At 72.2% G+C, this 113,971-nt stretch carries 101 protein-coding genes and 1 pseudogene (1 of these 102 running past the window's edge); 33 read left to right on the plus strand and 69 right to left on the minus strand.

The window, feature by feature from the left end; translation table 11 throughout:
* The 9 genes in view from ABD287_RS06180 to hisD are tightly spaced (at most 48 nt apart) and all read right to left on the minus strand, a layout consistent with a single transcriptional unit that may run on beyond the window.
* A protein-coding gene (locus ABD287_RS06180) for an AfsR/SARP family transcriptional regulator (protein ID WP_344169607.1) crosses the window boundary here: on the minus strand, window positions 1-1,000 show its 5' portion. It extends 2,012 nt beyond the left edge of the window; the window shows 1,000 of its 3,012 coding nt (coding positions 1-1,000); the start codon lies at window positions 998-1,000; the stop codon falls past the left edge of the window.
* Window positions 1,001-1,048: 48 nt separating this feature from the next.
* On the minus strand, window positions 1,049-1,810 hold the full coding sequence (hisF, locus tag ABD287_RS06185) for an imidazole glycerol phosphate synthase subunit HisF (protein WP_344169610.1): 762 nt from the start codon (window positions 1,808-1,810) through the stop codon (window positions 1,049-1,051).
* Window positions 1,807-2,538, minus strand: coding sequence for a bifunctional 1-(5-phosphoribosyl)-5-((5-phosphoribosylamino)methylideneamino)imidazole-4-carboxamide isomerase/phosphoribosylanthranilate isomerase PriA (gene priA, locus ABD287_RS06190; RefSeq protein WP_344169613.1), 732 nt, complete (start codon window positions 2,536-2,538; stop codon window positions 1,807-1,809). The genes hisF and priA overlap by 4 nt, the downstream gene beginning before the upstream one ends.
* Window positions 2,539-2,564: 26 nt before the next feature.
* Window positions 2,565-2,885 (minus strand): hypothetical protein, encoded by a 321-nt coding sequence (locus ABD287_RS06195; protein WP_344169616.1) that lies wholly within the window; start codon window positions 2,883-2,885, stop codon window positions 2,565-2,567.
* On the minus strand, window positions 2,882-3,499 hold the full coding sequence (hisH, locus tag ABD287_RS06200) for an imidazole glycerol phosphate synthase subunit HisH (RefSeq protein ID WP_344169884.1): 618 nt from the start codon (window positions 3,497-3,499) through the stop codon (window positions 2,882-2,884). Before hisH ends, ABD287_RS06195 begins: the two co-directional genes overlap by 4 nt.
* Window positions 3,496-3,666 (minus strand): hypothetical protein, encoded by a 171-nt coding sequence (locus ABD287_RS06205; protein WP_344169619.1) that lies wholly within the window; start codon window positions 3,664-3,666, stop codon window positions 3,496-3,498. Before ABD287_RS06205 ends, hisH begins: the two co-directional genes overlap by 4 nt.
* On the minus strand, window positions 3,663-4,271 hold the full coding sequence (hisB, locus tag ABD287_RS06210; protein ID WP_344169622.1) for an imidazoleglycerol-phosphate dehydratase HisB: 609 nt from the start codon (window positions 4,269-4,271) through the stop codon (window positions 3,663-3,665). Before hisB ends, ABD287_RS06205 begins: the two co-directional genes overlap by 4 nt.
* On the minus strand, window positions 4,268-5,446 hold the full coding sequence (locus ABD287_RS06215) for a histidinol-phosphate transaminase (RefSeq protein ID WP_344169625.1): 1,179 nt from the start codon (window positions 5,444-5,446) through the stop codon (window positions 4,268-4,270). Before ABD287_RS06215 ends, hisB begins: the two co-directional genes overlap by 4 nt.
* 5 nt (window positions 5,447-5,451) lie before the next feature.
* The gene (hisD, locus tag ABD287_RS06220) at window positions 5,452-6,783 is read right to left on the minus strand and encodes a histidinol dehydrogenase (protein WP_344169887.1); all 1,332 of its coding nucleotides are present in this window, start codon (window positions 6,781-6,783) and stop codon (window positions 5,452-5,454) included.
* A gap of 46 nt (window positions 6,784-6,829) precedes the next feature.
* Between hisD and ABD287_RS06225 the strand changes: the two genes are divergently transcribed.
* A complete protein-coding gene (locus tag ABD287_RS06225) occupies window positions 6,830-7,510 on the plus strand; it encodes an LON peptidase substrate-binding domain-containing protein (protein WP_344169628.1) in 681 nt (226 codons plus the stop codon).
* A gap of 2 nt (window positions 7,511-7,512) precedes the next feature.
* On the opposite strand, the gene ABD287_RS06230 is transcribed toward ABD287_RS06225, so the two are convergent.
* From ABD287_RS06230 to mraZ, 26 genes are all read right to left on the minus strand, one after another.
* On the minus strand, window positions 7,513-8,199 hold the full coding sequence (locus ABD287_RS06230; RefSeq protein ID WP_344169630.1) for a DUF2567 domain-containing protein: 687 nt from the start codon (window positions 8,197-8,199) through the stop codon (window positions 7,513-7,515).
* Between the two features lie 66 nt (window positions 8,200-8,265).
* Window positions 8,266-11,808, minus strand: coding sequence for a DNA polymerase III subunit alpha (gene dnaE, locus ABD287_RS06235; protein WP_344169632.1), 3,543 nt, complete (start codon window positions 11,806-11,808; stop codon window positions 8,266-8,268).
* A 255-nt stretch (window positions 11,809-12,063) separates the two neighbouring features.
* Window positions 12,064-12,471, minus strand: a complete 408-nt coding sequence (locus ABD287_RS06240) for an SSI family serine proteinase inhibitor (protein ID WP_344169635.1) — start codon at window positions 12,469-12,471, stop codon at window positions 12,064-12,066.
* A gap of 252 nt (window positions 12,472-12,723) precedes the next feature.
* Complete coding sequence (locus ABD287_RS06245; protein WP_344169638.1) at window positions 12,724-14,013, minus strand: MinD/ParA family ATP-binding protein; 1,290 nt, start codon at window positions 14,011-14,013, stop codon at window positions 12,724-12,726.
* A 207-nt stretch (window positions 14,014-14,220) separates the two neighbouring features.
* Window positions 14,221-15,006: a hypothetical protein gene (locus tag ABD287_RS06250; RefSeq protein ID WP_344169641.1), complete on the minus strand. Its 786-nt coding sequence runs from the start codon at window positions 15,004-15,006 to the stop codon at window positions 14,221-14,223.
* Between the two features lie 4 nt (window positions 15,007-15,010).
* Window positions 15,011-15,946, minus strand: coding sequence for an RluA family pseudouridine synthase (locus ABD287_RS06255; protein WP_344169644.1), 936 nt, complete (start codon window positions 15,944-15,946; stop codon window positions 15,011-15,013).
* A complete protein-coding gene (gene lspA, locus ABD287_RS06260) occupies window positions 15,943-16,683 on the minus strand; it encodes a signal peptidase II (protein WP_425565515.1) in 741 nt (246 codons plus the stop codon). Before lspA ends, ABD287_RS06255 begins: the two co-directional genes overlap by 4 nt.
* Window positions 16,647-17,072 (minus strand): TraR/DksA family transcriptional regulator, encoded by a 426-nt coding sequence (locus tag ABD287_RS06265; protein WP_344169647.1) that lies wholly within the window; start codon window positions 17,070-17,072, stop codon window positions 16,647-16,649. Before ABD287_RS06265 ends, lspA begins: the two co-directional genes overlap by 37 nt.
* A gap of 622 nt (window positions 17,073-17,694) precedes the next feature.
* Window positions 17,695-18,129 carry a hypothetical protein gene (locus tag ABD287_RS06270; RefSeq protein WP_344169650.1) on the minus strand — a complete coding sequence of 145 codons (435 nt, stop codon included), beginning with the start codon at window positions 18,127-18,129 and terminating at the stop codon, window positions 17,695-17,697.
* Between the two features lie 36 nt (window positions 18,130-18,165).
* A complete protein-coding gene (locus tag ABD287_RS06275; RefSeq protein WP_344169653.1) occupies window positions 18,166-18,990 on the minus strand; it encodes a DivIVA domain-containing protein in 825 nt (274 codons plus the stop codon).
* A 58-nt stretch (window positions 18,991-19,048) separates the two neighbouring features.
* The gene (locus ABD287_RS06280; protein WP_344169890.1) at window positions 19,049-19,339 is read right to left on the minus strand and encodes a YggT family protein; all 291 of its coding nucleotides are present in this window, start codon (window positions 19,337-19,339) and stop codon (window positions 19,049-19,051) included.
* A gap of 86 nt (window positions 19,340-19,425) precedes the next feature.
* The gene (locus ABD287_RS06285; RefSeq protein WP_344169656.1) at window positions 19,426-20,067 is read right to left on the minus strand and encodes a cell division protein SepF; all 642 of its coding nucleotides are present in this window, start codon (window positions 20,065-20,067) and stop codon (window positions 19,426-19,428) included.
* 201 nt (window positions 20,068-20,268) lie between these two features.
* Window positions 20,269-21,018, minus strand: coding sequence for a YggS family pyridoxal phosphate-dependent enzyme (locus tag ABD287_RS06290; protein ID WP_425565511.1), 750 nt, complete (start codon window positions 21,016-21,018; stop codon window positions 20,269-20,271).
* Window positions 21,019-21,026: 8 nt separating this feature from the next.
* Complete coding sequence (ftsZ, locus tag ABD287_RS06295) at window positions 21,027-22,148, minus strand: cell division protein FtsZ (RefSeq protein WP_344169661.1); 1,122 nt, start codon at window positions 22,146-22,148, stop codon at window positions 21,027-21,029.
* A gap of 244 nt (window positions 22,149-22,392) precedes the next feature.
* Window positions 22,393-23,163 carry a cell division protein FtsQ/DivIB gene (locus tag ABD287_RS06300; RefSeq protein ID WP_344169663.1) on the minus strand — a complete coding sequence of 257 codons (771 nt, stop codon included), beginning with the start codon at window positions 23,161-23,163 and terminating at the stop codon, window positions 22,393-22,395.
* Window positions 23,160-24,587 (minus strand): UDP-N-acetylmuramate--L-alanine ligase, encoded by a 1,428-nt coding sequence (gene murC, locus ABD287_RS06305; protein WP_344169665.1) that lies wholly within the window; start codon window positions 24,585-24,587, stop codon window positions 23,160-23,162. The genes ABD287_RS06300 and murC overlap by 4 nt, the downstream gene beginning before the upstream one ends.
* Before the next feature lie 29 nt (window positions 24,588-24,616).
* The gene (murG, locus tag ABD287_RS06310) at window positions 24,617-25,723 is read right to left on the minus strand and encodes an undecaprenyldiphospho-muramoylpentapeptide beta-N-acetylglucosaminyltransferase (protein ID WP_344169668.1); all 1,107 of its coding nucleotides are present in this window, start codon (window positions 25,721-25,723) and stop codon (window positions 24,617-24,619) included.
* A gap of 2 nt (window positions 25,724-25,725) precedes the next feature.
* Window positions 25,726-27,165: an FtsW/RodA/SpoVE family cell cycle protein gene (locus tag ABD287_RS06315; protein WP_344169670.1), complete on the minus strand. Its 1,440-nt coding sequence runs from the start codon at window positions 27,163-27,165 to the stop codon at window positions 25,726-25,728.
* Window positions 27,162-28,625 carry a UDP-N-acetylmuramoyl-L-alanine--D-glutamate ligase gene (gene murD / locus ABD287_RS06320; RefSeq protein WP_344169673.1) on the minus strand — a complete coding sequence of 488 codons (1,464 nt, stop codon included), beginning with the start codon at window positions 28,623-28,625 and terminating at the stop codon, window positions 27,162-27,164. Before murD ends, ABD287_RS06315 begins: the two co-directional genes overlap by 4 nt.
* A gap of 1 nt (window position 28,626) precedes the next feature.
* Entirely contained in the window at window positions 28,627-29,751 is a 1,125-nt protein-coding gene (gene mraY / locus ABD287_RS06325) for a phospho-N-acetylmuramoyl-pentapeptide-transferase (protein WP_344169676.1), read from the minus strand.
* The gene (locus tag ABD287_RS06330; protein ID WP_344169679.1) at window positions 29,748-31,196 is read right to left on the minus strand and encodes a UDP-N-acetylmuramoyl-tripeptide--D-alanyl-D-alanine ligase; all 1,449 of its coding nucleotides are present in this window, start codon (window positions 31,194-31,196) and stop codon (window positions 29,748-29,750) included. The genes mraY and ABD287_RS06330 overlap by 4 nt, the downstream gene beginning before the upstream one ends.
* Window positions 31,193-32,695, minus strand: a complete 1,503-nt coding sequence (locus ABD287_RS06335) for a UDP-N-acetylmuramoyl-L-alanyl-D-glutamate--2,6-diaminopimelate ligase (protein ID WP_344169681.1) — start codon at window positions 32,693-32,695, stop codon at window positions 31,193-31,195. The genes ABD287_RS06330 and ABD287_RS06335 overlap by 4 nt, the downstream gene beginning before the upstream one ends.
* Window positions 32,696-32,771: 76 nt before the next feature.
* Window positions 32,772-34,955: a peptidoglycan D,D-transpeptidase FtsI family protein gene (locus ABD287_RS06340; protein WP_344169684.1), complete on the minus strand. Its 2,184-nt coding sequence runs from the start codon at window positions 34,953-34,955 to the stop codon at window positions 32,772-32,774.
* Window positions 34,956-34,958: 3 nt separating this feature from the next.
* Window positions 34,959-35,561 carry a cell division protein FtsL gene (gene ftsL / locus ABD287_RS06345; RefSeq protein WP_344169687.1) on the minus strand — a complete coding sequence of 201 codons (603 nt, stop codon included), beginning with the start codon at window positions 35,559-35,561 and terminating at the stop codon, window positions 34,959-34,961.
* A complete protein-coding gene (rsmH, locus tag ABD287_RS06350; RefSeq protein ID WP_344169690.1) occupies window positions 35,558-36,619 on the minus strand; it encodes a 16S rRNA (cytosine(1402)-N(4))-methyltransferase RsmH in 1,062 nt (353 codons plus the stop codon). Before rsmH ends, ftsL begins: the two co-directional genes overlap by 4 nt.
* A gap of 209 nt (window positions 36,620-36,828) precedes the next feature.
* Window positions 36,829-37,260: a division/cell wall cluster transcriptional repressor MraZ gene (gene mraZ, locus ABD287_RS06355; RefSeq protein WP_344169693.1), complete on the minus strand. Its 432-nt coding sequence runs from the start codon at window positions 37,258-37,260 to the stop codon at window positions 36,829-36,831.
* A gap of 463 nt (window positions 37,261-37,723) precedes the next feature.
* On the opposite strand from mraZ, the gene ABD287_RS06360 reads away from it, so the two are divergent.
* From ABD287_RS06360 to ABD287_RS06375, 4 genes are read left to right on the plus strand one after another with little or no spacing between them, the layout of a single operon-like run.
* Window positions 37,724-38,959, plus strand: a complete 1,236-nt coding sequence (locus ABD287_RS06360; RefSeq protein WP_344169893.1) for a Mur ligase family protein — start codon at window positions 37,724-37,726, stop codon at window positions 38,957-38,959.
* Window positions 38,949-39,665, plus strand: coding sequence for a type 1 glutamine amidotransferase (locus ABD287_RS06365; protein ID WP_344169696.1), 717 nt, complete (start codon window positions 38,949-38,951; stop codon window positions 39,663-39,665). Before ABD287_RS06360 ends, ABD287_RS06365 begins: the two co-directional genes overlap by 11 nt.
* 50 nt (window positions 39,666-39,715) lie before the next feature.
* On the plus strand, window positions 39,716-40,513 hold the full coding sequence (locus ABD287_RS06370) for a TVP38/TMEM64 family protein (RefSeq protein ID WP_344169699.1): 798 nt from the start codon (window positions 39,716-39,718) through the stop codon (window positions 40,511-40,513).
* Between the two features lie 23 nt (window positions 40,514-40,536).
* Complete coding sequence (locus ABD287_RS06375; RefSeq protein ID WP_344169702.1) at window positions 40,537-41,136, plus strand: GNAT family N-acetyltransferase; 600 nt, start codon at window positions 40,537-40,539, stop codon at window positions 41,134-41,136.
* On the opposite strand, the gene leuS is transcribed toward ABD287_RS06375, so the two are convergent.
* Entirely contained in the window at window positions 41,102-43,960 is a 2,859-nt protein-coding gene (leuS, locus tag ABD287_RS06380) for a leucine--tRNA ligase (protein ID WP_344169705.1), read from the minus strand. The genes ABD287_RS06375 and leuS overlap by 35 nt on opposite strands.
* Before the next feature lie 494 nt (window positions 43,961-44,454).
* Between leuS and ABD287_RS06385 the strand changes: the two genes are divergently transcribed.
* Genes ABD287_RS06385 through ABD287_RS06395 form a run of 3 tightly spaced genes read left to right on the plus strand, consistent with a single transcriptional unit; the run spans window position 44,455 to window position 49,237 of the window.
* Window positions 44,455-45,453 (plus strand): AAA family ATPase, encoded by a 999-nt coding sequence (locus ABD287_RS06385; protein WP_344169895.1) that lies wholly within the window; start codon window positions 44,455-44,457, stop codon window positions 45,451-45,453.
* Window positions 45,454-45,455: 2 nt separating this feature from the next.
* On the plus strand, window positions 45,456-46,772 hold the full coding sequence (locus ABD287_RS06390; RefSeq protein ID WP_344169708.1) for a DUF58 domain-containing protein: 1,317 nt from the start codon (window positions 45,456-45,458) through the stop codon (window positions 46,770-46,772).
* On the plus strand, window positions 46,769-49,237 hold the full coding sequence (locus ABD287_RS06395; protein WP_344169710.1) for a transglutaminase TgpA family protein: 2,469 nt from the start codon (window positions 46,769-46,771) through the stop codon (window positions 49,235-49,237). The genes ABD287_RS06390 and ABD287_RS06395 overlap by 4 nt, the downstream gene beginning before the upstream one ends.
* Before the next feature lie 4 nt (window positions 49,238-49,241).
* On the opposite strand, the gene ABD287_RS06400 is transcribed toward ABD287_RS06395, so the two are convergent.
* The 8 genes from ABD287_RS06400 to ABD287_RS06435 all read right to left on the minus strand — a co-directional run bounded on the left by ABD287_RS06400 (window position 49,242) and on the right by ABD287_RS06435 (window position 58,786).
* Window positions 49,242-49,637, minus strand: coding sequence for a DUF3040 domain-containing protein (locus ABD287_RS06400; protein ID WP_344169713.1), 396 nt, complete (start codon window positions 49,635-49,637; stop codon window positions 49,242-49,244).
* A 105-nt stretch (window positions 49,638-49,742) separates the two neighbouring features.
* Window positions 49,743-51,038, minus strand: coding sequence for a DNA polymerase IV (gene dinB, locus ABD287_RS06405; protein WP_344169716.1), 1,296 nt, complete (start codon window positions 51,036-51,038; stop codon window positions 49,743-49,745).
* Window positions 51,039-51,074: 36 nt separating this feature from the next.
* Window positions 51,075-51,827, minus strand: coding sequence for a methyltransferase domain-containing protein (locus ABD287_RS06410; RefSeq protein WP_344169718.1), 753 nt, complete (start codon window positions 51,825-51,827; stop codon window positions 51,075-51,077).
* A gap of 47 nt (window positions 51,828-51,874) precedes the next feature.
* Window positions 51,875-55,222, minus strand: a complete 3,348-nt coding sequence (locus tag ABD287_RS06415; RefSeq protein ID WP_344169721.1) for an error-prone DNA polymerase — start codon at window positions 55,220-55,222, stop codon at window positions 51,875-51,877.
* A gap of 17 nt (window positions 55,223-55,239) precedes the next feature.
* Window positions 55,240-56,802, minus strand: a complete 1,563-nt coding sequence (locus ABD287_RS06420; RefSeq protein ID WP_344169724.1) for a DNA polymerase Y family protein — start codon at window positions 56,800-56,802, stop codon at window positions 55,240-55,242.
* Window positions 56,799-57,542 carry a hypothetical protein gene (locus ABD287_RS06425; protein WP_344169727.1) on the minus strand — a complete coding sequence of 248 codons (744 nt, stop codon included), beginning with the start codon at window positions 57,540-57,542 and terminating at the stop codon, window positions 56,799-56,801. The genes ABD287_RS06420 and ABD287_RS06425 overlap by 4 nt, the downstream gene beginning before the upstream one ends.
* Before the next feature lie 66 nt (window positions 57,543-57,608).
* Entirely contained in the window at window positions 57,609-58,055 is a 447-nt protein-coding gene (locus tag ABD287_RS06430; protein ID WP_344169730.1) for an SAV_6107 family HEPN domain-containing protein, read from the minus strand.
* A 392-nt stretch (window positions 58,056-58,447) separates the two neighbouring features.
* Window positions 58,448-58,786, minus strand: a complete 339-nt coding sequence (locus ABD287_RS06435; RefSeq protein WP_344169733.1) for a hypothetical protein — start codon at window positions 58,784-58,786, stop codon at window positions 58,448-58,450.
* 482 nt (window positions 58,787-59,268) lie between these two features.
* Here ABD287_RS06435 and ABD287_RS06440 point away from each other — a divergent pair, with 482 nt between their 5' ends.
* Entirely contained in the window at window positions 59,269-59,880 is a 612-nt protein-coding gene (locus ABD287_RS06440; RefSeq protein WP_344169736.1) for a GNAT family N-acetyltransferase, read from the plus strand.
* On the opposite strand, the gene ABD287_RS06445 is transcribed toward ABD287_RS06440, so the two are convergent.
* On the minus strand, window positions 59,825-60,397 hold the full coding sequence (locus ABD287_RS06445; RefSeq protein ID WP_344169738.1) for a CDP-alcohol phosphatidyltransferase family protein: 573 nt from the start codon (window positions 60,395-60,397) through the stop codon (window positions 59,825-59,827). The genes ABD287_RS06440 and ABD287_RS06445 overlap by 56 nt on opposite strands.
* A 102-nt stretch (window positions 60,398-60,499) precedes the next feature.
* On the minus strand, window positions 60,500-61,417 hold the full coding sequence (gene metF, locus ABD287_RS06450) for a methylenetetrahydrofolate reductase [NAD(P)H] (RefSeq protein WP_344169741.1): 918 nt from the start codon (window positions 61,415-61,417) through the stop codon (window positions 60,500-60,502).
* A 72-nt stretch (window positions 61,418-61,489) separates the two neighbouring features.
* On the opposite strand from metF, the gene ABD287_RS06455 reads away from it, so the two are divergent.
* On the plus strand, window positions 61,490-62,602 hold the full coding sequence (locus ABD287_RS06455) for a polyprenyl synthetase family protein (protein ID WP_425565512.1): 1,113 nt from the start codon (window positions 61,490-61,492) through the stop codon (window positions 62,600-62,602).
* Window positions 62,603-62,614: 12 nt separating this feature from the next.
* Here ABD287_RS06455 and ABD287_RS06460 read toward each other — a convergent pair whose 3' ends face one another.
* Genes ABD287_RS06460 through ABD287_RS06470 form a run of 3 tightly spaced genes read right to left on the minus strand, consistent with a single transcriptional unit; the run spans window position 62,615 to window position 63,709 of the window.
* Complete coding sequence (locus ABD287_RS06460) at window positions 62,615-62,926, minus strand: lycopene cyclase domain-containing protein (protein WP_344169744.1); 312 nt, start codon at window positions 62,924-62,926, stop codon at window positions 62,615-62,617.
* Entirely contained in the window at window positions 62,923-63,354 is a 432-nt protein-coding gene (locus tag ABD287_RS06465) for a lycopene cyclase domain-containing protein (protein ID WP_344169747.1), read from the minus strand. Before ABD287_RS06465 ends, ABD287_RS06460 begins: the two co-directional genes overlap by 4 nt.
* Window position 63,355: 1 nt before the next feature.
* Window positions 63,356-63,709, minus strand: coding sequence for an Rv2175c family DNA-binding protein (locus ABD287_RS06470; RefSeq protein ID WP_344169750.1), 354 nt, complete (start codon window positions 63,707-63,709; stop codon window positions 63,356-63,358).
* Window positions 63,710-63,795: 86 nt separating this feature from the next.
* Between ABD287_RS06470 and ABD287_RS06475 the strand changes: the two genes are divergently transcribed.
* The 5 genes from ABD287_RS06475 to bfr all read left to right on the plus strand — a co-directional run bounded on the left by ABD287_RS06475 (window position 63,796) and on the right by bfr (window position 68,078).
* The gene (locus tag ABD287_RS06475; RefSeq protein WP_344169753.1) at window positions 63,796-64,356 is read left to right on the plus strand and encodes a hypothetical protein; all 561 of its coding nucleotides are present in this window, start codon (window positions 63,796-63,798) and stop codon (window positions 64,354-64,356) included.
* Between the two features lie 89 nt (window positions 64,357-64,445).
* A complete protein-coding gene (pknB, locus tag ABD287_RS06480) occupies window positions 64,446-66,431 on the plus strand; it encodes a Stk1 family PASTA domain-containing Ser/Thr kinase (protein WP_344169756.1) in 1,986 nt (661 codons plus the stop codon).
* A complete protein-coding gene (locus ABD287_RS06485; protein ID WP_344169759.1) occupies window positions 66,422-67,297 on the plus strand; it encodes a deoxyribonuclease IV in 876 nt (291 codons plus the stop codon). The genes pknB and ABD287_RS06485 overlap by 10 nt, the downstream gene beginning before the upstream one ends.
* A gap of 64 nt (window positions 67,298-67,361) precedes the next feature.
* Window positions 67,362-67,547: a (2Fe-2S)-binding protein gene (locus ABD287_RS06490; RefSeq protein WP_344169762.1), complete on the plus strand. Its 186-nt coding sequence runs from the start codon at window positions 67,362-67,364 to the stop codon at window positions 67,545-67,547.
* 51 nt (window positions 67,548-67,598) lie between these two features.
* Entirely contained in the window at window positions 67,599-68,078 is a 480-nt protein-coding gene (gene bfr / locus ABD287_RS06495; protein ID WP_344169765.1) for a bacterioferritin, read from the plus strand.
* 24 nt (window positions 68,079-68,102) lie between these two features.
* Here bfr and ABD287_RS06500 read toward each other — a convergent pair whose 3' ends face one another.
* Window positions 68,103-69,134, minus strand: a complete 1,032-nt coding sequence (locus ABD287_RS06500) for a threonine aldolase family protein (protein ID WP_344169901.1) — start codon at window positions 69,132-69,134, stop codon at window positions 68,103-68,105.
* A 13-nt stretch (window positions 69,135-69,147) separates the two neighbouring features.
* Window positions 69,148-70,458: pseudogene (locus tag ABD287_RS06505) on the minus strand (class II 3-deoxy-7-phosphoheptulonate synthase); the annotation flags it as partial.
* A 185-nt stretch (window positions 70,459-70,643) separates the two neighbouring features.
* Between ABD287_RS06505 and ABD287_RS06510 the strand changes: the two are divergent.
* Entirely contained in the window at window positions 70,644-71,690 is a 1,047-nt protein-coding gene (locus ABD287_RS06510; protein WP_344169768.1) for an NAD(P)-dependent alcohol dehydrogenase, read from the plus strand.
* A 12-nt stretch (window positions 71,691-71,702) separates the two neighbouring features.
* Here ABD287_RS06510 and proC read toward each other — a convergent pair whose 3' ends face one another.
* The 3 genes from proC to ABD287_RS06525 form a co-directional block, all read right to left on the minus strand.
* Window positions 71,703-72,521: a pyrroline-5-carboxylate reductase gene (gene proC, locus ABD287_RS06515; protein WP_344169771.1), complete on the minus strand. Its 819-nt coding sequence runs from the start codon at window positions 72,519-72,521 to the stop codon at window positions 71,703-71,705.
* A gap of 15 nt (window positions 72,522-72,536) precedes the next feature.
* Entirely contained in the window at window positions 72,537-73,565 is a 1,029-nt protein-coding gene (locus ABD287_RS06520) for a 6-phosphofructokinase (RefSeq protein ID WP_344169774.1), read from the minus strand.
* 84 nt (window positions 73,566-73,649) lie between these two features.
* On the minus strand, window positions 73,650-74,138 hold the full coding sequence (locus ABD287_RS06525) for a polyadenylate-specific 3'-exoribonuclease AS (protein ID WP_344169777.1): 489 nt from the start codon (window positions 74,136-74,138) through the stop codon (window positions 73,650-73,652).
* 222 nt (window positions 74,139-74,360) lie between these two features.
* Here ABD287_RS06525 and ABD287_RS06530 point away from each other — a divergent pair, with 222 nt between their 5' ends.
* Window positions 74,361-75,053, plus strand: coding sequence for a Crp/Fnr family transcriptional regulator (locus ABD287_RS06530; protein WP_344169779.1), 693 nt, complete (start codon window positions 74,361-74,363; stop codon window positions 75,051-75,053).
* Window positions 75,054-75,205: 152 nt separating this feature from the next.
* The gene (locus tag ABD287_RS06535) at window positions 75,206-78,784 is read left to right on the plus strand and encodes an AAA family ATPase (RefSeq protein ID WP_344169904.1); all 3,579 of its coding nucleotides are present in this window, start codon (window positions 75,206-75,208) and stop codon (window positions 78,782-78,784) included.
* An 80-nt stretch (window positions 78,785-78,864) separates the two neighbouring features.
* Here the strand turns inward: ABD287_RS06535 and ABD287_RS06540 are convergent, their stop codons facing one another.
* Window positions 78,865-79,542 carry a lysophospholipid acyltransferase family protein gene (locus ABD287_RS06540; protein ID WP_344169782.1) on the minus strand — a complete coding sequence of 226 codons (678 nt, stop codon included), beginning with the start codon at window positions 79,540-79,542 and terminating at the stop codon, window positions 78,865-78,867.
* A 232-nt stretch (window positions 79,543-79,774) separates the two neighbouring features.
* On the opposite strand from ABD287_RS06540, the gene ABD287_RS06545 reads away from it, so the two are divergent.
* Together ABD287_RS06545 and ABD287_RS06550 are read left to right on the plus strand one after the other, a co-directional pair.
* The gene (locus ABD287_RS06545; RefSeq protein ID WP_344169785.1) at window positions 79,775-80,656 is read left to right on the plus strand and encodes a DUF308 domain-containing protein; all 882 of its coding nucleotides are present in this window, start codon (window positions 79,775-79,777) and stop codon (window positions 80,654-80,656) included.
* A 105-nt stretch (window positions 80,657-80,761) separates the two neighbouring features.
* On the plus strand, window positions 80,762-82,159 hold the full coding sequence (locus ABD287_RS06550) for an alpha,alpha-trehalose-phosphate synthase (UDP-forming) (RefSeq protein WP_344169788.1): 1,398 nt from the start codon (window positions 80,762-80,764) through the stop codon (window positions 82,157-82,159).
* Here ABD287_RS06550 and ABD287_RS06555 read toward each other — a convergent pair.
* The 4 genes from ABD287_RS06555 to ABD287_RS06570 are packed head-to-tail and all read right to left on the minus strand — an operon-like array spanning window position 82,132 to window position 84,766.
* Window positions 82,132-82,878, minus strand: coding sequence for an endonuclease/exonuclease/phosphatase family protein (locus ABD287_RS06555; protein WP_344169791.1), 747 nt, complete (start codon window positions 82,876-82,878; stop codon window positions 82,132-82,134). The genes ABD287_RS06550 and ABD287_RS06555 overlap by 28 nt on opposite strands.
* A gap of 18 nt (window positions 82,879-82,896) precedes the next feature.
* Entirely contained in the window at window positions 82,897-83,853 is a 957-nt protein-coding gene (locus ABD287_RS06560) for an ROK family glucokinase (protein WP_344169794.1), read from the minus strand.
* Window positions 83,850-84,317: a hypothetical protein gene (locus ABD287_RS06565; protein ID WP_344169797.1), complete on the minus strand. Its 468-nt coding sequence runs from the start codon at window positions 84,315-84,317 to the stop codon at window positions 83,850-83,852. The genes ABD287_RS06560 and ABD287_RS06565 overlap by 4 nt, the downstream gene beginning before the upstream one ends.
* A complete protein-coding gene (locus ABD287_RS06570; RefSeq protein WP_344169800.1) occupies window positions 84,314-84,766 on the minus strand; it encodes an SRPBCC family protein in 453 nt (150 codons plus the stop codon). The genes ABD287_RS06565 and ABD287_RS06570 overlap by 4 nt, the downstream gene beginning before the upstream one ends.
* A gap of 135 nt (window positions 84,767-84,901) precedes the next feature.
* Here ABD287_RS06570 and ABD287_RS06575 point away from each other — a divergent pair, with 135 nt between their 5' ends.
* From ABD287_RS06575 to ABD287_RS06585, 3 genes are all read left to right on the plus strand, one after another.
* A complete protein-coding gene (locus ABD287_RS06575) occupies window positions 84,902-86,701 on the plus strand; it encodes an AMP-dependent synthetase/ligase (protein ID WP_344169802.1) in 1,800 nt (599 codons plus the stop codon).
* 126 nt (window positions 86,702-86,827) lie between these two features.
* On the plus strand, window positions 86,828-88,528 hold the full coding sequence (locus tag ABD287_RS06580; protein WP_344169805.1) for a GAF domain-containing sensor histidine kinase: 1,701 nt from the start codon (window positions 86,828-86,830) through the stop codon (window positions 88,526-88,528).
* Between the two features lie 7 nt (window positions 88,529-88,535).
* Window positions 88,536-89,231 (plus strand): response regulator transcription factor, encoded by a 696-nt coding sequence (locus ABD287_RS06585; protein ID WP_344169807.1) that lies wholly within the window; start codon window positions 88,536-88,538, stop codon window positions 89,229-89,231.
* Here the strand turns inward: ABD287_RS06585 and ABD287_RS06590 are convergent.
* The 4 genes from ABD287_RS06590 to ABD287_RS06605 form a co-directional block, all read right to left on the minus strand.
* The gene (locus tag ABD287_RS06590) at window positions 89,188-91,026 is read right to left on the minus strand and encodes a serine/threonine-protein kinase (RefSeq protein WP_344169809.1); all 1,839 of its coding nucleotides are present in this window, start codon (window positions 91,024-91,026) and stop codon (window positions 89,188-89,190) included. The two genes, ABD287_RS06585 and ABD287_RS06590, sit on opposite strands and share 44 nt — an antisense overlap.
* Before the next feature lie 98 nt (window positions 91,027-91,124).
* The gene (locus tag ABD287_RS06595) at window positions 91,125-92,249 is read right to left on the minus strand and encodes a glycosyltransferase family 4 protein (protein ID WP_344169811.1); all 1,125 of its coding nucleotides are present in this window, start codon (window positions 92,247-92,249) and stop codon (window positions 91,125-91,127) included.
* A complete protein-coding gene (locus ABD287_RS06600) occupies window positions 92,246-93,502 on the minus strand; it encodes a M48 family metallopeptidase (RefSeq protein WP_344169814.1) in 1,257 nt (418 codons plus the stop codon). The genes ABD287_RS06595 and ABD287_RS06600 overlap by 4 nt, the downstream gene beginning before the upstream one ends.
* Before the next feature lie 38 nt (window positions 93,503-93,540).
* Window positions 93,541-94,887, minus strand: coding sequence for an NYN domain-containing protein (locus tag ABD287_RS06605; RefSeq protein WP_344169817.1), 1,347 nt, complete (start codon window positions 94,885-94,887; stop codon window positions 93,541-93,543).
* Between the two features lie 89 nt (window positions 94,888-94,976).
* Between ABD287_RS06605 and ABD287_RS06610 the strand changes: the two genes are divergently transcribed.
* The 6 genes from ABD287_RS06610 (at window position 94,977) to ABD287_RS06635 (ending at window position 102,656) form a co-directional block, all read left to right on the plus strand.
* A complete protein-coding gene (locus tag ABD287_RS06610) occupies window positions 94,977-96,443 on the plus strand; it encodes a DEDD exonuclease domain-containing protein (RefSeq protein WP_344169820.1) in 1,467 nt (488 codons plus the stop codon).
* Between the two features lie 126 nt (window positions 96,444-96,569).
* The gene (locus ABD287_RS06615) at window positions 96,570-98,378 is read left to right on the plus strand and encodes a RelA/SpoT family protein (RefSeq protein WP_344169906.1); all 1,809 of its coding nucleotides are present in this window, start codon (window positions 96,570-96,572) and stop codon (window positions 98,376-98,378) included.
* Window positions 98,379-98,399: 21 nt separating this feature from the next.
* Window positions 98,400-98,936, plus strand: a complete 537-nt coding sequence (locus ABD287_RS06620; protein ID WP_344169823.1) for an NUDIX hydrolase — start codon at window positions 98,400-98,402, stop codon at window positions 98,934-98,936.
* The gene (locus ABD287_RS06625; RefSeq protein WP_344169825.1) at window positions 98,933-99,802 is read left to right on the plus strand and encodes a nucleotidyltransferase family protein; all 870 of its coding nucleotides are present in this window, start codon (window positions 98,933-98,935) and stop codon (window positions 99,800-99,802) included. The genes ABD287_RS06620 and ABD287_RS06625 overlap by 4 nt, the downstream gene beginning before the upstream one ends.
* Window positions 99,803-99,930: 128 nt before the next feature.
* Window positions 99,931-100,623, plus strand: a complete 693-nt coding sequence (locus ABD287_RS06630) for a histidine kinase dimerization/phospho-acceptor domain-containing protein (protein ID WP_344169828.1) — start codon at window positions 99,931-99,933, stop codon at window positions 100,621-100,623.
* Window positions 100,623-102,656 carry an ATP-binding response regulator gene (locus ABD287_RS06635; protein WP_344169831.1) on the plus strand — a complete coding sequence of 678 codons (2,034 nt, stop codon included), beginning with the start codon at window positions 100,623-100,625 and terminating at the stop codon, window positions 102,654-102,656. Before ABD287_RS06630 ends, ABD287_RS06635 begins: the two co-directional genes overlap by 1 nt.
* Window positions 102,657-102,663: 7 nt before the next feature.
* Here ABD287_RS06635 and trpD read toward each other — a convergent pair whose 3' ends face one another.
* The 3 genes from trpD to ABD287_RS06650 all read right to left on the minus strand — a co-directional run bounded on the left by trpD (window position 102,664) and on the right by ABD287_RS06650 (window position 105,236).
* Entirely contained in the window at window positions 102,664-103,737 is a 1,074-nt protein-coding gene (gene trpD, locus ABD287_RS06640; protein ID WP_344169834.1) for an anthranilate phosphoribosyltransferase, read from the minus strand.
* A gap of 7 nt (window positions 103,738-103,744) precedes the next feature.
* Window positions 103,745-104,110: a hypothetical protein gene (locus ABD287_RS06645; RefSeq protein WP_344169909.1), complete on the minus strand. Its 366-nt coding sequence runs from the start codon at window positions 104,108-104,110 to the stop codon at window positions 103,745-103,747.
* 208 nt (window positions 104,111-104,318) lie between these two features.
* On the minus strand, window positions 104,319-105,236 hold the full coding sequence (locus ABD287_RS06650) for a cytochrome c oxidase assembly protein (protein ID WP_344169837.1): 918 nt from the start codon (window positions 105,234-105,236) through the stop codon (window positions 104,319-104,321).
* Window positions 105,237-105,344: 108 nt separating this feature from the next.
* Between ABD287_RS06650 and ctaE the strand changes: the two genes are divergently transcribed.
* The 4 genes from ctaE (at window position 105,345) to qcrB (ending at window position 109,602) form a co-directional block, all read left to right on the plus strand.
* On the plus strand, window positions 105,345-105,941 hold the full coding sequence (ctaE, locus tag ABD287_RS06655; protein ID WP_344169840.1) for an aa3-type cytochrome oxidase subunit III: 597 nt from the start codon (window positions 105,345-105,347) through the stop codon (window positions 105,939-105,941).
* A gap of 96 nt (window positions 105,942-106,037) precedes the next feature.
* On the plus strand, window positions 106,038-106,919 hold the full coding sequence (qcrC, locus tag ABD287_RS06660; RefSeq protein ID WP_344169842.1) for a cytochrome bc1 complex diheme cytochrome c subunit: 882 nt from the start codon (window positions 106,038-106,040) through the stop codon (window positions 106,917-106,919).
* On the plus strand, window positions 106,916-108,001 hold the full coding sequence (qcrA, locus tag ABD287_RS06665) for a cytochrome bc1 complex Rieske iron-sulfur subunit (RefSeq protein WP_425565513.1): 1,086 nt from the start codon (window positions 106,916-106,918) through the stop codon (window positions 107,999-108,001). The genes qcrC and qcrA overlap by 4 nt, the downstream gene beginning before the upstream one ends.
* The gene (gene qcrB, locus ABD287_RS06670; RefSeq protein ID WP_344169848.1) at window positions 107,998-109,602 is read left to right on the plus strand and encodes a cytochrome bc1 complex cytochrome b subunit; all 1,605 of its coding nucleotides are present in this window, start codon (window positions 107,998-108,000) and stop codon (window positions 109,600-109,602) included. The genes qcrA and qcrB overlap by 4 nt, the downstream gene beginning before the upstream one ends.
* Window positions 109,603-109,702: 100 nt before the next feature.
* On the opposite strand, the gene ABD287_RS06675 is transcribed toward qcrB, so the two are convergent.
* The 3 genes from ABD287_RS06675 to ABD287_RS06685 form a co-directional block, all read right to left on the minus strand.
* Complete coding sequence (locus tag ABD287_RS06675) at window positions 109,703-110,296, minus strand: ATP-binding protein (protein ID WP_344169851.1); 594 nt, start codon at window positions 110,294-110,296, stop codon at window positions 109,703-109,705.
* A gap of 435 nt (window positions 110,297-110,731) precedes the next feature.
* Window positions 110,732-111,865 (minus strand): macrolide family glycosyltransferase, encoded by a 1,134-nt coding sequence (locus tag ABD287_RS06680; RefSeq protein WP_344169854.1) that lies wholly within the window; start codon window positions 111,863-111,865, stop codon window positions 110,732-110,734.
* 148 nt (window positions 111,866-112,013) lie between these two features.
* Window positions 112,014-113,618 carry a DUF2334 domain-containing protein gene (locus tag ABD287_RS06685; protein ID WP_344169857.1) on the minus strand — a complete coding sequence of 535 codons (1,605 nt, stop codon included), beginning with the start codon at window positions 113,616-113,618 and terminating at the stop codon, window positions 112,014-112,016.
* Window positions 113,619-113,971: the final 353 nt, after the last annotated feature.

A 113,971-nucleotide genomic window follows, 5' to 3' on the forward strand; every position in this document is an offset into this window, starting at 1 on the left:
AGAGCTGGCCGTCCGGGTAATGACCGGCCAGTCGATGCGCCACCCGCACCGCGAGCGTCGACTTGCCGGCCCCGCCCCGCCCGGTGATCACCGCCACCGGCGGGGCCACGCCCCCCGGTGGCGGCGCCAGCGCACGCGACAGCGCCGCCAGCTCATCGGCGCGGCCGACGAAATCGGGCAACGCCGCCGGCAACTGCGCCGGGCGGGCGCGCGACGTAGAGGTCTCGGCCGGCTGAGCCGGGCCAGTGGCCACCAGCGGACCGCCGCCGAGGACCGCCGCCTGGGCCGCGCGCAGCACCGGGCCGGGCTCGATCCCCAGCTCCTCCACCAACGCCGCCCGGCCCCGCCGGTACACCTCCAGCGCTTCGGCCTGTCGTCCACAGTGGCCCAACGCACGGATGAGGCTGGCCCGTAGACCCTCCCGGAGCGGGTAGGTGGCGACCAGACCGGTCAGCTCGCCGACCAGCTGCTGATGCCGGCCCAACGCCAGCTCGGCGTCGATGCGCTCATCAAGGGCTGAGAGCCGGGCCTCGTCGAGCGCCGCGGCAGCCGGACCGAGGACCGGACCGGCCAGCCCCCCGTACGCGGCGCCCCGCCACATCGCCAACGCCTCGCGAAGCGCTCCCACGACCTCAGCCAGGCGCCCGGCGACCCGATGCCCCCGCGACAGCTCCACCCGTTCGACGAACCCGGCCGCGTCCACCGCGCCCGCGACGACCAGATACCCGTTCCCTTCCCGGCGCAGCACTCCGGACGCGCCGGCTGTTTCGAAAGCGCGACGCAGGCCAGCGACGTACGTCTGGATCAGACCGCGGGCCGAACGCGGCGGACGGTCGTCCCACAACGCGTCAACGATCCGGTCGACGCTGACGACCCGGCCGTGCTCAGCGACCAGCGCGGCGAGCAACGCCCGGGGCTTGTGGCCACCGAGCGCCAACGGGCGTCCGTCCACGGCGGCCTCGACCGGCCCGAGGACGCTGAACTGAATGACGGCCGACACGTCAGCAGTGTACGAACGGCCAGCCAGGCACCCGGTAGCCGACGGGCGTCAACGGACGGGGTGACCGGCGTCGCGGAGCACCTGCTTGACCTCGCCGATGCTGACCTCGCCGAAGTGGAAGATGCTGGCGGCCAGGACGGCGTCGGCGCCGGCGGCCACCGCGGGCGGGAAGTCCGCCGCGCGACCCGCGCCGCCGCTGGCGATCAGGGGGATGTCGACGACCGCCCGGACGGCCGTGATGAGCGCGGTGTCGAAGCCGGCCTTGGTGCCGTCGGCGTCCATGGAGTTGAGCAGAATCTCCCCCGCGCCCAACTCGGCGGCCTGCTGCGCCCACTCCAGGGCGTCCAGGCCGGTTCCGCGTCGGCCGCCGTGGGTGGTGACCTCGAAGCCGCTGGCGGTGTCCCGACAGCGCCGCACGTCCAACGACAACACCAGCACCTGACGGCCGAACCGGCCCGCGATCTCGGCGATGAGCGCGGGGCGGGCGATGGCGGCGGTGTTGACGCCGACCTTGTCGGCGCCGGCCCGCAGCAGAGTGTCCACATCGGCGACGCTGCGCACCCCGCCACCGACAGTCAGCGGGATGAAGACGCTCTCGGCGGTGCGGCGCACCACGTCCAGCATCGTGCCCCGGTCGTGGACGGAGGCGGTGACGTCCAGGAACGTCAGCTCGTCGGCGCCGGCGGCGTCGTAGGCGGCGGCCAGCGCGACCGGGTCGCCGGCGTCGCGCAGGTCGACGAAGTTGACGCCCTTGACGACCCGCCCGGCGTCGACGTCCAGGCACGGGATGACCCGGACGGACAGGCTCACGCGGCCGACTCCGCCAGCGCGGCGAGCGCCTGCTCGACGGTGAACGCGCCCGCGTACAGGGCCTTGCCGGCGATGACGCCCTCGACGCCGATGCCGGCGAGGGCGCTGAGGGCGCGCAGGTCGTCCAGGCTGGACACGCCGCCGCTGGCCACGACGGGTTTGTCAGTGGCGGCGCATACCTCGCGCAGCAGCTCCAGGTTGGGGCCGTTGAGCATGCCGTCACGGCGTACGTCGGTGACGACGTACCGGGCGCAGCCGGCCTTGTCGAGGCGTTCGAGCACCTCGAACAGGTCACCGCCGTCCTTGGTCCAGCCGCGGGCGGACAGGGTGTGCCCGCGCACGTCCAGGCCGACGGCGATCCGGTCGCCGTGCTCGCCGACGACCCGGTCGCACCACTGCGGGTTCTCCAGTGCGGCGGTGCCCAGGTTCACCCGGGCGGCGCCGGTGGCCAGGGCTCGGCGCAGCGACTCGTCGTCGCGGATGCCGCCGGACAGCTCGACGTTGATGTCGAGGGAGCCGATGACCTCGGCGAGCAGGTCGGCGTTGGTCCCGCGGCCGAAGGCGGCGTCCAGGTCGACCAGGTGCAGCCACCGGGCGCCGGCGGCCTGGAACGTCAGGGCGGCGTCGCGGGGGTGCCCGTAGGAGGTCTCGGTGCCGGCCTCGCCCTGGGTGAGGCGGACGGCCTGGCCGTCGGCGACATCGACGGCGGGCAGCAGGATCAGGCTCATGTCAGGCTCCGGTTTCTGGCGGTGGCTCACAGGCGACGACGGGCGACGGTGATGATCGCCGGGGCGGCGAGCAGGAGCACGAGGGTCAGCGCCACCTGCAACGCCAGCGGGTGGATCAGAGTCCAGATGACGCCGAGCGCGGCCAGCGTCAGGCCGGCGGCGGTGGACCGCTCGGCCCGGGACCACCGGTCAACCCGGCCGACGCGGCGGTCGGGCCGGCGCGGGACGAGTCGGGACAGCAGCGTCCGACGGCGTTGCCGGCGGGCGTCGGCACGGGCACGGTCCTCGCGCGCGGTGGCCTGCCCGGCCAGCCGCGCCTCGCGACGCCGGGCCCGTTCCTTGCTCACCGGCCCAGGCCCCCCACCCAGGCGCGCAGCAGCGCCGCGCCCGCGTCGGCGGACTTCTCCGGGTGGAACTGGGTGACGGTCAACGCGCCCAGCCGCGCGGCGGCCACGAAGACGGCGTCTTCGTGCCGGGCGGTGGCGACCTGCGCGCCGGCGGCGGTCAGCGCCGCCACGTCGCTGGCCGCGTAGGAGTGGACGAAGTAGCAGCGCTCGCCCTCGCCGATCCCGGCGCCTACCGGCGCCGTGACGGTGTTCCAGCCCATGTGCGGAAGCCGCCGCGTCGGCAGTTGGGTGACCGCCCCGGGCAGCAGGCCGAGGCCGTCGGTGCGGACGCCGTGCTCGTCGCCGCGCTCGAACATGATCTGCATGCCGACGCAGATGCCCAGCACCGGACGAGCCTCGGCGACCCGATTGGCGATCACCGGACCGCCGCCCAGCTCAGTGAGGCCGGCCATGCAGGCGGCGTAGGCGCCGACCCCCGGCACGACCAGGCCGTCGGCCTGTGCGGCGGCGTCCAGATTGGCGGTGACGACGGTGTCCGCGCCGGCGCGTTCGAGGGCCCGCTGGGCTGAGCGCAGGTTCCCCGAGCCGTAGTCGAGCACCACGACGCGCATCAGCGCGCCCCGGGGATCAGCCACAGCACGCCGCCGGCCAGCGCCAACGCCGCGAGCCCGGCGACGAGCGCCACGCTGCGGCGCGGGGCGCCCTGCCGGTGCAGGGACCACGCCCCGCCGGCCAGGACCCCGGCCAGCGCCATCACCAGGATGGGCAGCGCCGCGCTCACAGCGCGCCCTTGGTCGACGGGACCCCGGTGACCCTCGGGTCCAGCGTGACCGCCTCCCGCAGCGCCCGGGCCAACGCCTTGAACTGCGCCTCGACGACGTGGTGGGCGTCCGGCTGGGCGCCGGGACGGGCGGCGCGCAGCACCGACACATGCAGGGTGATCTTCGCGGCGTGGCCGAAGGACTCCAGCAGGTGCCGGGTCATCGACGTCGGGTAGACCGGTCCGATGTAGGGGGCGAGCGCCGGCTCGTCGTGCACGACGTAGGCGCGGCCGGACAGGTCGACCGCCGCCCGCACGAGGACCTCGTCCATCGGGATCAGCGCCGAGCCGTACCGGCGGATGCCCGCCTTGTCGCCCAACGCGGCGCCGAACGCCTCGCCCAGGGCGATCGCGGTGTCCTCCATCGTGTGGTGGGCGTCGATCTCCAGGTCGCCGACGGTGCGGACGGTGAGGTCGAACCCGCCGTGCCGACGCAGCTGGTCGAGCATGTGGTCGAAGAACCCGACGCCGGTGCTGATCGCGCCGGCGCCGGCGCCGTCGAGGTCCAGCTCGACGGCGACGTCGGTCTCCTTGGTGACCCGTGCGATCCGGGCGGCACGGCTCATGGCAGCTCCTCGATGGCGGTCAGGAAGGCGTCGGTCTCGGCGGCCGTGCCGGCGGTGACCCGCAGCCAGCCGGGCAGGCCGACGTCGCGGACTAGCACGCCCCGGTCGAGCAACGCCCGCCACACGGCAGCCTGGTCGCCGGCGTCCGTCGCCGACGCGGTCAGCGCAGCGGCGTCCGCCGGTGACACGACGTGACCCGCGTCGTCCGCGGCCGGAGCGGCCCGGCCAACGGCATGGCGGCCGGGGGCGACGTGGAACAGCACGAAGTTGGCGTCGCTGTCGGCCACCATGTGGCCCCGTTCGCGCAGCGCGACGACGATGCGGTCCCGCTCAGCCTTGATCGAGTCAACGCCGGCCAGCAGGGCGTCACGGTGCGCCAGGGCGGCGCGGGCGGCGGCCTGGGTCAGCGCCGACAGGTGGTACGGCAGCCGGACCAGCTGGACGGCGTCCACCACGGCCGGGTCGGCGGCCAGGTAGCCGAGGCGTCCACCGGCGAACCCGAACGCCTTGCTCATCGTGCGGGTCACCACCAACCGGGGCCGTCCGGGCAGCAGGGCCAGAGCGCTGGACGTGCCTGGCCGGGCGAACTCGGCGTACGCCTCATCGACGACGACCATGCCCGGGGCGGCGTCGAGGATCGCGGTGAGCGTGTCGGGCCGCAACGCCGTGCCGGTGGGGTTGTTCGGGGAGCAGACGAAGACCACGTCGGGCCGGCGCTCGCGCACCTGGGCGGCGGCGTGCCCGGGCGTCAGGTCGAAGTCGTCGCCCCGGACGCCCGGCAGCCAGGTGGTCCCGACGCCCAGCGCGAGCAGCGGATGCATCGAGTAGGCGGGTACGAAGCCGAGGGCGGTCCGGCCCGGTCCGGCGAACGCCTGCAACAGCTGCTGCTGGACCTCGTTGGAGCCGTTGGCCGCCCACACGTTCGCGACGGAGAGGCCGTGCCCGAGGTACGCGGCCAGGTCGGCGCGCAGCGCGACCGCGTCGCGGTCCGGGTACCGGTTGAGGCCGGCCAGCTCGGCGCGCACCGCTGTCGCGATGGCCTCGACGACCTCGTCGGGCAACGGGTGGGAGTTCTCGTTGGTGTTCAGCCGCACCGGCACGTCGAGCTGCGGCGCCCCGTACGGGGAACGCCCGCGCAGCTCGTCCCGGACCGGCAGGTCGCCGAGGGTGGTCACGCCGGTCAGCCGTCGGTGGGGAAACGGACGCGCACGGCCTGGCCGTGCGCCGGGAGATCCTCGGCGTTGGCCAGGTTCACGACGTGCTCGGCGACCTCGGCGAGCGCCGGGGCGTCGTACTCGATGAGGTGGACGCCGCGCAGGAACGACTGCACCGACAGGCCCGAGGAGTGTCGGGCGCACCCCCCGGTGGGCAGGACGTGGTTGGAGCCGGCGCAGTAGTCGCCCAGGGAGACCGGAGCGTACGCGCCGACGAAGACGGCGCCGGCGTTGCGGACCCGCATCGCCACCGACCGGGCCTGCCTGGTCTGGATCTCCAGGTGCTCGGCGGCGTAGGCGTCGACGACCCGCAGGCCGGCGTCGATGTCGTCGACCAGGACTGTTCCCGACTGTGGGCCGGCCAGTGCGGTGGTGATCCGCTCGACGTGTTTGGTCGCGGGGACCTGCCTGGTCAGCTCGGCGTCGACCGCGTCGGCCAGCTCGGTGGAGGTGGTGACCAGGACGCTGGCCGCCAACGGGTCGTGCTCGGCCTGGCTGATGAGGTCGGCGGCGACGTGCGCCGGGTCGGCGGTGTCGTCCGCCAGGATCGCGATCTCGGTCGGGCCGGCCTCGGCGTCGATGCCGACGACGCCGCGCAGCAGACGCTTGGCGGCGGTGACCCAGATGTTGCCGGGGCCGGTGATGACATCGACCGGCTCACACCGGTCGGCGGGACCGGCGGCCCCGTCGCTGCCGTAGCCGAGCATGGCGATGGCCTGGGCGCCGCCGACGGCGTAGACCTCGGTGACGCCGAGCAGCGAGCAGGCGGCCAGCACGCGGGCGTCGGGCAGACCGCCGTTGTCGGCCTGCGGTGGGCTCGCCACGACGAGCTGCTCGACGCCGGCCTCCTGGGCCGGAACGACGTTCATGACGACCGTCGACGGGTAGACCGCCAGACCGCCGGGCACGTAGAGGCCCACCCGCCGCACCGGGATCCACCGCTCGGTGACCGTCCCGCCGGGGACCACCTGGGTGGTGTGATCGGAGCGGCGCTGGTCGCGGTGGACCCGTCGGGCCCGCGCGATGGCCTCCAGGAGCGCGGCGCGCACCGCCGGCTCCAGGGCGCGCCCGGCGGCGTCGATCTCGGGCTGAGGCACACGCAGGCGGGTGATCGTGACACCGTCGAAACGCTCGGTGGCCTCGGCGATCGCGGCGAAACCGCGCTCATGGACCGCCTCGACGAGCGGACGGATGCGCTCGACGGCCTCGGACACGTCGAGCTGGGCGCGGGGCAGGGCGCCCCGGGGGTCGGCGGAGCTGCCCCGCAGGTCGATACGGCGCAACGCAATCCCGGTCAGCACACAGGCAGTCTACGGCGCGGCGGGGCGCGGCTAGGCTGGCGGGGTGAGCGTCGCGCTGCCGCTGTTCCCGCTGAACACGGTGCTGTTCCCTGGGCTGGTGCTGCCGCTGAACGTCTTCGAGGACCGGTACCGGGCGTTGGTGCGTCATCTCATGGATCTGCCCGACGGCACGCCGCGCGAGTTCGGCGTCATCGCCATCCACCGGGGCGAGGAGGTCGCGCCGGCGGCGGGTACCCGGGCCGGCGCGGCGGTGACGCTGCACTCGGTGGGCTGCGTGGCGTCGCTGCGGCAGGTCACCGAGCGCGAGGACGGTCGTCTTGACATCGTCGCGGTCGGCGGTCGACGGTTCCAGATCACCGGCTTGGAGATCACCGACAAGCCCTATCTGGTGGCCGACGCCGAGGCCCTCGCCGACGAGGCCGGGGACGGCGCCGACGAGCTGGCGCCCCGGGTGTTGGCGGCGCTGCGTGGCTACCTCGCGACGCTGCGGCCGGAGGCGGAGCTGGCCGAACAGCTGCCCGATGACGCCCGGCTGCTGTCGTACCTGGTGGCCGCGACCGCCGAGCTGACCGTCGCGGACCGGCAGCGGCTGCTGGCCGCGCCGGACGCCGCCACCCGGCTACGGATGGAGTTGGGCCTGCTGCGCCGGGAGACGCAGCTGCTGGCCCGGGTCCGGGCGGTGCCGCGACCGTTGTCGCACTGGGCGGTCAGCCCGCTGAACTGACCTCAACGGCGGCGGAACAACCGGGGCCTGAGGCCGGCGCGGCGCTCGGCGCCGTGTCCGGAACCCTGGTCGGGGTGCGGCCCCGACGCCACCGACGGGTCCGCCGCCGGCCAGGGCGGATCCGGCTCGGGCTCCTCGTGCGGGCGCAGCGTCTCGTGGCGGGACCAGCCGGCGAGCAGCGTGTAGGCCACCGCCGCCCCCAGGCCCGGGGCGAGCACGTCACCGCCCACCATCGGCAGGAAGCCCCACAGCAGGCGCGCGTCCGCGGACCGCAGATCGGCGGGCTTGCCGAACTCGCTGCCCACCGCCGCCGAGTCCAGCAGACGCTCATAGGCGTCCAGACCGATCTGACGCCCCAGCCACCAGGCCACCAGGCCCGCGGCGAACGCGCCGACGGTCACCGCCATCAGCTGCGCGGTCCCGCGGCGACGACTGCCGAACGTCCACGCCGCCACGGCCGCGAGCGCCCCGAAGCTGAGGCCAAGCAGGACGAACCATCCGTCGGCGGCGATGAACTGCTCCGGCTGGGCCTCAATCAGGACCGCGCCGTCATCGGTCATCCGCAGCGGGACCGTCGGGGCGAGCAGCCACCACAGCAGCCCCAACGGCAAGCCGCCGGCAGCGACAGCCAGACCCAGCAGCAACGTCCCCCGGCGTCCGGACCGAGGGGGCGTCTCTTGTTCGGACAATGCGTGCTTCCCCCGTCTGCGAGCCTGAGCCCACAGCTTGCCAGATCGACCGCCGTGCCGCTCCCGTCAGCCGGCTACCGCGCTGGGGCCGAGCAGCGCCTTGAGGTCACCCTTCAGCGCGGTCGTCGGCGACACCCGGTACGGGCGCAGCCGAAGCAACGTCGTCCCGGCGGCCCCCACCAGCTTCACATGCACCTCGGCGTTGCCCGGATGGCTGGTGAGCACCTCGTCCAACCGGTCTATTACCGGCGGCGTGCAGCGCGGCGCGGGCAGCGTGAGCAGCAGCGGCTTCACCTCGTCGGCGGCGGTGATCTCCGGCACTGACAGGTCCATCGCCATCAGCCGGGGCTGATCGTCTCGCCGGTCGATCCGGCCACGCACGACCACGATGGCGTCCTCGGCGAGGTACTGCCCGACGACCTCGTAGGTGTTGGGGAAGAACAGCACCTCGACGGCCCCACCGAGGTCCTCCAGGCTGGCCGACGCCCAGGCCCGGCCCTGCTTGGTGATCCGCCGCTGGACCCCGGACAGGATGCCGGCCAGCGCCACCACCGCGCCGTCCGCCACCGTGCCTTCCTCGTTGAGCGCGGCGATGGGCATGTCGGCGGCGGCGGACAGCACATGCTCCACACCCAACAGCGGGTGGTCCGACACGTACAGGCCGAGCATCTCCCGCTCGAACGCCAGCAGCTGGGTCTTGTCCCACTCGTGGGCGGGGATGGTCGGGGTGACGACCATCGCCGCGCCCGGCCCGGCTTCTGCCGCGTCGCCGAAACCCCCGCCGCCGAACAGGTCGTACTGACCGACGGCCTCGTTCTTCTTGAGGTCCATGAAGGAGTCGACGGCGTCGGCATGGATGTCGAGCAACGCCCGCCGCGGGTGTCCCATCGAGTCGAAAGCGCCGGCCTTGATGAGCGACTCCATCGACTTCTTGTTGCAGGCCACCCCGTCGACCTTGCGCAGGTAGTCGTAGAAGTCGACGTACGCGCCCTTCTCCCGCCGGCACCGGCGGATCGCCTCGACGACGTTGCCGCCGACGTTGCGGATCGCGGCGAGCCCGAAGCGGATGTCCTCGCCGACGGCGGCGAACCGGGCGTTGGACTCGTTGACGTCCGGCGGCAGCACCTTGATGCCCATCCGGCGGCATTCGGCCAGGTAGACGGCGGACTTGTCCTTGTCGTCGCCGACGCTGGTGAGCAGGGCGGCCATGTACTCGGCCGGGTAGTTGGCCTTGAGGTACGCCGTCCAGTAGGAGACCAGGCCGTATCCGGCGGTATGGGCCTTGTTGAAGGCATAGTCCGAGAACGGGACCAGAATGTCCCAGAGGGTCTTGATCGCCGCGTCGGAGTAGCCGTTGTCCCGCATGCCCTGCGAGAACGGCACGTACTCCTTGTCGAGGATCTCCTTCTTCTTCTTGCCCATCGCGCGGCGTAGCAGGTCGGCGGCGCCGAGCGAGTAGCCGGCGAGCTGCTGGGCGATCGCCATGACCTGCTCCTGGTACACGATCAACCCGTAGGTGTCGCCCAGGATCTCCGACAGCGGCTCGGCCAGCTCGGGGTGGATCGGCACGACCGGCTTGCGGCCGTTCTTACGGTCGGCGTAGTCGTTGTGGGCGTTGGCGCCCATCGGGCCTGGCCGGTACAGGGCCAGGACGGCCGAGATGTCCTCGAAGTTGTCCGGGATCATCGATCGCAGCAGCGACCGCATCGGACCGCCGTCGAGCTGGAACACCCCGAGGGTGTCGCCGCGGGCCAGCAGCTCGTAGGTGGGCTTGTCGTCGAGGGCCAGCTCTTCGAGGACCAGGTCGATGCCGCGGTTGTCCCGGATGGACTCCAGGCAGTCGTCCATGACCGTGAGGTTGCGCAGGCCCAGGAAGTCCATCTTGAGCAGGCCGATGTTCTCGCACGCGCCCATGTCCCACTGGGTGATGATCGCGCCGTCCTGCTCCCGCTTGTGGATCGGCAGCACGTCCACCAGCGGATCGCGGGACAGGATGACGCCGGCGGCGTGCACACCCCACTGGCGTTTGAGGCCCTCCAGGCCCTTCGCCGTGTCGACGATCTTGGCGACCTCGGCGTCGGTGTCGTAGAGGGCGCGGAACTCGGTCGCCTCCGGGTAGCGCGGGTGGTCGGGGTTGAAGATCCCCCCGAGCGGGATGTCCTTGCCCATCACCGCCGGCGGCATCGCCTTGGTGATCCGGTCCCCCATCGCGAACGGATAACCGAGCACCCGCGCGGCGTCCTTGATCGCGGCCTTCGCCTTGATCGTGCCGTAGGTGATGATCTGGGCGACCCGCTCCTCGCCGTAGCGCTCGGTCGCGTACCGGATCATGTCGCCGCGTCGACGCTCGTCGAAGTCCATGTCGATGTCGGGCATGGAGACGCGCTCGGGGTTGAGGAACCGCTCGAACAGCAGACCATGCGGGATCGGGTCCAGCTCGGTGATGCCGAGGGCGTAGGCGATGAGGGCACCGGCGGCCGAGCCACGACCCGGCCCGACCCGGATGCCCTCGCGCTTGGCGTAGGCGACCAGGTCCGCGGTGACCAGGAAGTAGCCGGGGAAGCCCATCGTGAGGATGACGTCCAGCTCGTACTCGGCCTGCCGGCGGTGACCGTCCGGGACGCCCGAGGGGAACCTGCGCTCCAGCCCGCGCAGCACCTCCTTGCGCAGCCACGTCTCCTCGGTCTCCCCCGCCGGCACCGGGAACTGCGGCATGAGGTTCCGGGAGGCGAACACCGACGAGTAGTCGCCGATCTTCTCGGCGATCTCCAGGGTGTTGTCGCAGGCGCCGGGGACCTCGGCGTCCCACAGCGCCCGCATCTCGGCGGCCGACTTGAGATAGAAGTCACGGGCGTCGAACTTGAACCGCTTCGGGTCGGCCATTGTCGACCCGGACTGGACGCACAGCAGCACCTCGTGCGCGTCGGCGTCCTTGGCGAAGGTGTAGTGCAGGTCGTTGGTGGCCACCGGCTTGAGGTTCAGCCGCTTGCCGAGACGGATCAGGTCGGCCCTGACCCTGGTCTCGATGTCCAGCCCGTGATCCATCAGCTCCAGGTAGAAGTTCTCCCTGCCGAAGATGTCGGCGAACTCCCCGGCCGAGGCGCAGGCCTTGTCGAAGTCGCCGATCCGCAGCCAGGTCTGGATCTCGCCGGAGGGGCAGCCGGTGGTGGCGATGAGCCCCTTGCCGTACTGGCGCAGCAGCTCGCGGTCGGCTCGGGGCTTGAAGTAGTAGCCCTCCAGGCTGGCGCGCGAGCCGAGCCGGAACAGGTTGTGCAGGCCCTCGGCGTCAGCGGCCAGCATCGTCATGTGGGTGTAGGCGCCACCGCCAGAGACGTCGTTCTCGCCGCCGTCGGCCCACCGCACCCGGACCCGGTCCTGCCGGGGGGTGTTCGGGGTCACATACGCCTCAAGGCCGATGATCGGCTTGACGCCGGCCTTGACGGCCTGCTGGTAGAAGTCGTAGGCGCCGAAGAGGTTGCCGTGGTCAGTCATCGCCAGGGCCGGCATGTCCAGGCGTCTGGCCTCGGCGAACAGGTCGCCGAGGCGGGCCGCCCCGTCGAGCATCGAGTACTCGGTGTGCACATGCAGGTGGACGAACGAATCCGACACGCGAGGACCTCCAGCCCGATGACCGGGGGTTACCTTATCGGTCCCCGCCGACAGCGCCGGTCGGGACGCACGGGCGCGTCGAGGGCGCCGGGCGTGTCACCGGACCATCGCGCCGGCGCTGGCGCGCGGCGCCCGTGGTGGCGCGGTCCCAACTGCACGACCCGGGTGCGTCGAACGTCGGTTGGCGGACGCATTCGGTCGGTAGACGACGCTACCGACCGAATGCGTCCCAGCCCACCGGTATGACCGAGTCGGTCAGATCTGCCAGAGAACGCTGGCGGAGTCCGCGAAGATGCAGGGGTTACCGAACTCGCGCTCGTAGCTGTAGCGATCGTTTCCGATGACGCCCGAGAAACGGACGAGGATCGGGGCATACTCCCTGGTGCAGATGGAGTTCCACTCCCGGTCGACCTTGGCCAGCTGGCCGTCCACACGGTCGATCTCGCGGCAGGCCGCGACGCGGTTGGCGTGCGTCCCGCCGACCGGCTTGCAGCGCAGGGTGCTGGTAGTGACCTCATCGACGCCGGGGCCGGAGACCGAGATCTCGGCGTTCACGTACAACCGACCACCCGCCTCGCCGGCCTGCGCCGGGACGGCCATGGACACGCTCATCGCGACGACAGCGGCGACAGCGGCGACGACTCCGAAAATGCGCTTCAACATGTTAATTACCACCTATCAATAAATGGCTATCGGATGAACACCGCGACTTTCCGACGGAACCCCCGGCCGCCGAGAATGGTCGCGGACAACGGCCTGACTATAAAGGACGGTCGGTGTCGGCCGCGCGCCGAACAGCATTCACTGTGACGACCGTCGCCCCGATTATGGGATGATCAAAAAGCCTGACGTCGGCACAGTTCTATATTCGTCAATGAATTGAGCGCGTCTAGCTCTGGAAAGAGCGCGCCCAGCTCAGGAATCGACGAACGGCGCCATGATGGTGGCCGCCACGCGCAGCCACCGCCGCCGGGTCGCGTCCGCCAGCATGGGCAGGTCGATCGACGATCCGGATTCCAGGGCCGGGTCGTACGGCGCCGACACCACGGCCCGGGTACGCGCGGCGAAGTGCCGCTCCAGGTCGTCATGTAGCGGCGATCGCGTCGGGGACGCCTCCGAGATCAGGGTGACGGCGCCGGCCGCCAGCTCGCCGAGCCCGACATCGTGCAGCAGGTCGATCATCCAGTCGGCCGCGAACGCGGCATCCTCGCGCGGCACCGTGGTGATCACCAGCTGGTCGCACTCCCGCAACACCGTCTGCCAGTTCGGGCTCTGGACGTTGTTCCCGGTGTCGACACACACCACCTCGTGGGTTCGTCGCAGCAGGTCCAACACCCGCTGCACCGTCTCCGCGTCGAGGCGGGTGGCGAAGCGCGGGTCCTCCTCCCCGGCGAGGATGTCGTAGGAGGCGTCAGCGGCGTGCCGCAGGTAGGCGTCAAGCTGCTCCCGTAGCTCGATGCCCTGAAGGCGCTCCACCGCCGCGAGGTCGGCCAGCAGATGGCGGATGGTGCGGGCGTGGCGGGCGGTGCCTGCGCGAAGGCCGAGCGTGCCACGCAGCTCATTGTCGTCCCAGGCGATGACGCCACGACCCCGGACCGCGCCGACCGTCGCCGCGGCCAGGACCGTGGCGGTGGTTTTGTGCACGCCCCCCTTGGGATTGGCGAACGCCACCACCCGGGGCCGGCCGAACCCTCGCCGCAGCACAACCGCCGGATCGTCGGACGCCTGAGCCGCCTTCCGCCACTCGACCTGCCCGCCGTAGCCGGCGAGCAGGGGTACCGGCGCGCGGGGCGGGGGCGCCGGCGCGCGGGGCGGGGCGGCGGAGATGAGCGGAAGCAGCTGCGTCGACGCTGGAGGCATGGACCGGGCGGACATCGTCCGGATCGGTTTCGGAGCGTCCAGGGGAGGAGGGGGCGTCGGCAGCTGGTCCGTGGGCTCCTCGCTCGCCGGGTCGAACGGGGCCGCCGGAGGCGGCTCGAACAGCACCGGCTCGAACAACCGTGGTGGCGAGGGCGCGACCCGCCCGGCCGCGCGGCCGGGTGCGGAGTCCGGCTGGGGCCAGTTCGCGTCAGGGGCCAGCCAGGAAAGGTCATCGCCCGGGTCCGGTGACGCCTCGCTGCCGCGCTGCCGCGCCCGGTCGAGCAGAGCGCGCCAACGAGCCGCGGGTGGCGCGGGCCGGTCCCGTCCGGTGTCGGTGCCTTCCACGATCGCCTCCCAGCACCGTTCCTCCGGCCCAGTCACAGGCTACGGACGAAACCGTTGTCAGACCACAGCCGACAACGAGCGCGCGCCGCCGGCGGCGGACCGTTCGCGCCCGCCGGCAGGTTCAACGTAGGCACACCGGCCGGAGATGCGATTCATGGCGATTTAGCTAGATTATTCACGGTGACAGAACGGGACGAACCACTGTCACTAGGAAGGTCCGCGCTGCTCGGGAAGGGGCGGCAGGAACACCGCCCGATCGATCCGGCCGACCTCCGGCGCCAGGTCCACCATCCGGACGCCGGCCCGTCCCGCGACGTCCGACAGCGCCTCCGGCGTCGCCCGGACGACCAACGCGTACACACAGGAGCAACCACCCCGGTAGGCGGCTGCCTCGGCAGCGGCCGCCTGCTGCTGCGTCAGGTAGGAGGCACGCAGGCGACGCTGGGCCTCGCCGCCGCCCTTGAGCCCCCGCAACAGCTCCTCCATGTCCAGCACCTCCCCCTCCCGGCGCAACGCCAGCTGCTGCATGCCCGACAGCACGTCCGCCGGCACCCGGAACGCGTCGATCCGAGCAATCCGGACAGGAGACCGCGGCAACGGCACACGAACGAACACCGCCGACACCGACACACCGCTCGTCACCGGCGCCACCCGGTCCGGGGCCAGATACGCCGACAGCGTGACAAGGGCGTACATCTCGACACCCGGGCTCGACCGCGTCATCGACCGCAGCTCCTGACGACTGGCGGACGCATACGACGGAAGGCTCTCGCCAGCCGCCACGCCCACCCGCGCCTCGGTCGCCTGGCTGGCCGGCAGGTCCGCCAGACTCACCCGCCAGATTCCGACGGCGAGCAGCAGCGCCGTGGCCAGGGCGCCGGCGAAGACCATCCGCCGCCGCCGGTGGATCACGCGGCCACAGTGGACTATTCCCTCGGCGATCACCGGCAGTGCCCGCTCATCGAGACGACGAGTCAGGTCGGCTAAGCCCACCCGCTCACCCGGTCCGTTGCAGCTTCGCCAACGCCTCGGCAAGGTCCTGGGGATACTCGCTGACGAACCGCACCGGTTCGCCGCCGCTGGGATGCGCGAACCTCAGCTCACGGGCGTGCAGCCACTGCCGGGCGACGCTCAGCCGGGCCGCCAGTGTGGGATCGGCGCCGTAGGTGATGTCGCCGACGCAAGGGTGCCGCATCGCTGAGAAATGCACCCGGATCTGATGCGTCCGGCCCGTCTCCAGCTGGACGTCGATGAGGCTGGCCGCGGCGAACGCCTCGATCGTGTCGTAGTGCGTGACGCTCGGCTTGCCGCCGGAGACGACCGCCCACTTGTAGTCCAGATTCGGATGCCGGTCGATCGGCGCGTCGATCGTTCCCCGGGACGGATCGGGGTGGCCCTGGATCAGCGCGTGGTAGCGCTTCTCGACGTCACGCTCCTTGAACGCCCGCTTGAGCATCGTGTACGCCAGCTCGCTCTTCGCGACGACCATGAGGCCGGTGGTGCCGACATCGAGGCGGTGCACGATGCCCTGACGCTCGGCGGCGCCGCTGGTGGAGATGCGATGACCCAGCGCGGCCAACCCGGCCGTCACCGTCGGCCCGGTCCAGCCCGGGCTCGCGTGGGCGGCCACCCCGACCGGCTTGTCCACGACGGCGATGTCGTCGTCGGCGAAGACCACCCGAAGACCTTCGACCCGCTGCGGCGGGCGCACCTCGGCCGGCGCGGGCGCCGACGGCAACGTCACCTCCAGCCAGCCTCCGGCCCTCACCCGGTCGGACTTGCCACGGCGGACGCCGTCGATGAGAACGTCGCCGTTGTCGACCACGGCGGTGGCGGCCGTGCGGGACAGTCCGAAGATGCGGGATATTGCCTGGTCAAGTCGCATCCCGTCCACACCGTCGGGCACCGGCACGGTGCGGGTCTGTCCGGTCATGAGGTAGCTCCGCTCGCCGCGTCACGGTCGTTGGTCGGTTGGTCAGGTTTGGCAACGGGCGCGTCACCGGCGACAGGCGCTGTCGCCGCGTCCGGAGCGGTCGGATGACCGGGCCGAAGCCGTCGGCCGTCACGCTGGCGCCCGGTCAACTCCAGGAAGACCGCTGTCCCGACCCCGATCATGAGCGCGCTGTCGGCCAGATTGAACACCGGCCAGACGGCGCCCCGCTCATCGAAGAGCGAGACCATATCGACCACATGGCCGACGAACGTGCCCGGGGCGCGGAACAGCCGGTCAGCGAGGTTGCCTGCGGCACCGCCCAACACCAGGCCCAACGCCACCGCCCAGGCCACCGACCGGAGACCACGGGCCAAGAAGGCCAACGCGCCCAGCACCACGACCGTGATGATCGTGAAGATCCAGGTGTGGTCCTGGCCGAGGCTGAACGCGGCCCCGCTGTTACGGGTGAGGGTGAGGTAGACCGCGCCGCCCAGCAACTGGACCGGCGGCTGCTGCTCCAGGTGGGCCAACGCGAGCTGCTTGGTCACCGCGTCGGCGAGCAACACCAACGCGCCGGTGGCCAGCAACAGACTGATGGCCCGTCGCGACGGCGGGCCATCAGCGGTCGTGCGTGGCTCTATCAACGGTGGTCCTCCCCAAACGGCCGTCGGGCCCGCGGCGGGCCCGACGGTGAAATCTACTAGCGCCGCTCCTCGAGCTGCTTGCAGGTCACGCAGAGCGTCGCCGCGGGAAACGCCGCCAGCCGTTCCACCGGGATCGCGCTGCCGCAGCGCTCGCACCAGCCATAGCCGCCCTCGTCCAGCCGTTCCAACGCCCGTTCGAACTGGGTGATGCGCTCCATCAGCCCGTTCGCGAGGGTGATCTCCTGCTCGCGCTCGAACGTCTTGGTGCCGGTGTCGGCCTGGTCGTCGCCGGCGGAGTCGGTCAGCCGCTCGCGTTGGAGCTCGGTGAACTCGGCGATCGTCTGGACGTACTCCGCCGTCAGCTCGTCCTTGCGCTCGGTCAGAGCGGTGCGGATCCGCGTGGTCTCCGCCTCGGTGCGTGCCTGCCGCGGGGCGGTAGCGGCGCGGGCGGAGGTGCTCCGGGTTGCGGCGGCCTTAGACATGGTCGCTCCCTCAGTTCGGCTGGCGGCGGTGGATGGCGTTGAGACAGCCGGGTCGGTGCGCCCCGACCTACGGCGCCGCGACGCCGTAGGGCTCGTCGCAGAGGAAACTACCGGCTCCGCCGTGGCGGCGCCCACCACCGCGGCGCCGCTCGCTTTGGGCTTCGTGACGGGTTTCGCCTCCGCGACAGGTTCGGCCTTCGCCGCCGGCTTCCGCTTCGTCGGTCGGGCCGGGTCAGTAGGCTCAGCGCCGCCGCGCGCGCCCTTCGGTTCGACCGCCGCTTCGCGCACGGACTTCGCCCGCTCGGCCATGAGGCCCCCCACCTGCGAAACGGTGCGCGACCGGGCCGTCACGCACTCCAATGGCTGGCAACGATACGTAACCGCGACGCCAGCGACAACACGCCGCTCCGGCGCCAGCGCCCGGGCCCGATGGACTGTCACGCGTCGATGCCGGGGGAGATTAACCCGCCTGGGTCGATCCAAACGTGAACGCCTCATTTGCCGGTCGTACGCACGCCCTCAGCCCACGGGCCGCCGTAGTCGCTCAACCCGGCGGGCCAGATCGTCGGGCTCACGCCGGGTTTGACCCGTACGGCCACTGTCGCCGGAGCGGACCGGGCCATCATGATCGGGGCAGGCTAGCAAGCAGAGCGGCAGCGGGGTCGCAACTGTGGCACGGACGGATTCCCGCGGCGGCGGCGGTGGCCACCGGAATCAGGCGGAAGCCACCAGGAGGCAGGCGGGCGCAGTTAGGGAGGTGGAAGCTGAGCGGCGCATCGGTGACCGCCACCGCGTCCGGCAACGCCGCGAGCCTGGCCTTGACGCCGGGCGAAAGGTCGTGGCCGCCGCCAGGACGGTCACGGACCGGCGTCGCCGGGCGGGACGCCCGCGCCATTCGGCGGCTGGCGGCGGTCTGCCGAACTCCGGCGAACAACGCCGCCGCCGCGAGCAAGCTGACCGCGATCGAGGACATCAGGACGCCGCCGGAGCTGCTCGCGAGGCCGATGACGACGAGCACGATAGCGACGAGGATGAGCGCCAGACTTGCTACAACCACAGCTCACCCCCGCCGCATCGGCTCAGATCAGGCGGGTCAGCGGCCGCCGGCGTCGATGCCGGTCCGACCGTAGGGACCGGAGAGTCCAGCCGCGGCCAAGCCGCCGCCGCCGACGCCCCGACCGCCCTCAGCGCGGGTCATCTCGGCCTCCAGTCCCTGCCCGCGACCGTCCAGGTCGCGCAGCTGACTCTCCAGGTATGCCTTGAGTCGGGTGCGGTACTCGCGCTCGAACTGCTTGAGCTCCTCGATGTGCTTCTGCAACGCCGAACGCTTGGCCTCCAGGCCGCCCATGGCCTCCTGATGGCGCTGCCGAGCGTCGCGCTCCAACGCGTCCGCCTTGGCGCGGGCCTCCCGGGTCACCTCCTCAGCCTTGCCGCGGGCGTCCGACAACAGCTTGTCCGCCTCACGACGTGCGTCGTTGACGTGGTCGTCGGCGGTCCGCTGCGCCATCATGAGAACGCGCAGCGCCTGCTGCTCGCCGTCGCCGCCGGAGACCGGCACGACCGGACCTGCGCTGATCGACGGTCCGGGGCCCTGCGCCCGCATCTGCTCCAGGTCGGCCTGCATGGCGCGGGCGGCCTGCTCGGCGGCGGCCTTGTCCCGCTGCACCCGGTCGAGCTGGGCCTTGAGCTCGTTGAGCTCGGCGGCGAGACGCGGGTCGGCGGCGCCGCCCGCGGGGGCCGCACGGCCTCCGCCGCGCTCCACCTGGGCGCGCAGCTCGTTGTTCTCCTCGATCAGACGGGCGAGCTCGCGCTCGACCTCGTCCAGGAAGGCGTCGACCTCCTCCTCGTCGTACCCCCGCTTGCCAATCGGGGGCTTCTTAAAGGCGACGTTATGAACGTCAGCCGGGGTCAGCGGCATCGAAACTCCTCGGGTCAGTCGCGGCCGCGCGGCTCGCTGGCAGACGATCAAACGGCCGTCAGAAAGCGAGCTTGAGCAAATTCATTAGCACGAACAGGATAACCAGCAGTACTAGCGAGGCCAGGTCGAAGCTCACGGTACCAACTCGCAACGGGGGGATCACACGCCTCAACGCCCGCAGCGGCGGATCAGTGACGCTCCACACGGCTTCCATCCCGGCGGACGCGCCGCGGCCAGGCTGCCACCGGCGGCCGTACTGGAGCACGGCCTCAAGCACGAACCTACCGAGCAGCACCAGAAAAAATACGTAGATCACCAGATACAGGACCTGGCTGACGATCGACAACAGCACGCGCGCCGCTCCTTCTATGCCGGCCCCGGACGACACCGCCGGGCCGGCGCGGCCGAGGGCCGGGACGGGTCAGTGGGACCGGGTCAGTTCTGGTTGAAGAATCCACCCTCGGCGATCTTCGCCTTGTCCTCCGCGGTGACCTGCACATTCGCCGGCGACAGCAGGAAGACCCGGTTTGTCACGCGCTCGATCGTACCGCGAAGCCCGAACGCCAGGCCCGCGGCGAAGTCCACCAGGCGTTTCGCGTCGGCCTCGTCCATCTCCGTGAGGTTCATGATGACCGGGGTACCGTCGCGGAAATGCTCCCCGATCGTGCGGGCCTCGTTGTACGTGGTGGGGTGCAGGGTGGTGATCTGGTAGCGGCGTTCGTCGTCCTCAGCGACGCTCGCCCGCTCGCGTGGGGTTGGCTGCGGGGCCAGCGCGACGTTGTCGCGACTGGGGTATCCGTTGCCGGTCGACGGCGCTGGGCGGGTAATCGAACGGACGCTCGCCGTACGTTCGGCGCGGTCGGCACGGACCGGGTCGAGTCGCTCCGACCGGGCGCGCGGCACCGGCGGCTCGTCCAGCTCGTCTTCGTCTTCGTCGGTGAACTCCTCGGCGTACCGGCTGGAGCGGTAACCGCTCTCCCGGTACGCGGGCTCGGTGTAGCCGCGCTCCCCGTAGCCGCGATCGTCGTCGTCCTCGATCAGCCCGAGCCAGACCCCGGCCTTACGTAAAGTGCTCATCCGCCCACCTCGCTCCGCTCGACGTTCCGCCATGGCGGGTCACGCCGCTGATCCCTACGCCGACGCATCGCCCACCGACGTCCCGGCCCGGTCAGGCTCCAGGCCCGCGCCGACCACCGGTAATGATCTTCGAGAGATGATGCCCGATCGACGACGGCTTAAACAACACGGTTGTAACTCACGGTTGCGAACGGCGCCAGGCTACTCCAGCGCCGCTCGCGCCCCCAGCACAGCGCTGCCGATCCGCAGATGGGTCGCCCCGTGCGCCACCGCGTCCTCCAGGTCGCCGCTCATCCCCGCCGAGAGCACGTCCACCTGCGGATACCGCTGCCGAACCGCCGCGAACAGCGCGCCCAGCCGCGCGAACGCCGGCCCCGCCGACGGGGCCGGCGGGGCCACCGCCATCAGCCCACGGAGCCGCAGGGCGTCATCGGCCGCGATCGCCGCCAGCACCCGGTCAAGCTGGCGGTCCGGCGCCACGGCGTCGCCGGCGACCGCCCCGCCCCGGTGTGACAGGCCGTCCAATGAGACCTGCGCGAGAACGTCGAGCCGACCGGCGCCCACCCGGCCCGCGGCTGCGGCCGCTCCCAGAGCGGTCGCCAGGCGGACGCTGTCCACCGAATGCACCATGTCCGCATAGCCGACCACCGACCGGCACTTGTTGCGTTGGAGCTGGCCGATGAAGTGCCACCGGACCGCCGCGCCGGCGGCCGCTACCGCCGCGGCCTTCGCCGCAGCCTCCTGATCGCGGTTCTCCCCCACCTCGGCCACGCCCAGACCGGCCAGCCGGACCACGTCCTGCGCCGGGTAGGTCTTGGTCACCACGATCAGCGTGACGCTGTCGGACGGCCGACCGGCGGCGCCGCAGGCAGCGGCGATCCGTTCCCGGACCGCCGCCAGCCCCGCGGCCAGCTCGCGTTGCCTCTCGTCGGTCATCGCCGCAGCGCCCATCGCTGGGGTCAGGAGCCGTTCTTGAGGAAGTCCGGCACATCGACGTCGTCGAACAGGACCCGCCGCGGCGGCGGCGTCGCCGCCACCGTCGGCGGCGCGGCCACCACCGGCGGAGCGGGCGCCGCCGCGGCCGAGGGCTGGCTCGGAGCGACCCGGCCCGACTCGGCCGGCTTGTACGACGGGGCGCCGGCGTCGAAGCCGGCGGCGATGACGGTAACCCGGACCTCGTCGCCGAGCGCGTCGTCGATGACCGCGCCGAAGATGATGTTCGCGTCGGGGTGGGCCGCATCGGTGACCAGCTGCGCGGCGTCGTTGATCTCGAACAGGCCGAGATCGGACCCGCCGGCGATGGAGAGCAGCACGCCACGCGCGCCGTCCATGCTCTGCTCCAGCAACGGGCTGGAGATCGCCGCCTCGGCGGCGTCCACCGCCCGCTTCTCGCCCCGGGCGCTGCCGATGCCCATGAGCGCGCTGCCCGCGCCGGACATGACGCTCTTGACGTCGGCGAAGTCCAGGTTGATCAGGCCGGGCGTCGTGATGAGATCGGTGATGCCCTGGACGCCCGACAGCAGAACCTGGTCAGCCTGCCGGAACGCGTCCATCATGCTCATGCTGCGGTCGCCCAACGCCAGCAGCCGGTCGTTCGGGATGACGATGAGAGTGTCGCACTGGTTGCGCAGCTCATCGATCCCCGACTCAGCCTGCACCTGACGACGCTTGCCCTCGAACGAGAACGGCCGGGTGACCACCCCGATCGTCAACGCTCCCAGCTTACGGGCGATCTGCGCGACGACCGGCGCGCCGCCGGTGCCCGTGCCGCCGCCCTCCCCACAGGTGACGAAGACCATGTCGGCGCCCTTGAGCACCTCCTCGATCTCGTCCCGGTGGTCCTCTGCCGCGTTCTTGCCGACCTCGGGCTGCGCGCCGGCGCCGAGGCCGCGCGTCAGCTCCCGGCCGACATCGAGTTTGACGTCCGCGTCGCTCATCAGCAGCGCTTGGGCGTCGGTATTGATCGCGATGAACTCGACGCCCTTGAGACCGACCTCGATCATGCGGTTCACCGCGTTCACGCCACCGCCGCCGATTCCGACGACCTTGATGACAGCGAGGTAGTTGTGCGGAGGTGTCATCCGGCAGGGTTCCTTCCGGTTGCGGGTGAACGACCACCACGGCCCGCCAGACGCGCCGCCGTCCACCACGTGCTAGGAGAAGAGCGAGGGGAAACCCTCACCCTCTACTAGAGCCTTAGAGTGTTGTCAACTACTGACCTTCAACCGCAACGTAAGCGTCCATCGGACGTGATCCAAGGATGTTGTCGGCGTGTCGCTGCACGGACGCGAGTCAGGTTCCCGACACCCCCGCCACTGTGGTCGTTCAGCGACTCGTAGTGACGACGTCCGGCGCGCTGACATCGATCCGCCGATCCTGACGGCTCAGCAGCGCCAGCGTCGTGCGGGCCTTCGCCTCGCTGTCGGCGGCGTCACCCCAGAAGACCACCCGGCCGTCGAGCAGACGCAACGTGATCCGGGCCGGCGACTCCACCACCAGCTCCCGCACCCGCCGCGACAGCTCGGGGGGCAGCGCCGTGAGCACCCGCAGCGCCGACGTCGTCGGCAGATCCGCCGGCCCCGGACGGGCCAGGCGCACCAGCGGCAGTCCGGCCGGCCGCTGCGGCGCCTGCTGGAACACCACGCCCGCGCCGTCAAAGAGCAGGAAGGCGCGGCCGCTCGGCGCGGCGGCCACCGCCGTGCGCTCCCACACCCGCACCCGGACCACGGCCGGCCAGTCCCGCGACACCTCGACCCGCTCCACCGCCGGCAGGGTCTCGACCCGCTGCCGCGCCGCGGCGAGGTCCACCCTGGCCAGCGGACGACCGAGCCGGATGTCCGCGGCCGCCGAAACCTCGTACGGTGTGAGCACGGCCACACCGGACACCTTGACCGCACGGACCCCGAACAACGGCGAGTCGTACACGATCCAGAGACCAGCGGCCAACAGCGCCGCGACACCGAACGCCGTCAGCCACGGCGCCGCCGCCCGCAGCCGCCGACGGCGGGCCCGCTGCGAGAACCGACGCACCGAGTCGGGCACGGCGTCGGTGCGCGCGCGCACCAACCGCCAGCGACGACGGCCCGGCTCGGTCATCCCGCGGCGCCTCCCGACAATGCGACCAGCAACTCATCGCCCAGCATCGAGATCGGCGGGGCGCCCATGGTCACCACTACATCACCCGGCCGGGCCCGGCGCACCACTTCGCCGGCAACATCCACCCAGGCGTCGACAAAAACCTTACGATCGGACGGCAACGCCACCGATGCGGCCAGCGCGGCGCCGCCGTCGCCCGGCAGCCGCTTCTCGCCGGGCCCGAAGACCTCCATGACGATCGCCTCGTCGGCCAGGGACAACGCCTTGGCGATCTCCTCATGCAGCTCGCGGGTCCGGTAGACCCGGTACGGCTGGAAAACCACCAGCAGCCGGCCCGCGCCGGCGACCTCCCGCAGGGTCCGCATCGCCGCGGTCATCGCGGTCGGGTGATAGGCGTACTCGTCATAGACGCGCACGCCGCCCGCGACGCCCTTGCGCTCGAACCGGCGACGCACCCCGGGAAAGGACGCCAGAGCCTCCACAACCGACCCTGCCGGCACACCGAGCCGCAGCGCCGTGAGCACCGCAGCGGCGCTGTTGAGCGCCATGTGAGCGCCAGGCACCCGGATCGCGAACCCGCCCAGCGGCTGGCCGTCCAACTCGGCCAGGTAGCGGGCGCCGTCGGCGGTGGAGACCAGCTCGCTGACCCGCAGATCAGCGTCCGGGGACAGGCCGTACGTGTGCACGACGCGGCCACGGGCGCGCAGCGCCTCGGTGAGGCGACGGGCGCCCGGGTCGTCCGCGCAGGCCACGACGAAACCGTCGACGTCGACCAGCTCGCCAAACTCGACGAAGGCGGCTTCCAACGTGGCCAGGTCCCCGTAGGTGTTGAGGTGGTCAGCCTCGATATTGGTGACGATCGCCACATGTGGCCGGTACAGCAGGAACGACCGGTCGCTCTCGTCCGCCTCGGCCACGAAGAGATCGCCGCTGCCGTGGTGAGCATTCGCCCCGGGGGTGGAGATCTCCCCGCCAATGACGAACGACGGGTCCGCCCCGGCGTGCTGGAAGATCAACGTCACCATCGAGGTGGTCGTCGTCTTGCCGTGGGTGCCGGCCACGGCGATGGTCTGCCGCCCGGTCATCGCCGCCGCGAGCGCCTCCGAGCGGTGCAACACCCGCAGCCCGCGTCGCCGCGCCTCGGCCAGCTCCAGGTGGTCGTCCGGAATAGCGGTCGAGTAGACGACCGTGTCGACGCCGTCGAGGTTGGCCACAGTGTGACTCATGTGGACAACCCCGCCCAACGCCCGCAGGCTCGCCAACGCCGGCCACTCCCGCAGCTCGCTGCCGGTGACCCGGACGCCCCGGGTGAGCAGCAGCCGGGCCAGACCGCTCATGCCGACGCCACCGACACCGATCAGGTGCACGACGCCCAACTCCTCGGCTGTCAGCACGCCCGCCGGGGTCAGCTTCGCGGTGTCCACAACGTCCTCTTCTCGTCCACGACCGGGCTTTACCAGCTCACGGCTTCGAGCAGAAAGTCACGTAGGGCCTCGTCGCCGTCGCGGCGACCATACGCCGCCGCGGCGGCGCCCATGTCGGCGAGTCGGGACGGATCGGCCAGCAACGGCAGCACCGTGTGTTCGATCAGCCCGGGGGTCAGCTCGGCGTCATCGACGAGCAGCCCTCCGCCGGCGTCGACGACCGGCCGGGCGTTGCGGTACTGCTCCCGGTTGGAGTGCGGGTACGGCACGAAGACGGCAGGCATCCCGATCGCCGACAGTTCGGCACAGGTCATCGCGCCGCCCCGAGCGATCATGAGGTCGGCAGCGGCGTAGCCCAGCTCCATCTCGGCCAGGTACGGCAGCGTGACATAAGGGCTGGGCAGGCCCTGGGGGATGTCGACAGCGTCGTTACGGGCGCCAATGACGTGCAGCACCTGGACGCCGGCGCGGGTGAGCGCCGGCGCGGCGCCGGCGACAGCCAGATTGATCGACCGGGCGCCCTGGGAGCCGCCCGAGACCAGCAGTGTCGGCAGGTCGGGGCGCAGCCCGAAGCGTTCCCTGGCCTCGGCCCGCCGGCCGGCGCGGTCCAGGGTGCTGATGCTCTGGCGCAGCGGGACGCCGACGAGCCGGGCGCCCTGCAGGACCTCGGACTGGGCGAGCTGGTGCGGGAAACCGACCGCGATGTTCTTAGTCATCTTCATGCCGAGCCGGTTGGCCACTCCCGGCGGCATGTTCACCTCGTGAATGATCATGGGCAGTTCGCGCTTCCATGCCGCCAGGTACGCCGGCACCGCCACATACCCGCCGAATCCCACCACCGCCTCGGCCTTCACCTCGTCCATGATCTTGCCCGCGGCGCGCGCCGCCAGCCACATCCGGTGCGGGGTGCGCATCAGGTCGACGTTGACCGAACGCGGCAGCTGGTAGGCCGGAACGTGGCGCAGGTCGTACCCGGCCGGCGGGATGAGCTCGTTCTCCAACCCGCGTGGCGTGCCCAGGCAGGTGATCTGCACCTGCGGGTCGTGCCGACGAAGGCATTCCGCGAAGGCCAGCAGCGGATAGACGTGACCGCCGGTGCCTCCGCCCGCAAGCACCACCGACCGCAGCGTGCCCATCTTCAACGGCTCCTCTCCCGACCTGCGCCCCCTCGCGGGGGCTGGCGCCGCGGCGCCCCCACCGGAGCCTCTCCCCGGCGGGACGTGCCCGCCGGGGACCTACCAGAGGTCGGCCGGGGAGGTCGGGGCGCGCGCGGCGGGGCCGCCGGACCGGACTCCCCCAACGGGGGCAACGGCGCCCAGAGTATCCGCACCCAGCCGCGCGCCGGCCGGGCGTGCAGGGCGCGGGCGGCGTCGGGCTCCGCCCGGGCGAACGAGGCGAGCATGCCGACCGCGGCCAGGGTCACCACCAGAGCCGAGCCGCCGTCGGAAATGAACGGCAGCGGGACACCAGTGATCGGGAGCAGCCCGATCACGCCGCCGATGTTGATGAACGCCTGCGCGACCAGCCAGCTGATCGCCGCCGCGGCGGCGAGCCGGCGGAACGGGTCGGCCACCCGTCGTGCGATCCGCAGGCCGGTGTACGCGAAGACGCCGAGCAACGCCAGCACCACCGTGCATCCGACAAAACCCAGCTCCTCGGCCACGATGGCGAAGATGAAGTCGTTGTGGCCGGCCGGCAGCCAGCCCCACTTGAGGCTGGCCTTGCCCAGGCCCACGCCGAACCAGCCGCCGTCGGCGATCGCGTACTGGGCCTGCACCGCCTGGTAACAGTCGCGCAGACCACAGACGGTCGGATCAGCGCTGAACGAGGTGAGCCGCTCCAACCGGTACCCGCTCTTGCCCGGGAGCGCCAACAACGCCGCCAGCCCGACCGCGCCGATCCCCGCCATCGCCGCGAAGACCCGCAGCCGCACGCCGGCGGCCCACAGCATCCCCACGAACAACGCCAGAAGGACCACCAGCGAGCCGAAGTCGTTGTAACCCACCAACACGAACAGCAGGCCGACGGCCAGGAACAGCGGCCTGGTCAACGCCCGCCACTGCACGATCGCGGTGCCCTTGCGAGCCAACACGTCCGCGCCCCACAGCAGCAGCGCGAACTTCGCGAACTCCGACGGCTGGATCTGCGCCGGGCCCAGGTGCAGCCACAACTCGTCGGCGTAGATCGGCCCCAACCGCGCCTCGGGCAGCACCCGGAACGCCTTGAGAACCAGCAGCAGATCCAGGAGGATGAGCCCACCGAACGTGACGACCAGCAGCGGGTAGCCCAGGAAGCGGAAGGTGCGCGCCGGCAGCCGCTGACACACCCAGAACCCGACGATGCCGACCAGCGCATACACAGCCTGTCGACTGACCGCGGCGAACGCGTTCCCGTCCTCGGCGTACGCCTTCACGCTCGTCGCCGAGAAAACCATGGTCAGGCCGATGACCAGCAGCAGGCCCGCGCTGGAGACCAGAAGGTAGTAGGAGGCCAGCGGACGCGCCAGCACCCCGCGCAGGGCTGCGACGCCGCCAGCGAGCGGCATCGGCGCCCGGCCGCCCGGCTCAGCGGAGCTCATCCGGACGCCGCCGGGTCGCCGGCCCCCGCGGCGCCGGCCCTCGCCGCGCCGGTCGCCAGCGCGCGGACGGCGTCGGCGAACGCCTCGCCCCGGGCGGCGTAGTCGACGAACATGTCCTTGGACGCCGCCGCCGGCGCCAACACCACCGTGTCCCCTGGCGCCGCGAGCCGAGCCGCGGCGCGAACCGCCTCCCCCATCGCCCCATCATCGGTCGACGCGACCTCGATCACCGGCAGGTCGGGGGCGTGTCGGCGCAGCGCCTCAGCGATCAGCCCCCGGTCGACCCCGAGCAGCACGGCGCCGACGAGGCGGTGCGCGACCTCCGCCACCAACGGCGCGACATCGACGCCCTTGAGCTGCCCGCCCGCGACCCACACCAGCCGGGAACAGCCGGTCAGGGACGCCAACGCGGCGTGCGGGTTGGTGGCCTTGCTGTCGTCGACGTAGCGCACCCCGGCCACGTCAGCCACCGGGGCGTTACGGTGCGGCTCGGGCACATAGCCACGCAGTCCATCGCCGACCGCGCCGAACGGCACGCCGAGCGCGCGCGCCAGCGCGGCCGCGTGCAGGGCGTTGCTGACGTTGTGGGCGCCGGCCGGACGCACCGCCATCGCCTCGATCAACGCGGTGGGCGCCGCGCAGCGGCCGTGCTCGACCAGCACCCCGTCGATGACCCCGAACTGGCCCGGGGCCGGATCGCCCGCCGTCACACCGACGACATCGCCGGTGACCGTGCGCAGCAGCCCCGCCACCCGTGGATCGTCGAGGTTGCCGACCGCGACTCCCTCGGCGGCCGGGGTGGCCGAACGCCAGATAGCGGTCTTCGCCGCGGCGTAGGCGTCAAAGCCGCCGTGCCAGTCGAGGTGGTCGTCAGCCAGGTTGAGGATCGCCGCGGCCCGCGGCGCCAGCCGCCGGGACCAGTGCAGTTGGAAGCTCGACAGCTCCACGGCCAGCACGTCGTAGCCGGGATCGACCGCTGCGTCGACCAACGGACGACCGATGTTGCCCAGGGCCTGCGCGCGCAGACCCGCCGCGCGCAGGATGGCAGCGAGCATCGTCACCGTCGTGGTCTTGCCGTTGGTGCCGGTGACCGCCAGCCATGGCGGGGCGTCCGGGCCGCGTAGCCGCCAGGCCAGCTCCGGCTCGCTGTACACCTCGATCCCCGCCCGTGCCGCCGCGACCGCGAGCGGGTGCGTCGGCGGGAAGCCGGGCGAGACGACCACATCGGTGACGCCGTCGAGCAGCCCGGCCGGCGGCGCGCCGGCCACCACGGTCCGGGCGCCGGCGCGGGCCAGCTCGTCCAGCGCCGGCGACGCGGCCCGGTCCAGCACGGTGACGTCGGCGCCCCGGCTCAGCAGGGCCCGGGCGCTGGCGGCGCCGGCGACGCCCGAGCCGCCCACCAGGACGACCCGCCGGCTGTAGTCCGTCGCGTCGTGAGCCGTCTGGCTGCGATCCGTCATGTCAACCCATCTTGGTGAGGAAGTCCCCGTAGAACAGGCCGAGGCCGATGGCCACGCCGATCCCAGCGATGATCCAGAACCTGACGACGATGTTGACCTCGCTCCAGCCGGCCAGCTCGAAGTGATGTTGCAGCGGCGACATCCGGAACACCCGTTTGCCGGTGGTGCGGAAGGAGATGATCTGAATCACCACCGACATCGTGATGATGACGAACAGGCCGCCGATGATCGGCAGCAGCATGACCGTCCGGGTCGAGAACGCCATGCCGGCGATGAGGCCGCCGAGCCCGAGCGCGCCGGTGTCGCCCATGAAGATCCGCGCTGGCGAGGTGTTCCACCACAGGAACCCCACACAGGCGCCGGCCGCCGCCCCGGCGATGAGGGCGATCTCCAACGGGTCGCGCACCCGGTAGCAGTACTGGGCGGTGTAGCTGGGGTCGGCGCACCAGTGCCGGTACTGCCAGAAGGCGATGAGCGCGTACGTGGCCAGCACCATCACCGACGTTCCGGTGGCCAGGCCGTCCAGACCGTCGGTGAGGTTCACGCCGTTGGTGCTGGCCAGCACGACGAAGATGAACAGGATCACCGCGCCGATCTTGCCCAGGTTGAGCCAGTCCAGGTCGCGGATGAACGACAGGGTCTCGCTGGCGACGGTCTCCTGGTTGGAGGGTCGGCCGGAAGGCCCGGTCATCGTCGACGGGAAGTAGAGAGCCACCACCCCGAACGCCGCGCCGACGAGCAGCTGGCCGAGCAGCTTGCCACGCTTGTTGAGGCCCGCGCTGTTGCGCTTACGGACCTTGAGGAAGTCGTCGACGAAACCGACAGCGCCGCAGAAGACGAACAGCCCCAGTAGGACCAGAGCGGTGACGGTGGGCTGCACCTGGAAGATCTGCGCCTCGGGCAGCGTCGTCAACGCCAGGTGACCGGCGACGTACGCGATGAGCGTGGCGACGATGAACACCACCCCGCCCATCGTGGGGGTGCCGCGCTTGCCCAGGTGCATCTGCGGCCCGTCGGCCCGGATCGGCTGCCCCGCCTTGAGTCGCGTGAAGACCTTGATCGCGATGGGGGTGCCGAACAGGGAGACCAGGAACGCGACCGCCGCCGCGACGATGACCGCCCTCACAATGCCGTCCTTTCGCCCGCTGACGCGGGTCGTGCCGGGGGTCGGGCCGCGGTCGCGGGCCCGGTCTCGTTGGCGCTGTCGCGCAGGTCGTCGGCGACGGTCCAGGTTCGGTAACGGGAGCCCTTCACCAGTACCACGTCGCCGGGGGTCAGCAGCTCACGCAACGCCGCCACCGCCTCCGCCTGGTCGGCGACCAGACGGGCGCGTCCGGCCCAGCCGGACAGACCGGACGCGCCATCATAGATGGCACGGGCGAGGTCCCCGACGACGACGAGCTCAGCCACGCCCTCGGCGGCGGCGAGCCGGCCCACCTCGCGGTGCCCGGCCGTCTCCGCCTCGCCCAACTCGGCCATGTAGCCCAGCACCGCCACCGTCCGCCGGCCACCGGCCACCGCGACAAGGGCGTGCAGGGCGGCCGCCATCGAGGACGGGTTGGCGTTGTACGAGTCGTCGATGACGGTCACGCCGTCGGGGCGGTCGAAGACGTCCATCCGTCGTCCCGACAGCTGCCGCAGCCGGCCCAGGGCCGGGCCGAGGCGGGCCAGCGGATAGCCCAGGCGCAGCGCCACCGCGGCGGCGGCCAGCGTGTTGCCGACCTGGTGCGACCCGGCGACCGCCAACCGCACCGGCGCCCGCCCCTCGGCCGCGACCAGCGTGTACGTGGCCCGACCCCGGTCGTCCATGCGTACGTTCACGGCGCGGATGTCGGCGTCGGCGGCCTCGCCGACCAGAACCGTGGCGGCGGCGGTCCGCCCGGCCATCGCGCGCACCCGCGGATCGTCGCTGTTGAGCACCGCCAGGCCGTCGGCGGGCAGCGCCTCCACCAGCTCGCCCTTGGCCCGCGCGGTGGCCTCGATCGAGCCGAACTCGCCGACGTGCGCGTCCCCGACGTTGAGGACCACGCCGACGGTCGGCGGGGCGATCCCGCACAGCTGACGGATGTGGCCGATCCCGCGGGCGCCCAGCTCAAGAACCAGATAGCGGGTCCGCTCAGTGGCCTTGCATACCGTGTACGGGTGTCCCAGCTCGTTGTTGAACGAACCCGGCGGGGCGACGGTCGGGCCCAACTCAGCCAGCAACTGGGCCAGGTAGTCCTTGGTGGTGGTCTTGCCGGACGAAGCGGTCAGGCCGATCACCGTCAGCTCCGGCAGCCGTGCCAGCACCGCGGACGCCAACCGGCCCAGCGCCGCCGTCGCGTCGGGCACGACGACAGTCGGCAGGTCGGGTAGGGGACGCGCCGCCAGGGCGCCCACCGCCCCGGCGGCCACGGCGTCCGCGGCGAAGTCGTGCCCGTCGACCTTCTCCCCGGCGAACGCGACGAACAGACCGCCCGGGACGACGGCCCGTGAGTCGAACTCGACGCCGTCGGTGACCGTGACGTCCGGGTCGCCGACCAGCGCCCCGCCGACGATCGTGGCTATCTCGCCCAGCGTCACCGGGATCATCGGGGGCTCTCGCCGGCCAGCGCCGCCGCCAACTCCTGGCGGTCGTCGAACGGCAACACCTGACCGTTGATCTCCTGCCCGCGCTCGTGGCCCTTGCCCAGCACGGCGACGACGTCCGAGGGCCGGGCCAGCCGGGCCGCCGCGGCGATCGCCTCCCGACGTCCGGGGATCTCCACCAGTTCGGCCGGCCCGCCCTCGGCGCCGGCGCGGACCTCGGCGCGGATGCCGGCCGGGTCCTCAGTGCGGGGGTTGTCGTCGGTGAGCAGGAACACATCAGCGCCCTGAGCGGCGGCCCGCCCCATCAGCGGACGCTTGCCGCGGTCCCGGTCGCCGCCGGCGCCGAGAACACAGATCAGGCGGCCGCCCCGGTCCTGCGCCAGCGTCCGCAACGCGCGCAGCACCGCGATGATCGCGTCAGGCTTGTGGGCGTAGTCGACGACCGCGTGCACCGGCCCAGCCCCGACCTGCTCCAACCGCCCCGGGATGTGGTCGACCTCCGCGATCGCCGCCGCGGCCGTCGCCGCGTCGACGCCCACCGCGGCCAGGCAGGAGAGGGCCAGCAGCGCGTTGGCGACGTTGTGCCGGCCCGGGAACCCGACGCCCGCGGCGACCCGTGCCCCGTCCGGACCAACGGCGGTGAACGACTGCCGCGCGGCGCCGGTGACCCCGACCGCGGTCCACGTCGCCGGGTGGCCCAGCGCCGAGTACGTGACGGACGTCGGCCTGGTCACCGTCGTCAGCGCCGGGTCGTCGGCGTTGACGACCTCGGTGCGGCAGCGGCCGTCGAACAGCCGGGCCTTGGCGGCGAAATAGTCGTCGCTGTCGGCGTGGAAGTCCAGGTGGTCGAGGCCGAAGTTGGTCCAGCCGCCGACGGCGAACCGCACCCCGCCGACCCGCCCCATCGTCAACGCGTGGCTGGAGACCTCCATGACCACGTCGGTGACGCCGCGCTCCCGGGCCACCGCGAGCGCCGCGTGCAGGTCGGTGGCCTCCGGGGTGGTCCGGGCGCTGTCGATGACCAGGTCCCCGAGCCGGGTCTCGACGGTGCCGATGAGGCCGGTGGTCCGGCCGGCGGCGCGTAGGCCCGCCTCGACCAGGTACGCGGTGGTCGTCTTGCCGGCGGTGCCGGTCAGCCCGATGACCGAGATGGCGGCGGTGGGGTCGCCGTAGACGGCGGAGGCCACCACGCCCAGCACGTCGCGGGGGGCGGCGACGACCAGGGCCGGCAGCCCGGCGGCGGCGGCCCGGGCGGCGGCGGCCGGGTCGGTGAGAACGGCCACGGCGCCGGCGGCGGCGGCCCGGGCGGTGAAGTCGGCGCCGTGGCGGCGGGCGCCCGGCAGGGCGGCGTACAGGTCGCCCGGGTGGACCTCGCCGCTGGCGTGCGTCACTCCAGTGACGTGGACGCCGACGCCGTCGGCCGGGACCGCGGCGCCGGCCAACGGGGCCAGCTCGGTCAACGCGCGTGGGGCGACCGATCGGGGCCGCGGATAGCCTGGCACGCCGACAGACCCTACCGTCTCGACGTTCAGCGGTCCCAGCGCCCGCGGCCGGCCAGCGGCGAGCCGGCCCGCGGCGTCAGGGGTAGAGGACGAACCGGGGCGGCGGCGTCAGCGTCGGCGGGGTCTTGGACCTGCTCAGGACGAAGGACATGATGTCCCGGAACGCCGGCGCTGCCACCGCCCCGCCGCCCCCGCCGGACGACCGGGCGAAGACGGCGATGACGAAACGGGGGTTCTCCGCCGGCGCCATTCCCACAAAGGAGGCGACCTCACTCGCCACATACCTGCCGCCGACGACCTGGGCGCCGGTGCCGGTCTTGCCGGCGACCCGGTAGCCGCGGATCGCCGCCGCCGTGCCGGTGGCGCCCTCGACGCTGACGACCGCCTCCAGCGCCTGCCGCACCGCCGCCGCGTTCTCCGGGCTGAGCACCCGACGGGTGGCGACCGGAATCGCCGGCCGGGCCTTGCCGTCCGGGGCCAGCACCTCCCGGATGAGGTGCGGCTGGACCCAGGTCCCGTCGTTGGCGATGGCGCCGTAGGCGGCCGCCATCTGCACCGGCGTCACGGCGACGCCGTGCCCGATCGGCACCGACCCGTACGACGAGCCGCTCCACCGCGACGGCGGCTGGACCAGGCCTTCGGCCTCGCCGGCCACGCCCTCGCCGGTGGCCCGGCCGAGCCCGAACGCCTTCTGGTACTCGTAGAGCTTCTGCGCGCCGAGCTCGTCGGCGATCCGGATGGTGCCGACGTTCGATGAGTACGCCATGATCCCGGCCAGTGACATCGCCCGCGGCTTGTAGTTGGGGTGGGTGTCCCGGAAGACCTGGTCGCCCTTCTTGATGGTGGGGCCCACCATGATGGACATGTCGGGCCGGAGCACGCCTTCCTGCAACGCCGCGCCCATCACCAGCGCCTTGTGCACCGATCCCGGGTCGACCACCGCCGCCGACGCCCGGTCTTCCCGGTCCTCGGCCGGGTAGCGGATCGGGTCCGCTGCGTCGTAGGTGGGGTAGCTGACCTGGCTGAGAACCTCGCCGTTGCGGGCGTCGAGGACCACCGCCGCGCCCCAGTCCGCACGCACCGAGCGCATGTGCTCGTACAACGTCCGCTGCGCGTGGAACTGGACGTCCCGATCGATGGTCAACCGCAGCGAGCTGCCCGGCTGGGCCGGGGTCTCCCGACGGTAGCCGCCTGGAATCTCCGTCTTGCTGTAACTGCCGTTGCTGGCTCCGGTCTCGTACTCCAACTCGCCCGGCCGCCCGCGCAGCAGCTCGTCGTAGCGCGCCTCAAGGCCCTCCAGGCCGAACCGCTCGTCGCCGACGAAGCCGATGAGATTCGCGGCCAGGTCATGGCCGGGCACCTCGCGACGCTCGTCGGCGGCGACCTGGACGCCCTCGATCCCGAGCGCCATCACCTTCTCGGCGAGCTGGCGGGGCAACCCGCCCTTGAGTTCGGCGTACCGGGACTCCCGACCGTCCGGCAGGGTGTGTTTCTGGACCTTGGGCAACAGCTGCGACACCGGGACGCCGAGCAACGGCGCCAGCGTCTTGGCCGCGGCGTCCGGGTCCTTGACCAGGGCCGGGTCGACATAGACCAGCCGACTCTCCACGCTGTGCGCCAGCACGGCGCCGTGGCGGTCGGTGATGGAACCACGCTCGGCGGGCAGGGCGACCGTGGTCAGGCGGAGCCGCAGCCCGTCCCGGGCCATGTCGGACGCCCCCCCGACCTGGACGGCGACCAGGCGCACGCCCAGCGCGGCGAACATCGCCAGCACCAGGACGGTGGCCAGCCGCAGTCGCCGACGCGGGTCCCCGAGGGTCGGCGGCGGACCGGGCGCCCGGCGCGTCCGGCCGGCGACCCGGGACCGTGGCGATGGCGCCCCGGTCTTCGCGCCCCGGCGCGGTGGGCTGTCGGCGGCGCGGCCGCGCTGTCCCGGCGTCCGGTCCGTTGCCGTGGCGGCGGCTCTTGCCGCGCCGCGGGGGGCCGCGACCCGACGCCCGGCGCCACGCGGCTCGTCATCGGAGGGTTTCGGGGCGGCCCGGCCGGAGCGGGACCGCGCCTCGCCGCCGTCGAGCACCCGCAGCGCGGGCCGGAACGGGTCCGCGGACCGTCCCGAAGGACCGTCAGCGGACCCGGACCGCGGCTGTTCCCGCAGGGCACGGCCGCGCGGCGTGTAGCTGCGCGCGTCGCCGAGGCCGCGACGGGGCGCCCGCCGTGGCGGGTCACCCCCGTCAACCGGCGGCTCGGACGAACGCGGCATCCGCTACCTGCCGGCCTGACGCTCGTTGCTACTAGTGACGCCACCCTCACGATCGACGCCACCAGTGCCGGTCCCACCGCCAGCGGCCACCTGCGGGGCGGTGGGCGGAGCGGGGAACTCGATGATCCGGCCGTCTGGCAACCGGATGAACGCCGGCTCGCCCTGCTTCAGGCCCAGCTGACGCGCGGCCGCGTCAAGGTTGTTGGGCGACTCGAAGTAGTTGACGCGTTGTTGGAGCTCCGCCTCGCGGATGTCCAACGCCGCGCGTTGCTGCTGGAGGTTCTCCAGCTGGAACGCGTTCTCCATGATCTTGGTGTTGACCATCAGGATACCGAGAACACCTCCCACCACCACCAACAACAGCAGAGCGACGAACGGCGCGCGGGGCCCCCGGACCGGCGTCGGCGGCGCCACCGTCAGCCACGGGGCGATCCGCCGCCGCGTGCTCTCTCGGGGCGCGGTGTTGAGCGCCGTGGCGCCGTCAACGGCCGCGCCGTCACGGTCGCGCCGACGCGTGCTGCTGTTCGTTGGCTCCGCGGTCCGACCCCCAGACCGCGGCGCCCGAGCGCGCCGACGACCCCCGGCGCTCTCTGGTACGGCGTTCATGTCGCCTCCCCCTCTGTGGCGCCGTCAGCGCCCGCCCCCCGAGGCGGCCGTGACGGCGGCGATGCGTCGGACCGTTCGCGGTCGGTCCGCGTGTCCATCAGTCGTTCTGTCGCTCGCAGGCGCGCCGAGGCGGCCCTCGGATTCGCCGCTACCTCGGCCTCGTCGGGCGACTCCGCACCGCGGGTGAGCAACCGGAACGTCGGTCCGGTACCCGGAAGCTCCACCGGCAAATCCACCGGACCGCTGCTGCGGACCCGGGGCGCGATCGCCCGCTTGGCAAGCCTGTCCTCAAGCGAGTGATACGACATGACCACCAGGCGCCCGCCTGGCGTAAGCGCGTCCAACGCGGCTGGCAGCGCTTGTTCCAGCACCCGCAGCTCCTCGTTGACCTCGATGCGTAGGGCCTGGAAGGTCCTCTTTGCCGGGTGCCCGCCGGTACGCCGGGCCGCTGCCGGAATCGCGTCCCGCACCAGCTCGGCCAGGAACGCCGACGACGTGATCGGCGTGCGCGACCGGGCCCGTCCGATAGCGGCCGCCACCCGGGAGGCGAACTTCTCCTCCCCGTAGACCCGCAGGACACGGGCCAGGTCCGGCTCGGCGTAGCTGTTGACGATCTCCTCGGCGGTGCGCCCCGTTGTCTGGTCCATCCGCATGTCCAACGGGGCGTCCTGGGCGTAGGCAAAGCCGCGATCGGCCTCGTCAAGTTGCAGTGAGGACACTCCAAGGTCAAACAGGACGCTGTCGACAGCGGAGATGCTCAGGGCCGCCAGGGCGTCCGGCAGCCCGTCGTACACGGTGTGAACAAGGTGGACCCGCGGCGCGAACCGGGAGAGCCGGGCGCCGGAGCGGTCCAGCGCCTCGGTGTCCCTGTCCAGTCCGACGAGGACGACGTCCGGATGGGCCTCGAGCACTGCCTCGGCGTGCCCGCCCAGACCGACCGTCGCGTCCACATGCGTCGGCGTGCGACCCTGCCGGCGGGCCGACTCCAGGGCAGGGGCGATGAGGGACAGGCAGCGCTCAAGCAGCACCGGCACATGCGTGCCCCGTAGCTCGCTCATCTGGCCCCCACAATCGCGCCGCCGTGGCGGCAGTTTCTGGCTCTGTCCTGGATTGCGCCTCGTGCCGTCAAATCCCCATCCGCCCGAACCTCCCGCCGGATGGCGGGACGATCACGCCTGTCGCCGGGGAAGAGGCGGCAGGAGCGGAGCGGGTGGAGATTTGGCGGCACGAAACCACATCGATCACGGGCTCGCGGCGCCCGTGTCGCCTAGAGCCCGCCGGGAAGTACCCCCTCTTCGATGTCGGCGAAGTCGTCTTCGCTGTCGTTGAGGTATGTCTCCCAGGCTTGCTTGTCCCAGATCTCGATCCGACTGCTGGCGCCGATCACGACGAGATCGCGGTCGAGCCCGGCGTAGTCCCGCAGGTGCGCCGGGATGGTCACCCGGCCCTGCTTGTCGGGCGCCTCGTCGTGGGCGCTGGCGAAGAAGACCCTGCTGTACGCCCGCGCCGCCTTGTGGGTCATCGGCTGTGCCCGCAACTGACCGGCGATCCGTTGGAACTCGTCCAGCGGGAAACCGTAGAGGCATCGCTCCTGACCCTTGGTGAGCACGACACCTCCTGCGAGCTCGTCACGAAACTTCGCCGGAAGGATGAGCCGGCCCTTGTCGTCCAGCCGTGGGGTGTGCGTGCCGAGGAACACCGGCCCACCCCCCTGCTGACCTGACCCCCCGGTCGCGCGACGACTGTCCATCCCCCACGCGGCGACCAGACCGACACGCCGTTCCCGAACCCCGCCGGCGCCGCTCCTACGAGGAGAACCGGCGCCGTCACGGCTGCTGGCAAAATCGTCTAGGTCGGCGGAGCCCCCCGGCTCCACCAATGCGCCCCACTCTACTCCACTTCCCTCCACCCGCAATAAGAATCATGCGGGAGCGTGACTTGTCGACCAGGCAAACTCGCAGGTCAGAGCGGTGGAGGAAGGTGGGGGGCGAAATTGATCACGATCCTGTCCTGTATCCGACAGAAGGCGTGAAAAAGCTGATGCGACGTCAAATGCCGCACCAAATACGAAAGAGCCCGGGCGCCGCGATGGTTCCGACGCCGCTCGGGGCATGGCCACGCCGGCCGGTTCCGGTACCCTCGCTCGCGTGACCGACGCCAGCATGCCCCTGCGCGCAAAAGTCGCCTCCACGGTTTCGCGCACCGCCGCGGCGTTGTCCCGCGCCGCCGGTCGAGGCGACGGCTCCGTGATCGGCGGCTGGATCGGTCTCAAGATCGATCCAGACCTGCTCTCCCATCTCGCCACGGGACGACGGATCGCCCTCATCTCTGGCACCAACGGCAAGACCACCACCACCCGCTTCACCGCCGCGGCGATCAGCGTCCGTGGCCGGGTCGCCACGAACTCGTTCGGCGCGAACATGCCGACCGGGCACACCTCGGCGCTGGCGAAGGCCGGGGCGACGGCGTTCGCGGTCCTCGAGGTCGACGAGCACTACCTGCCCCAGGTGATGACCGCGGTCCACCCCGAGGTCGTCGCGCTGCTCAACCTCTCCCGCGACCAGCTGGACCGGGCCAAGGAGGTCGCCATGATGGCCGACCTGTGGAGGCAGGCCCTGCAACGCGAGCCCGCCGTCCGGGTCGTCGCCAACGCCGACGACCCGATGGTCGTGTGGGCCGCCTCGACCGCCCGGCACGTCACCTGGTTCAGCGCCGGGCAACGGTGGACCGACGACTCCTGGGTATGCCCGGCCTGTGGCGCGCACATCCGCCGGGGCGAGGACGGCATGGCCGACAACGACTGGGCCTGCGCTGGCTGCGACCTGCGTCGGCCCGATCCACAGTGGACCGTCGAGGACGACGGCGTCATCGCCGACGACGGCCGGTGGCACCAGGTGCGGCTACAGCTGCCGGGGCGGGTCAACGTCGGAAACGCGGCCACGGCGCTCGCCGTCGCGGCCGCGTTCGGGGTTCGGCCCGAGCACGCGGCGCCACCGCTGGCCGCCGTCGCGTCGATCGCCGGGCGCTATGCCGTCGTCGATCGGCACGGACGCCGGGTGCGGCTGCTGCTGGCCAAGAATCCAGCCAGCTGGCTGGAGGCGTTCGAGATGGCTGACGACGCCCCGACCCTGCTGGCGATCAACGCACGGGATCCCGACGGACTCGACACCTCATGGCTCTACGACGTGGACTTCGCGCCGCTGCGCGGCCGGGACGTGATCATCAGCGGCGATCGGGCCTACGATCTCGCGGTGCGGCTCGACGTGAACGAAGTGCCCTTCCGGCACGTGCCCCTGTTTGCCGACATCGTGCGGGCGGTGCCACCCGGGCCTTTGGAGGTCATCGCGAACTACACCGCATTCCAGGACATTCGAGCGGAGCTGGATCGTGTCGTCTGAGAGCACGCTGCGCCTGGTCTGGGTCTATCCGGACCTGCTGTCCACCTACGGCGACCGGGGCAACCTGCTGATCCTGGCCCACCGAGCGGCCGCCCGTGGGCTGGCCGTGGAGGCCATCGAGGTCCGCTCCGACGAGCCAGTGCCCGTCAGCGCCGATATCTATCTGCTCGGCGGCGGCGAGGACGGCCCGCAGGCCCTGGCCGCGCAGCGCCTTCTCGCCGACGGCGCCCTGCACCGGGCCGTCGAGAACGGCTCGGCGCTGTTCGCCGTGTGCGCCGGATACCAGCTCATCGGCCGGTCGTTCACCGCCAAGGGCGCGCAGCACGAGGGCCTCGGCCTGCTGGACCTGGTCTCCGACCGGGGGCCATCCCGGGCAGTCGGCGAACTCGCCGGAGCCATCGACTCCCGGCTCGGCCTGCCGCCGCTGACCGGGTTCGAGAACCACGGCGGACGCACCCACCTCGGGCCGGAGTGCTCAGCGCTGGCCACCGTCACGGTAGGCGTCGGCAACGACGAAGTCAGCGAAGGCGCCTGGCGCGGCAAGGTGCTCGGCACCTACGCCCACGGGCCGGCGTTGGCCCGCAACCCGCAGCTCGGCGACCTGCTGCTGCGGTGGGCGACCGGAACGGCGCAACTGCGACCACTCGACGACGGCTGGCACGACCGGCTGCGTCAGGAACGCCTGTCGGCGGTCGCCGCCGCATGAAATCCTCCCGTACCGCTTGGATAGGTTCGTCCGCTGCCGAAGGGTCACTCATGCCGACGACGCCGATCCGACGTTCGCCGCTGCGCCGCCTGATCCTGTTGGTCGCCGCCGTTGCCGCCCTTGCCGCCGCCGCCACCCAGCTCCCGTTACAGACTCTCCAGCACGACGTCATCGCATTGGGACCGGCCGCGCCGGTCGCCGTGATCGTCGCGGGGGCGCTGCTCGTGGCGGTCATGATGCCGCGGACAGCGGTGTCCTTCGCCTGCGGCGCGCTGTTCGGGGCCGCCGCCGGCTTCGGCTACGCCATCGTCGCCGCCATCGTCGCCGCGACCGTCACCTACCTGCTCGGCAGGTGGGCGGGGCGTGGATTCATCGCGGCCCGCTCGGGCGGGCGGATGGACCGCATCGACAGTTGGATCGCCCGCCGGGGCGTCCTGGCCGTCGTCGTCACCAGGCTGCTGCCGCTCGCCCCGTACGGACTGATCGGCTACGCGTACGGGGCGAGCACCGTGCGCGCCCGGCATTACTTCATCGGCACGCTCCTCGGCGCGGCGCCGTCCGCGTTCTCCTACGCCACGATCGGCGCCGCGGTCGTCTCGCCCGGCTCGATGAGCCCGGTGACGTTCATCCCGGTCGCCATCGGCATGAGTGTGAGCAGCCTTGCCGCCTGGCACTGGCGCCGGCAGGCCACGGCGGGCCGCGGCAACCCCGCGGCGACGCCCGCCGGGCCCGAACAGGGCGTCACGGCCAGCGTGATCGCCGACGCGACCCCGGCGCCTCGCGCCGCCGGCCGTCTGGAGCCCGGCCGGCCCGGGTTGAGCACGGTCGCCGCCCCAGTGGCGGCCTGAGCCGCCCGACGTACGATCGGCGGGTGCGACCCGACCTCCCGATCCGGACCGAGCGGCTGTTGCTGCGGCCTTACCGCGACACCGACATCGACGACCTGCACGCCTGGCAGTCCCGCGCCGACGTGACGCGATATGTGCCGTTCGCCCCACGGGACCGGCGCGCCGTCGCCGCCCAGATCAGGCGCAAGCTGACCGCCACCCAGCTCGCCGCGGACGGCGACACGCTGGAGCTGGCCGTCACCTTGCCTGACGGGGCCTACGTCGGCGAGGTGCTGCTGTTCTACCGCAGCGCCGAACACCGCGGATTCGAGCTGGGATATATCGTGCACCCGGATCACACCGGCAACGGTTACGGAACCGAGGCGGCGCGGGCCGTGCTCCGGCTGGCTTTCGAGAGCTTCGACGCCCACCGGGTCTACGCCCGGCTGGACGCCCGCAACGACCCTTCGGCACGGCTGCTGGAACGGCTCGGCATGCGCCGGGAAGCGCACCTGGTCAGCGACGAGTTCGTCAAAGGCGAATGGACCGACACGCTCGTATACGCGATGTTGGAGAACGAGTGGGCGGCGGGGGCCACCGCTCCGCCCGTCAACGAACGATCGAGACCATCCGACCGGGAATGACGATCACCTTGCGGGGCTCGGCGTCCCCCAGCTGCTCGGCCACCTCCGCCAGCGCCGCCACGCGGACAGTTTCCTCCGCCGCGTCCGCGGGCACCTCGACCCGCCCGCGGACCTTGCCGTTGATCTGCACCGGATAGGTGACGGTGTCGGCGACCAGCTGCGCCGGGTCCGCGACCGGGAAGTCGTGATAGGTCAGCGACGCGCCATGGCCCAGCCGCCGCCACAGCTCCTCGGCGATGTGCGGGGCCGACGGCGCCAGCATGAGGATTAGCGGCTCCGCGACCTCCCTGGGCGTGGCCGGCAGCCGGGTCAGCTGGTTGGTCAGCTCGATGAGCTTGGCGACGGCGGTGTTGAAGCGGAGTCCGGCGTAGTCGGTGCGCACCCCGTCGATGGCCCGGTGCAGCGCGCGCCGCAGTTTCTCGTCGGCCGGGTTGTCGGTGACCCGCAGCGCCCCGGTCTCCTCGTCCACGATGGCCCGCCACACCCGTTGCAGGAACCGGTACGATCCGATGACGGCACGGGTGTCCCAGGGTCGCGACGCCTCCAGCGGTCCCGTCGACATCTCGTAGACGCGGAACGTGTCGGCGCCGTACTCGTCGCAGATCTCGTCCGGGGTGACGACGTTCTTCAGCGACTTGCCGATCTTGCCGTACTCTCGCCGGACCTCCTCGTCGCCGTGGAAGAACCGGCCGTCCCGCTCGACGACCTCAGCGGCCTCGACATACTGGCCACGCGCGTCGGCGAACGCGTACGCCTGGATCATGCCCTGGTTGAACAGCTGGTGGAACGGCTCGAACGACGACACATGCCCCAGGTCGTAGAGGACCTTGTGCCAGAACCGGGCGTACAGCAGATGCAGCACCGCGTGCTCCTGGCCGCCGATGTACAGGTCGACGCCGCCGCAGTCGCCTTCGCCACGCGGGCCCATCCAGTAGGACTCGATCCGCCGGTCGATCAGCGCGTCAGCGTTGGTCGGGTCGGCATAGCGCAGCTCGTACCAGCACGAGCCGGCCCACTGGGGCATGACGTTCGTCTCGCGGGTGTAGCGGCGGGGGCCGTCGCCCAGATCCAGCTCCACCTCTACCCACGCGGACGCCCGCGACAACGGTGTCTCCGGGGAGGTGTCCGCGTCGGTGGGGTCGAAGGTGCGCGGGGAGAAGTCAGCCACCTCGGGCAGTTCCACCGGCAGCATCGACTCCGGCAGCGCGATCGGCTCGCCGTGCTCGTCGTAGACGATCGGGAACGGCTCGCCCCAGTAGCGCTGGCGGCTGAACAGCCAGTCCCGCAGCCGGAAGGTGACCGCGCCGGCGCCGTGGCCGGTGGACTCCAGCCAGGCGATCGTCGTGGCCTTGGCCTCGGCGACGCCCAGCCCGTCCAGGCTCAGACCCCGGTCGGGGGCTGAGCTGTTGATCGCGGGTCCGTCTCCGGTGAACGCCTTGCCGTCGAAGCCCTCCGACGGCTGGACGGTGCGGACGATCGGCAGCTCGAACGCCTCGGCGAAGGCCCAGTCCCGCTCGTCCTGCGCCGGCACCGCCATGATCGCGCCGGTTCCGTAGCCGGCGAGCACGTAGTCGGCGATGAAGACGGGGATGGGCTGCCCGGTGGCCGGGTTGACGGCGTAGCCGCCGGTGAAGACGCCGGTCTTCTCCCTGGCGTCGGTCTGCCGTTCCAGGTCGGTCTTCGCCGCGGCGAAAGCACGGTAGGCGGCGACGGCCTGGCCGGGGGTGTCGTGCCCGCCGGTCCACATTTTGTGGACCCCGGCCGGCCAGGCGGCGGCGGTCAGCGCGTCGACCAGCCCGTGTTCGGGCGCCAGCACGAGGTAGGTGGCGCCGAAGAGGGTGTCCGGGCGGGTGGTGAAGACCCGCGCCGGGCCCGCGTCGGTGTCGAAGTCGATGTGGGCGCCGGTTGAGCGGCCGATCCAGTTGCGCTGCATCAGCTTGATCGGCTCAGGCCAGTCCAGCGCGGCGAGGTCATCGGTCAGCCGGTCGCCGTAGGCGGTGATCCGCATCATCCACTGCCTGAGGCTACGTTTGAAGACCGGGAAGTTGCCGCGGTCGCTACGCCCGTCGGCGGTGACCTCCTCGTTCGCCAGCACCGTGCCCAGGCCCGGGCACCAGTTGACCGGGGCCTCCGAGACGTACGCCAGCCGGTGGTCGTTGATGATGGCGCGGCGCCCGGACTCGTCCAGCTCGGCCCATGGACGTCCGTCCGGGGTGGGCCGGGCGCCGACGGCGAACTGCTCGACCAGCTCGGCGATCGGCCGGGCCCGGTTCGCGTCCGGGTCGAACCAGGAGTTGAAGACCTGAAGGAAGATCCACTGGGTCCAGCGGTAGTAGTCCGGGTCGATCGTCCTGACCGAACGCCGGTCGTCGTACGCCAGACCCAGCCGCCGCAGCTGCTCCCGGTACCGGACGATGTTCGCCTCGGTGGTCGTCCGGGGATGGGTTCCGGTCTGCACCGCGTACTGCTCGGCGGGCAGCCCGAAGGCGTCGTAGCCCATGGTGTGCAGCACGTTGCGGCCGGCCATCCGCTGAAACCGGGCGTACACGTCGGTGCCGATGTAGCCCAGCGGGTGCCCGACGTGCAGGCCGGAGCCGGACGGGTACGGGAACATGTCGAGCACGAAGAGCTTCTGGGCGTCAGCGCGCGGGTGTGACGGATCGGCGAGCGGTCCGGCGGGGTTCGGGGTGTGGAAGACGCCCTCGCGCTCCCAGCTCGCCTGCCACGCGGCCTCGATCTGCCCTGCCAGCGTCGCCGTGTACCGGTACGGCGGGATGTCCGCCACACCCGCGCCGGAGGGCTGTGGGCTGCTCGCCTCGGTCATGTCGCCACCTCATCGGTTGTCAGGTCAGGGCACAAAAAAGCCCCTCACGCAGGAGGGGTCGCCGCGCTGTCACCGCGGCGTCGGAGACGTTCCGACGCGGCAGGAGGTCAGCGCGGCTGGGGAAGCGGAAACGCAGCCTGGACCATGTTCGGGAGCATAGCGCGCCCGGGATGGCGCCGTCGTGCCGGTAGTGCCGACGGCGCGTCAGGTTGAGCCCGCCGTAGGTCTGGCGATGACGACCCCATGACAACCTTTCCTCATAATGTAGCGATATCTGCCGATATCTACAGTGGAGGAGGTGGCCGCGGCCTCGGCGCTGGCGCCGGCCGCCACGACGCCGGATGCCAGTGGCATTGCAGGCCAGTATCGATGTATCAAGGAATGGGACCGCGCCGGCTAGCCTGGGGTGAGGGCGTCGCGCCGACGGATGCCCGGAAACGGGAGGATTAGTGACCAGCCCGCAAACCTGGGACGACCGGGCAGCCGCCACCGGCGTGGGCGCCGCCCCGCCCGCGTCCTCCGGAAAACTCGACAACGCGGCGTTCCGCGCCCAGACCGACGCGATCGTCGCCAACGTCGAGAAAGTCATCTCGGGCAAGACCGGGGCGGTGCGGCTGGCGCTGGCGGTGCTGCTCTCCGAAGGGCACCTGTTGGTAGAGGACGTGCCAGGCGTCGGCAAGACGACGCTAGCCAAGGCGCTGGCCCGCTCGGTCGACTGCTCAGTGCGCCGCATCCAGTTCACCCCGGACCTGCTGCCCAGCGACGTGACCGGCGTCAGCGTCTTCAACCAGGAAACGCGGGACTTCGAGTTCAAACCCGGGGCCATCTTCGCGAACCTCGTCGTCGGCGACGAAATCAACCGTGCCTCGCCGAAAACCCAGTCCGCCCTGCTGGAGTGCATGGAGGAAGGGCAGGTCACTGTCGACGGCACCACCTACGCGCTACAGGCGCCGTTCATGGTGATGGCCACCCAGAACCCGATCGAGATGGAGGGCACCTACCCCCTCCCCGAAGCACAACGGGACCGGTTCGCCGCCCGCGTCGCCATGGGCTACCCGGACCGGGAAGCCGAGCTGGCGATGCTCAACGGCCACGGCGCCACCGATCCGTTGGAGGCGCTGCGCCCGGTCACCGACGCGGCGGCGGTGCGGGCGCTCATCGGGTACGTCCGGGCCATCCACGCCGCGCCGGCCGTCACCCGGTACGCCGTCGACATCAGCCACGCGACCCGGATCAACGCCGAGCTGCAGCTCGGCGCCAGCCCCCGGGCCACCATCCAGCTGCTGCGGACCGCCCGGGCGATCGCCGCGCTCGACGGGCGCGACTTCGTGCTACCGGACGACCTGCGCGTGTTGGCGGTCCCGGTCCTCGCCCACCGGGTCATCGTCGCCCCAGAAGCCCAGCTCAACGGACGTGACGCCGAGCAGATCGTCGCCGAGCTGGTGGGACGGCTGCCGTTGCCCGCCATGCCGGTCGAGCGACAGGCCCGCTGACCATGCGGGCGGCGCTGCGCGGACTCACCACACGCGGGCGGTCGTTCCTGGCCGCTGGCGCCGCGGCGGCGGTCGCCGCGCTCGTGCTCGCCGAGAAGGACCTGCTACGGGTGTCGGTCCTGCTGGTCGCCCTGCCGCTGATCGCGGCGAGCTATGTGGCCCGGGGGCGTCGCCGGCTGGAGTGTCACCGCCGGGTGCTTCCCGCCCGCATCGCCGCCGACGGCTCCGCCCGCGTGGAGCTGGAGCTTCGCAACACCTCCCGCCTCCCCAGCGGCACGCTCCTCGTCGACGACCACCTCCCCTACGCGCTGGGCGCCCACCCGCGGGTGGTGCTGGAACGCCTCGGCCAGGGGCAGGCCAGCACCGTCGCGTACACGCTCCGGCCGGCTGTGCGGGGCCATTACCCGATCGGACCGTTGACGGTGCGGGTCACCGACCCGTTCGGGCTATGCGAGTCGGCGCGCGAGTTCCCGGAGATTGTCGAGGTGACGGTCCTACCGGTGACCACGCCGCTTGCGGCGGTCCGGCTCGTTGGCGAGCGCTCCGGCGCCGGCGACAGCCGCGGGCGATCGGTGGCCGTCCACGGCGACGACGACATCGCCGCCCGCGAGTACCGGCACGGCGACGATCTGCGGCGGGTGCACTGGCGCTCCACCGCGCGGTCCGGGGAGCTCATGGTCCGCCGTGAGGAGCAACCCTGGGAGAGCCGGGCCACCGTCCTGCTCGACACCCGGGCCGACGCTCACCTCGGCGACGGCGCCGACGGCAGCTTCGAGTGGGCGGTCTCGGCGGTCGCGAGCGTCGCCGTCCACCTGCGAGCGCACGGCCACAAGGTGCGTCTGGTATGCGACGGCGCGGCGACCGAGACCAACCGGCACACCCCCACGACCGTGGATGTCGACGCCGTCGACGCTGTCACCGAAGCGGCGCTTCTCGATCATCTGGCCGACATCGGCGTCCAGCGCCACAGCGACCTGCGGACCATCGTCGACCAGGTTCGCAAGCGCCAGCACGGTGGTCTGGTCGTCGCGGCGTTGGGGACCGTCGACGACGTGCAGGCGCGCGCGTTGAGCCGGCTCCGCGCCCACGGCGGGACCGCCCTCGCCCTCGTGGTCGACGCGACCCGTTGGAGCACGCCAGATCCGGACGCCAGGCAGGCGTGGGAGCGGGCGCATGCGGCCGGGACGCAGGCGCTCCGTGCCGCCGGGTGGCGCGTGGTCAGCGTCGGCCGCGGCGACGACCTGGCCCAGCTGTGGCCACAGCTCGGCCGGCGCGGTCGCCGGATCAGTCCCGTCCCCGCCGCCGGGGCGCTCTCATGACCCGCTCCCAGCGGATCGGCCTGACCGCCGGGGCGGCCACGTTCCTGGGCTCGGCGCCCCTGTCAACGTTGTTCGAGGGGCTGACCTGGTTGGGACACAGCGTGGTCGCGGTGGCGTTCGTCGTCGGCGCCGCGCTGGCGGCCCGCCAGCTGCGACTGCCGACCTGGGCGGCCTCGGCGGCCGCGTCACTCGGCCTGCTGCTGGCGCTGACGCTGCTGTTTCCGACCGGCGAGGAGCTGCTCCGGGTGATCCCCACCCCGGACAGCGTGGCCGCCCTGGCTGGTCTGTTCGCCGAGTCCGGTCCGCTCATCCGGGCGAACGCCATCCCGGCGCCGAGCCTGCGACCGTTGGTGTTGGTGGCCACGGTCGGGGTCGGCGTCATCGCGCTGCTCGTGGATCTCATCGCGGTCGGGCTGCGCCGGCCCGCGCTGGCGGGGCTGCCGCTGCTGGCCGTCTACGCCGTCCCGGTGGCGATCCACCGCGACAGCGCCCCGGCGCTGCCCTTCATCATCGGCGCGGCGGGGTTCCTCTGGCTGGTTGTCGTGGACCACGTCCATCGGGTACGCCAGTTCGGGCAACGGTTCGCCGCCGACGGCGGCGGCGTCGACTCCTGGGCGCCATCGCCGCTGGCGGCCGCCGGCCGGCGGATGGCGTTGGCGGGCGTGGTGTTGGCCGTCGCCGTGCCGCTGGCCATCCCTGGGCTGAGCGGGGGTCTGAAACCGGCCAGCTGGACCGGCCAAGGGCCGGGCAACGGCCCGGGCGGCGGCGTCGACCGGTTCCGGCTGGACCCGCTCGTCGAGCTGTCCGGCCGGCTGAACCAGTCCCAGACCGAGGAGCTTGCCAGGCTGACCACGGACGAACGTGAGCCCTACTATCTGAAGCTGGCCGTGGCCGACCGGGCGAGCCTGGACGGGTTCCGGAGCAGCCGACTGCGCGGAGAGCCGGTCGCCGAAGCGCTCTCCGGGCCCGTCTACCAGGCTCAGCTGCCGGAGGGACGACGGCACCGGGCCGAGGTCCGGCTCGCCGACGGGTTCGTCAGCAGCACCCTGCCGATCTTCTCGCAACTCGTCGATCTACGCGGGGCCGACGAGCGCTGGCGGTTGGCCGTCGACGAGGGGCTGGTGTTCACCGACCGCGACAGAACGGCCGGGCGGCGGTACTCGTTCAGCTACGTCCGGCCGTCGTTCACCACGCGGCAGCTGCGCCAGGCCACCGACGAACGGGACGCCGCCAACTACCCGGAGCTGACAGCGGTGCCCCGGGTCGCCGAAGTGGAGGCTCTGGTGCGCCGGCTCACCACCGACGCGGACAACGACTACGACCGGGTCCGAGCCCTCTATGACCATTTGTCGCCACGCAACGGGTTCTCCTACAGCACCTCCAGCGTCGAGGGCAGCAACGCCACCGCCATCGCGGCGTTCCTGGAGCGCAAGAGCGGCTTCTGCGAGCAGTACGCGGCCGCCCTGACCTGGCTCGCGCGGGCCGCCGGCGTGCCCGCGCGGGTCGCCCTCGGGTTCGCCGGGGGCAACAACCGTCAGGCGGACGGCAGCACGCTGCTGACGAACCGGAACCTGCACGCCTGGACCGAGGTCTACTTCGACGGCGTGGGCTGGGTGCCGTTCGACGCGACGCCGAGCGCCGGCGTCCCCGGCGCCGTCCACCCGAGTTGGGCCCCGGACAACAGCCGGCCCGACCCGAGCGCCTCCGAGCCAGGCGCGAGCGACGGCGGGCAGACCCCGGAGTCGCCAGGGGCTTCCGGCGCGCCGAACCGGCAGCCCGACCGCGGCGCGGACCCAGGCGCGGACCTTGCCGTCGGGCAGCAACGCGCAGACGGGGACGGTGGAGGGCTGACAGCCGCGCTATCGGCCGTCGTCCTGGTGGTCGTGCTGGGGATGGCGATGCCGCTAAGCCGCTGGACGCTGCGCCGACGCCGACGCCGCCAGACCTTGCTGCCCGGTGGCAACTCCGCCGCCGGGCGGGACGAGCCCGCCACGGGACCGGCCGGCGCCGGACCGGTCGTGGTGGTCGCCGACGAAAGCCGGTGGCGCCACGGCGCGCATGCCGCCTGGGACGAGTTGACTGACCTCATGACCGACTACGCGGTCACGGTCGATCCCGTCCACACCCCACGGCAGCGCGTGGCACGGCTCCAGGCGGACGCTGGCCTGGCCGACGCCGCCGCCCGCGGGGCCGAGCTGCTGGGGGCGGCTGAGGAGCGGGCCCGCTACGCGCCGGAGCCGCTCCGGGACGTCAACCTGACAGAGTCCCTCACCCAGGTTCGCCGCCAACTGGCCGCTGGATCGACGCGATGGCGGCGGGTCAGGATCGCGCTGCTGCCGCCTTCGGTGCTGGCGCGCTGGCGGGGGACAACCCTCGGGCGGCTAGACGCGCTCGTCGCCGGCTACGGCCGGCTGCGGTCGGCCCTCGGACAGCGGGCTCGTTCGCTGAGGCCGCGCCGGGCCTGAAACGTCAGCGGTGGCCTTCGGGCCGGCCGCGCCACCGCTCCTCAAGGCGGTCGATGAGCCCGCCGCGGCGGGGGGTGGCGCCAGCCCGGGTGCGGCGGGTGGCGGCCCCACCGACCACGCGCAGGTCCGGCGCCTGGCTCCGGCGCTGGGCGTGGACCGCGAAGACGGCGGCGCCCAACATCACCAGGAAGCCGGCCAGGCCGATCGGCAACGCTTTGACGGCCGTGCCGTACACGAGAAGGCCAAGGCCGGCGAGGACGGCGACGGCGGCGACCGCGTAACGGCGACGGGTGTGATGCTTCGGATCATTGGCCCGGACAGCCGAAGCGAACTTCGGGTCATCAGCCAGCGAACGCTCGATCTGCTCGAACAGTCGCTGCTCGTGCTCCGAGAGCGGCACGGCACTCCTCCCGTTCGGGCTGAACGTCGAGCCGCCTGCGCGAGCTGCGACGGGGCAAATGGGGACTGAGAAACACGGGCGCCAGGTCCCGCGTCCAGCACAAGTCTACGAGGGTGGAGGCGGGTCGGAAAGCGGGACGACCGACCGCCTACGGCTATTTTCCGCCTGGTTCCCGCCCGGCGACGGCAGCAGACTGGCCGGCTTCACGACAGAACGCCCGAAACGGGCAGCCGCCGCGTCCGTCGCGCGCTCAGCCTCACGCCAGGACTCGACCCCCGACTCCCCCAGCGCCAACTGCTCGACCTGCCCGTCAGCGGCCGTGAGTCCCTCGACCCGCACTCCCACGAGCCGGACCAGTGGCCCGCCCGGACGGGACTGAGCCGCCGTCACCTCAGCGGTCAGCTCCTGTGCCACCGAGAAGATCTCCCGGCCGACATCGGTGCCGCGAGGCAGGGTTCGCGACCGGCTCATGGTGGCGAAGTCCGGCGTCCGGATCTTCACCGCCACCGTCCGACCGACCAGCGCCGCCGCCCGCAATCGAACGGCGACCCGGCCCGCCAACGCAAGCAGGGTCCGCCGCGCCTGGGCTCCGGCGAGGTCGCAGTCGTGCTCGAAGGTGGTCTCCGCGCTGATCGACCGTTCCGCCCTCCCAGGCACGACCGCGCGCGGGTCACGACCGTTCGCCAGGTCGGCCAAATGGTTGGCGGCCGCCGCGCCGACACCCTGGCGAAGCAGCCCGGGCGGGGCGTCAGCGACGTCCCCGACGGTGGTCAGGCCGAGGCGACGCAGCCGCTCGGCCGCCTTGCCCCCCACCCCCCACAGCGCCCTCACCGGAAGCGGCCGGAGGAATTCGGCCACCCGACCGACCGGCACGACAAGCATGCCGTCGGGCTTGGCCCGGGCCGAGGCGACCTTCGCCACGAACTTCGTCGGAGCCACCCCCACCGAACACGGCAGGCCGAGCTGTTCGTTGACGCGCCGCCGGAGCGTCACTGCGATGGCCGCGGGGGCCCCGAACAGGCGCCGGGCGCCGGAGACATCGAGGAACGCCTCGTCCAGCGACAGCGGCTCGACCAGCGGCGTCACCGACCGGAAGATCTCCATGAGCGCCTGGGACGCGGCCTGGTAGGCAGGGAAGCTCGGGGGAAGGAACACCGCGCGCGGGCACAGCGCCCGGGCCCGAGCCGTCGGCATGGCGCTCCGGACACCGTAGGCTCGGGCCTCGTAGCTGGCCGAGCTGACCACGCCGCGCGGCCCGACGCCGCCGACGACCACCGGCCGGCCGCGCAGCTCCGGACGGGCCAGCACCTCCACCGAGGCGAAGAAGGCGTCCATGTCGACGTGCAGGATGGGGCTGCCGCTGTCCGGGTCAATCCCTCCGTCGCCGCCGATGCCGCCCATGCGGGCAGGCTAGCGGCCGGGGGTGACAGAACGGCGTCAGCCCGACGCGCGGGCGAGCAGGTGGAGCTGAGCGGCGATGTCGCGGTACGGCGCACGGTCGCACACGGCAAGCTCAAGCTCGGTCAGCGCCTGCGGGTCCGCCTCGGCGACGGCCGCCGGCGTCAGATCGACAAAGACCCGGATCCCGTGCGCCTGCTCGACCCGCAGGCCGGCGGCCGACAGCAGGTCGGTCGCGGTGGTGACGTCGTAACGGCGGGGCGCCGGCGCACGGCCGGGCCCGGAGGGCTCCGCCAGCGCCGCGCGGGCCGGCCCGAGCTGGCCGTTGATCATCCGGGAAAGCACCGCGGCGGCCCGGTTGGCCACGATGACGCTGGCCGCGCCGCCGGGGCGCAGCGCGGCGACCATACCGGCGACCACCGCGGCCGGATCGTCCACCACCTCAAGCACCGCATGGCACAACACGAGATCGACGCTCCCGGCGGCCGCGACGGCGCCGAGATCGTCGGCATCGGCCTGGACGGCGCTCACCCGGTCGGCGACGCCGGCCTCGGCGGCACGCCGGTTGAGCGCGGCGAGCGCGTCCGGGTTGGCGTCGACGACGCTGACGCGGTGACCGGCCTGGGCCAGCGGAACAGCGAAACCGCCGGTGCCCCCGCCGACGTCGACGATCGACAGCTCGCGGCCGGCGGAGCGGGCGAGTTCGGCGCGCAGCGCCGCCCAGACCACAGCGGTGCGTGGGGTCGCGGCGGTGGGCGCAGTGGCGTCCGGGCCGAGCGGTTGGTGTTCCACCGTCGCAGCCTAACCACCCGGCCCGGCCGTGGGTTGTCGGCCCGACGTCACCGGAAGTCCCGGGAGGTGACCCTGGCCGGCGGGGTGAGCGCGGTCAACTCGTCAGCCACCAGATTGATCACCGACTCGTGCTTCTCCAGGCGACCCCGCACCACCAGGGCGCCACTGGAGCGGGCCACCTGACGGCGCCGGCGCCACAGGCCCGGGGAACAGACCACGTTGAGCATGCCGGTCTCGTCCTCCAGGTTGAGGAAGGTGATCCCGCCGGCGGTCGCCGGCCGCTGCCGGTGCGTCACCAGCCCGCCCACCCGGACCCGGGCGCCGGAGGGAAGCTCGGCCAGCCGGGCGACCGGCGTCGCCTCCGACCGGGTCAATTCCTCACGCAGGAAGGCCACCGGATGGGTGTCCGGCGCCATCCCGGTCGCCCACACATCAGCCACCAGCGCCTCCAGGTCAGACATCCCAGGCAGGGTCGGCGGCTCAGGCGTGCCCAGGGCAAGCCGGCCGACGCGCTCCTGCGCCGCCGACCCGGCCAGCCACAACGCCTGCCGTCGCGACAACCCGAAGCCGGCGAAGGCGTCCGCGGTCGCCAGCGCTTCCAACGCCGCCGACGAGGCGCCCGTGCGCCGGGACACGTCAGCCAGGTCCCGGAACGGGCCACGGGCGCGGCGCTCCGCCTCGATCGTCGCGGCCAGCTCCGCCCCCACCGCCCGCACGCTCGACAACCCCAGCCGCACCGCCGGGCCGGCCAGCCCCCACCGGTGGGGCGGCTCGCCGGGCGTGCTGCCCCACCTGGTCTCGGCGGTCGCCTCCAACGTCGCGTCCGCCCCGCTGAGGTTGATGTCCGGGCGACGCACCTGGACGCCGTGCCGGCGGGCGTCGTCCGACAACGACTGTGGCGAGTAGAAGCCCATCGGCTGGTTGTTGAGCAACGCCGCGCAGAACGCCGCCGGGTGGTGCCGCTTGAGCCAGGCGCTGGCATACACCAGGTACGCGAAACTCATCGCGTGACTCTCCGGGAACCCGTAGCTGGCGAACGCCGACAGTTTGAGATAGATGTCGTCGGCGACGGGGCCCGTGATGCCGTTGGCGGCCATGCCCGCGTAGAGCCGCTCCCGTAGCTGGGCCATCCGCTCGGCGGAACGTTTCGAGCCCATCGCCCGGCGCAGCTGGTCGGCGGCGACCGCGTCGAAGCCGGCCACGTCCATCGCCAACTGCATCATCTGCTCCTGGAACAGCGGCACGCCCAGAGTCTTGCCCAAGGCGTTGCGCATCAACGGATGCGGCACCGTCGCCTCCTCCAGCTCGTTGCGGCGCCGGATGTACGGGTGCACCGAACCGCCCTGGATCGGGCCGGGGCGGATCAGCGCCACCTCGACCACCAGGTCGTAGAACTCGCGGGGTTTGAGCCGCGGCAGTGTCGCCAGCTGCGCCCGGCTCTCCACCTGGAACACCCCGACCGCGTCCGCCCGGCACAACATCTCGTACACCTCGGGGTCGTCCAACGGCATCTCGGCCAGCTCGAGGCGCTGCCCGATGAGGTCGAACCCGTCGTGCAGAGCGCCGAGCATTCCCAGCCCCAGCAGATCGAACTTGACCAGGCCCACCGCCGCGCAGTCGTCCTTGTCCCACTGCAGGACGCTGCGGCCGGGCATCCGGGCCCACTCCACCGGACACACCTCGATCACCGGACGGTCGCAGATGACCATGCCGCCGGAGTGGATGCCCAGGTGTCGCGGAAAGGTCATCAGCTCGTTGGCATACGCCACCACCTGCTCGGGAACGCCCTCGATCTCGCTGGCGTCGATGCTGCGCCAGCGGTCGATCTGCTTGCTCCAGGCGTCCTGCTGGCCGGTCGAGAAACCGAACGCCCTGGCGATGTCCCGCACCGCCGACTTCGGCCGGTACGAGATGACATTGGCGACCTGGGCGGCATGGCGCCGGCCGTACCGGCCGTAGACGTGCTGGATCACCTCCTCCCGGCGGCGGGACTCGATGTCGACGTCGATGTCGGGCGGGCCGTCCCGCTCCGGGGACAGGAACCGCTCGAACAACAGCCCGTACCGCACCGCGTCCACGTTGGTGATCCACAGGGCGTAGCAGACGGCGGAGTTGGCCGCCGAGCCGCGGCCCTGACAGTAGATGTCGTTGTCCCGGCAGAACCTCACGATGTCGTGAACGACGAGAAAGTACCCGGCGAAGCCCAACTGCTCGATCGTCGCCAGCTCACGGTCGATCTGCTCGTACGCCGCCCGCGCCGCCTGCCGTGGCCCGTACCGGACCTGGGCGCCCTCGAACGCCAACTGCCGCAGCCACGACATCTCGGTGTGCCCGTCGGGCACCGGGTGGTCCGGCAGCTTCGGGGCGACCAGACTCAGGTCGAAGGCCAGCTCAGCGCCCAGCCGGGAGGCGCCGGCCACCGCGCCCGGGTACGCGGCGAACCGGGCGGCCATCTCCGCCCCGGAACGCAGATGCGCCGTGCCGGCCGCCGGCAGCCAGCCGTCCATCTCGTCCAGGCTGCGCCGGGCCCGGACCGCGGCCACCGCAGTCGCCAACCGCCGCCGCGCCGGCACGGCATAGTGGACGTTGTTCGTGGCCACCATCGGCAGCCGGCACGCCTGGGCCAGCTCCGCCAGGGCGTCGTTGCGGTCGCCGTCGGCGGGATCGCCGTGGTCAGTGAGCTCGACGACGACGTTGCCCGTGCCGAACAGCTCGACCAACCGGCGCAGCTCCCGCTCGGCGGGCTCCGGCCCGCCCCGCGCCAACGCCATCGGCGCCGCGCCCTTACGGCAACCGGTCAGGGCCACCACCTGCCCGTCGAGCTGGCCGGCGAGCTCCGCCAACGGCGGGTAGAGCGGGCGACCCTTCTCCCCGCCGGCCAGGTGCGCCAAGGACATCGCCCGGGCCAGCAGCGCGTACCCGGCCGGGCCACGGGCCAACAGCAACAGGTGCTCACCTTCCGGGTCGGCCTGACCGTTCTGGGGTCCGGTCAGGCCCAGCGACAGCTCCGCCCCGAAAACGGTGGGCAGGCCGAGGGCGCGGGCCGCCTCGGCGAACCGGACCACCCCGTAGAAGCCGTCGTGGTCGGTGAGGGCGAGCGCCGTCAACCCCAGCCGGTCAGCCTCGGCCGCCAGCTCCTCCGGATGGCTGGCGCCGTCGAGGAAACTGAAGTTGCTATGACAGTGCAGCTCGGCGTACCGGGCGGCCTCTCCGGCGGCGTCCTTTCCGGCGGGACGACGGTCGCGGTGGCTGGCGGGCAGGGTGTACGGGGCGCGACGGCGGCTGAAAGCCGGGCCGTCCCCTCCGTCGGTCTCGACAGGCAACAGGTCAGGCGCCGCGGACGAGAGTCGACGCTCCAGCTCCGACCAGGGCATCGGCGGGTTGCTCCAGCCCATCTCAACGACTCCTGCGCTCAGTCATACCACGCCTCCACGCTCCACTGGCCGGCGGACAAGGCCAGCAACGCGGCCCGGCCGTCGGCCAGGGACACCTGGAATCTGGCCTGCCGCAGCGCCTGGCTCGGCGACCACCACTTCTCCTCCACCGGCCACGGCCCCGCCCAACCGGTGATCTCCACTGTGGGGCCGGCGGCCAGAGAGCAACGGACGGGAACGCCGCTCAGCCCCAACCGGCCGTCGACGCGCACCACCTCGCCGGAGGCGTCCCACACCGCGGCGGGCAGCGGCGACGGCAACACCACCGCAGGCGACGGCGACGGCAACCGGCCTGGCCAGGGGGCCTGGATCTGACCTGGGTCGGGCTGACGCCGCTCGCCCCACGGGACGAGTCGGGACTGGTCGACGCTGCGGCGCCCCCCACCGAGAACGGCTGTGACCACACCGTCGGGGCCGAGCAGGCCCTGGACTCTGGTCAACGCCCGGTGTGCCCGCTGCGTCTCCGCGCCCGGCTCGCCCCACAGGCCGGGCTGCTGCCCCAGGCCTCGCAGCACCCCGCCGGGCGACAGTCGCAGCCGGACGATCCCGGCGGTAGGCCGCCCCACCGCGCTGCCGGCGCCGGGACGGGCCGCCGGGGACAGCCACCCGTCCAGCTGCCAGCGGACCCGGTCGGCGATCGCCGCCGCGGTGAGCAGCCCGTCGTGACGCCAGGTCCGGCGGAGGCGCTCGCCGGCTGCGGTGAGCGCCTCGATCTCCAGTTGGGCGCAGGCCAGCCCGTGCCCGGCGAGCCGGTCGTGGAGCCGCTCGGCCAATGCCCTGGCGGCGAAGGCCGCAGCGTCGACCCGCTCCAACGGCGCCTCGTATCCGTCGGTGACGTCCAGGTCCGGGGGCGGCTGCCGGATCGCCAACGCCCGGGTGTCGTGGCCGCTGGCGAGCCGGTGCGCCCAGGCGCCGTCAGCGCCGAAGCGGGAGAGCACATCGGCGGCGGGGAGCGCGGCGAACTGCCCCAGGGTGTGGACGCCGAGCCGGCGCAGCAGGTCGACCAGGGCGGGCCGACCGAGTGCGGTGACCGTGATGTCGGCCAGGAACCCGGGCGTGCCGGCCTCCGGAATGATCCGTCCGAGCCGGGCGGCCAGTCCGGCGGCGAACACGCCGTCGGCGATGCCAATCTGGGATTCGACCGCGCACTCCTGGGCGACCTGCTCGACGATCCGCTCGGCGGCCGGCTCCTCGCCGCCGTGGTAGCGGGCCGGCCCCCGGGCCGCCAGCGCGCACGCCCCCGGCCGGATGACCTCGACGCCGGCGGCGATCGCCTCGACCGCCGTCAGCACCGGCTCGAAGGCGCGGGCGTCCCGCCCCGGATCATGTTCCAGGACGATGCTCTCCGGGCAGCGGTGCTGGGCCTCCCGACGCCGCAGGCCCCGGCGGACGCCTTCGGCCCGGGCGGCCGGGGAGCAGGCGATCACCCTGTTGGCGCGAAGGACGACCACCGGCAGATGGGCCGGTGTGCCGTCGACGAGCTGGGCGGCGGTGACCGGCCAGTCCGGACACCAGAGCACCAGGGTGCGGACGACGCTCACGGCGCCAGCGTCAGCCGGGGCCGGGCTAGGGCGGCGACCGTGCCAGCGGGGTTCGGCATCCAGATGGTGACCTCACGGGGCCGCGCCGCCGCCCCGCGCCCGCGCGCGGTGATCGCCACCTGCCGTCGGCGCAGCCGCCCGCGACCACGCTCCAGCCCCTGCCAGGCGCTGTGGGCGACCCGCAGGGTGATGTCGGCGCCGTCCCAGGTTCCATACGGGACCAGCACACAACCGCGCTGCCGGGCCCGGGCGGCCAGCCGACGGGTGACCGTGGCGGCGGCGTCCGTAGGGGCGGCGGCCACGACCACATCCACCCCGTCGATGAGGGCGGCGACCATGGTCGGCCACTGCGGACCGGGGTGCGGGACCAACGCCAACCGTTCGAGGGCGATGCCCATCTCCCGGGCCGCCGACGCCCCGAAGGCCGGCAGGCCCACCACCGCGCACCAGGCGCCGGACCGGGACGCCGCCGCCAGCAGAGCCATCATCAGCGATGATCCACCTGGAGCCGAACCGCCCTGGGCCCGGCCCGGCCGGGACGCGGGCGGCCCTGGGCAGGCGGCGACAGCGACGGTGCTGCCGCGCCGCAGCCCACGCCCCGGCAACAGCGGACTCAGCTCGGCGACGACCGGAAGCACCGCACGCGCCGACTCCTGCGCCGTGGTGACGTCCGCGTGCCGCCCGGCGTCACGGACCGCTGCCATCAGCGCCGCCGCTCGGACCGCGTCCAGGCCTGCCATTGCTCATCTACTTCCGTTTGTTACTTCAGTTTGTGCCAAGCGCGACTTGTGCCAAGCGCGACGCGGTCAGGCGGCGACACGGTCCGGTGGCGCGGGCCTGCGGGACAACCCGAGCGTCATCTCGACCACCGCGACGAACTGCTCGGTGGCCCGGAGCAGGTCATCGGCCTCGCGGGCGGTGACCACCCGGGGAATTCCGGCCTCCGCCGCGCTGCGTTTGGCCGCCCCGGCGGCGAAGTAGGCGGCCCACTCCCCCAGCTCCGGGGCGACCAGGATCAGCAGGGCCCAGACGCTGGTGACCCGGTTACGGCTGCGGGGCGACGGCTGGGCCCGGGTGGCCAGCACCGCCGTCGCCGCTCGCAGCGCGGCCAGGTGGGCGGTGGCGTAACGGAGCCCCTCGGAACGGGTCCGCGCCGCCTCGGCCAGCCCGTTACGGGCGATGGCCAACAGCTCGGCAGGAGCGCGGTGCGGCAGCATGTGCGCCGCGACGCTCGGCGTCGTACTGATCGACATCGTCTTCTCCTCACACGGTCCGACGTCCCGCCCCGGACAGGGCCGAACGGATCAGGCAAAACCGCCTGCGGACGCTGCGGAGGAAGACGCAGCGGTGTAGCCGGGCAGGCGTGGCGCTTCCCCTCGCCATGCCCACCCGGCCGGAGGGCCGTCGCCCGCTGCCCGGGGGTCGTGGGCAGCGGGCGACGCCCGCCGAACGGAGCCGGCCCGCGAAAGCCGACGCCCGAGAAGAACGCCGTCCGCGAAACGGCGTCCGAGGAGGTGGAGACGCTCAGAACGCCCACGCTCGCGACGCGTGGGGACCAAGCGCTCCGCCTGCCCCTATCAGGTTATTCGAACATCCGTTCGAACACAAACAACACTAGCGCCCAGGTGCGACAAAGTTCGGCGGATCAGCGCGCGCCGGCGTCCAGCCAGGTCAGGGCACACGCCCACAGCCGCCGCGGCGCCTCGGGCGTCGACCACACCCCCACCGCGCCGCATCCCCGCTGGGTCCACTGCGCGGTCACGGCGCTGCCGTCCGGCAGCACCAGACCGTAGGCGAGCACCTCGCGGCAGTCATGCAGGGCGAAGGGCCGAACCCGGCCCAGGCCGAAGACCGGCGGCGGCCCGTCCGGACCATCCGGCGGGACCGAGAAGACCGGGCTCAGAGCGGACGGCGGATCGCCGTAGTCGGGGCCGGGCCGGCCGTGATAGACAGTCGACACGTCGGGCAGGTCGTCATTCCTCATGATCAGTCCTCTCGACATCGACCGGGGCGGGCAAGGCGCCAACCAGACACCCGCCCCGGTCACCACATTTACGCTGCGCCCACAGCCAAACCACGCCACAGGGCGAAGTAGACCAACCACGCCACCGCACGCTGACAAACTGCGCCACCGCACGCCGAAACGACCCGTCACAGACAGGCTGACCAGCCACTTCACAGACCCGTTCATGAATCCGATATGGACCAGCGGGCGTTGCGGAAAGCATGTCAGCCGATGCCGGAGTGCCACAACTTGCAATCTTGCAACCCCATTTCACCTGCGGAAACAATGGCCCCAATCCGCTATCTGAGTCGCATCAGGCCCAGCGCTGCGCGGATCCGGGCCAGCGCACGCGGCCCAGGGCCAACGCGGTGGGCAGCGGAGCCCGCGACGGCAGGATCGCCCCGACAGGGCGGCGCGGACGCGTACCGTGGACGCGATACCACGCACAGGAAGGACCGGCGATGAGGCTCGTCTCATGGACGCCCGCCGATCTGTTGCGCCGCCTCGACGACGTCATCGCGGCGTACGGCGAGGCGATGGGCTACTCCGATGAGCTGCTGGCCACCCGGCGCGGCTACGTCGCCGCGCACGTGCACCGGCCGGGGTTCCGCGCGGTGGCGACGCTCACCGACGAGGGCGCCCTGGCCGGTTTCGGCTACGGCTACACCTGCCGGGCCGGGCAGTGGTGGCACGACCAGGTCAACGCCGCGCTGCCACCGCCACGACGACAGTGGCTCGTCGACTGCTTCGAGATCGTCGAGCTGCATGTGCGCCCGGCCGCCCAGGGGCGCCAGCTGGGCGCGGCCCAGCTGATCGCGCTGCTGGCCACCACGCCGGCCGCCACCGCCGTGTTGTCCACTCCGGAGGCCGACGAGTCGGGGTCGAGGGCGTGGCGGCTGTACCGCAGGTTCGGGTTCGTGGATGTGCTGCGCCAGTTCCACTTCCCTGGCGACGGTCGCCCGTTCGCGGTGCTCGGTCGGCGCCTGCCGTTGACGGCGGAAGCGGGCCGGCCCGGCGCTACCTCAACCCGGCCCGCAGCAGGCCCAGCAGCTGACCGAATCCGATCAGGCTGATCAACGCCCACACGACGAGGGTGAGAGTGGCCACGCCGACCGCGACGCCGCCGTCGAGCAACCCGGCGAACCCAGTGAGGGTCAACCCGACGATAACCAGTCCCACCCGGGTGGGACTCTCGGCCATCGGCGCCGGACCCCGGTAGCTCATCTCGGCGGCGGCGGCCTGCGCACAGGCGTACTCGTAGAGCCAGGCGCCGGCGACGCACGCGACGGCGAGCGGTCCGGGGGCTCCGACCAGCCAGAACGCGACTCCCCAGCACAGCTCGGCGATCCGGTCGGCGAGCGCGTCGTGGACGTGCCCGAGCCGGCTGGCCCGTCCGGTGACCACGGCGACCGCCCCGTCGACGCTGTCAGCGGTGACCGCGAGCGCGACGAGCGCGGCGGCCACCAACGGCCAGCCAGGACCGAGGACGACGACCAGCGGGACGGACACCGAGCAGGCCAGGCCGACGAGGGTGACAGTGGTGGGCCGCACGCCGAGCCGTCCGACGCCGGCGCCGAGCCGGTAGGACATCCGGAGCCACCGCCGCGCCCAGGGCGGGGCCTGCCGGGGGTCGAGGCCGCCGTGCAGCCCCGCCCAGGCGGCGGAGTACCCGTCCCAGTTCAGGGGTTGACCTCACGCATGGGCGCCGACCCGCATTCCAGCCCAAACCTCGCGGGTGGCCGTCGACCGGTTGAGGGTGATGAAGTGGATGCCCGGGACGCCCTCGTCGAGCAGCGTCTCGCACAGCTCGGTGGCGGTCTCGACGCCGAGCTGACGGACGGCGGCAGGGTCGTCGGCGATCCGGGCGAAGCGGCTGGCCAGGGCGGCCGGGAACGGCGCCCCGGACAGGTGTGTGGCCCGTTCGATGGTGCGCATCGAGGTGACCGGCATGACCCCGGCGAGGATGGGCGTGTCGCCGCCGGCGTCGGCGACCCGGTCACGCAGGCGCAGGTAGTCATCGGCGTCGAAGAACATCTGGGTGATGGCGAAGTCGGCCCCGGCGCGGCACTTCTGCACGAACCACCGGGTGTCGGACTCGATGTCGGCCGAACGCGGGTGCTTGTAGGGGAACGCCGCCACGCCGACGCAGAAGTCGCCGGACTCGCGCAGCAGCGCCACCAGCTCGTCGGCGTAGGACAGGCCCTGGGGGTGTCTGGTCCACGGACCCATCGGGTCGCCGGGCGGGTCGCCGCGCAGCGCCAGGACGTTGCGGATGCCGGCCTCGGCGAGGCAGCCGATGGTGTTGCGCAGCTCGGCCAGGGAGTGGTTCACCGCGGTGAGGTGCGCCATTGGGACCAGGGTCGTCTCGGTGGCGATGCGTTCGGTGACCGACACCGTGGTCTCGCGGGTGCTGCCGCCGGCGCCGTAGGTGATGGACACGAACGACGGACGCAGCGGCTCGAGCGCGCGGATCGTCTCCCACAGCTGCTGGTCCTGCTCGGGCGAGCGGGACGGCATGAACTCGAAGGAGAAGGTGGGCTCGGGCCCGCGGACCATCGCCCCGATGGATGGCTGACTGTCGGAGCGCACGGACGGAAGGCCGAGGGTCACGGCGGCAACTCTACGCCACCAGGCGCCCATGTCGTCCGGACCGACGAACCGCGACCGGCTAGTTTCATCCTCGTGAGCACACGTATTCAGGCGCCGGACGGCGCGCAGGCAGGGGCGCTCGTGCCGCCGACCGACCTCGGCGACCTACGGGCCAGGGTCGACGGGGCGCTGGCCGGCTTCCTGGCCGCGCGCCGACGCCAACTTGTCGAGATCGATGCGGCGCTGCTGCCGGTGGCCGAGACGATCGAGGCGTTCGTGCTCGGCGGCGGCAAACGGCTGCGCCCGGCGTTCGGCTACTGGGGTTTCCGGGCCGCCGGCGGCGTCGATTCGGACGCCCTGGTGGCGGCGGTGGCCGCGTTGGAGCTGGTCCAGGCCAGCGCCCTGATCCACGACGACCTCATGGACGGCTCGGACACCCGCCGGGGCGAGCCGGCGGTGCACCGCCGGTTCGCGGCCGCCCACTCCAGCAGCGGCTGGGCCGGCGACCCGACCGGGTTCGGGTCGGCCTCGGCGATCCTGCTGGGCGATCTGTGCCTGGTCTGGTCCGACCAGCTGCTCAACGAGGCCGGCCTGCCGCCGCTGACGTTGGCCCGGGCGCGGCCGGTCTTTGACGCCATGCGCACCGAGGTCACCGGGGGCCAGTACCTGGACCTGCTCACGCAGGCCACCGGCGACACCTCGCGCGAACGCGCCAGCAAGGTGGCGGTCTACAAGTCGGCCAAGTACACCGTCGAGCGTCCGCTGCTGTTCGGGGCGGCGCTGGCCGACGCGCCGCAGCCGCTACGGGAGGCGCTGTCGGCGTTTGGGCTGCCGCTCGGCGAGGCGTTCCAGCTTCGCGACGACGTGCTGGGGATCTTCGGCGACCCAGGACGCACCGGCAAGCCGGCCGGCGACGACCTGCGCGAGGGCAAGCGGACGTTTCTGGTGGCGGCGGCCTTGGAGGCGTGCGGAGCGCGACAGCGGGAGGCGCTGCTTGCCGGCCTCGGCGACCCGTCGCTGGACGAGCCGAGGGTCGCCGAGCTGACCGCGGTCATCGTCGGCAGCGGGGCGTTGGCGGCGACCGAGGAGCGGATCACCCAGCTGACGGAGACGGCGTTGGGCGCGTTGGAGGCCGCTCCGATGGCATCCCAGGCGCGTGAGGTGCTGGCGGCGCTGGCCCTGGCCGCGACCGCCCGCCGCCACTGATCCACGACGTAGTCAGGCGGCGGCCTGGTCGCCTGATCTACGGGCGTGCCAGCACCACAGCGACAGGGTCGTCAACACCAGCGCGAACCCGAAGAGCAGATCCTCCGCCGGGGCGTAGAGGACGCGGAGCCCGAGGATGGCCGCCGGGTCGTACCGGACCACCGACCGACCGGTCAGCACGCCGTTCGACAGCAGCTGGAAGAACACGATGATCGGGTAGGTGAGCCAGAACTCACGCCGGGCGAGCAGCCGGGTGCGCAGGACCCACAGGTCCAGCGCCGCGGCCAGAGCGACGCCCAGCACCGCCGCTGCCGTGTAGCTCATTCCGGTCCGCCCGCCGTCGAGCAGGCCGGCTCTCCCGACGGGCCGGCTTGCCGGTTAGCTCTCGCGCCGGCAGCCCCGTCGGGCGTCGGGTCACCGGTGGTTTCCGGCGTGGTCGCGGCGCGACGGCGTAGCGAGGCCCGGACGCCCTCGAAGCCGAGCAGCGCGCAGATCGGCACGACCAGGAAGAACAGCGCCTCCTCCAGCGGCAACGGTCCGAACGACACGCCGAGGGTCTGGTCGGGGTCGAAGGTCCAGTGGCCGGCGGCGATGGCGGCCAGGTCCCAGAGGATGAAGACGGCCGCGACCGGCAGCACCGTCAGCGTCAGCCGCCGCCACCGGCGCAGCACCCGGACCCGGAAGAGGGGCTCCAGCCAGACCGCCGCGAGCAGGCACCCGGCGAGCACCGCCAGGTAGGTGTAGCGGCCCACGTCAGAAACCCAGCGCCTGCGCCCGGCGCTTGACCTCGGTGGTGTTGGGACCGCCCAGGGCGACCGCGGCGCACCCCCCTGCGAGCGAATCGTCCGGAATGTACAGCCACTCAAGCGCTTCTTCATCGTTGTAACCAGCGTCGCGCAGCACATTCAGAATTCCGGGCAAATGCCTTAAGGCAGTCTCCGTGGCGATGAGATCGGCGGGCACCCGCCGGACACCGTCATGGCGGACCACCAACAGCAGCCCATCTTTGACCATCTGATTCACCTTGCTGATCGACAGGTCAAGGCGTTCGGCGACATCGGGCAGCGTCAGCCACTCGGTCGGGCCGCCGGAGATTTGTTCGTCCACATGTCCACCCTGCCATGCCAGACGCGGCACGGCCCCGGCCGGGCCGGTGGATGACCGGGACGACCCGAAACGGAGACGTGATCGCAATGTGGCGGACCATCAGCCGTGAGATCGCCGGCGCCTGGCGCTCGATCAGATACGACCTGGGCAGGCGGTCGGAGCATCACGCCCCCGCGCAGCGCCGTCAGAACGGCAGGTGGGTGGCCGGCGCCGCGGCCGTGGCGGCGGCGCTGGCCGCGTTCGTGGTCGTGCAGGCCGCCGCCGAACCGCCCGACCGGACGGCGCCCGCCGGCAAACAGGCCGGTCCGGCGGCGCCCGTCGGAGGCGCCGGGGCCCTGCGGGCCGCGCCGCCGAGCGCCGTCACGCCCCCGGCGAGCGTCACCGCCACGGCCACGCCCTCCCTGGACGCGGCCGGCTCGCCCATGCCGGTGTGGCAGGTCAGGCCGCTGCCCGACGCCGCGCCGGCGCCCGACCCCGCGCTGCCGACGGTGTCCGCGGACCCGCAGGAGCCGGGCGAGCCGTCCCCGGACGCCAGCCCCCCCGAGCAGCCCATCCCGTCAGTAGACCCCTCCGACGAGGTGTCGCCGAGCCCGACCCGGACCCGCCGGCCGCGCCCCACCCGCATGCCGCGTTGGCCGTTCGACTGACCGGGCCGCGCGTCACCGCCGTGGCCAGCCGCGACGCGGCCGTCGACCTCCCCGACGCCGGGGCGATGGCGGCCTAGACTCTGCTGCCGATGGACACTCAGGTCGCTGACCCGCTGATGGGGACCCTGGTCGACGGACGCTACCGCGTCCGTGGACGGGTGGCGCGTGGCGGCATGGCCACCGTCTACACCGCCGTCGACGAGCGGTTGGAACGCGTCGTCGCGTTGAAGATCATCCAGCCGGGACAGGCGCGGGACGAGCAGTTCCTGCGCCGCTTCACGCTGGAGGCGCGGACGATCGCCCGACTCACCCACCCGAACGTCGTCGCCGTCTACGACCAGGGCGAGCACGAGGGCCGCCCGTACCTGGTCATGGAGTTCGTCCGCGGTCGCACCCTGCGGGAGGTCCTGGCCCAGCGCCGGCGGCTGGACCCGGCCGAGGCGCTGGCCGTGGCCGACCAGATGCTGGCCGCGCTGGCCGCCGCGCACCGGGCCGGACTGGTGCACCGGGACGTCAAACCGGAGAACATCCTGGTGGCGGAGTCGCCGAGCGGCGGGCCGGGCCGGCTCATCGACAGCGTCGTCAAGGTGGCCGACTTCGGTCTGGCGCAGGCCGTCGAGGCCAGCGCCGACGACCCTGGCCAGCTCATGGCGACGGTCGCGTACGTCGCGCCGGAGCTGGTCGCCGAGGGCGTCGCGGACCCGCGGACGGACGTCTACTCGGCCGGGATCGTGCTGTTCGAGATGCTCACCGGCCGGGTGCCCTTCGACGGCCAGGAGCCCGTCGATGTCGCCTGGCAGCATGTGGACAACGAGGTCCCGTCGCCAGCGAAACTCACCCCGGACCTGCCGCCGCCGCTGACGGAGCTGGTGGTGCGGGCCACCCGGCGCGACCCGCGCCGGCGGCCCAGCGACGCCGGTCACCTCCAGTCCGAGGTCCAGCAGCTACGCGACGGCATCGGCGTGACGACCGCCGCGATGCGCGCCGCCACCGAGCGGACCATGATGGTCCCGCCGATCGCCCCGTCCCGCCGGGCGGCCCGGTGGGCGCGCTCGGGCGATGCCCATGCCGTCGCCGCCGCGTCAGGCCGCCGCCTACCGCCCACCCGGGCCCGGGTGGCATCGCCCGATCCGACCCGGCGGCTCCTCGACCGGGCCGGCGACGCCTGGCGGCGGGCGCAGCCGGCGCTGGACAGGACCCGGACGGCCCTGCGCCAGCGGAGCCGCCCGATTCTGGCCGCGGCGGTGGCGCTGCTGCTCGGCACGGGCCTGTGGTGGCTGGCCTCCGGCCGATACACCGACGCGCCGACGCTGGTGAGCCTGACCGAGGCCGGCGCGATCGCCCGTGCGCAGCAGTCCGGGTTCACGGTCGGCTACGGCGAGCCCCGGCACGACGAGCACGTCGACAAGGGCGTGGTGCTGGCGCAGAGCCCCCAGGCTCAGGCTCGGGTGGTGCAGGGCTCCACGATCACGCTGATCCTGTCCCTGGGGCCGGAGCGGTTCCCGGTGCCCGACATCGTCGGCAAGTCGCTGGAGCTGGCCCGGCCGGAGCTGGAGCTGGCCAAGCTGGTGCTCGTCCGCGGCCCGGACCGGTACCACGACACCCTGCCGGCCGGCGCCGTCGCCGCCACCGAGCCCGTCGTGGGCGCCCAGGTCAAGCCAGGCGACAAGATCACCGTGACGGTGAGCAAGGGCAAGGCGCCGATCTCGACCCCCGATGTGGTCGGCAAGCAGCTGGCCGAGGCCAAGGACCTGCTGACCAGGCTGGGGCTCACGGTCACCGAGGCGATCGTCGACAGCGACGAGCCGGCCGGACAGGTGATCAAGCAGAGTCTCGCCGAGGGCGCCGGCGTGGACCGGGGCGCGGAGATCGCGCTGACGGTGAGCAAGGGACCACCGGCGTTCGCCATGCCACGGGTCACCGACATGCGCTGCGACCAGGCGCAGCAGGGACTGGAGCAGCTGAAGCTGAAGGTCCGGGTCACCTTCAACCCGAACGGCTTCGTCAAGTCGCAGTCGCCGGTCGAAGGCGCCCCGACGACCCCGGGCGCGGAGGCGGTCCTGGTGTGCTTCTGACCGTGCCGCCCATCGGCGCCCATGTCTCGTCATCGGGCGGGCTCGGCAGGACCGCGCTGCCGGCCGCCGACGCCATCGGCGCCACCGCCGTCCAGGTGTACGTGGGCAATCCGCGCGGCTGGGCGTTGTCCGAGGGCGACCCGGACCAGGACGCCCGCTTCCGCGAAGGCTGCCTGGCCCGGAGCATGCCCGCGTTCGTCCACGCGTCGCTGCTGGTGAACCTCGGCTCGCCGACCCCGGCCACCGTCGCCAGCTCGGTCGCCACCCTGGCCCACGCCCTGCGGCGCGGTCAGGCCATCGGCGCCGCCGGGGTGGTCTTCCATGCCGGCAGCGCGGTGGGCGCCGACCATGCCGCGGACGCGTTCCGGCAGGTCCGCGCGGCCCTGACGCCGTTGCTGGACGCCGCCGCCGAAGCCGGTGGCCCGCGTCTGCTCGTCGAGCCCAGCGCCGGCGGGGGGCGCTCGCTGGCCGCCCGGGTTGAGGATCTTGGCCCCTACCTGGACGCCGTCGACGGCCATCCCTGGCTGGGCGTCTGCTTCGATACCTGCCACGCGTGGGCGGCCGGCCACGATCTGGCCACGCCTGGCGGCATGACCGCGACGCTGGACACGCTGTCGGCGACGGTCGGGACGGACCGGCTTCGGCTGGTGCACGCCAACGACTCCAAGGACGCCTGCGGCTCCCGGCGGGACCGGCACGAGAACATCGGCGCCGGGACGATCGGCCCGGCGGCGTTCGGCGAGCTGCTGGCCCACCCGGCCGCGGCGGGCGTGCCGCTCATCGTCGAGACGCCGAGCAAGGGGACGACAGGCCACCTGGCCGATATCGCCGCGCTACGGACGCTCGCCGCAGCGAAATGTCACTGACCCTTGCGCTGACCAGGCAACTTAGGGCACCCTTTATTAGCTGAGGCTAACGAAAGGGCTGGTCGTGTACGTCTGCATCTGCGAACGGGTCCGCGAGTGCGAGGTACGCCGCGTGATCCGACGCGGGGCGCGCACCGAGGACCACGTCGGCGACGCCTGCGGCGCCGGGACCGGCTGCGGCGCCTGCCTGGACCGGGTCGCCGACATCCTGGACGAGGAGCTCGGCGCGGCCGTCCCCGCAGCGGCGTGAATAGCTGCGAAAAGCCGCAAAACACCCTGAACTCGTGACTACGATCGGCGCATGCAGGGCGACCCACGCGTCATCGAGTTCCTCAACGAGCAGCTCACCGCGGAGCTGACGGCGATCAACCAGTACTTCCTGCACGCCAAGATGCAGGAGAACTGGGGACACACCGTCCTGGCCGCGTACACCAGGCACGAGTCCATCGACGAGATGCGGCACGCCGAGACGCTCACCGACCGGATCCTGTTCCTCGAGGGCCTGCCCAACTACCAACGGCTGTTCCCGGTCCGGATCGGGGAGACCATCCGCGAACAGTTCGCGTGCGACATGGCCATCGAGGTCGAGGCCGTCGGCCGGCTCCGCGCCGGGATCGCGCACATGAGATCAGTCGACGACCACACCTCCGCGCGACTGTTCGAAGAGATCCTCGCCGACGAGGAGAAACACGTCGACTACCTCGAAACCCAGCTCGCGCTCCTCGACAAGCTCGGCGAGCAGCTCTACCTGCAGCACGTCACCGCGCACCCGGCCCCGTAACGGCGATCGGGCCCGGCCCGCCGATCAGGCCGCCGGACGGCTTCTCAACAGCGCGACCAGCACCGCGACCGCGCGGTCCACCGCGTCGTCGTCGATGTGCAGGTGGGTGACCAGCCGGCCGATCCGCGGGCCGAGCACCGAGATCAACACGCCGCGCTCGCGGGCGGCGGCGGCCAACGACGGCGCGTCCCAGCCCGATCGCCGCAGGTCCAGCGGGACGAGATTCGTGCGCGGCGGCGCGGCGACGACACCGAACGGCGCCAGCTCCGCCGCCAGCCGGGCCGCCCGGGCGTGATCGTCGACCAACCGGGTGAGCTGGTGGCGCAGCGCGTAGCTGGCGGCGGCGGCCAGGACGCCGACCTGCCGCATCCCCCCGCCCATGCGCTTACGCAGCCAGCGGGCCCGTTCGATCCGCTCCGCCGAGCCGATCACCAATGACCCCACCGGCGCGCCCAACCCCTTGGACATGCATACCGACAGCATGTCGAACAACCCGCCGTACTCGGCCAACGGCACCCCGTCGGCGAGGTGGGCGTGCCAGATCCGGGCCCCGTCGCAGTGCATCGCGACCCCAGCCTCGTCAACGACGCCCCGCAGCCGGCGCAGCGTCTCCACCGCGATGACCTGGCCGCCAGCGAGGTTGTGGGTCTGCTCCACCGCGACCGCGCGGGTGGGCACCGCCCAGAAACCGTCCGGACGGATCATCGCCGCGATCTGGTCCGGGTCCGGCGCTCCCCCCGACGCCGGCCAGGTCCGGGTCGAGATACCGCCGTAGCCGGCCGCCGCGCCCACCTCGTAGGTGACCACGTGCGCGTCCGCGTCGCACAAAAGCTCCTGCGCCGGCGGCACGAGCAGCTGCAACGCGATCTGGTTGGCCATCGACCCGGTCGGGGCGAACAGCGCCGCCTCGTGCCCGAACAGCGCCGCGACCTCGGCCTCCAACGCGGCGACCGTCGGGTCCTCGCCGTAGACGTCGTCGCCGACCTCGGCCGCGGCCATCGCCGCGCGCATCCCCGGCGTCGGCGCGGTGACGGTGTCCGAGCGCAGGTCCACCAACTGGCCGCCCGGCTCAGCCACGCAGCATCTCCGCGACCAGGAACGCCAGCTCCAGCGACTGCTGGGTGTTCAGGCGCGGATCGCAGGCGGTCTCGTACTTCTCCGGCAGGTTGACGTCCTCGATGGCCTGGGCGCCGCCGAGACACTCGGTGACGTCCTCGCCGGTCAGCTCGACATGCAGACCGCCCGGGTGGGAGCCGAGCTGACGGTGCACCTCGAAGTAGCCGAGGACCTCGTCGACGACCCGGTCGAAGTGACGGGTCTTGTATCCGTTGGACGACTCGTGCGTGTTGCCGTGCATCGGATCGCACTGCCAGACGACCTTGTGGCCGGCGGTGGTGACCTTCTCGACGACCGGGCCGAGCACATCGCGGACCTTGTGGTTGCCCATCCGCGAGATCAGGGTGAGCTTGCCGGGGACGTTGTCGGGGTTGAGCTTGGCGCACAGGGCCAGCGCGTCGTCCGGGCTCGTCGTCGGGCCGATCTTCACCCCGATCGGGTTGGCCAGCCGGGAGACGTAGTCCAGGTGCGCGCCGTCGAGCTGACGGGTGCGCTCGCCGATCCACAGGAAGTGCCCGGACAGCCCGTACGCCTGGGAATTGCTGAGCCGGGTCAGGGCCCGCTCGTACTCCAGCGCCAGCGCCTCGTGCGAGGAGTACAGGGTGACGGTGCGCAGAGCCTCGTCCTCGGTCATGCCGCAGGCGCGGATGAACGACAGCGCCCGGTCGATCTCGCGGGCGATCGCCTCGTAGCGCTCGCCGGCGGCGGAGATCCGCACGAAGTCCTTGTTCCAGGTGTGCACGGCGTGCAGGTCCGCCATGCCGCCGCCCAGGTAGGCGCGCATCATGTTCATGGCGGCGGCGGCGTTGGCGTAGGCGCGCACCATCCGGCGCGGGTCGGCCACCCGGGCCTGCGGGTCGGGCTCGATCGCGTTGATCATGTCCCCGCGGTAGGAGGGCAGACCGAGCGCGTCGGTCGCCGCCGAACGGGGTTTGGTGTACTGGCCGGCGAACCGACCCACCTTGATCACGGGCACCGACGCGCCGTACGTGAGCACCACGGCCATCTGCAACAGGGTGCGCGCGTTCGCCAGCAGGTGATGCTCGGTGTTGTCGACGAACGTCTCGGCGCAGTCGCCGCCGACCAGGACGAACGCCTGACCCTCACACGCCAGCGCGAGCCGGTCCCGGAGCTGGTCGACCTCGTACGGGGCGACGATCGTCGGCACCTGGCCGAGCACGTCGCAGACCTCGTCGACAGCGGACGGGTCCGGCCACGGCGGCGTCTGGGCGCGGGGAAGATCCCGCCAACGGTCCAGGCCCAGATCGGTGAGCCGGGAGTCGGATCGCCTGTGCAGATCCACAGAGTCGCGCAGCTGGTGCCCCATGAATCTCAGCCTACGGCGTCGGCCCGATGGGCCGGCGCCCGGCGGTCGGCGTCGACCCGGCGCCACCATGGGACCTACCGCCGACCCGACCTGCCGGTCCGACCACGAATGAGGTGAGCCCGATGCGCGCGCTACGACTGATGGCCTGGAAATCCGAGGCCGAGCTGACCGAGGCCCCGGCGCCGACGCCTGGACCCGGCCAGGTGGTGATCAAGATTGGTGGCGCCGGGGCGTGCCACTCCGACCTGCACCTCATGCACGACTTCACCGCCGGCAGCCTGCCCTGGTCCCCGCCGTTCACCCTCGGACATGAGAACGCCGGCTGGGTGCATGAGCTGGGCGTCGGCGTCACCGGGCTGGAGGTGGGCCAGCCGGTCGCCGTCATGGGGGCCTGGGGCTGCGGCGTCTGCCAACGCTGCCGGCTCGGCATCGACGCCTACTGCGAGGACCCCGACCGCGCCCCGATCCCCTCCGGCGGCGGCGGGCTCGGCCTGGACGGCGGCATGGCCGACCTCATGCTCGTCGACAACGCCCGCCACCTCATCGCCCTGCCCGAAGGGCTCACCCCGGCGCAGGCCGCGCCGCTGACCGACGCGGGCCTCACCCCGTACCACGCCGTCAGACGCTCCCTGCCCAAGCTGATGCCAGGGTCGACGGCGGTAATCATCGGCGTGGGCGGCCTCGGGCACGTCGGGGTACAGATCCTCAAGGCGGTGACCGCGGCGCAGGTGATCGCCGTGGACACCCGGCAGGAGGCGCTGGACCTGGCCACCGGGTGCGGCGCGGACCAGGCCCTGCTTGCCGACGACTCCACCGTCGCGGCGATCCGCGACGCCACCTCCGGGCACGGCGCGGATGTCGTCATCGACATGGTCGGCAGCGACGAAACTTTGGCGCTGGCCGGTCAGAGCGTGCGGACGCTGGGCGACCTCACCCTGGTCGGGATCGCCGGCGGCACGCTGCCGGTGTCGTTCTTCTCGCTGCCGTACGAGGCCAGCGTCCAGAGCACCTACTGGGGCTCCCGCCCGGAGCTCATCGAGGTGCTCGACCTGGCCGCGCGCGGACTGATCGCGCCTAAGGTGACGACGTTCGGCCTGGACCAGGCGATGGAGGCGTACCGGCGGATGCGGGCCGGCGAGCTGCTCGGCCGCGCCGTCATCGTCCCGTGACCGGCAACGACGCTAGGCGTTGTCGGCGGCCAGCTCGCGGGCCCGGTCCCGGGCCGCCTCCAGCGCGGCGAGCATCGCCGCCCGCACCCCGTGACGCTCCAGCTCCCGGATCGCGGCGATGGTGGTGCCGGCCGGGGAGGTGACCGCCTCGCGCAGGGCGACGGGGTGCTCGCCGGAGTCCCGCAGCATCACGGCGGAGCCGATGGCGGTCTGGACGATGAGGTCGCGGGCCACCTGCCGAGGCAGGCCGAGCAGGATGCCGGCGTCGATCATGGCTTCGACGAGCAGGTAGAAGTACGCCGGCCCGGAGCCCGACAGCGCCGTCACCGCGTCCTGCTGGGACTCGGGCACCCGGATGGTGCGTCCCAACGGCCGGAACAGCTCCTCGGCCAGAGCCAGGTGCTCGCCGTTGGCGTGTCCGCCGGCGGAGATCGCCGTCATCGCCTGGTCGACCAGCGCCGGGGTGTTGGTCATGACCCGGACCACCGGGGCGCCCTCGGGCAGCCGGCGGGCGAAGAAGGACGTCGGCAGACCGGCGCACATCGACACGACGAGCTTGTCCGCCGGCACCTTCCCGCCGACCTCATCCAGCAGCGCCGCCGCGTCCTGCGGCTTGACGGCTATGACGATGACGTCGGCCTCCACGACCGCGGTGAGGTTGTCGACCACCCGCAGCCCGTACTGCTCGCGCAGCGCCTCCCGCCGCTCGGCCCGCCGCGCCGTCGCCAGCAGCGCCCCGGCCGGCCACCCGGCCCGTAGCAGTCCGGACAGCATCAGCTCACCGATCTTGCCGGTGCCGATGACGGCGACGGTGTGCGTTCCGGGGGACATGTGGTCGCTCCTCACTCAGCTGCCGAAGAAGACCTCGGCCTCGGCGTACCTCTCAAGCGGCACGGTCTTCAACTCCGCGGTGCCCTCCTTCAACGGCACCGGCCTGATCTCGGTGCCGCGCAGCGCCACCATGGTGCCGAAGTCGCCCTCGTGCGCGGCCTGCACGGCGCGCAGACCGAACCGGGTCGCCAGGACCCGGTCGAACGCCGTCGGAGTGCCGCCACGCTGGATGTGGCCCAGGACCACGGTGCGGGCCTCCTTGCCGGTGCGCGCCTCCAGCTCACCGGCCAGCCACTGCCCGATCCCGCCGAGCCGCACATGCCCGAAGGCGTCCAGCTGGCCGTGCTGGACGACCATCTGCCCCTCGAGCGGGTGGGCGCCCTCGGCGACGACGACGATCGCCGCGTACTCGTGCTGGAATCGCCGGGACACGTGCTCGGCGACCTTCGCCACGTCGAACTGCCGCTCCGGCAACAGGATGGCGTTGGCGCCGCCGGCGAGTCCGGCGTGCAGGGCGATCCAGCCGGCGTGCCGGCCCATCACCTCCACGACCAGGGTGCGGTGGTGGCTCTCGGCGGTGGTGTGGAGCCGGTCGATCGCCTCCATGGCGATGTTGACAGCGGTGTCGAAACCGAAGGTGTAATCGGTGCCGGACAGGTCGTTGTCGATGGTCTTGGGAACGCCGACGACGTGCACGCCGAGCTCGTCGAGTTTGGTGGCGACCCCGAGGGTGTCCTCGCCGCCGATCGCGATGAGCGCGTCGATGCCCTGGGTTTCGAGATTGGCCCGGATCCGACCCACCCCGCCATCGATCTTGAACGGGTTGGTGCGGGAGGAGCCGAGGATCGTCCCGCCGCGCGGAAGGATCCCCCGGACGTCCGCGATGCCCAGAGGACGGCTGACGCCCTCCAACGGGCCGCGCCAGCCGTCCCGGAATCCGACCAGCTCATGGCCGTACTCGCCGATGCCGCGCCGGACCACCGCCCGGATCACCGCGTTGAGCCCCGGGCAGTCGCCGCCGCCGGTCAGCACCCCGATACGCATGTGTCCCCCTGCTCTGGTGAACCAGCACGAACGGGTCTCATGGTACGGATCCGCCAGGCGGCTGTCGGCCGGTCGGGCCGTCGGTCAGCGCATCGCGCGCCAGCGGGCCAGGTTGTGCCGGGCGTCCACCAGGGCGTCGTGCCGGCCGTCCATCGTCGGCAGGGTCGGCTGGCCCCGGTCGTCCCAGAGTTGGCGTAGGTCCTTGGTGAAGCGCGGGATCTCCCTGGGCAGGGCGGGCATGGCGCCCCAGAGCTGCGCCAGCGCGACATGGTCGTACGCGCCGTACCAGGCCCACAGCTCCATCCGCAGCTCGGACTGGCCGCGCAGCGGAGCGACGAGGAACTCGCGCAGCTCATCGCGGATACGTTCCCGCGAGCGCCACGCCGGATCACCCGGGGAAGGCAGTTTGTCCAGCACGTTACGGCGCACCCATGGGATGGCCCGGGAACCGTCGAACTCGGTCGAGATCGCGTAGAACTCCCGGCCATGCTCGTCGACCACGCCGATCGAGACCAGATCGATGGTCGCGCCGTCCTCGATGAATTCGCAGTCGTAGAAATAGCGGTAGCTCATTACGGCCATCCTGCCTGATCCCGCGGCCCTGGTCACACCCGTGGCGCCGTCATACCCTTTCGACCGCTAGGTCGCAATGGGCCTCGCGTCACAGCGCTGGGAGGCGCCGGGCAGCCTCACCGGCCCGGCCGGCAGTATTGTCGCCGGTCAGCGACATGGCCGGCGGGGCCCGCCCGTGCTACTGATAGGCGGCCATGAGGTTGGGGCGGGGAGGGGCGCACAGTGGAGATTCGACTGGCAGACGGCGGTGACCCGCTGTCCGGCGTCACGATGTTCGCCGGGCTGGAGCCGGAGGTCCGCCAGCGGGTGCTCGCGGCGGCCGTCCCCCGGACGTTCAAACGGGGTCAGCTGCTGTTCGTGGAAAATGATCCCGGTGATTCGCTCATCGTTCTCAAACGGGGCGCCGTGGCCGTTTTCCGCACTTCGACCAGCGGTGAGCGCGCGGTGCTCTCGGTGGTGCGTCCACCCGACGTCCTGGGCGAGGTGTCGCTGCTGGACGGCTCAGCCCGGTCCGCCTCGGCCGAGGCGATCGAGAGCTGTCAGGCGCTGGCGCTGTCCCGCGGCGCCTTCATGGAGCTGGTGCACGCCAACCCCCGCATTCTGGACGCGGTGATGCGCTCGCTGGGCGGCCTGATCCGCCGGCTCACCGAACAGAACGCCGATCATGTCTTCCTCGACCTACCGGGACGGGTGGCGAAGACGCTGGTCAGGCTGGCCGGCGAGTCGATGGCGCCAATGGTCACGATCGAGTTGAACCAGAGCCAACTGGCGGAGATGGCCGGCGGTTCCCGGCAGAGCGTCAACCAGGCGATCGGCTCGTTCGCCGGCCGCGGCTGGCTACGGACCGAGGGCCGACGGATCGTCATCAGCGACCTCATCGCGCTGCGCCGACGGGCCGGAATGCCGGATCGTTGATCCATCAAGCTTACTTTCCGTGGCAGCGGAGGTGCGGCATACTTCGCATAGAATTCCACAACTCAGTGAATTTGCATTTTTCGATGCTCTAGGCCTTCGTTGTTCTAGGCCCCGGTGCGGGCGCCGCCCGCCGTCCGGTAGGAGGACGCGTCATCGGCACGTGCCCCTGGTGTAGCCGCCCCACGGGGGCCGGAGACCGCTTCTGTGGCGGGTGCGGCCGTGAGTTGGCCGCCGTCTGTGGCGCCTGCAACGCGACGCTCCCCACCGACGGCGCGTTCTGCACCAAGTGCGGGGCCCCGCGCCCACACCCGGCCGACCAGGGCGCCGCCGCCCCCGCGCGGCTGGAGGACCGCCGCAGGATCAGCGTGCTGTTCGTCGACCTCATCGACTTCACGCCCTATGTGGAGCGATCCGACCCCGAGCAGGTGCGCAACCTCCAACACGGGTTCTTCAGCGCCGCCCGCGACGTCATCAGCCGCTACGGCGGCGTCGTCGAGAAGTACATCGGCGACGCGGTGATGGCCCTGTTCGGCGCCCCGGTCGCCACCGAGACCGACGCCCTGCGGTGCGTACGCGCCGGTCTTGAGCTGCAACGGGTCCTGGCCCGGTTCACGCCCGAAGGCGCCGCCGGACTGCGGTTCCGGGTCGGCGTCGCCACCGGCGAGGCCCTCGTCGACGTCCTCGCGGCCCGCGACGGCGGCCAGGCCATCGTCGCCGGCGACGTCGTCAACACCGCCTCCCGGCTCCAGTCGGTCGCCCCGCCCGGCGGGGTGCTGGTCTGCGGCGGCACCTACCGACAGACCCACACCGGCATCCGGTACGACCAGCAACCGCCGGTCACCCTGCGCGGCCGGACCGCCCCCACCGAGGTCTGGCTCGCCCTCGCCGCGGTGCAGCGGCAGGTTCCCGACGCCGAGCCGGACCCGACCCCGCTCATCGACCGCGAGCACGAGCTGAGCCTGCTGGTCAACGCCCTGCACCGGGCCGCCCAGGAGCGGGTGCCACAGCTGGTCACGATCTTCGGCCACGCCGGCATCGGCAAGAGCCGGCTCATCCGGGAGCTGTACCGGCACACCGACAGCCTCCTCGACGAGCCGGTCAACTGGCGCACCGGCCGTTGCCCGCCGTTCGGCGAGAACGTGACGTTCGCGGCGCTCGCCGACATCGTCAAAGCTGAGGCCGGCATCCTGGACACCGACGACGCGACGACCGCCGACGAGCGGCTCACCACCGCCGTGGCCTCGCTGCTCGGCCCGGCCACGGCCGGCGGTGAGCGCCACCCGGCCGTCGGCGCCGGCGAAGTCGCCCGGATCACCGACGCGCTGCGCCCGTTGGTCGGCCTGCCCGGCCCGAAGCTGCCGGCGGAGGAGGCCGAGTCGGCATGGCGGCGGTTCCTGTTGGCGATGGCCAACCGGCGCCCCACGGTGCTCGTCCTGGAGGATCTGCACTGGGCCGACGACACCATGCTGCGCTTCGTCGAGCTGCTCGGCGCCTCCTCGCGGGATGTGCCGCTGCTGCTGCTCTGCACCGCGCGACCCGAGCTCATCGACCGTGAGCCCAGCTGGGCCGGCGCCACCGGCTCGCTGACGATCACCCTGTCGCCGCTGCGGGACACCGCGATCGCCTCGCTGTACGCGTCCATGTTCGGCCAGGCGGTCTTCGCCAGCGACATGCTGCGTCCGCTGGTGGAGCTGGCCGACGGAAATCCGTTGTACGCGCAGGAGTACGTCCGGATGCTCGTCGAGCGCGGCGCGCTGCGGCAGACCGGCCGCGGCTGGTCCCTGGACGCCGGGCGGGAGCTGCCGATGCCCGACAGCGTGCACGCCGTCATCGCCAACCGGCTCGACCTGCTCGACCCCAAGGACCGGACGGTTCTGCTGGCCGCCGCCGCCGTCGGCATGGAGTTCTGGCCCGGGGCGGTCGCGGCGGCGATGGGCCAGTCGGTGGAGTCGGTCGATCGGTCGCTGCGCCGGCTGGAGCAACGGGACTTCGTCTACGAGCAGGTCGGCTCCACGATGGCCGGGCAGAGCGCCTACCGGTTCCGGCACGTTCTGGTCCGGGATGTCTGCTACCGACGGCTGCCCCGCACCGAGCGGATGGCCCGGCACGAACGCACCGCCGACTGGCTCGACGCCCTGTCCCGCAGCCGCGACACCGACCTGGCCGAGGTGCTGGCCAGGCACCGTTGGGCCGCCTACGAGATCGCCTGCTCGCTCGGTCAGGACGCCAGCCGGCAGGCGCCGGCGGCGCGTCAGGCGCTGCACCGGGCCGCGCGCAGGGCGTACGCCCTGCATGCCATCGACGCCGCCGCCGGCCACGCCGCCAGGGCGTTGAGCCTGTACAGCGCCGACGACCCGGACCAGTCCGGGCGATTCCAGCTGGAGCTGCTCAACGACGAGCTGGCCATCCACACCGACAGCGCCACGTTCCTGTCCGGCGGCGGGGTGGACCGCCTCACCATCCTGGCTGCCAGACTCGCCGACGACGGCGACCGCGCCGGCGCCGCCAGAGCCTGGACGCTGCTGGGCCGGGCGGCGTGGATCGCCGCCGACCGCAGCGCCGCCATGACCAGACTGGACCGGGCGGTGGAGCTGTTCGAGGAGCTGCCCGACACGGCCCAGAAGGCCGAGGCGTACGGGGAGCTGGCCCGACTGCACATGCTCAACTACGAGCGCACCCCGGCGATCGCCTGCGCCAACGCCGCGCTGGACATCAGCGAGCGCCTGGGCCTCATGGAGGTCCAGGCCGACGCCCGGATCACGATCGGCACCGCCAGGTTCCAGTCCGGCGATCCAGTCGGGCTCGGCGAGTTGCAGGCCGCGGTCGCGTTCAGCCGGGCGCACGGGCTGGTGGCGTTGCGCCGGGCCACCCAGAACCTGGCGTGGGCGGTCCGGGAGACCGGAGACTGGCTGCGGTCCGAGAAGCTGCTCACCGAGGGCCACACCGCCGACCGTCGCGGCAACAGCGTGACGACCGGCTACTCGGGCGACGCGATGCGGGCCTACTTCGAGGGCGATTTCGACCTGCTCCTGGCCGCCGCCGAAGCTTTTGTGGACAGCCCGGTGGCGCAGTGGGACCTGCATGTGCGAGGCGCGCGGGCCTGTGTCCTGGTCCTCCGGCACGGTCCGCAGCTGAGCGGCGCGGAGTGCGACGATACTGCCAGGGCGTTGGAGCTGGGGCGCAGCAGCGGCTTCCACCGGCCACGGTGGACGACCCTGGGAATCGGCGCCCTGTGCCGGGCGTTGGAGCTTCGGCCGGCCGAGGCCACCGAGCTGCTACGCGAGCTGGCCGAGTCGTGGCGTCCGGTGTCGGCGCTGGTCAGCGGCGAGTGGGTCATCCCAGCGGCGTACGCGGCGGCCCTCAGCGGCCGGGCCGCGTCCCAGACAGTCGGGTCGATGTTGGAGAACCTGACGTACTCGACGCCGTGGGCTGAGGCGGCCCGACACCTGGTTCTCGGGTCGCTGGCGGCCGCGGACGGTAAGCACGCCGACGCGGGCGACGCCTACGCGACCGCGGCGAGGATCTTCGAGGAGATCCCGGACGTCACCGACCGGATGTTGGCGTTGGCGCTGGCCGCCGGCTCGTATTCGCGGGCCGGGGACCACCAGTCGGCGGGCGTCGCGCTGGCTGAGGTGCGGCCCTTCGCGGCCCGGAACCGGGCGCCGGGCGTGCTGTGGCTGGCTGCCCCGGCGGTGGGCCCGGACGACGAGCTCTTCGCCGCCGCAGGCTGAGTCACCGCTACCTGGCTTGGGCGCCGGTCACCGCCCGAGTCGGTCACCGGGCCTGGCGGGGATCAAGAAGCGGCCGGCCGTCAGGCGGTGGGCGCTTTGACCTTCTGGGCGTACATATCGACGTAGTTACGTCCGGACAGCCGCATCAACTCGTACATGATCTCGTCGGTGACCGCCCGTTCGATGTGCCGGTCGCCGGCCATGCCCGCGTAGCGGGTGAAGTCCAGCGGCGGCCCGAACCTGATCCGGACCCGGCACAACTTCGGCAGGAGTTTGCCGGGGGGCTGAATCTCGTCGAGGTTCAGCATGGCCACCGGGACGACCGGGGCGCCGCTTTCCAGGGCGAGCCTGGCAACGCCGGTCTTGCCGCGGTACAGCCGGCCGTCGGGGGAGCGGGTGCCCTCGGGGTAGATTCCGGCGATGTTGCCGTCCCGCAGGACCCGCAGCTGGGTGTCCAGGGCGGCCCGGGCGGCCCGGCCGCCGGAGCGGTCGACTGGGATCGTGCCGGTGCCCAGGAAGAACATCTTCGTCAGCCAGCCTTTGACGCCCGGCCCGGTGAAATACTCTGATTTAGCGACAAACGTTACTTTTCGCCGTACGACCAGCGGCATGAAGATCGAGTCGGAGAAGGACAGGTGATTGCTGGCGATGATCACCGGACCGGAGGCCGGCACGTACGCGAGCCCTTCGATCTTCGGCCAGAACAACAGTCGCAGGATCGGGCCGAGCACGATGTGCTTGAGCAGCCAGTACAGCACCCAGGTCCCTTCCGTTCGCGGCCGAAACCCCCCTGGCGTGACGGCGAGGCGCCGGCCGCCGCTCGGTCGCCCCGGGCGGCCGAGGTGACATCGACCTTACGGAGCATGCTAGGCCGGACCTCGCCCACTCCCCTAAGTGCCGTCCTGCGTGTCACCATTCACACGGCGGCCGGTGGAATGCCGGCGCTTCGCCAGCCGTTGGCAGGTGGTGACGTGAGAGCGGGTGGGGCCAATGTCAGCAGGCGAGGCGGAGCAGGGTCGGCGCGACAACGGGTTGGCCGCCGGTGGCTACGCGGACGCCGGTGATGTCGAGCTGGGCGTCGGCGAACGCCTGCTGCCCGTGCTGGCCGCTGACGGGATCGCCGCCTACCTCCAGGCAAAGGCGCCCGGGCCCGCTGTTCCCGCCCAGGCCACAGCCCGGCTCTACGTCGACCTGACCCGGATCGACGCCGCCCGGAGCCACCTCGACCGCCTGTCACCCGACACCGCCGTCCCGCCAGCCAGCGCCCGGAAGCCAACCGTCGACCCGACGTCGGGCGCCGCCCCGGATCCCACCCAGGTCAACGCCACCGACGCCACGTCGGTCGGCGACGGCGGGGCCGGCTCAGTCGCAGACCCCACGGCCGACCCAGGACCAGGCTCAGGCGCCGGCCCCGCGGCGACAGCCACGGACGTCGACACCGAGTTCGCCCGCATCGTCGCCGGCTACCACCTGTCCGGGGCCGCCCCGCATGACGTCGACCCGGGCCCGGCGCAGCTCCCCCAGATCGACGCGGGCATCCGCGTGCGGCCCGGCGGGTTCGACGACGACCCGTCCCTGCTCGACGGGCTGGACACCTTCGGCGACGGCATCGCCGACGACGACGACCGCTACGTGCCGCCGCCGCCACCGCCGCTACCGCGGCTGTCGAAGTTCACCGTCGCCGCGCTCGCCGCGGTGGCCTCCGGTCTGCTGCTATTCCTCATGCCCCACCTGATCCCCGGCATCACCGCCGACATCGGCACCCTCGTCGCGGTGGCATTGCTGCTCACCGGGGTCGGCACCCTGCTCGCCCGGATGCGACCCGACCGCAGCGAGGACCCGTACGACCCGGACGACGGCGCGGTCGTCTGAGAATCGACCAACTGGTGACGCTCTCGTAGCCTTGGGTCACACCGGGTGATCGTCCAGGGGTGGCCAGCCTCCGACGGCGCCCGTCAACGGGTGTGGAGGACACGGGTGCAGCGCACATCGCTAGTGGTCGTCACCAACCGACTGCCGTTCGACGAGACCGTGCCGGTGGAAGGGGCCTACGACTGGCAGCGCAGCGCCGGCGTGCTCATCGAGCCACGGCACGCCGCGTTGCAGGGGGCGCCCGTGACCTGGGTCGGCTGGACCGGACGCACCGGCCCCGCGCCGAGCCTGCCGCCCACCGACGGGGTCCGGGCCCTACCGGTGCCCCTCACCGACGAGGATTTCCGCAACCACTACGAAGGCTTCGCGAACGCCACCCTGTGGCCGCTTTACCACGACGCCGTCGAACAACCGGCACACCACCGCCGCTGGTGGGATGCCTATCAGCGGGTGAACCGCCGGTTCGCCGAGATCACCGCCGAGGCGGCCGGGCCAGGCGCCATGGTCTGGGTGCAGGACTACCACCTACAGCTCGTCCCGGCGATGTTGCGCGAGCTACGCCCGGACCTGGTCATCGGGTTCTTCCTTCACGTGCCGTTCCCGCCGCCGGAGCTGTTCATGCGGCTGCCCCGCCGGGCCGAGGTGCTCCGCGGCATCCTCGGCGCCGACCTCGTCGGCTTCCAACGCGAACGCTCCGCGCACAACTTCACCCAGGCCGTCGGCGAAGCGCTGAACCTGCCCAGCTCCGGCGACGGCGCCACCGCCAGCGTCGACGTCGGTGGTCGGCGGGTCCGTACCGGGGTCTTCCCGGTCTCCATCGACGTCACGGCCATCGAGGCGCTCGCGGACTCCCCCGCCGTCGCCGCCCGCGCCACGCAGGTGCGCCGCGACCTCGGCGACCCGCGAACCGTCCTGCTGTCAGTGGACCGGATGGACTACACCAAGGGCATCGAGCACCGGCTCAAGGCGTTCCGCGAGCTGGTCGCCGACGGGGCGGTCAAACCCGCCGAGACCGTGTTCGTGCAGGTGACCGTCCCTAGCCGGGAGCGGGTCGAGCACTACGACATCCTGCGGGAGCGGGTCGAACGCGAAGTCGGGCGGATCAACGGCGACCACGGCCGGGTCGGCTCGGCGGCCATCCACTACCTGAGCCGGCCGCTGGAACGGGTCGAGCTGGCGGCGCTGTACCGGGCCGCGGACGTCATGCTCGTCACCCCGCTGCGCGACGGCATGAACCTTGTCGCCAAGGAGTTCGTCGCCGCGCGCGGCGACGGCGGCGGGGCGCTGGTGCTCTCGGAGTTCGCCGGCGCGGCGGCCGAGCTGCGCGACGCCTGGCAGGTCAACCCACACGACATCGACGGCCTCAAGGACACCCTCATCCGGGCCATCGACGCGCCGGAATCAGAGGCCAGGCGCCGGATGAGCGCGCTGCGGGCCCAGGTCCGCGCGCACGACGTGCGCAGCTGGGCCGACAACTACCTGTCGTCGCTCCTGCTGCCATAGTCCACCGGCCGGGTTACCGCCGTTCGGCCGTCCCGAGGCAGATCCAGGTCGGCGAGGATCGGGAAGTGGTCGCTGGCGGCCCGGCTCACCGGCGTGTCCACCACGTCGTACCGGCGAACGCCGATTCCCGGCTCGACCAGCAGCATGTCGATCCGGCGGCGGGGCTCGCGACACGGGTAGGTGGGGCGTTCGTCCCCGACCGCCGCCGCGGCGTCCACCAAACTCTCGGTCAGCGCCTGGTACGCCGGCCCGCCCGGCTCGTCGTTGAGGTCGGCGCCGACGACCACCGGTCGGGTCGACTTGCGTAGCTCGTCCCGTAGCCGGCGGGCCTGCCCCGGGCGTTCGGCGGCGTGGGTCGCCAGATGCGAGCCGACGACCAGCAACGACGCCCCGCCGACCTCGCACTCGGCGAACGCTGCCCCGCGCAGGTGCCGGCCGGGCGTCAGCGGGTACGCCAGACACCAGGCGCGGCGTACCCGCACGCGCAGACTGACCAGGATGAGGTTTCCCAGCGACGGCAGCCCGCCAGCGGCCACGACGAGTCCGAAGCCGTGGGCGAGCTGGGCGCATCTCGCCCGCCAGCGCAGCCGCCGGGGGCCCTCCTGGACGATGACCACATCCGGCGCCAGGTCGCGGACGGTCCTGGCGAGCGCCCGAGGGTCGTCACGTTGGGTGTGGACGTTGTAGGACAACACGCGCAACCGGACCGGGTCGCCCATCCACGTCCTCCTCCGGGTTCAGCCGGCCTGCCTGGCCAGGTCAGCGGCGCCGATGACGCCGGCGTCGTTGCCGGCGCCGGCGGGCAGCACCGGGGCCAGCGGGTAGTTGCCACGCTGCCCGAGGGCCGCCTGGTAGGAGTCCCGGACGGGCGCCATGAGCAGCTCGCCGGCATCGCTGACGCCGCCGCCGATGACGAAGACGTTCGGGTCGAGGACCTGGGTGAGATCGGCCAGCGCGACCCCCAGCCAGTGCCCGACGTCGGCGAACGCCCCGCAGGCGGCGATGTCGCCGTCGGCGGCCGCGACGGTGATCATCAGTCCGGTGATGAGCCGGGGGTCGCCACCGGCCAGCTCAAGCAGCCGGCGTGCGGACGCCGGGTCCTCCTGGGCGCGGTCCCGGGCTGCGACGATGAGGGCCCGGCCGCTGGCGTACTGCTCCAGGCAGCCACGCCGGCCGCAGGGGCAGGGCCGACCGTCCGGGACGACCCGGACGTGGCCGAGTTCGGCGGCGACGCCGTGCGCGCCACGTAGCAGCCGTCCGTGCAGGACGATGCCGCCGCCGAGGCCGGTGCCCACGGTCAGCATGACCATGCTGCGGGCGGCGAACCGACCCACGCCGGCGCCGTAACGGTGCTCGGCCCAGGCGGCGACGTTGGCGTCGTTCTCGATGACCACGGGCAGGCCGAAGTCGTCGGCGAGCTGGTCCCGCAGCGCGATGTCACGCAGCGGCAGGTGGGCGGCGAACATGACCGTCGCCCGGTCGACTCCGACCCAGCCGGCGACGCCGACTCCGACGGCGGTGACCGGATGCTGGTCGGTCAGCTCGGCGAAGATCTCGTTGAGCTGGTCGCGGAGCTTGCCGGCATCGTCCGTGGGGGTCTCGCGGCGGGCACGGGCCAGGATGGCGCCGGACTCGTCGACGACGCCGGCGGCGATCTTCGTGCCGCCGATGTCGATGCCGACGGCCGCTGTCACCGCGGGTCTCCGTCGGCGGGCTCGTGGTCTCCGTCGGCGGGCTTGCGCACGGTCTTCCTGACCGCCTTACGGGCCATCGGCTTCCGCGACGGCGCGCCGTCCGGCGCGGGGTCCGGGGCCGGCGCGGGGTCCGGGGCCGGCGCGGGGTCCGGGGTTGCCGCCGGAGCGGACGCCTCGTTGGGGTCGGTGGCGGCGGCCGCCTCGCTGAGGTTGCGCAGCAGGCTCGTCAGGCCGGCGGCGAAGTCGGCGGCGCCGGCGGCGACCCGCTCGGTGAACTCGGGGGTCGGGTCGCGCAACGCGTTGATCACCCTGCAGATCGGGCAGACGCAGCAGGCGGCGGCGCCGCCCACCTGGTCGGCGTCGACGCCGATGCGTCTGGCTGCCATGGAGGCCATCGCCATCGCGGTGGCGACCAGCCGTTGCGCCTCGTGCCGGGCGGCGCTCTCGGCGCCGAGCCCGCTCACGCGGCCGCCCCGCGCTCGACCTGACGCTTGAGCTCACGAAGCGCCGTATCCATGATCATTTTTTCGGCCTTCCGCTGGAACATGCCCAGCATCGCGATCGACAGTTCCACCCGCAACGTGTACGTCACCGTCGTCGTGCCGTCGCCGTTGTCGACCAGATCGTAGGAGCCATCCTGGCGCTTCTGGGCGCTGGACGGCTCGGCCAACGTCCACTCGATCCGGGTGAGGTCCTCGGCGTACTCGTAGTCGAGGGTGTACTCGTCGGTCAACATGCCGGCGTCGATCGCGAACCGCACCTGGGCGGCGTGCCCGTCCTCGTACTCGGCCAGCACCTCAGCGCGCTTGACAGCCTTGGCCCACCGCGGGTAGTGGCTGAAATCGCAGATGATCGCCGCGACGTCCGCCGGAGCGCCGGCGACGACGATCGACTGGGTGGAGGAATCAGCCATGTCAGGAGGCTACTCCCCTCGGGTCCGATCCTGACCTACCGTTAGGCGCATGCCGTCCGCCACGGGCGGCCCGCCGCGACCGCGGGCCGGTTGGCCCCACGGGAGTCCGGCCATGCGTGAGCTGGAGGTTTGACCATGCGTGAGCTGTCTGTCCCCGCGGTCGTGTCGATCGGGCCGGACGCCAGCCTGACGGATCCGGTCTGGGAGAACGCCCGGGTCGCCCCGCAGGCCCCGGCGTTCGCCCGCCCCGGGGCGGGCGGCTGGACCACCGTCACCTGCGCCCAGTTCAAGGACGAGGTCGTCGCGATGGCACGCGGCCTCATCGCCGCCGGGATCACACCCGGCGACCGGGTCGCCCTCATGAGCCGCACCCGGTACGAGTGGACGCTGATGGACTACGCCCTCTGGGCCTGCGGCGCCGTCACGGTCCCGATCTACGAGACGTCCAGCCCCGCCCAGGTCGCCTGGATCCTCAGCGACTCCGAAGCGGTCGCCTGCGTGGTCGAGACGCCGGCGCACGCCGACATCGTGGCCGGGGTGCGGGACCAGGCGCCGCGCCTGCGCGACGTCTGGGTCATCGACGACGGCGCGCTCACCACGATCACCGCCCAGGGCGGAACAGTCGACGCCGACGAGGTCGAGCGCCGCCGCGCCGCGATGAGCGCCGACGACACCGCGACGATCATCTACACCAGCGGGACGACCGGGCAGCCCAAGGGCTGCGTGCTCAGCCACCGGAACATGCTCTCGGACATCTCCAACGCGCTGCCGCTGCTGGAGGGCATCTTCGACGCCAGATCCTCCACCCTGTTGTTCCTGCCGTTGGCGCACGCCTTCGCCAGGCTGATCCAGATCGGCGCGGTGCAGGCCCGCTGCCAGCTCGGCCACACCGCCGACCTGCTCACCCTCAGCGACACGCTCAAGTCATACCGGCCGACGTTCATCCTGTCGGTGCCGCGGGTCTTCGAGAAGGTGTACAACACCGCCCGCCAGAAGGCCATCGCCGACGGCAAGGGCGCCATCTTCGGCCGCGCCGAGCAGGTCGCCGTCGCCTACAGCCAGGCCGCCGAGCGCCGGGGCGGGCCAGGGCTGCTGCTGCGGGCCGAGCACGCGTTGTTCGACCGGCTCGTGTACGGAAAGCTCCGGGCGGCGCTCGGTGACCGCTGCACCGCGGCGATGTCCGGTGGGGCGCCGCTCGGGGCACGACTGGCGCACTTCTTCCGGGGCGTCGGCATCACCGTGTACGAGGGGTACGGGCTCACCGAGACCTCGCCGGCGGCGACGGTGAACATTCCCGAGGCGATCCGGATCGGCACCGTCGGTCGGCCGTTGCCCGGGGTCGGCATCCGGATCGCCGACGACGGCGAGATCCTCATCCACGGCGATCTGGTCTTCCGCGGCTACTTCAACGACCCGGAGGCCACCGACGCGGTCAAGGACTCCGACGGCTGGCTGCACACCGGCGACCTCGGCGCGCTGGACGACGACGGCTTCCTGACCATCACCGGCCGCAAGAAGGAGATCATCGTGACCGCCGGCGGCAAGAACGTCGCCCCGGCGGCCCTGGAGGACCGGCTGCGGGCACACCCGCTGGTGAGCCAGTGCATGCTCGTCGGCGACGCGCGACCGTTCATCGCCGCGCTCGTCACCATCGACGATCAGGCGTGGCCCGGGTGGTTGGCCGGGGCCGGCAAACCCACTGGCTCCACCGTCGCCGACCTGCACGACGATCCGGACCTGCGCACGCTCATCCAGTCAGCCATCGACAGCGCGAACAGCGCCGTCTCCCAGGCCGAGGGCATTCGCACGTTCCGCATCCTGCCGCGTGACTTCGCCGAGTCCACCGGCGAGCTGACGCCGTCGCTGAAGGTCAAGCGCACGACGGTGTTGGAGATGTACGCCGACGAGGTTGCCGCCCTCTACACCCGCTCCTGACCGGCCGTCACGGCGCCCGCCTGGCGCGGGCGTCAGCCGGTCCGGGCCGCCGGGGTCACGGCTCGTCCACGGCCGGTCGGCGCGGGCGTGGCCCGAACCGGCCGCCGCCCGTCTACGATCATGCGAGTGCGTGCTGAAACCGGACTCCTCAAGCGACCGTCCGCGCTGGTGACGCGCAGCGCGCTGTTGTGTCTCGTCGCGATCCTCGTCTGGGTCGTCACCAGGGACGCGCAGCAGCTGTGGTGGCCGGCGCTGCTGGCCGTCGCCGGGATCCCGGCCGTCCTGACCGCCCACCAGACCCTGATCACGCTCGGCCGGTTCGCCGAGGTTGTGGTGGTGGGGCTGGCAGCCGGGGCCGTCGCCGTGGCGGCCATGACCGCCGGGGTGTCCGGGCCGGGCTTCGCGGCGTCGGCGGTGCTGCCGTACCTGTGCGTCCCGCTGGCCGCGGCGGGGCTGGCCGAGCGCGGCCGGGAGGCGCTCGCCCTGCTCGCCGTCGCCGTCGCCGTGCTGACAGTCGGCGGCGTCCTCTCCGGCAACGGTCCCAGCCTGCTCGAAGACCCCCGGTACGTGCTCGCGTGCGCCCAATGGCTGGCGCTGGCGTCGCTGGTCGCCGCTGCCGTCGGGATGGTCTGGGGCGGGGCCCGCCAGGCGGCCGTGACCGCCCCGCCGGCGGGTCCGGCCCCGTTCGAGGAGGCGACCCGGCTGCTGACCCAGCTGCGCAGCGTCGCCCGGCAGCTGCCCGGCGCCACCCTGGACCCCGGCAGCATCGCCGAGCACCTGCTCGACGAGGTCAAGAGCATCGCGCGGTGTGACCGGGCCGCCGTGCTCACCGCCAGCGGCGGCGGGCGACTCGTCGTGCTCACCGAGTCCGGCGTGGACCGGGCCGAGTGGGAGACCACCATCGACGCCGACTCGGCCGTCGCCGAGGCTTGGGCGAGCCAGACCGCGCAGACGGCCGCCCGGTCCCAGACGCGCTCGCACCGCTCAGACGAGGTGTCCTCGATGGTGGTCCCGCTCATCGCGGGCGTCCGCACCGTCGGCCTGATGATCATCGAGGCGGACGTCAGCGCTGGCTACCCCGCCGATGTCGTCGACCGGGTGGTGTCGGTGAGCGCCGCCGCCGCGCTGCGGCTGGAGGCGGCGCTGCTGTTCGACGAGGTGCGGTCGATAGCCACCAACGAGGAGCGCCAACGGCTGGCCCGGGAGATCCACGACGGGGTGGCCCAGGAGCTGGTGATGGTCGGCTACGGCATCGACAACGCCCTGGCCATGCTGCCGGAGGCCGGCTCGGACGACTCAGCCGAAACCCTGCGCTCCCTGCGCGGCGAAGTCACCCGGGTGATCACCGAGCTGCGGCTGAGCCTGTTCGAGCTGCGCAGCGAAGTGGACCGGCACGGCGGCCTGGCCGCGGCGATCGCCGAGTACGCCCGCACCGTCGGCGCCTCCGCCGGCCTGCGGGTGCACCTGTCGCTGGACGAGTCCACCAACCGGATGCCGGCCGCCACCGAGGCGGAGCTGCTGCGGATCGCGCAGGAGGCGATCACCAACGCCCGCAAACACGCCGGCGCGAGCAACCTGTGGGTCACCTGCGAGGTCGACCCCCCCTACGCCCGGATCGCCGTCGAGGACGACGGTCGGGGACTGCCTGACCATCGCCCCGACGGCCACTACGGGCTTGCGATTATGAGAGAGCGGACAAACCGCGTTCGGGGTCGGTTGGAGATCAATCCGCGACATCCCAACGGCACATCTGTCGCAGTAGTCGTGGGAAGTCCCCCCGGACGCGATAGCGTGCGCGATAGCGTGAACGCAGCAGAAACGGAGTAATCGAGCCATGACGACGAGCCCCACCCCACCGGTGAGCCCGCAGGGACCGCCGCCGGGGACGCGCACGAAGATTCTGCTGGTCGACGACCACGACCTGATCCGCAAGGGTCTGCGGCACGCGTTCGAACGTGACCGCGAGTTCGAGGTGGTCGGCGAGGCCGCCACCGCCGCCGAGGGCGTGCGTCAGGCCGGCGCGCTCCAGCCCGACGTGGTCATCATGGATCTGCGCCTGCCCGATGGCAGCGGCCTGGAGGCAACCCGGGCGCTGCGCAAGAACAGCGCCACCATGGGAATCGTGGTGCTGACCATGTACGCCGGCGACGACCAGCTGTTCGGCGCTCTCGAAGCGGGGGCGAGCGCCTTCGTGCCCAAGACGGCCCCGGCCGACGAGGTCGTCGCGGCCGCGCGCCACGCGGCCAGCGCGCCGAGCGCCTTCACCGCCGCCGACCTCGCCGACGCCATGAAGCGCCGGCTCGCCCCGGCCGGACCGCAGCTGTCGCCCCGCGAGGGGCAGGTGCTGCGGCTGCTCGCCGACGGCATGAGCGTCGCGGGGATCGCCAAGCAGCTGTTCGTCAGCGAGTCCACGGCCAAGACCCACATCTCGAAGCTGTACGAGAAGCTGGGGGCGGCGAACCGGGCTCAGGCGCTGATGACCGCGCTCAAGCTCGGTCTGCTGGAAGCGCCGGACGCGCCGAAGTTCTGATGCCCACCGCCGGGCGGGCCCGAGCCGGTACGGCCGCGGGCCCGCCGCGCGTCTGATTGTCGACGTGCGGGCGGCGGGACGTGCCGGTCTGGGGCGCGCCGGGGAAGATCTTCCAGATCTCGATGTCGTCGAACCGGACCTTCGTCGGCAGGCCGCTCTCCTCGGGGGCGTCGGTCTGGAACAACCCGAGCACCACGTTGCCGCGGATGAAGGTGGCGTCCCGGGTCTCCCCCACCACCACGCCGTCGCGGTAGGACACCAACCGTTCGCCGCGGGCGACCACCCCGATCCGCGCCGTGACGCCGGTCGCGATCGGACTGTTCAGTCGGAACGCGCGCAGCGGCTCCACCCTGGCCTGTTCGTGAGCGACAAGTTGCAGCTTCTCCGGGCACACCCGCAGCGCGTACCCGCGGTTGTCGTAGAAGCGGAACCAGACTCCCGCGCAGCTGCCCGGCGCCACGAGGGTCACATCGACGAACGCGCCGACGTCCTCAGCGGGCTGGTAGGGGCCCCGGCACCGGTAGGAGCCGGTGGTGTCCATGTAGACGCTGAGGCTGCCGTCGCCGAAGTCGCAGCGCCACTGTTTGAGTGACTGGGCAATCCAGTGGCCGGGCACGGTGAGCTGATCACGCACCAGCAGCTCGGCATCGGCGGGGACGCCTGGCGCGGACGCCGACGGCGGGCCGGCCGGAGCCGGCGACGGCGCCACGCTGCTGCCGCCGCCGCCCTCGCCGGCGGCGCCTACCGGGACAAGGGCTGGGGGAATCCGGATCACCCCCGCGACGAGGGCCGCCACCAGCGCCGTCATGGCGAGCACCGCCACGTTGAGCGTGATGATCAGACCACGGCCGGCGCCCCGTCGCCGCGTCGCCGGCGCCGCTGGCGTTGGCGGAGGCGGTTGCGTTGGCGGAGGCGTTGGCGGCGTCTCCGAACCGCCGACGATCTGGTCCCGGTCGATGAGCCGGCCTACGTCCAGGGTCTGGTGGGCGGCCCCGCTGATGAGGTGGTTGACCAGCTCACGGGCGGTAGGACGCTGAGCCGGGTCGGTCGCCAGGGCAGCCGCCACCAGCGGACGCAGGGGCGCCGACAGGCCCGCCAGATCGGGCTGACCGCCAAGGATCCGGGCCACGATGCCGGCGGTGGAGTCGCCCGGGAACGGCAGCCGGCCGGCGCCGGCGTAGGCGACGATGACGCCCCAGGCGAAGATGTCCGAGGCCATCGTCGGCCGGCCGTCGGCAAAGCGTTCCGGGGCCATGTAGGCGATGCTGCCGACCAGCTGGTTCGCCTCGGTCAGGCTCTGGGTCACGTGCAGGCCACGGGCGATCCCGAAGTCGATCACCTTGGGGCTGCCCGGCGCGAGCAGCACATTGGCGGGTTTGAGATCGCGGTGGACGATGCCCACGCCGTGGATCGCGGTCAACGCGGTGGCGACCCCGATCGACAGACCGTGGAGGTTCGCCGGGGTCAACGGCCCGTGCTCGGCGATCACCGACGCCAGAGTGGGACCGTTGACATACTCCACCACCAGGTACGGCAGCTCTGCGTCAGGATCGGCGTCGAGCACCTCGGCGGTGCAGAACGGAGGCACCTGACGGGCCTGTTCGACCTCACGCTGGAACCGGCGGCGGAACTCCGGCTCGACGGCCAGACTCGGCCTGATCACCTTGATCGCGACCCTGGGACCGGCGCCGTCGCGCCGACCCAGGAACACCGTTCCCATGCCGCCCTCACCGAGGCGTCCGAGCAGGTGGTACGGGCCGATCGAGTCCGGGTCCGCCGACCGAAGCGCTTCCACCCCAGCACATTAGCGTCGTCGCGTCCGCCCGCACATACCGTGAGGGCCGATGAGGACCGTTCGTTAGGCGAACGTGTCGATGTGGACGGACGTCGACCTCAGGCGACAGCGAGCAGGTCGCGCAGCCGGTCGGCCTGACGCTGCCAACCCCACTCCCGGCGCACCCAGCGACGGCCGACGGCGCCCATCAGACGGGCCCGGTCCGGGTCGTCGAGCAGCCCGGTCACCCGGGTCGTCAGGGCGTCGAGGTCCCGACCGTTGACCACGTGCCCCGTCTCGCCCTCGCGCACCGCGTCCGGGGCGCCGCCGGAGTCCCCGGCGACCACCGGCAGCCCGATGGCCGAGGCCTCCAGGTAGACGATCCCCAGGCCCTCGACGTCCAACCCCCGCCTGCGGGTCCGGCACGGCATCGCGTACACGTCCCCCGCGGCGTAATGGGCGGGCAGTTCCGGCCACGGCACCGGCCCGGTGAAGACCACATGGTCGGCGACGCCACGCTCACGGGCCATCCGCTGTAACGCGCCCCGGTACGGCCCGTCGCCGACCAGCAGCAGCGCCGCGTCCGGCGTCCGTTGGCGGATCTGGGGCAGCGCGTGGATGAGCGCGTCCTGGCCCTTACGCGGCACCAGCCTTGATACGCACACCACCACCGGACGGTCGGCCAGGCCCAGCCGTGAACGCAGCGACGCGCCGTCGACCCCCGGGTGGAAGATGTCGGCGTCGACGCCGGGTGCGAGCTGGCGCAGCTCGGTGCGGCCGGCGAGCGCCCGGGCGAGCCGGACCCTGGTGTACTCGCCCAGGTAGGTGATGACGTCGGCGCCCGCGCCGATGCGACGCAGCAGGCCGCGCGCCCCGGGCAGTTTGGCCCAACCCACCTCGTGGCCGTGGGTGAGGCCGACGACCCGGCGCACCCCGGCCCGTCGGCGCAGGCCCTGGGCGAGCAGACCGAGCGGGGCGGCCGCCCCGAACCAGACGGCCTCGCAGCCGTGGGATCGCGCGATCTGCGCCGCCCGGCGGGCGACGGCGGTCGTCGGCAGCAGGATGCCGGTGTCCTCGCGCACCACCGGGAACGGCTGGGCGGCGTCGAACTCGGCGGCCCCCTCCGAGGTGGAGGCGTAGACGACGACCGAGTCAGCCGGCTGGCGCAGGGCGAGCTGGTGCACGAACGCCTGGATGCCGCCGGGCCGGGGTGGGAAGTCGTTGGTGATGAGCAGCGTCCTCAACGCTCGCCCCGGGCGTACGCTCTGGCGTGCGCGATGCGCTCCACCGTGGACGGGTGGCTGCCGAACCACCGGTGCTCCGGCCACGGCGGGTCCGGGTCGGCCAGGTTGACGCTGGCGAGCCGGCGCTGCATCGCCTCGTAGGCGGCCGGGTCGTTGGTGAGGGCCAGGGCGTGGGCGTCGGCGCGCGCTTCGACCAGCCGCGACAACAGCGCCTGGACGGGGGTGGCGACGACGCCGGCGAGCGCGGCGATCGCCAGCAGCATCCCCAGCGAACGCGGGTCGGCGACCGAGGGCACACCGGCGGCGCGCAGCAGCGGGCCCCAGCCGCTGAGCAGGAACAGCGCCACGACCGCCGCCGCCGAGCCGAGCGCGCCGAGCAGCGTGCCGACGAACACGTCGCGGTCCTTGGCGTGGCCCAGCTCGTGGGCGACGACGCTGGCCACCTCGGCGGGGGTGGCCTCCCGTAGCAGGGTGTCGTACACCACGACGCGTCTGGTCGGCCCGAACCCGGAGACGTAGGCGTTGACGGCGCGGGTGCGCCGGGACGCGTCGGCGACGAGAACGTCGCGCACTGGGACGCCGTCGCGCTCGGCCAGGGCCAGCAGCTCGGTGCGCTGGGCGCCGGCGGGCATCGGGGTGAACTTGTTGAAGACCGGCTCGATGAGCACCGGCAGCACGAACGACAACAGCACCACCAGGGTCGCCGCGCCGGCCGCCCCCCAGGCCCACCACCATGCCGGGGACCAGCGGGTGACGGCATAGAAGCCGATCAGGGCGATGGCGGCGATGACCGCGCCGACGGCGTACCCCTTGGCCAGGTCCGCCGCCCAGCCGGACCAGTCCTGCGTGGACAGCCCGTACCGGACCAGGGCGCGGTGCCGCCAGGCGGCGAACGGCAGGGTCAGCAGATCGGCGAGCAGGAGCAGGACGAGACCGCCTACCAGCACCCTGGCCAGCCAACCGCCGCCCAGCGGCCGGGCCGCCCAGGTGACCACGGCCGCTCCCAGCGGCGTGAGTCCCAGAATGAGGGCCACGACGAGGGCGAGCAGCAGCGAGCCGTACCGGGCCGGACGTAGCGAGGCGGCGAACTCCCGGCCCCGGGCGACCTCGGCGGCCGGCAGGTCGCGCAGCGCGGCGAGCTGGTCGGCCCGGGGGGCCGGCGGCCGCTGCCATGGGGTGAGCAGCGCCACCGCCACCGCCAGCGCCACCAGCAGAACAGCCAGCGTCACCACCGCCCAGTTTCGCGAAGTCATCGCCGCAGTCCTTCCGTCGGTAACTCCCGACCGTACCTTCAGGCCCGGGCCAGCCGACGGAGCAGGGAGTCCGCGTTGACCGGATACGCCCCGTGCCGGCGGACGCCGTCGGCGACCTCGCGGTCCGAGGACACCACGACGACGGCCCGGCCGGGCGGCTCGGCGCGCGCCAGCTGCCGGATGAGATCGTCGGCGCTCTCGCCCTTGCGGGAGAACAGCACCCGGACGCCGCGCGGCGGCGGCGCCATCCCCGGGACCTTGTCCGCGCCATCGAACACCACGGTCACCTCGACCCGGGTCTGGGCGGCGATGCCGCCGAGGCCGGTGATGAGCCGGTTTCGCTGGTGCTCCAGGGAGATGTCGCCGAAGCCGCGTTTGGTCACGTTGTAGCCATCGACGACCAGATGTGCCTTGGGCAGCGCGAGGAGCTGGTCGAGGCGGGCCGGGTCGTCGGTGTCGCGGGCCCGCGGGCTGGCCTCCGGGCCGGACGGGACCTGGGCGTGCTCAGCGGCGACAAAGTCGGCCGGCAGTTGGTCGGCCGGGTCGAGCGCCAGCTCCCGACGCAGTCCGACGGCAGCCTGCCCGATCGTCTCCAGCAGCAACCACAGCCGGGCCTCGTCGACCGCCCGGGCATGGCGGGCGCTCTGCCGGGCCCCGCTGGCCACGGACTCCGCCTCGGCCAGCTTGGACCGCAGCCGACGCAACTCGGCGTCGTGGTCGGCGGCCGACCGGGCGGCCCGGCCCCGCTCGGTGGCCAGCAGCTCGGCTGACCGCCGACCGGCGGTCAGGGCGTCACGTAGCTCCTTGCTGACCCGACGGTGCTCCTCCCGGAGGCCGCTCAGCTCCTCACGCGCCCGGGCCAGGTCGTCGCGGAGCTTGTCGGCCTCCGTCCGGGCCTGGGCCCGTTCGTGCTCGGCGCGGGCGACGCGCTGCTCAGCCTGCCGTATCGCCGCCGCGGACTCGGCGGCGTCAACGGACGCCCGGACGGTCTCCGAGGCCGCCTCGACGATCGCGCGCCAGCCCTCGGGACGCAGCAGGTAGGCGAGGGCGGCGGTGTCGGCGACGTCGGCGTCGGCGGGCGCGGACCCGGCTCGCACCGCCTCGGCAAGCTCACCGGCGCCGTCGGCCACCTTGCCTGCGGCGAGGGCGCGGAAGACCGCGTCGGCGGCCAGTTGGGTGGCGATCGCCGCGCCGCCCAGGCGGGCCCGGCGGTTCGGGGCGAACTTGGCGACCCGGCGCAGCGGCGCCGGCAGATCGTCGGCCAGCTGCGGCAGGATCGCCGCCACCAGGGTCACGATCCGCTGCCGGACCGGCTCGGGCAGGTCCAGCCCGGCGTCGCCGGCCACCGGGTGCGGTGTCGACGGGTCGGGCTGCGCGAGGAACATGGCGACAGTCTTTCACCGATCTTCGACCGGTGACGGCGGGGCCGGACCCGGCTGCGGCCGTTGTCAGACCGCACCGCTATTTTTCGCCCATGCCGGACGACGGGCGTCAGATCCCCCACCCGCCCACTATCGACGCGCGGCTCGACGACCCCCACCAGTGGAGTCTGAGCCGGGTCACCTTCGTCGTGCTGGACCTGGAAACCACCGGCGGCGCTCCCGACGGCGGTGGGATCACCGAGATCGGGGCGGTCAGGGTGCGCGGCGGCGAACGCCTCGGCACGCTGAGCACCCTGGTCAACCCAGGTGTTCCAGTGCCGCCGTTCATCACCGCGCTGACCGGGATCAGCAGCGCGATGGTCGCCGGGGCGCCGCCGCTGGCGGCGGTGCTGCCGACCGTCCTGGAGTTCCTGGCCGGCGCGACGCTGGTGGCTCACAACGCCCCGTACGACGTGGGCTTCCTCAAGGCCGCCTGCCTGCGACTCGGCTACCGGTGGCCGGCGCCGCCGGTGCTGGACACGCTGGCGTTGGCGCGGCGGTTGTTCGCCGACGGCGAGGTGCCGAACCGCAGGCTCGGCACCCTGGCTGCCCACCTGCGCACCCCGCACCAGCCGAGCCATCGGGCGCTGGACGACGCCGAGACCACCGTGGACGTGCTGCACGCCCTGCTGGAGCGCCTCGGCGGCGACCGGCCCCACACCCTGGGCGAGGTCATCGCGTTCGCCAGGTCAGTCTCGCCAAGCCGACGGGCCAAGCGCCACCTGGCCAAGGGCCTGCCGCACGCCCCCGGCGTCTATGTCTTCCGGGCCGCCGACGACCGACCGCTGTACGTGGGCGCGTCGGTCGACATCGCCAGCCGGGTGCGCGGATACTTCACCGCCGCCGAGCGCCGCCGTTGGATCGACGAGATGATCACCGCAGCGGTTCGGGTGGAGGCGATGACCTGCGCGCACCCCCTGGAGGCACAGGTACGGGAGCTGCGGCTGATCGCCGCGCACGACCCGCCCTACAACCGGCGCCCCAGGCGCCAGGACCGGACTATGTGGCCGAATCCGACTGCGGAAACGTGCCCGCGGCTGTCGATCGTGCGCCAACGACGCGCCGACCACGACGGCGGCCTCGGTCTGCTCCCGTCCCGGCGGGCCGCAGAGCTGGCCGCGGCCCTGCTGCGCACGACGATCCGCCACCAGCGGCTCGCCGGGCTCGCCGCGGTGGCCGAACTCGTCGCGGCCCGCCGGCATGCCGGCGGCGGCTGGGAGCTGGCGGTGGTGCGGCACGGCCGGCTGGCCGCCGCCGGTGTGTCGCCGCCTGGCTCGCATCCGCGGGCCAGCGTCGACGTGCTGGTCGCCGCCGCCGAGACGCCGCCGCCGACGCCTGGGCGGCGGTGCGCGAGCGCGCAGGAGACCGAGACGATCCTGCGGTGGTTGGAGGCGCCGGAGACCAGGCTTTTCCGCGTGTCGCACGGGTGGGCGTCGCCGGTGGCCGGGGCTGCCCGGTTCACCACGTTGCTCGCGCGGCTGGACGCGGCGGCCCGCGATCACGCTCCCTCCGCTGACTAGCGGATGCGACTCACCCGTTCACGCACCGGCATGTAGCCGTTCGGACATAGGTGGCCTGTCTACCCTAGAGAGGCGGCGCGGGCGCGACCGTGGGAGAGGAGCGGCCGGGTGGACTTCAGCGGGCCAATGGACCTCAACCGTCCGGACCTCGACGCCGGTCGTGCGCTCAGCCGCCCGAACCGGCTGGGCCCGCTCGACTTCGGCCTTGGCCGTCGGATCAGGTCCCTGCTCGACGCCGCCCGCCCCGACCGGGCGGGCGACCCGGTGGCGGAGCTGGTGCGCACCCACCGCTCCATCCATCCGTACACCGACGCGGTGGTGCTGCGCCGGGCGTACGCGATCGCCGAACACGCCCACCGGGGCCAACTCCGCAAGAGCGGCGAGCCGTTCATCACCCACCCGCTGGCGGTAGGGCAGATCCTGGCCGGTCTGGGCATGGACACCACGACGCTGGTGGCGGCGCTGCTGCACGACACGGTCGAGGACACCGAGTACACGTTGCAGGCGTTGCAGGCGGACTTCGGCCCCGAGGTGGCCCACCTCGTCGACGGCGTCACGAAGTTCGACAAAGTCTTCTACGGCAAGGCCGCCGAGGTGGAGACCCTCCGCAAACTCATCGTGGCGGCCGGTCGGGACGTCCGGGTCCTCATCATCAAGTTGGCGGACCGGCTGCACAACATGCGGACCCTGGACGCCCGCTCGCCGGCGTCCAGGGCCAGGATCGCCAAGGCGACCGAGGAAGTGCTGGTCCCGCTCTCGGACCGGCTCGGCATCCAGGCGCTCAAACGCGACATCGAGGACGCCGTCCTGTTCCACCTGGCGCCCGAGGAATACGGCCGCATCGACGCCCACGTGCGTGAGCAGGGGCACTGGGCCACGTACCTGGCGTCGATGATCGAGCAGACCCGCACGGCCCTGCGCCCGCACCGGATCAACGCCGAGATCCGCCCACGCCCCCGGCACCACTACTCGATCTGGAAGGACACCATCGCCGCCGGGCATGACCGACCGCACGACATGCCCCGGGTGGCGATGATCGTGGAAGGGTCCGAAGCGGACTGTTACGCAGCTCTCGGCGCGCTACACGCCTGTTGGCGGCCGATTCCGGGACGTTTCAAGGACTTCATCGCCTCTCCCAAGCACAACCTGTACCGCTCGCTGCACACCACGGTCCTGGGTCCGGAGAGCCGGACGGTCGAGGTGCTCATCCGCACCACGGCCATGCACCGCACCGCCGAGTACGGCATCGCCGCGAACTTCCGCTACCCGAACCCCGCCGACCGGGACGAGGAGCAGTTGCGCGACCCGCTGGCCTGGCTACGTCGGGTGCTGGACTGGGAGCAGGAGACCACCGACCCGGCCCAGTTCCTGGCCTCGCTGCGATGCGATCTGGCCGAAGCGCAGATCAAGGTGTTCGCCCGCGGCGGCGCGGTGCTGCTGCCCGAGCGGGCCACCCCGGTCGACGTCGCCTACGAGCTGGGCCCGGATGTCGGGGACACGCTGCTGGCGGCCACCGTCAACGGCCGGCTGGCGCCGTTGTCGTCGGCGCTGTCCGACGGTGACGTGGTGGAGGTGTTCACCGAACGCGACGGCCCGGTGGAGCGGCAGGGCTCGCCGCGCGGGCCGCGTCGGGAGTGGTTGGAGTTCGTCCGCTCCCCGCACGCGCAGCGGCAGATCCGGCGCTGGTTCGTCGAGCCCGACGCCGGGGCCGCCGTGGGCATCGCCGACAAGGTGCGGCTGGGGCGCTCGGCGCTGTGGCTGGCGCTGCGCCGGCACGACCGTAACCTGGTCAACGAGTCGCCGCTGCGGCAGTTGGCGGAGTCGCTGGGCTACCCGGACCATGACACGCTGCTGGTCGCCATCGCCGACAAGAGCCGCAGCGCGGACGAGGTCGCCGAGAAGCTGATCTCTATGGTGGACCACCATCCGGGCTGAGGCGTCGTTAGCCTGGTCGGCGTGACCGCTTACGCGCCCCCGCCCGACCGTGCCCGCCCGCGCACCTTACGACTGCGGCTACGGGCCCTCGGGTACCAGGTCTTCTACCGCCTGCCGCAGCCGGTGCGCAACCGCATCGTGCGTTGGGGGACGCGCACCTACGTCGTCGGCGCGGTCGTGCTGGTCTGGGACGCCGACACGGATCGTCGGCGGCTGCTCCTGCTGCGACAGCCGCCGGGCCGGGGCTGGGGACTGCCCGCGGGGCTGCTGAGCAACCGCGAGGAGCCAGCGGTCGGGGCGGCCCGGGAACTGGCCGAGGAGACCGGCATCGTGCTGGACCCGCAGGAGCTGACCGAGGCCACGCCCAACGCCCTCGTGCACGCGCGCGGCTGGATCGACCTGGTCTTCGAGGCCAACGTCCCGGCGTCGAAGGTCACCCTGACCGTCGACGGCGCCGAGGTGTGGGAAGCCGCCTGGCACGAGGTGACCGCGCTGCCGCCGATGACCACCGCCGCCGCCCGGCTGCTGGCCCGCTACGACATCGGGGCGTCAGGGTGAGCGTGGTGTGCGCGGTGCTGCTGGCCGCCGGTTTCGGCAGGCGGCTGCGTCCGCTGACGACGATCCGGGCCAAGGCGCTGTGCCCGGTCGGCAACGTCCCGCTGCTGGACCGGGCCCTGGACCGGCTGGCCGGCCTCGGGCTGTCCGGGCCGGCGACGGTGGCGGTCAACGCGTCGTACCTGGCCGATCAGGTCGTCGCCCACGTCGGCGACCGGGCCCGGCTGTCGGTGGAGCTGCCGGCGCCGCTGGGGACGGCCGGGGCGCTGGGCCAGCTGCGGGACTGGATCGACGGCCGGGGCGTCCTGGCCGGCAACGCCGACGCCTACCTGGCCGGCGCGTCGGCGCCCGGCCCCGACATCGCCGACCTGCTGACCGGGTGGGACGGTCGACGGGTCCGGATGCTCGTCCGCCCCGCCGCCGCGGGTCAGGGCGAGTTCGGCGGCTGGCGGTTCGCCGGGTTCTCACTGCTGCCCTGGTGGCGGGTGAGCGCCTTGACGTCCGCGCCGGCCGAGCTGTGGCGGGAGGTGTGGCGGCCCGCCGAGGCCGCCGGGGAGCTGGACCTCGTCCCTTACTCCGGCACGTATCTGGACGCCGGAACCCCGGCCGACTATCTGGCGGCCAACCTGCACGCGGCCGACGCCGCGGGCGGCGCGCTGGTGGCCGAGGACGCTACGGTGACCGGCCCGCTGCGGCGCGCGGTGGTCGGCGCCGGGGCCGTCGTCGACGGGTCGCTCGACCGTTGCGTGGTGTGGCCCGGCGGCCGGGTCGGCGCCGGCGAGCGCCTCGTCGACGCGGTGCGGGTCGGCGTTGACCTCACCGTGGCTGCCGGTCTGGCACGGACCAGCCAGGCCCCAGGCACAGCCTGAGCATTGTTCATAATTGCCCAGTATGTGCGGCGTACGATTTCCCCGAAGGCCACTTATCGAAGCCCCAGCTGCGACGATCGGCCGCGCGCCGGACGCCCTGGGCCCGCCCACCGGAGGTCGGACCGACCATGCGGACACCGATCCCGAACCTGGACAGCGGCCGCCCTCCGGACGGGCCGGGCCACCGCGGTGACGAGGCGCTGCTCCGGGAGGTGGCGCATGAGCTGCGCGACCCCCTCGGCGGTATCGTCGGGCTCGCCAGCGTGATGCTCATGAAACTGCGCGGCAACCCCGCGGACCTCCACGAACAGGCCCGGCAGCTGGGACTGATCCGGGCCAGCGCGACCGAGCTGTTGGATGTCGTCGACATCGTGCAGGGGTTGGTGGCGCTCGGTTGCGACACGTCCGTCCGCGAGCTGGACTGCCGCGAGACGGTCCGGCGCGGCGCCGCACCGACCGCCGGCGAGGGTCGGCCGAAACCGGCGGTCGCGCTCCGGCTGCCGGAGCATCCCGTGCCGGTCCACGCCGACGAAAGACTCATGACGCTCCTGGTACGCCATCTCGTCTCCCTCGTCGACGACCAGAGCGCCCAGGTCACCCTCGCCGGCCCACCAGAAACTCCACTGAAGATCACGGTGAGCGGCGCGGCCACGGCGCCCGTCCACCCGCACGGCTCGTCCCCGGAGGGGCTGCGGCGACTGCTGGTGGACCGGCTCGCCAACCGGTGCGGCTGCCGGCTGACCGTCACCACCAGCCCGGACCAGCCCACCCTCGCGACCGTGCGGCTGAGCGCTGCACCGTCCGTACGGCCCGGCTTCTGATGTCCACCGTCCTGGTCGTCGTGGACGACGGCACGGTGAGCCGCGAAGTCGTCCGCTCGGCCCTCGCCCACGGCGGGCGCCGGGTCATCGAGGCCGCCGACGGGCGGTCGGCGCTGGCCGCCGCGCGCCATCACCATCCGGATGCCGTCGTCGCGGACCTTCCCATGCCCGGAATGGACGGCTACGACTTCGTCAGCCAGCTGCGGGTCGACCCCGCCACCGCCGACATACCGGTGCTGTTCCACACCGCCAACTACCAACCGGACGAGGCCGCCCCGCTCGCCGAGGCGTACGGCGTCCACCGGGTCCTGCCGAAGTCCGCCAGCCCGCAGGAGCTGCTGGACGCCGTCGAGTCGGCGGTACGCGCCAGCCCCCGGCCGCACGCCTTCACGGAGGCCGGCGGATCGGTCCTGCCTTCCGGGTTGGCCGTCCAACACCTTCGGACCATCAACACCAAGCTGGTGGAGAAGGCCCGCGCGCTCGACGAGAGCGAGGCCCGGCTGGCGACCATCGCCGAGCTGTCGCCGGTCGGCATCGTCGTCGGCGACCGCGAAGGCCTCGCCGGCTACGTCAACCCACAGTTCTGCACGATCACCCAGGCCCCGGCCGGGGAGCTGCTCGGCGCCGGCTGGCTGGCCTACCTGCCCGAGGAGCACCGCCAGGAGATCAGCGGCGGCAGTCTGGCCACGGCCGCCGCCGGCCGCCGTCTCGGCGAGGTCACCTGCGCCGACGGTAGGACCCACTGGCTCAGCAGCACCCTGCAACAGGTGACCGACGGCGCGCATGTCACCGGATTTGTAGCAATGGTCGACGATGTGACCACCCTCATCGAGAACGAACGGCTCCGCTCCGCTGAGGAGCAGCAGCGCGCCAACGAGCGGTTCCATGGACTGGCCCGCCTCGGCGGGGTCATCGCCCACGACTTCAACAACCTGCTCAACATCATCGCGTCATTCACCGAGCTGATCACCGAGGAGATCGGCGACACCGCCGGATCGGTGCTCGCCGACACCCGCGCCGACGCGCTCCGGGCCGACCTGGAACGGATCGACGACGCGTGCCGTCGAGGCGCCAAGCTGACCCGTCAGCTGCTGGCCCTCGGCGGTCGCGAGGCCGTCCAGGTCACCTCCCTGGACGTCACACCGGTGCTGCGGGAGGCGCTCGCCGAGGCGTCCGTCCCGACCACGGTCACGGTCGACGCGCCGCTGCCCACGACACCCCGCATGGTCAACATGGACGGCGACCGGATGCGGGACGCGCTACGCGGCATCATCGTCAACGCCGCCGAGGCGATGCCCGACGGCGGAAGGCTGACCCTGACGGTGGACGCGGTCCGGTTGAGCGCTCCCGATCCGGCGCAGACGCAGCTGAAACCAGGCGGCTACGTGCAGATCGTCATCGCCGACACCGGGATCGGCATGACGCCCGATGTCGCCGCCCGGGCCACCGAGCCGTTCTACACCGTCGGCAAGGAGGGCCACCGGCCCGGGCTGGGCCTGGCCACCGCGTACGGAACGCTCCGCCAGCTGGGGGGTGGGTTGAGCGTTCGGAGCGAGTCCGGCCGCGGCACGAAGGTCACCGTCTTCCTGCCGGCGGCACGGGAACCGGTCGACCCGGCGCTGACCTCCGGCGACGGCCCCGCGCCGGCAGCGGCCACGGTCCTGCTCGCCGAGGACGAGGAGGGGCTGCGAGCCGCCGTCGAACGGATGCTCACCCGCGCCGGCTACGACGTCATCGGCGGGGCGGACGGGGAGCAGGCGCTGTCCGCCGCGGCGGCCCACGCCGGCCCGATCGACATCCTGCTGACCGACGTGGTGATGCCACGGATGAACGGGCCGCAGCTGGCCGAGCGGATCCGGCAGACCCGATCCGACCTGCCCGTGCTGTACATGTCCGGCTTCGCCGCTCCGTTGATGACCGCCGAGGGCGTCCTGCCGGCCGGGGTGACCGTGGTGAACAAGCCGTTCAGCCGGGAGGTGCTTTTGGCGACGCTGCGCGCCGCCCTGACCACCGCCAGCGTCGGCGCCGCCTAGTCCGGCGTCAGACCGCCGCGGGCCGGGCCATGGTGGAGCTGACCACCCAACGACGCAGACGGTCCCCGGCGGCGCCGCAGTCGATCGCCGCGGCGGCGCGGTCCAACCCCGACCGTAGACCGGCCAGCAGGCCCGCCCCGTCGCAGTCGGCCAGCCCAGCCTGCGCCACGAGCGCCGCGGCCGCGTTGACCAGCACCGCGTCCCGTACCGGACCGCTCTCCCCGGCCAGCAGCCGCTCCACCACGGCGGCGTTGGCGGCCGCGTCGCCGCCACGCAGCGCCCCAGGCTGGCTACGGGCCAACCCGAGCGCCGTGGCGTCGATCGTGAACGCCCTGACCGTGCCGCCGGCGGCGACCCAGACGCGGGTGGGCGCGGCGGTGCTGATCTCATCCAGCCCGTCCGCACCGCGCACGACGAGCACGGAGTCTCCCCGGTCGGCGAAGACCTGGGCCATCACCGGCGCCATCGTGGCGTCGAAACAACCGACCACGCCGGAGCGGGGTCGGGCCGGATTGGTCAGCGGGCCGAGCACGTTGAACGCGGTCGGGACACCGAGCTCGCGCCGGACGGCAGCGGCGTGCCGGGCTCCGGGGTGGAAGCGCGGGGCGAAGCAGAATCCGATGCCGGCCTCGGTGACGGTGCGGAGCACCCCCTCGGGGCCCAGCTCAAGGCAGATGCCCAGCTTTTCGAGCACGTCGGCGGTGCCGCACGATGACGAGGCCGCCCGGTTGCCGTGCTTGACCACCGGCACGCCGGCGCCGGCGACGACGACGGCGGCCATGGTCGAGATGTTGACGGTGTTGGAGCCGTCGCCGCCGGTGCCGACGACATCGACGGCCGCGGCCCGCAGCTGCTCGGGCAGCTCGACCGCCGTCGAACGTCGCAGCATCGTGGCCACGAGACCGGCGAGCTCGTCGGGCGTCTCGCCCTTGGCACGCAGCCCCACCAGGAAACCCGCCAGCTGCGCGTCCGTGGCGGTCCCGGACATGATCTCGTCCATCGCCCAAGCGGTGTCGCCGCCGGCGAGCTGCTCGCCGCGCAGCAACCGGTTGAGCAACTGCGGCCAGCTGTGCCCGTCCACGACCGACTCAGCCGGCGGTCGGGGCGACGCCCGCGGGCAGGTCCCCGACCTCGCCGCGCAGCAACGCCGCGACCGTCTGGCCGGTCTCGAACGGGTCCAACGGCAGTCGGACGGTGGCGTCGACCTCGGCGTAGGCGGCCAGCCACTTGTCGGCGGCGCGGGCGATGGCCAGCACCACCGGCGGCGGGGCGTCGAACTCGTCGCGGACCTGCCGGGCGATGCCGATGCCTCCGGCCGGGGCGGCCTCGCCGTCGAGCAGCAGCAGGTCGATCTCGTAGCCGTCCATGAGCCGGAGGACCTCGGCGTAGGTGGACGCCTCGACGAACTCGACGGTCAGCTCCGGGGCGGGACGTTCGCCCACCGCCAGGCGCATCGTCTGCCGCACCAGCGGATCGTCGCTGTAGAGCAGCACGGTGTTGACCCGCTGCGTCTGCGCTGTGTTGTCGGTCTTCGCCGCGTTGGCTGCCACAGGCCCGGCTCCCACGTCGCTCCGCCACGAGGCCCGACGGCCACGCGGCTTTCAGTGTTGCGGTTTCGATGATGTCGCTTGATGCCCGCCGATCGTACCGCCGCGGCGGGGGTCAGCTGGACGCGCCCGCCGACTCCGCCGGCGCCTTCGCGCGGGCGGCGTGCTCGCGGAGCTCGGCCCGGTCCAGCTCGCGGTCGACCCGTCTGGCCTCACGTTGGGAGGCCCGGACCCACTGGACCACCAGCACCGCGATCATGATGACGCTCACCAGCTCCCCGCCGGCCCACAGCACCCCGCCGGCCACCACCTGGTCCTCGCGGGGATCCACCCAGTCCAGCCCCAGCGACGGGTACCAGTCACCGCCGAACAGGGTGACGCTCTGCATGACGGTGAGACCGAGCACGGTGTGGAACGGCACCGACAGGATCATCAACAGCGCCCGTGCCGGGTACGGCCAGCGTCCGGGCAGCGGGTCCAGGCCCAGCAGCGGCCAGAAGAACAGGCTTCCGGTGACCAGGAAGTGCGCGTGGGTGACCTCGTGCCAGAACTCGTTCTCCAAGGTCAACCGATACAGGTCGGTGAAGTAGAGCGCGAACGGGTTGACCACGAAGATCCCGAAGGCCACCAGCGGAAACGTGATGGTGCGGACGTACCGGCTGTGCAGGAGCCCGATCAGCCGCCGCCGCCCGGCCACCGGGAGGGTGCGCAGGGCCAGCGTCACCGGCGCCCCGAGCGCCAGGAAGATCGGCGCGACCATCGACAGCGTCATGTGCTGGATCATGTGCACCGACAGCAAAGTGGTGTCGTATGTCCCGATGCCGCTGAGGGTGACCAACGCGATGCCGCCCAGCCCCGGCCCGAGGAACATCCAGATCCGCAATGCGGGCCAGCTGTCGCCACGCGCGCGCAGCCGGTACACGCCGTAGAGGTAGAGGCCGGCGGCGACGACCAGGCCCAACCCGAGCCAGGTGGCCGGGCGGGCCTGGGTCACGATGGTCGAGACGGTGAATGGAGGCAGGGCGGTCAGCACCCTGAGCAGGGTAACTGGGCTGCCGACACGCCGCAGGTGGGGGCCACGACACGCGTGATTCCGCCACCCCGGCGGCGGGGCGGGTTGATCGGGGACCATAATGACCGCGTGACTGCGGCGACCATTGAGAAGAGCCGGATCCACTCGCTGACCCGCCCGAACATGGTCAGCGTCGGGACGATCGTTTGGCTCTCCAGCGAACTTATGTTCTTCGCGGCGTTGTTCGCGATGTACTTCTTCATCCGTGGGGCTTCGCCGGAGCTGTGGGCGGAGAGGACGGAGGTCCTCAACATCCCTTACGCGACGACGTTCACCGTGATCCTGGTGGCGTCGAGTGTGACGTGCCAGTTCGGCGTCTTCGCGGCGGAGAAGGGCGACGTGCACGCGCTGCGACGCTGGTTCACCCTGACCTTCGTGATGGGACTGATCTTCGTCCTGGGTCAGGCGAACGAGTACCGCCACCTGGTCCACGAGGGCATCACGATCAACGGCGACGGGTACGGCTCGGTGTTCTACCTGACCACCGGCTTCCACGGGCTGCACGTGACCGGCGGCCTCGTGGCGTTCGTGATCTTCATGATCCGTACGACCATGGGCAGGTTCACCCCGGCCCAGGCGACTTCGGCGATCGTCGTGTCCTACTACTGGCACTTCGTCGACGTCGTGTGGATCGCCCTCTACTTCATGATCTATTGGCTGAAGTAGCCGGCGCGGGCCCGCGCACCGCGGGGCCCACCGGCGTGGCCGGCGCAGTCCGAGACGACCAGGCCGTCGAGGCCGACTAACCAGGAGATCCAGGCGATGACTTCTGAAAACCCGGCGCCGGGACGCGGGCTCCGCGCCGGTCTGCCGGCGAGGTTCGCCCGCGCCGTCGGCGCGCGCGCCAATGGACCCGCCGGCCGCGGCCGGCGCCGCCTCGGGACGATCGTGCGGATATCCGCCGCGCTCGCCCTCGCCGGCGGCGTCTACGCCAGCTTCGCGCCAGGGATGGCCGCCGCGGAGGACACCTCCGCGCTGACCCCCGCCGCCCAACTGGGCAAGGGCTTGTTCGACACGAGCTGCACCACCTGCCACGGCGCCAACGCCCAGGGCGTGCCCGGGCGCGGCCCCAGCCTCATCGGCGTCGGCGCGGCGTCGGTGGAGTTCCAGGTCAGCTCGGGCCGGATGCCGATGGCCCGCCAGGAGGCGCAGGCCCAGCGCAAGGACCCGTTCTTCAACGAGGACCAGACCCGCCAGCTCGCCCAGTACATCCAGGAGCTGGGCGGCGGTCCGGAGATCCCGCAGGGCCCCCTGACGCCGACCGGGTCCAAGGAGGCCACCGCCGAGGCGGTCGCCCGTGGCGGTCAGCTGTTCCGGCTCAACTGCGGCTCCTGCCACACCGCCGGCACCGGCGGCGGCGCGCTGTCCTCCGGCAAGTTCGCGCCCGCTATAGCGCCGGCGTCGGAGCGGCAGATCTACGCCGCCATGCTCACCGGTCCGCAGAACATGCCGGTCTTCGGCGACAACCAGCTCACCCCGGAGCAGAAGCGGGAGGTCATCGCGTACGTCCAGACCATGCAGGCGCAGGAGCCCGGCGGCTGGGGCATGGGCAAGCTCGGTCCGGTCACCGAGGGTCTGGCGATCTTCCTGCTCGGGATGACGGCGTTGGTGTTCACCTCGCTGTGGATCGCGGGCAAGTCATGACGGCGACGACCAAGGAGCACGGCGTGCCCACCACCGCAGGGCCGGGCCACGAGGACCGGACCCGTTTCGAGACCATGCGGGACGGCGCCCGCGAGGACGGCATCGAGATCGTCCACTACGAGCCGCCGTTCCCGAAGACCGGAACGCCCGCCGAGCGTCGGTTACAGACCATCGTCGCCGGCCTGTTCCTCAGCACCGGCCTGCTCGCGACCGCGTTCGTGGTCATCTACATCGTCTGGCCGTGGGAGTACGACCGCGACAGCCTCATCAGCAACCTCTACACGCCGATGCTCGGCCTCACCCTCGGCCTGGCGCTGGTGTGCACCGGCTTCGGCATCATGATCTGGGGCAAGAAACTCATCCCGCACGAGATCGCCATCCAGGAGCGGCACGACGGTCCGTCCTCCGAGCACGACCGTTCGGTAACGGTAGCCACGCTCCAGTACCTGGGCGACGAGATGGGCCTCAAGCGGCGTCCGTTGCTGGGCCTGTCCCTGCTGGCCGGTCTCGCGCCGGTCGGCGCGGCGGTCGCCGCGCCGCTGATCGGCGGCATGATCAAGGACCCGCACAAGAACGTCGAGGGCCGCGATGACAGCGCCCTGATGACCACCGCCTGGAACACCGGCATCCGCCTCGCCCGCGAGGACAGCAGCCCGGTGCGCCCGGAGGACGTCAGCGTCGGCGGTCAGATCACCGTGTTCCCCGACATCCCCGGCGGCCACACCAACAGGTACGCCGACTCCCCCACGCTCCTCATCCACCTGCGGGTCGAGGACATGGACCGGCTCCGGGAGAACCTCTACGGCATCAACGAGGGCGGCATCTGGGGCAACTTCGTCGCCTACTCGAAGATCTGCACCCACGCCGGCTGCCCGGCGAGCCTGTACGAGCAGCAGACGAACCGCCTGCTGTGTCCGTGCCACCAGTCGCAGTTCCTCATCACTGACAACGCCAAGCCGATCTTCGGCCCGGCGACGCGCCGGCTGCCGATGCTGCCGATCACCGTCGACGACGAGGGCTTCTTCGTGGCCCAGTCCGACTACAAGGTCCCTGTCGGCCCCGGCTTCTGGGAGCGGCCATGAGAAAGCGCGCCAAACTCGACGTCAAGTCCATGCCGGCCACCGCGGCCAACGCCGTTGACGAGCGCCTCCAGGTGGCCCGCCCGCTACGGGGCCTGCTCAACAAGGTCTTCCCCGACCACTGGTCGTTCCTGCTCGGCGAGATCGCGCTGTTCTCGTTCATCGTGCTGCTGCTGACCGGCGTCTTCCTGACCCTGTTCTTCGACCCGTCGATGAAGGAGGTCACGTACAACGGCAGCTACCTGCCGCTGCGTGGCGTCCACATGTCGGCCGCGTACGAGAGCGCTCTGAACATCTCGTTCGACGTGCGCGGCGGCCTCATCATGCGCCAGATGCACCACTGGGCGGCGCTGCTGTTCATGGCCTCGATCGTCATCCATATGTTCCGGATCTTCTTCACCGGCGCGTTCCGCAAACCGCGTGAGACGAACTGGGTCATCGGCATCGTGCTGTTCATCCTGGGCTTCCTGGCCGGCTTCACCGGTTACTCGCTGCCCGACGACGGCCTGTCCGGCACCGGCCTGCGGATCGCCCACGCGATCATCCTGTCGATCCCGGTGATCGGCACCTGGACCGCCGACGCGCTATTCGGCGGGGAGTTCCCGGGCGACGGCTCGATCATCCCGCGGGCGTACATCGCCCACGTCCTGCTCATCCCGGGCGGGCTGCTCGCGCTCATCGGCGCCCACCTGGGGCTGGTGTTCAAGCAGAAGCACACCCAGTGGCCGGGACCGGGCCGGACGAACACGAACGTCGTCGGCGAACGGATGTTCCCCCGATACGTGATCAAGCAGGGTGGCTTCTTCGCCATCGTGTTCGGGGTCATCGCCCTCATGGCCGGCCTGCTGTCGATCAACCCGATCTGGTTGTTCGGCCCGTACGAGGCGGCGATCGTCTCGGCGGCGAGCCAGCCCGACTGGTACGTCATGTTCCTGGACGGCTCGACGCGGCTCATGCCGCCCTGGGAGGTCCGGGCGTTCGGCCACACCCTGCCGCCGCTGTTCTGGCCCACTGTGGTGCTGCCAGGCATCATGTTCACGCTGGCCGGGGCGTACCCGTTCATCGAGGCGCGACGGAACAAGGACAAGACGGTCCACAACCTGCTCCAGCGACCGCGGGACGTGCCGGACCGCACCGCTCTGGGCGCCATGGCCATCACGTTCTACATGGTCCTGGCGATCTCCGGCGGCAACGATGTCGTGGCCGAGACCTTCGAGATCAGCCTCAACGCGATGACGTGGGCCGGTCGGATCCTGTTGCTCCTGCTGCCGCCGCTGGCCTACTGGGCGGCCCGGCGGGTCTGCCTGGGCCTGCAGCAGCACGACCGTGAGGTCCTCGCGCACGGCGTCGAGACCGGCATCATCAAGCGGATGCCTGACGGCCGCTTCGTGGAGATCCACCAGCCGCTGGCCGCGCCGGATGAGCACGGTCACACCGAGCTGGAGTACACCGGCTGGGTGGTGCCGAAGAAGATGAACCGGATCGGGGCGCTCGCCCCGGCGATCAAGGGCTTCTTCTACCCGGTCGAGGAGCCGGCGGCGCCGGCCAAGCCGCTCGCCGGCTCGTCCGGCAAGGAGTTGGAGACCTCGGGCCGCCAGCAGTAAACCAGCGCGTCAGTGGGGCCCGGCAGGATCACCTGCCGGGCCCCACTGCTTCCACCACCACCCCGCGGACGTCGTCGAGTTCGGCTACGCGGGGTTTGGCTTACGTGGGCTCGGGCGACAACCGGGTCGCCTTGGCCGGGTGCGGCGCCGGTGGCAGTGTGAAGCGCATACGGGTGCCGCCGCCGGGATTGTCGGTGGCATGGATGTGGCCACCGTGGTTGCGCACGATGCGTTGGCAGATCGGCAGTCCGAGTCCGGTACCGCTGTAGGGGCCGGTGGCGTGGGCGCGATGGAAGCTGGCTTCGATGACGAGCGCAGCGTCGGTGGCGGCGTAGCGCAGCAGGTCGTCGATCAGTTGGTTCATCCGGGTGGTCCCGGCGTGGGCGCGGCGCAGGGCGCCGTCGGGGTGGAAGAGTCCGAATCTCTGCTCCGGCCGGTCCTCGGAGTCTGGGTCCTCCTGCACCCCGAGCGCTACAGCGGCGCGATGGTGCAGCAGCGGGGATCCGTGCTGGTCCACAACCGCCACCCCTTCACCGAGGCTGTCGACGGCCGCGCCCAACAGGTCGGCCTGTCCGTGGAACTGGGCTTCGTACCGGGCCCGCTCGGCGGCCCTCGCCGCCGTCAGCGTGGCGGCGGCCGTCGCGGCGGCCGCGGCGGCGGTGGCGTCGGCCGGGCGTGATTCCCAGAGCCACATCGTCGGCGGCCCGTGATGTGGGGTGACTGGCTGACGCGACGTACCCGGCAGCGTCGGCGGCCGCAGCGGTCATCGCCGCGGCGGCGGTCGCGGTGTCCCGGACGACCTGCGCGGTGTTCTCGGTAGCTTCGGCGGCCGCAGCGTGAGCGGTCTGCTCCGCTCGCTGCGCGGCTCGGGCGGCGACTGTCGCCGCGGCGTCGACCACTGCCGCCGCCGTTCCGGCCGCCCCGCGCAACGCGCTCCGCGGCGTGGTCAGCAGCGTCAGCCTCGTCGGCGGCGCCGCACCAGCTGACCTGAGGAGTGCAGGCCACCCGCCTGGCAGCCGCGGTCCGAGCAGGGTCTCGATGACGGATGCCAGCGGTTGGCCACGAGCACCCGGGTTGGCCCTTCGCTTGTGTCCGCGGGGGTCCGGCAGAGTGAATAGCGAACCAGGCGTCAGAGGAGAATCGACTCCAGGATGTCGGCCGCTCGTGCCGTTCCGCCCTCGGCCCGAGCCTCTGCCCGCAGCTCAGCGCTCCGCGCGACGACCGAGGCATCCCCGGTCAGCTCCATCAGCGTCTCCCACAGAACCTGGGCTGTGGCTGATGTCGTCTCCAGTCGGCGCCCCACGCCGAGTTCGACCAGCTTGTCCGCGTTGGTGAACTGGTCCACCGCCTGTGGCACGGCGATCACCGGCGTCCCTGTCCACAGCGCCTCGCTGCTGCTGCCCATGCCCGCGTGTGTGACGAACGCGTCCGCGTGCTCCAGGATGGCCAGCTGTGGCGCCCACGGGCGGACGTCGATGTTCGGCGGGATCGACCCCAGTTCGGAACGGTCCACGTGCTTGCCGATCTGGAGCACCACATGCCATCCCGGCCTGTTCCCGAACGCGGCCACGCACTGCCGATAGAACTCGGGCTGCCGTGTGTATGCCGAGCCCAGCGACACCAGCAGCACCTTGTCGTCGCCGTGCGGCCGGGTCCAGCTCTCGCGGGGTCCGAGGCACGGACCCACGAACGTGACCGCCCTCTCATCGACCCGGTTCACGAAGGGCTGCATCGCCCGGGGGATCAACGCCAGGGCACGCGCGGGCCGAGCCATGAACGTCTCCCAGTTCGTGGTGGTCGCCCCGCTGGAAGCCAGCCAGTTGGAGAAAACCGTCCCGAACTCGTTCGCCCCCGGTAGCGCCCCCACGAAGTCTTCCCACGCCACATACGTGGGGGACAGCTGCACGATCGGCTGACCCTGCGACTCCGCCAGCGCCCGTGCCGCGTAGCAGCCGATGTCGTACAGGTAGAGGTCGGCGGGGTCGTCGTCGTAGTGGGCATGTAGTTGCGGAAGGGCTTGGATGTTGTCGTCGAGGAAGACCCGCATCGCGCCGATCGGGTCGTCTGGCCAGTCGTTGTCGGCGGTCGGCAGCGTCGACTCGATCGGCGCCAGCGTGGCGCCGGTGGTGGCGACGAGGTCGGCGACAGCAGTCCCGTTGGCATAGGTCACCCGGTGCCCCCGGTTGACCAACTCCCGGATCAGCTCCAGGCTAGGCAGGACATGGCTGACGGCAGGTACGCCGCACATGGCGATGTGAGACATGCTGATCTCCAGATATACGAAAGGACAGGGACGCGGCGGACGTAGGCGTCACTCGTAGATCTGGAAGGACATGGCCAACACGTTACCCACTTCGGTTCGGGGCGTGAAGCGAGATTCGATGCCCAGCCTCGCGGTGGCCGGGCAGGGTCTACTTGGGCAGGATGAGACTCGGGGCAGACGTGAACGTGTAGCCCATCGCCTGGATGCCCTCGATCAACTCCGGCAACTGTTCCAGGCCCAGGAACGGGTGGTAGAAGAAGCTCGCCACGCCGTCACGGACCACCAGTTGCCGCTTCGCGGACGCGAGGATGTCGGCCGGCGTGCGGATGCCGTTCTGGTTGTAGCGCTGCGAGGACACGTTGCCGAGCGTCTCCGGGATGATCGCCGAACCGTAGACATCGCGTACCGCGTACGGAAAGTACTGACTGGCCCAGCGCTCAGGGTCGACCTTGCCGCCGGACAGCACGCCGCTGTAGTACATGGCCCGCTCGTACCGGGCCGCGAACTTGGGCGAGATCGTCTGGTAGTCCACGGCGCTCGCGGAGTAGTGCGGGAACTCGAAGATGCTCGGCATCGGCAGCTCGGCGGCGGTCCACTCGCGCCGCGCGGCGGCGACCCGCTTCGCCGCCCACGCCGCGGAGTCCTCGGACACCGCGCCATCAAGCACGACCTGGTTGGCCGCGTCGACGTGCGCGCGGTAGAACTCGAAGTCCTCGGCGCTCACCCCGTACGGATTCGGGCCGCTCGGGTAGCCGTGCGTGTACCCGTGCATGATCAGCGTCCCGCCGCGCTCAACCATGTACTTCAACGCCGCGATGACCTCCGGCGCCTGACTCATCGCCTTGTGCACCGGGGTCCCGCCGTTGTATACGCCGGTCGCGTCGTCATACACGATGATCACCGCGACCGCGAACGGCGTCTTGCGCTTGTACAGATAGTCGGCGATCTGCCGCAGCTTGGCCGGATCCGAGTGCGGGCCGACGTCCTCGATCCGCACCAGCGCGCGGTGCCGCTGGACCGTAGCGGGCGCGAGAACCTCGAAGAGCACGTCGGCGAAGGCGAGGTAGCGGTCGTCCGGTGATGTGTAGCTGAAGGGCACCTCACCGATGAAGGTAAGCCCGCCACCGCCGCGAACACCCCACGGGTACGTGCTCCCGTCAGCCCGCACCGCGTCGCCGACTGCCGACGCCTTCGCCTCGTCCGTGATCGCCGTCCGGAAGATCCCGCCGGCGTTGGCCACATCACGGGTCAGCGAGGTGCCCTTGTACCGGACCTCGGCGACCGGCGCGGTATCCAGCTTCGGCGCGCCGAAGCCCGCGCGGGCGGCCACCTCGGGATGCGGTTTGGCCAGCTTCCAGAGGTTGTCGCCCAACCACAGCACCGGTCGCGCGCCGGCGGCCACGTCCTTCAGGAACGCCTTGGGCATCGGCTCGTCATAGGTCGAACCGATATACACGGTCGCGGTGTATCCGCGCGACTCACCCGCCCGGTAGTCGGCCACCGGGTGCGCGGTCCACGTCCCGAAGTGCGATACGAGATTGGCGGCCTGGGCGGCGTACAGCTCACCGAGCGCCGCGTAGGGCCCCGTCGAGTCGTAGAGGACGAGCGTACGAGCCGTCCCGGCGGGCTCCGGCGAGGCCTGCGGCGCCGTGATCGGATCGTCGGACGGCGCGACCCAACGCCAAGCTGCGACGGCGCCGGCCGCGATCAACACGACGGTCACCGCGAGCGCGGCCGAGCGTTTTAAATACATATTTCCCACGGTATCCGGTGACCTGCCATATTCCAACCAGACCACCCGACCAGTCGGAATTCTCGGCCTCGCGATCACCATTGTTAGACACGAGCCGGCCGGACCTGGCGTCCCCGTATAGCCGTGGGAGTGGCAAAGGTGGCGAGAAGGTGGGTCTGACGCGAAGCCGCTCACCTGCGCGGGGAATGCGTTTCCTTGCCGGAGAAGTTGTCGTGGCAGGTGCTCGACGGGGGCTTCACGGTCGCAGCGCGGCCACAATGAGGTGATCTCAGCAAGGGCGTGATCGTCGGCGGGGACGACACGGGCACCTCGTCCATAACGGACGGTGTTGGAGAGGGCGCGGGGCCCTCGGT

The sequence above is a fragment of the Pilimelia columellifera subsp. columellifera genome, from assembly GCF_039532605.1.
GTDB lineage: Bacteria > Actinomycetota > Actinomycetes > Mycobacteriales > Micromonosporaceae > Pilimelia > Pilimelia columellifera.

What these genes read in the sequence shown, in the direction of transcription:
- priA (WP_344169613.1), bottom strand. Translation starts at nt 2,538, where the DNA reads ATGAGCCTGATCCTGCTGCCCGCCGTCGATGTCGCCGACGGCCAGGCC.
- hisB (WP_344169622.1), bottom strand. Translation starts at nt 4,271, where the DNA reads ATGAGCCGTGCCGCCCGGATCGCACGGGTCACCAAGGAGACCGACGTC.
- ABD287_RS06240 (WP_344169635.1), bottom strand. Translation starts at nt 12,471, where the DNA reads ATGTTGAAGCGCATTTTCGGAGTCGTCGCCGCTGTCGCCGCTGTCGTC.
- ABD287_RS06255 (WP_344169644.1), bottom strand. Translation starts at nt 15,946, where the DNA reads ATGACCGGACAGACCCGCACCGTGCCGGTGCCCGACGGTGTGGACGGG.
- ABD287_RS06265 (WP_344169647.1), bottom strand. Translation starts at nt 17,072, where the DNA reads ATGTCTAAGGCCGCCGCAACCCGGAGCACCTCCGCCCGCGCCGCTACC.
- ABD287_RS06275 (WP_344169653.1), bottom strand. Translation starts at nt 18,990, where the DNA reads ATGCCGCTGACCCCGGCTGACGTTCATAACGTCGCCTTTAAGAAGCCC.
- ABD287_RS06285 (WP_344169656.1), bottom strand. Translation starts at nt 20,067, where the DNA reads ATGAGCACTTTACGTAAGGCCGGGGTCTGGCTCGGGCTGATCGAGGAC.
- ABD287_RS06290 (WP_425565511.1), bottom strand. Translation starts at nt 21,018, where the DNA reads ATGGGCGCTGCGGCGATGACCGACGAGAGGCAACGCGAGCTGGCCGCG.
- ftsZ (WP_344169661.1), bottom strand. Translation starts at nt 22,148, where the DNA reads ATGACACCTCCGCACAACTACCTCGCTGTCATCAAGGTCGTCGGAATC.
- ABD287_RS06300 (WP_344169663.1), bottom strand. Translation starts at nt 23,163, where the DNA reads ATGACCGAGCCGGGCCGTCGTCGCTGGCGGTTGGTGCGCGCGCGCACC.
- murG (WP_344169668.1), bottom strand. Translation starts at nt 25,723, where the DNA reads ATGGGCACGCTGCGGTCGGTGGTGCTTGCGGGCGGAGGCACCGGCGGT.
- ABD287_RS06315 (WP_344169670.1), bottom strand. Translation starts at nt 27,165, where the DNA reads ATGAGCTCCGCTGAGCCGGGCGGCCGGGCGCCGATGCCGCTCGCTGGC.
- murD (WP_344169673.1), bottom strand. Translation starts at nt 28,625, where the DNA reads ATGACGGATCGCAGCCAGACGGCTCACGACGCGACGGACTACAGCCGG.
- ABD287_RS06330 (WP_344169679.1), bottom strand. Translation starts at nt 31,196, where the DNA reads ATGATCCCGGTGACGCTGGGCGAGATAGCCACGATCGTCGGCGGGGCG.
- ABD287_RS06340 (WP_344169684.1), bottom strand. Translation starts at nt 34,955, where the DNA reads ATGCCGCGTTCGTCCGAGCCGCCGGTTGACGGGGGTGACCCGCCACGG.
- ftsL (WP_344169687.1), bottom strand. Translation starts at nt 35,561, where the DNA reads ATGAACGCCGTACCAGAGAGCGCCGGGGGTCGTCGGCGCGCTCGGGCG.
- rsmH (WP_344169690.1), bottom strand. Translation starts at nt 36,619, where the DNA reads ATGAGCGAGCTACGGGGCACGCATGTGCCGGTGCTGCTTGAGCGCTGC.
- ABD287_RS06360 (WP_344169893.1), top strand. Translation starts at nt 37,724, where the DNA reads ATGCCCCTGCGCGCAAAAGTCGCCTCCACGGTTTCGCGCACCGCCGCG.
- ABD287_RS06370 (WP_344169699.1), top strand. Translation starts at nt 39,716, where the DNA reads ATGCCGACGACGCCGATCCGACGTTCGCCGCTGCGCCGCCTGATCCTG.
- leuS (WP_344169705.1), bottom strand. Translation starts at nt 43,960, where the DNA reads ATGACCGAGGCGAGCAGCCCACAGCCCTCCGGCGCGGGTGTGGCGGAC.
- ABD287_RS06390 (WP_344169708.1), top strand. Translation starts at nt 45,456, where the DNA reads ATGCGGGCGGCGCTGCGCGGACTCACCACACGCGGGCGGTCGTTCCTG.
- ABD287_RS06395 (WP_344169710.1), top strand. Translation starts at nt 46,769, where the DNA reads ATGACCCGCTCCCAGCGGATCGGCCTGACCGCCGGGGCGGCCACGTTC.
- dinB (WP_344169716.1), bottom strand. Translation starts at nt 51,038, where the DNA reads ATGGGCGGCATCGGCGGCGACGGAGGGATTGACCCGGACAGCGGCAGC.
- ABD287_RS06415 (WP_344169721.1), bottom strand. Translation starts at nt 55,222, where the DNA reads ATGGGCTGGAGCAACCCGCCGATGCCCTGGTCGGAGCTGGAGCGTCGA.
- ABD287_RS06425 (WP_344169727.1), bottom strand. Translation starts at nt 57,542, where the DNA reads ATGGCAGGCCTGGACGCGGTCCGAGCGGCGGCGCTGATGGCAGCGGTC.
- ABD287_RS06430 (WP_344169730.1), bottom strand. Translation starts at nt 58,055, where the DNA reads ATGTCGATCAGTACGACGCCGAGCGTCGCGGCGCACATGCTGCCGCAC.
- ABD287_RS06435 (WP_344169733.1), bottom strand. Translation starts at nt 58,786, where the DNA reads ATGAGGAATGACGACCTGCCCGACGTGTCGACTGTCTATCACGGCCGG.
- ABD287_RS06440 (WP_344169736.1), top strand. Translation starts at nt 59,269, where the DNA reads ATGAGGCTCGTCTCATGGACGCCCGCCGATCTGTTGCGCCGCCTCGAC.
- ABD287_RS06445 (WP_344169738.1), bottom strand. Translation starts at nt 60,397, where the DNA reads ATGTCCTACCGGCTCGGCGCCGGCGTCGGACGGCTCGGCGTGCGGCCC.
- ABD287_RS06460 (WP_344169744.1), bottom strand. Translation starts at nt 62,926, where the DNA reads ATGAGCTACACGGCAGCGGCGGTGCTGGGCGTCGCTCTGGCCGCGGCG.
- ABD287_RS06475 (WP_344169753.1), top strand. Translation starts at nt 63,796, where the DNA reads ATGTGGCGGACCATCAGCCGTGAGATCGCCGGCGCCTGGCGCTCGATC.
- pknB (WP_344169756.1), top strand. Translation starts at nt 64,446, where the DNA reads ATGGACACTCAGGTCGCTGACCCGCTGATGGGGACCCTGGTCGACGGA.
- bfr (WP_344169765.1), top strand. Translation starts at nt 67,599, where the DNA reads ATGCAGGGCGACCCACGCGTCATCGAGTTCCTCAACGAGCAGCTCACC.
- ABD287_RS06510 (WP_344169768.1), top strand. Translation starts at nt 70,644, where the DNA reads ATGCGCGCGCTACGACTGATGGCCTGGAAATCCGAGGCCGAGCTGACC.
- proC (WP_344169771.1), bottom strand. Translation starts at nt 72,521, where the DNA reads ATGTCCCCCGGAACGCACACCGTCGCCGTCATCGGCACCGGCAAGATC.
- ABD287_RS06520 (WP_344169774.1), bottom strand. Translation starts at nt 73,565, where the DNA reads ATGCGTATCGGGGTGCTGACCGGCGGCGGCGACTGCCCGGGGCTCAAC.
- ABD287_RS06525 (WP_344169777.1), bottom strand. Translation starts at nt 74,138, where the DNA reads ATGAGCTACCGCTATTTCTACGACTGCGAATTCATCGAGGACGGCGCG.
- ABD287_RS06545 (WP_344169785.1), top strand. Translation starts at nt 79,775, where the DNA reads ATGTCAGCAGGCGAGGCGGAGCAGGGTCGGCGCGACAACGGGTTGGCC.
- ABD287_RS06555 (WP_344169791.1), bottom strand. Translation starts at nt 82,878, where the DNA reads ATGGGCGACCCGGTCCGGTTGCGCGTGTTGTCCTACAACGTCCACACC.
- ABD287_RS06570 (WP_344169800.1), bottom strand. Translation starts at nt 84,766, where the DNA reads ATGGCTGATTCCTCCACCCAGTCGATCGTCGTCGCCGGCGCTCCGGCG.
- ABD287_RS06575 (WP_344169802.1), top strand. Translation starts at nt 84,902, where the DNA reads ATGCGTGAGCTGTCTGTCCCCGCGGTCGTGTCGATCGGGCCGGACGCC.
- ABD287_RS06585 (WP_344169807.1), top strand. Translation starts at nt 88,536, where the DNA reads ATGACGACGAGCCCCACCCCACCGGTGAGCCCGCAGGGACCGCCGCCG.
- ABD287_RS06600 (WP_344169814.1), bottom strand. Translation starts at nt 93,502, where the DNA reads ATGACTTCGCGAAACTGGGCGGTGGTGACGCTGGCTGTTCTGCTGGTG.
- ABD287_RS06605 (WP_344169817.1), bottom strand. Translation starts at nt 94,887, where the DNA reads ATGTTCCTCGCGCAGCCCGACCCGTCGACACCGCACCCGGTGGCCGGC.
- ABD287_RS06610 (WP_344169820.1), top strand. Translation starts at nt 94,977, where the DNA reads ATGCCGGACGACGGGCGTCAGATCCCCCACCCGCCCACTATCGACGCG.
- ABD287_RS06615 (WP_344169906.1), top strand. Translation starts at nt 96,570, where the DNA reads ATGGACCTCAACCGTCCGGACCTCGACGCCGGTCGTGCGCTCAGCCGC.
- ABD287_RS06630 (WP_344169828.1), top strand. Translation starts at nt 99,931, where the DNA reads ATGCGGACACCGATCCCGAACCTGGACAGCGGCCGCCCTCCGGACGGG.
- ABD287_RS06635 (WP_344169831.1), top strand. Translation starts at nt 100,623, where the DNA reads ATGTCCACCGTCCTGGTCGTCGTGGACGACGGCACGGTGAGCCGCGAA.
- ABD287_RS06645 (WP_344169909.1), bottom strand. Translation starts at nt 104,110, where the DNA reads ATGCGCCTGGCGGTGGGCGAACGTCCCGCCCCGGAGCTGACCGTCGAG.
- qcrC (WP_344169842.1), top strand. Translation starts at nt 106,038, where the DNA reads ATGACTTCTGAAAACCCGGCGCCGGGACGCGGGCTCCGCGCCGGTCTG.
- qcrA (WP_425565513.1), top strand. Translation starts at nt 106,916, where the DNA reads ATGACGGCGACGACCAAGGAGCACGGCGTGCCCACCACCGCAGGGCCG.
- qcrB (WP_344169848.1), top strand. Translation starts at nt 107,998, where the DNA reads ATGAGAAAGCGCGCCAAACTCGACGTCAAGTCCATGCCGGCCACCGCG.
- ABD287_RS06675 (WP_344169851.1), bottom strand. Translation starts at nt 110,296, where the DNA reads ATGTGGCTCTGGGAATCACGCCCGGCCGACGCCACCGCCGCCGCGGCC.
- ABD287_RS06680 (WP_344169854.1), bottom strand. Translation starts at nt 111,865, where the DNA reads ATGTCTCACATCGCCATGTGCGGCGTACCTGCCGTCAGCCATGTCCTG.
- ABD287_RS06685 (WP_344169857.1), bottom strand. Translation starts at nt 113,618, where the DNA reads ATGTATTTAAAACGCTCGGCCGCGCTCGCGGTGACCGTCGTGTTGATC.